This is a genomic window from Mycolicibacterium aichiense, from assembly GCF_010726245.1.
Lineage (GTDB): Bacteria > Actinomycetota > Actinomycetes > Mycobacteriales > Mycobacteriaceae > Mycobacterium > Mycobacterium aichiense.
The window spans coordinates 4,736,035-4,851,377 of the sequence record NZ_AP022561.1 but is presented as its reverse complement, the minus strand read 5'-3'; the positions used below and the strand labels follow the sequence as shown (position 1 = coordinate 4,851,377).

Sequence of the window (115,343 nt, the reverse complement as noted above, 5' to 3'; positions counted from 1 at the left end):
GCTCCGGTGAACGCCAGCTGCGGTTCGATGTCGACCAGATGGCCGGTGAAACCGGGCTGGCGGGTGATCATCTCGTTCAGCGCCGGGTTTACTGAAGTGGAGACGGCGGACAGCTGGCGGATCACCCGCGCCAGCGCGCCGGTCGAGTCGATCAGCTCGGGGCGTCGCGCGTTGAAGTCGGACACCACCTTGCTGGTCTGGGACAGCACCTGGTCCAGGCTCGTGTTCTGCCCGGCGAGGTTGCTCATCACCGTGTTCAGCTGGGTGATGACGTCACCCAATGTCTGATCGCGTCCGGCGAATGTGTCGGTCAGCGTGGATGTTTGGTTCACCAGGTTGACGATCGAGGCGTTGTCGCCCTGCAGCGACTGGATCACGCCCTTCGTCAAGTTGTCGGCGTCGCGGGGGTTCAGCACGCTGAACAGCGGCTCGTAACCGTTGAGCAGGGTGCCGACGTCGAACGACGGGTCGGTGCGTTCGACCGGAATGGTGGCGTCCGGTGCGAGTGGTCCGGGGCTGCCGATCGTGCCGAGTGACAGCCCGAGGTACCGCTGGCCGACGATGTTCTGGTAGGTCACCGAAGCGACCGTGTTGCCGAACAACGGCTGGTCGTTCTGCACGACGAACGACACCTTGGCTAGTTTGCCTGCCAGCTCGATCTTTTGGACCCGCCCGACCCGCACGCCCGCCATTCGGACGTCGTCACCTTCCCGCAGGCCGTACACGTCGGTGAACATCGCGGCGTAGGAGGTGGTGGGGCCGGCCACGTCTCGGCGCAGCGTGACGTACACCAGCCAGGTCAGCGTCACCGCGACGATCATGAACAGCGACAGCCCGATCAGCGGGGCACGGAATCTCATCAGGACCCTCCGGCTTCGGCGGGTAGCGGCGCAGGTGCAGCCGGTGGCGGGGGCGCGTTGTCCGGGTCGGCGGTGCCGGGCACCGGCGGAAACGGCGGCGCCCACCACGGCGTCGGGGGATTCGGGTCGGTCAGGTTGGGGGTCGGATTGATCAGCGGCGGACCGACGGCGACGAGGTTGCCACCTGCCCCGACGACGGTGCCCGGTGGCGGCGCCAGATCCTTGGGCGGCTGGTAGTTCTGCGGCAGCAGCATTTCGGGTAGATCGGGCCGCACCACGATCTTCGGCGCGGTGTAGCAGCTGTTGCCCAGCAGTTGGCCGTATCGGGGGCAATCGGCGCGGGTGTAGTCATAGCTCGGAGTCAGTGACAGGTTGACGCGCATGTTCCCGGTGTCCAGCGCCGGCATCCACACTTCGTCGAAGAACTTGCGCGACAACCCGTTCAGCTTGGTGAACGCCGGGACGAACTTGCCGGCATTGATCGCGAGGCTGCCCATCACCGGCGTCAGGTCGTGGCTGATACCGGTCAGCTGGTCGATGTGATTGTCGAGGGCGGTGCGCGTGGTGCCCAGCGTGTGGGTGCCGCCGGTCACCAACGCGGTCAGTGCCGAACGCTTTTCGGCCAGCACCTGCATGGGTTGCACGGCCTGGTGCAGGGCATCGACAAGGTCGGGTGCGGTCTGGGCCAACCCGTGCGTGGCGTCGATCAGCGCCGAGATCGTCGAGGGTCCGTCGTCGGTGCTGACCACCGAGTTCAGCTGATCCAGAAGCCGATTCAATTGGGCGCCGCCGGTGAGCAGCTTGCCTCGCCGGTTCTCGGTGGCGGCGTTGACGGCAGCCAGGATGCCGACGCTGCGGTCCTCGCGTCCGCGGCCGGTGGCGGCCAGCACGTCACGCAGCTTGCTGATCGTGGTCTGGAACAGCACGGTCGGCAGCGCGGTGTCCTCGGGGATGTGCTCGCCGGCGCGGATCGCGGGGCCCGCACCGTCGGCGACCAGTTGCACCGACGACACCGCGAACACGTTGGACGGCACCACCCGCGCGGTCACCGATGCCGGAATCGAGCCCGCGTATTCGGGTTTGAGGTCAATGTGGACGTAGTTGGGGTGACCGTCGGCCGCTGGGATCACACTGTCGACCGCGCCGACGAGAACACCGTGATACTTCACATCCGACTTCTGCGGCAGCCCGTCACCGACGTTGAGCAGATCGGCGACCACCCGCACGTAGTTGTCGAGCTTGCCGTTCGACTTCGCCAGCAGCAGTGTCGTCACTAACGCGGCGACCACCACGACAGCGACACCGCAGCCGAGCAGCTGACGGTCCGTGGGGCCGCGCCCGTCGGTGTCAAAGGAATTCGCCATCTATCCGCCGAACCTGGCCCCGGCGTCGACGCTCCACAACGCCATGGTCATCAGCATGTTCACCACGATCGTCACCGTGATGGCTGCGCGCATCGCGTGGCCCGCCGCGATGCCGACACCCTCGGGTCCGCCACTGGCGTAGAAGCCGTAGTAACACTGGATCGTCGAGGCGATCCAGACGAACACGACCGCTTTGAGCAGTGAGTACAGGATGTCGGTGCCGGACAGCATCAGAGTGAAGTAATGCATGTATGCGCCGTTCGATCCGCCGCTGATCACCTCGACCACGATCTGGGTGGTCAGGTAGCTCACCGCCAAACACAAGACGTAGAGCGGGATCACGGCGACCACCGACGCCATCAGTCGGGTGGTGACCAGATAGGGGATCGGCCGGATGGCCAGCGAGTCCAGGGCGTCGATCTCCTCGGCGATCCTCATGGACCCCAGTTGCGCGGTGAAGCGGCAACCACCCTGGGTCGCGAACGCCAACGATGCCGCGATCGGCGCGAGCTCGCGGGTGTTCACCAACGACGAGATGATCCCGGTCGCGGGTCCCAGCCCCAGCAGGTTCAGAAAGTTGTAGCCCTCGATGCCGACGATCGCGCCGACCGTCACGCCGAGAACCAGCGCGACTCCCGCGGTACCACCGCCCACCACCAATGACCCGTTGCCCCACGCGATGTCCGACAGCAGCCGGGCGAACTCGGCGCGATAGTGGCGCAACACGATCGGCACCGCGGCTACCGCGCGGATAAAGAACACCAGCATGTGGCCGAGCCGGAGGATCGGCGAGGTGAGCATGCGGGAGAATCGGGACCACGGGACCCGGAACGGACTGTAGGTGGATACCGTCACGTCACAGCCCCACCCGGGGGAACAGCATGTTGTAGAGCTGGCTGATGACGACGTTGACGACCATCAGGATCAGAATCGATTCGACGACAGCGGCATTCACCGAGTTGGCCACCCCGGTCGGGCCGCCTTTGGTGGACAGCCCCTTCTGGCTGGACACGATGGCGACGATCGCGCCGAACACCACGGCTTTGAGCAGCGCGAGCACCATGTCGCCCGGGGTGGTGAACGAGGCGAAGGTGGCCACGAAGCTGCCGGGTGCCCCATTCTGGAAGTAGACGTTGAACAGGTAGCTCGCCAGGAACCCGACGAAGCACACCACTCCGGTGAGGGCGACGCCGATCATGATCGCGGCGGCGAATCGCGGCACAACCAGGCGGCGGATCACCGAGACACCCATCACTTCCATGGCGTCGATCTCTTCGCGCATGGTTCGCGAGCCCAGGTCGGCGGTGATGGCCGAGCCGACGGCGGCGGCCATCAGGATCGCTGCAACCAGCGACGCGGCCTGCCGGATCACCGCCAGGCCGCTGGCCGCACCCGCCAGCGAGGTGGCGCCGACCTGCCCGGCGAGCAGGGCGAACTGGATCGACAGCGTCACGCCGACCGGCAAGGCCACCAGCACGGTCGGAACCACAGCTGTCCCTGCCATGAAAGCGCCCTGGCGGACAAATTCCTGCAGCGGAAAGCGGCCGGTGACGAGGTCGACAAATAAGTACTGCAAGGTTCTCACGCCAAGGACGAACTGGTCACCCACGGTTGTCAGTGATGCGAGGGGATGTCGCTTCACATAGCCGACAGTCCATTCGCCGACAACGTTCACGGCTTCGGGGTTGGCCGCAGCGCCCGCAGAGGGAAAACTCTCGGCCGTCACCATCGTGCCCGCATCATCGCCAATCCCAAATATGCTGACCTAGTTACACTTTGACGATCAGAAACGAATTCACGAGTGATGTTCACGCACCTCGATCCATCACCCCGCGAAGCCCGAAGTCCGCGACGTCAACCTCCCCAACCTGTCGTCACGGTAGGACCCCGCCAGCGGTGGCGTCAAGGAAACGGAGAATATTCATTAACATAATCGGACCTATGGTGCCGACAAGTGAACCTACGGTCGCAGTGACGCCAGGGAGTGCGAGGCTTACGCGACGCGGTCGGGCAGTGCCAACTTCAGGATGCTGCGCTGGACCTGGAAGAACTGGCCCAGCAGCGAGCCGGTGGTGTACGGCAGCCCGTACTCATCGCACAGCGGGCGAACCTGTCGGGCGATCTGGGCGTAGCGATTGCTCGGCAGATCGGGAAACAGATGGTGCTCGATCTGGTAGCACAGGTTTCCGCTGAGGAAGGCGAGCACCCGCCCGGCTGTGAAGTTGGCGCTGCCCAGCATCTGGCGCAGGTACCACTCGCCCTTGCTTTCGTCCTTGATGACGTCGGGCGTGAATGTCGCGACGCCGTCGGGGAAATGTCCGCAGAAGATCACGGTGTAGGCCCACAGATTTCGCACGATGTTGGCCGCAACATTGGCCGACAGCGCCCGTCGCCAACGAGATCCGTTGAGAGCCGGGATCGCAACGTAATCCTTGATGACCTGACGCCGGATCTTGGACTTGAGTGCGCGCGTGTGGCCTTGGCGTTGTTCAGCGTTTGTTGCGCGTTCATGTTCTGAGTGCAAACCGTGGAGGGCGATGCCCCATTCGAAGATGACGGCCAGCAGCGCGTTGCGGAAAGGCTGCATCAGGTTACGTGGGCGCCATGCGACGTCGCGGGTCACCCGCATGATGCCGAAGCCGAGGTCGTCGTCGACGCCGACGACATTGGCGAAGACGTGGTGTCGGTAGTTGTGCGAGTACTGCCATTGCGACGAGAGCCCGGCCATATCCCACTCCCAGGTGGTGGAGTGTATTTCGGGATCGTTCATCCAATCCCATTGGCCGTGAACAACGTTGTGGCTGATTTCCATGTTCTCGATGCTCTTGGCCACGGCCAGGGACGCCACCCCCAGTAGCCACCCGCGCCGCGATCGGCTGCCGAAGATCAACAGGCGGGCGCCCGCATCCAGCGCCCTCTGGAACGCGATCGTTCGGCGGATGTAGGCGGCATCGCGCGCGCCACGGGAATCCTCGATATCGCTGCGGATCGCATCGAGTGCGGCCGCCAAGGTATCGATGTCCTGCTGGCTCAGATGCGCATAGTCGGCGACGTCTGTGATGGCGATGGGAGTCCTCGACAAATCGACCGTTGTGTTGAGCGACAACGGCATTGGAGAAAGCGCCCGGCTGTGAGCGGATGCTCGCGGCGCCGCAGAGGTGGGGAGCCGATTCGGGCCGGCTGAATGTGCCAGCCACTACAGCCTACCCGTGTTGGGCAGTGTTGCCGGCTGGGGCCGTCGGCGCGCGGCTTCGGCAAATCCGACCAATAGTGACCCCAGTAGGGGAGGGTGGAGTGATGGCCGCGGAACGATCACTTGCCGAGCAGGCACCACAAGCTTGGTGCGGCTAGCTTGACGATCCAGGACGAGCTTGTTGCGGCCGTCGACGGACAGCGCGGAGTGAAAGCCGCCGACCGGCTCTGTGAAGCATGCGTGCTCCTGCTCGACATCGACGCGGCCGCGATCTCGCTCGTTTTCGACGGCGCGAACGCTGGCACGCTCGGCTCCAGCGGTGCTTCAGCCCGCGCGTACGACGAATTGCAGTTCACCTACGGCGAGGGGCCGTGCCTGGACGCGGTCCTCCAGCAGGCCCCGGTGGTGGTGGTCGATCTGGCCCACCCCGGTGAAGCCCGCTGGCCCAGTTACGGTCGCGCGATGCTGGAACATCGGATCCGGGGAGTATTTGCCATGCCGGTGCTGGTAGCCGGTGAGTACGTCGGCGCGCTCGATCTCTTCCGGGCGCAACCGGGTGCGTTGGCGGGTGAACAACTCGTGGGCGCTGCGGCCGCGGCCGATCTGGCCGGCATTCCGGTTCTGGATCTGCTCGTCGGCGACTTGCAGGCGGCTGTCGATGATCCGAGCAGTAGCGCGTGGGCGGAGCTGTGCGCGTTGAGCCGTGCCGAGGTCAGCCAGGCAACCGGAATGTTGGTGGCGCAACTGGACGTGGACCCGACCGAGGCCCTGGTGCGGCTGCGTGCGCACGCCTACGCCACCGGTCGAAGCGCCACCGACGTCGCTCGCGACATCATCGACCGGCGGCTCAGACTGGAGGCGGACCGATGAACCTCGAAGATGTGCATCGCACATACAGGCGGGAGGCAAGCCATGGCGAGCGATGACCTTCGCGAAACCCGCGTACTCGGCGCGGTGGTATCACTGGTCGACAGTCTGCTCGACGATTTCGACGTTGTGGACCTGCTGACCGAACTGACTGAACGCTGTGCCGAACTGCTCGACATCGCGTCGGCAGGATTCCTGCTCGCCGATCCACTTCGGCGGCTTCATCTGGTGGCCGCCACCTCGGAGCAGACGCGGGATCTCGAGCTGTTCCAGCTGCAGGCCGAGCAGGGGCCCTGCATCGACTGCTACCGGATCGGCGAGCCGGTCGTGGTGCCTGACATCGCCACTCAGGTCGACCGGTGGCCGCGGTTTGCCCCGGCCGCGGCGGAGGCCGGCTTCGTGGCAGTGCACGCCCTACCGATGCGCGCGGCCGGGACGGTGCTGGGTGCGCTGAACTTGTTCGATACCCGGACCGGTGGACTCAGCGAAGCGGATGGACTGGTTGCTCAGACCCTTGCCCACATCGCGTGTGTGGCTGTGCTGCAGGAACATTCGCCCACTCTCGATACTGTGGTATCGCCGCTGAGATCCGCTGTCACCAGCCGCACAGTCGTGGAGCAGGCCAAGGGATTTGTCAGCGAGGTGCTCGGTATCTCGATGGATGAGGCATTCCGGCTGCTGCGCACCCACAGCCGCGCGCGCGGCGAGCATCTGACGGATGTCGCGCGGCGGCTGATGAGAGACCGGCACACCCGGCCAGAGTTGATCAGGGCTCTGACCGAATTAGCCCGCGGTCGGCATTGAGCACCTATTGCTGACGTGCCCGGGCCCGCCGCACCGCCTCCTCGACGAGTTGCTCGGCGACGTCAGCCAATTTGATGTGCTCACGCTGGCTGATGCGGGTGAGCCGGTCGAAGGCCTCCTGCGCGGTGCCGCCGGAGCGGCTGCGGATGATGCCGATCGCCTGGTCGATCACTGCCCGGCTGCGCAACGCCTGTTGCAGTTGCAACGTGCGCAGTCGGGTGCTGGCCAGCAGCTGCGTGTTGTACACCGATACCGCTGCGGGACCGGCGAATTGGGTCCCCAGATGGACGGCGTGTTCGGTGAATGCATCGCGGCCGTGGGCATAGGAGTTGATCGCGCCGATGACCCGCTCACCAACGGTCAGCGGCAGAGCCAGTACGGAATGCACGCCCAATCGCGCCACCGCACCGCCAAAATGAGGCCAGCGGCGGTCGCTGCCCAGCGAACCGCTCACCGCCGGTCGTCCGGACCGGATGCAGGTGATGCACGGCCCCTCGCCGAGCTTGTCGTATTGCAGGGTGTCAATGGCCTTGATGAAGTCCGCAGTCACCGACCACGCCTGAATGTGAAGGTTCTCACCTGGGTCCGGGCCACGGGGTTGGATCAGGGTGACCCCGGCTCCGTCGGCGCCCGGTATCGCCTGAACCGCGAATTGCGCTACCTGGCACAGTATTTCGTCGACGCTGGCGGCGTCCGCGACGATCCCCGCCAAACCGCTGAGCCCAGCGTTCAGGTCAAGTTCGTCAGAATGAAGCTGGGCCGGGGAGAGCTCCGGCTCCAGGGGCGTTTTGCGGCCCGGCTGCGCGTCGTAGTCGTCCATCGACCCCCTCCCCGGGTGTCACTGGGCGGAGACAGCGGGATCCCCGCTCGATAAATGTACCGCTGCCGTCAGGTGACCAACGCCAAAGCGTGAGCGCGGCGTAACTTGCCGGATGGGGTCTTGGGGATGACTCCCGGGGCCAGCACCACGACATTGCGGGGCCGGGCGTTGACCTCCACCACCACCTCGTGGATCACCTCGTGCTCAATGCGACGCACCTCGTCGTGGTCATCGAAACCCTTGGATTCTACTGCGACAGCGAATGATTCGCGTGAATGCCCAGCATCGAGCCGGACGGCGACCGCACACCCGGGCCGCACGCCGTCGACGCGGGCGGCGGCGCGTTCGATATCGGTCGGATAGATGTTGCGCCCGGCCATGATGATGACGTCCTTGAGCCGGCCGCAGACGACGATCTCGTCATTCTCGGTGATATAGCCCAGGTCGCCGGTGTCGTACCAGCCCTGATCGTCCTGCGCCGAAATGAAGCCGGCAACCGTGGTGTACCCGGGCGTGACGGGGGCACCGCGGAGTTGGATCACGCCGACCCCGCGGGTGCCCATCACGGCGCCGTCCTCGTCGAGGATGCGGGCCTCCAGTCCGTCCAGCAGCGAACCCAATGTCACCAGACGTCTGGTGTTTCCTCGGGTTGCGGGTACCGCGCGATGAAGGACAGCCAGCAGATCGGCGTCGATCTCGTCGACGGTCATGCCTGCGCCGCACGTCGAGAACGAGGCGGCGACGGTTGTCTCGGCCATTCCGTAGGCGGGCAGGATCGCCTCGGGTCGCAGCCCATGCGGTGCGCCCGCGGCGCAGAGAGCCTCCACGTCGGCCGGATCGACCTGCTCGGCACCGGACAAGGCCCAGCGCAGCGACGACAGGTCGAACTGGCCGGGTGATGCCAAGCTGTGCAGCCGCTTCGCCAGGAGGTTGTAGGCAAAGTTGGGGGCAGCGGTCATTGTGCCCTTGTACTTGTCAATCAGCTTGACCCACAACAAATTATCTCGGAGAAAGTCCATCGGGGTGACCTTGATGAGCTCGACACCGAAGTACATCGGCACGGTCAGGAAGCCGGTCATGCCCATGTCGTGGAAGCAGGGCAACCAGCTGACGATCACATCGGACTCGACGTCGACCTCGGCGCCGACAAACATCGCCTCGGCGTTCGCGACAACGTTGGCGTGCGTGATCTGGACCGCCTTAGGGGAGCCGGTCGAGCCCGAGGTCAGCTGCATCAGGGCGAGGTCTTCGTCGCGGGAGTGCACGGGGCGTACCGGGGCTGCTTGTAGCAGTTCTCCGGCGATGGCCACTCGGATTCCCCGCTCGGTGAGCAGCGGCGCGGCCGGTAGGAACGGCTCGCCGACAACGACGACTTTGGCGTCGATCGTCGCGAGTACCGACATTGTCTCCTCAGCCCAGCGCAGCAGGTCGGTGCGCGGCGTCGGCTGGTGCAGCATGGTGACGCAGGCGCCTCGAATCCAGATGCCCTGCGCGGTCGGCGCGATGTCGACAGGATTGCCGGCGAGCACGGCGACAGCATCGCCGTGACCGACACCGGCTGCTGCGAGGCCGCCGGCGATCCGGCAGGCGCGCGCATGCACCTCGGCCCAGCTGTGGCGCACGGGAGCGTCGGGCTCGCCCGTGACCATGCCCTTCATGCTCCACCGGGCGTTACTGACCATGGTTTCGGTGAACTGGCTCAACGGAGCCTTCCTTCTGCGCGCCGCGCAGCGTGCGACGTGCGATGTTGTGGCCGCAGGTGTACTGCCGCGAGAGTGGGGTGACGCAGCGCTCGTTCGACGCTGAGTGATCGGCCACGCGCCAATGGTTTGGCGCCAGAACTGCGGTCGGTTTACGTCGGGCCGGAGGGCACCGGTGCGGCGGGGCATTCAGATCGCCGCCGTGACGTTTCCCGCGAGGCTGGTGGGTCAGCCCCTATGACCGTACCGTGCCAAGGCGCAGGTGGTCGAAGGCTCGCAGGCAAAAGAGACCTCTCTGTTTCGTCTCGCCGACCGGCGGCGTCCCTGGCAAAGGTGATGTAGCTTCAATCGACGGTCGGGGGAGCTGCCAAGGAGTAGATGGTGGAGGCGACACCATTTGGGCACTATCAGCTGCAGGAGCTGATAGGTCGTGGCGGGATGGGCGAGGTCTACCGGGCCTTCGACACCAAGACCGATCGCGTGGTCGCCCTCAAGGTTCTGCCGCACCGGCTGGCCGAGGACGAGACGTTCCAGCAACGATTCAGGCGTGAGGCGCAAGCCGCAGCCGCCCTCAACGAACCGCATGTCGTCCCGATCCACGGATACGGCGAGATCGACGGTCGGCTCTACCTCGACATGCGGCTCATCGAAGGCCACACGCTGGGCTCGATCCTGTCCGACACCGGCAAGCCGTTGGACCCTGCGCGTGCGGTCAGCATCGTCGAGCAGGTCGCCGCCGCCTTGGACGCCGCCCACGCGACCGGCCTGATCCACCGCGACGTCAAGCCGTCCAACATTCTGATCACCGGTCGCGACTTCGCCTACCTGATCGACTTCGGACTGGCCCGCACCGCGAGTGAGGCGGGGCTGACGACGGCCGGCAGCACGCTGGGCACGCTGGCGTACATGGCCCCGGAGCGGTTCAGCGGCAGCCAGGCCGATCACCGATCCGATGTCTACGCACTGACGTGCGTCCTCTACGAATGCCTCACCGGCGACCGGCCCTACCCGGACGACAGCCTCGAACAGCAGATCGCCGGGCACATGACCACGCCCGCCCCGCGACCGTCCGAGAAGAACCCCAAGCTGGCCGCCTTCGACGAGGTCATCGCCAAAGGCATGGCCAAGAAGGCGGCCCAGCGCTACGCCAGCGCCGGAGAACTGGCCGCCGCCGCACGCCAGGCCCTGACCGCGCGGAGTCGCAAGACCGGAAGTTCCGGTCGGCACGTGTTGGCCGAGCCGCGGCCACACCGCCGGCGCGCATTCGCCGCCGCCGGCGCGGCCCTCCTGTTGGTGGCCGCCGCGGGTATCGGTGCCTGGCAATGGCAGGGATCGGACACTCGGTCCAGCAGCGCAACGAGCCTGGCGGGCACCGCATCCAGCTCGGAACCGCTACCGCAGGCCGACGGCGCGGTGCCGTCCATCGCGGCCCTGGTACCTGCCAAGATCCGGGAGTCGGGCCGGCTTGTCGTCGGCGTGAACATCCCTTATGCGCCAAACGAATTCATCGACGCCGACGGCCAAGTGGTCGGGTTCGACGTCGACCTGATGAATGCGGTCGCCCGTACTCTCGGTCTGACACCGGAGTACCGCCAGACCGCGTTCGAGGCCATCATTCCGTCGGTGCGCGCGGGCGATTTCAACCTCGGCATGTCGTCGTTCACCGACACCAAAGAACGCGAAGCCGCGGCCGACTTCGTGACCTACTTCCGGGCCGGCACGCTATGGGCGCAGCGGCCCGGCGCCGCGATCGACCCGGACAACGCGTGCGGCCTGCGGGTCGGGGTGGCCTACCCCTCTCTGCAGGAGTCCGAGGAGCTGCCTGCCAAGAGCAACAACTGTGTGGTGGCCGGCAAGCCCCCCATCAAGAAGGTCATCTACACCCGGCAGGACGATCTCAACGCCGCACTGATGGCCGGGGAAGTCGATGCCATGTCGGCCGATTCGCCCGTCACCGGGTTCACCATCAAAACCAGCGGCGGACAACTCGAGGCCGCCGGTGCGGTGTTCGACTCCGCACCGTACGGATGGCCGGTGGCCAAGGACTCCGGTCTCGCCGAGCCGCTGCGCCAGGCGCTGCAGCATTTGATCGAGACCGGGGAGTACCGCACGATCGCCACGATCTGGGGCGTCGAGAAGGGGATGATCGACAAACCCTCGATCAATGCTGCCGTGCGCTAGCGGGTTCGACCCGCCTAGTCGTCCTCATCGTCGATGACATGCATGGCGGCCTCCTCCGCGGAGGCCGCCCCGCCGTCGATACCGACGTCTTCGGCCACGAGCTCGGACTCGTCGTCCTCACCGAAGCCCGCATCGGGGGCCACCAGACGACCCGACCGAACCCGGCCGACCTCGTCGTCCTCCGGATAGTCGGAGTCGTCCGCGGCGGAGCCATTCAGCTCGTCAAGCACATTGTTCAGCCGGGACACCGGATCGGGTTCCTCCTCGGCGAGTAATTCGTCGAGCGTCTCCGGGCCGGGGTGGTCGAGGTTCGTGCGGGCGATCGGCCGCTCCGGAGGGGAAATGCCCTCGTCGAGGATGTCGTCGACGCCGCGGTCGACCAACGTGTCCTCGGGCTGGAGCTGGTTGTCGTCCTCGACGCTGTATTCGCCGGTATCGGTGCTGTCGTCCCAAGTGCTCACCGCTCCAGAATGTCACGACGCCGGATCAGGGCCACGGGGACTTTCGTCACCAGTTCTTAGAGGCCGTAAAGAATCCATTGCCACCATCACTGCATGGACTCACCTCGTTCCGGATTCCGCCGGGCCGCCGTGACCTCGTGGGCGTTGGCCGGCATCGGCATCGCCGGAGTGGCGGGCGCATCGGCGTTGGCCTACGGCGACACCGTCAAGCCCGTCGTTGCCGAGCTTCCGCCGGTCGACCCGGTGGCGACCGACCCCGCCGCGGACCTGCCCCCCGCGCCTCCTGTCGTGGAACCAGCCCCAGCGCCGGCGCCCGCGGCGGACACTCCGGCGCCCCCGAGCCCGGAGCCGACGGTCGCACCGGCCCCCGCGGAGGCCTCCACCCCGCAGCAGACTTACACCCCGCAGCCGACCTACACCCAGAAACCGGCCTACACGCCAAAGGCGACCGTCCAGGAGCAGGCACCGGCACCGAGCACCAAGTCGCAACCCGCGTTCCCGATCCGGCAGAGCCACGTCCCGGCCGGCGGCGGCGGCACCTCGGGCGGCAACAGCTTCTCCCCGCACGTCACCGTGTCACGCGGGTCATGACGAACGAGGCACTGTGGGCGCTGGGCCGCGGCAACGGCGTCGTCGCGTTGGTGTTCATGACCGTCTCGGTGGCGTTGGGCATCGCCGCGCGGTCCGGGCGCCCGCTGCTGGTGCTGCCCAGATTCGCGGTCTCTGATGTCCATCGCTTCGCCGCCCTGTCGTCGACGCTGCTGGTCGCGCTGCACATCGGGCTGCTGTTCCTCGACCCGTACGCCAAGCTGAAACTCATCGACATCGTCGTGCCCTTCCTCGGCACCTACCGGCCGCTGTGGCAGGGGCTGGGCACCGTCGCCGTCGACGTGCTCGCCGTCGTCGTGATCACCGGTCTGCTCCGGCACCGCATCGGGCCGCGAGCATTCCGGTTGGTGCACTGGTCGACCTACTCGTTGTGGCCGGTCTCGATGGCGCATGCGCTGGGCAACGGCACCGACACCGGACGTGTGTGGTTCCTCGCGATCGCCGGCGCCTGCGCGGTCGTCGTGGCTGCCGCGCTGACGTGGCGGTTGCGCGCCAACTTCAGTGAGTATGCCGATGCGTAGCGCACCGCGGCTGCTGGCCGCCGCCGGGCCGACTCTGGCCGAACACCTCGACTGCTTCGGCGCTGCACCGAAAATTTCAGGCAGCCAACTCATTTCACGTCTCACCGACGCCGGACTTTCCGGGCGCGGCGGCGCCGGCTTCCCGACCGGCCGCAAACTCGCCGCGGTAGCCGGCGCGGATCCCGTGGTGGTCGCCAACGGTGCCGAGGGAGAACCGCTGAGCCGCAAGGACGCGCTGCTGCTGACGCGCGCGCCGCACCTGGTGATCGACGGTCTGGATATCGCCGCCGCCGCGATCGGCGCCCACACCGGCTACCTGTACGTCCACTCCGACGCCGTGGCGTCGGTACGCGCGGCGCTCGACGAGCGACGGTCGGCCGGGCTCGATGTCGAGCTGACGGTGGTGGAGGCACCCGACACCTTCGTCGCGGGCGAGGAATCCGCTGCGATCCGGCACATCGAGGGCGGACCCGCGCTGCCACGCGACCGCACTGTCCCCGTCGCGATCTCGGGGGTGCGTAAACGCCCGACCCTGGTCAACAACGTCGAGACGTTGGCGCACCTGGCCTTGATCGCCCGCCACGGAGCCGAGTGGTTCCGCTCGATCGGCGACTCGACGGACCCGGGCACCATGCTCGTCACCCTCTCGGGTGCGCTGGACGGTGAGGGCGTTGTCGAGGTTCCGACGGGTGTGCCGCTCATGGATCTGATCGACACCCGGGCGGTGTCGGCGGTACTGGTCGGCGGCTACCACGGGAGTTGGCTGCCCGCTGAGACTTTCGCCGGAATCCGGCTCTCCCGCTCGGGTCTGCAATCGCTGGGCGCATCGCCCGGCGCCGGAATCGTCCACGCCCTGGGTGTGACCGAGTGCGGGTTGGTCCGCACCGCCGAGATCGCCGGTTATCTCGCCGACGAGAGTGCACGCCAGTGCGGTCCGTGCCGCAACGGCTTGCCCCGGCTGTCCGAATTGATCGACGAATTGGCCTACGGGCGCGCCAGTGACCATCTGGTCAAAGAGATTCGGCGTATCACCCGGCTTGTGGACGGCCGAGGGGCGTGTCGGCACCCTGACGGGACCGCGCGGATGGTCCGCAGCGCGTTGCGCGCGTTCGCGGCCGATATCGAGCAGCACCGCCTGGGCCGGTGCAACAGCGTGGTGCCCGCGGCACCGGTGTCGAAGATGCCGATCGCGTAATCGGGCGACCGCTGCCTGAGCAGGTTAACCGACAGTCGCGAAAAGTGTTGTCGGCAAGGACTACCCGATGCTAGTGCCGCGCATCGTCGACATGGGACTCAGCGGGTTCTGGCGTTGGCCACGGTTTGATCCTGCGGGCCGTCGGACTTGGAGCGCTTGTCGGCCCGTTTCTCTTTCAGGGACTTGCCGGATTTCTTCGACATACCCTGTCGCGGGGACTTGTCGGACATTGTTGGCCCTTCAATAGGGGGCCTGATGGCGGTCCCGGTCCCTTGGACTCTACGCCCGAATCCCGGAAACGGGGCCCGGCAAGGCGAGTTCGTGCGTTCTCGCCCGGCAAATTTGCTGTCCCGCAGGATATTTCACGTGCTCGGTGAGCGGCCGACGCGATCACCGCTCGATACCGCCGACGCCAGCCGGACCGCGAATCCGGAATCGACCGACGCTCGGGGAACCCCGGGGTGTAGTGTCGAAGGCAGATCCGTTCTGCATTGGCGGGGACCGTTAGGCCTGGGCTCTGCCCGCAGGTCGACTCTGCTAACGCGTGAGGAATTTCCCAGATGGAAAGCTCCGACCTTTTCTCTCATCCTGTCGAGACGACGGATGCTGCGTATGAGACGGCCAATGTGCCCGTCCCGCACCCGATTTTCTCTGGACTCACCGAGTCCCACTCGCCGACATCGGCGTCCTCGTGAACGGCATGTCCGGGAGTCGGCGCCTGGCCAGTCCGGTGCGCGTCACACTGAAACCCACCCTCGGCGGTGACATCGATGGCGCTTGGTGGCCGCATTCCTTCGCGCTTGCCCGCGAACTGCCGGAATTGATCGAGGCATTGCATCCGGTGCTGGGTGAAATCGTCGATATCAAGATCAACTGGTCGTCGTCGTCGGGCACCCCGGTCTTGAAGACGCTGACGTCGGGGGCGGTGTCGATGCACGGCTGGAACGATCGCCAGCATCGGCTGATGATTGTCTCCGGTCGTACCGGCTGCGCACGGCTGCTCGTGGTGCCCAGCTCCACGTCGGTGAATCTGGGGCGTCTGGTGATACGGCGCGCGGCCGCAATGGATGCCGGCGCCGAGCACGACAGCTCGATGTGCGATATCGCTGACGCCGTGATTCGTGCGGCAGAGGCAGAGTGCTCCCTGTGGTCGGCCCAGATGCTCGAGGCCGCCGCGAAGGTCGAAGCCGCCGCGCCCTGACGGCGTCGGCTGGTGGCTAGCACGCCGCGTGGGCCAAGCGCTGCTGCGCGACGACGGGTTCACGGGGCTCGGGTGACTCAGCCGCGCCCAAGCCACGTCCGGCCGTCTCGGTCAGGAGCAGCGCACTTACCAGGCTGACCACGGTGAAGCCCGCCATCATCGCGGTGATCGACCAGCTGCCGTACGACGACAGCAGCACCGGGGAGAGCACCGGGGGCAGCGCGCCACCGATGATGCCGCCGACGTTGTAGGACAGGCCGGCACCGCTGTAGCGGTAGCGGACCGCGAAGATCTCCGGAATGAACGCGGCCAGCGGGCCCATCATGATGCCGATGATGCCGTAGGTACCGATGACGGCGATGCCGTAGCGGACGGGGTCGCCGGATTGGATGAGCGGGAACAGGATCAGGGTCCAGGGCAACGCCAGTGCGGCGCCGAGCGCGAGGATGCGGCGACGGCCGTAGGTATCGCTCAGGATCGCCGACGCGGCGACGAACACCAACGAACACACCCCACCAGCCACGCCCACGAGCAGGATCAGATCCTCGTCGTAATGCAGGTGCGTCGCGGCGTAATTGGGGAAGTAGGTGCCCACCTGGAACGCCAGCATGAACAAGCCCATCACCGCGCCGGCCGCTAACACCACTTCGCGGCCTTGGTGCCGAACTGCTTCGGCGAGTGGAACCCCGCTGTGACCCTCGGCCGCCGACTCGGCGAACACGGGGCTTTCCTCGAGGTGCAGCCGGATGTAGAGCGCGACCGCCACCAGCACCGCACTGATGAGGAACGGGATGCGCCAACCCCATTGCAGGAAGGCTGTTTCCGCGTCACCGAAGGCGCCGTGCACCCCAAGGAACACCAGGTTGCCCAAGACCAGCGCGGTGCCGAGACCCAACTGGGTGAACATGCAGTAGTAGCCGCGCTTGCCGTGCGGCGCCTGCTCGGCGCTCATCAGGGCGGCACCGGCCCACTCGCCGCCAACGGCGAAACCTTGTAGCAGTCGCATGCTGATCAGCAGCAGGGGTGCGGCCGTGCCGATGACGGCTGTGCTGGGGATGAGGCCGACGCAGACGCTGGATGCACCCATGATCAGCAGCGTGAACACCAAGGTGTTCTTGCGTCCGATGCGATCGCCGAAGTGGCCGAACACCGCGGCCCCGATTGGCCGGGACAGGAACGCTGCCGCGAAGGTGCCCAGCGAGGCGATGGTCGCCATCAGTGGGCTCATACTCGGGAAGAACACGTGCGGGAACACCAGCGCGGCGGCGGTGCCGTAGATGAAGAAGTCGTAGTACTCGATCGCCGAGCCGACGTAGCTGGCGAGCGCGACCCGGCGGATACGTGTTTCCATGACGCAATCGTCGCCAGTGGCGTGCGCCACAGGTATCCACTGGGCAGTGGATCTTGGCAGTGGACCGTGGTGTCCGCCGATCGGTGGACGGCTCGGACCCGCGCCTAGCCGTCGAGGGCCACAGCCAGCAGTTCATCGCTGGTCGAGGCATTGTCGGGAGCCGCGGCCGTCATCATGACGGCGTGCGCCCGATCGGCATCTGTTCCCACAGGTACGACGAGCAGGACAAGCTTCCCGCCGCCAAGCCCCTGAACTTCAACTGTGTTGCTCGGTTGGCGGTGGTAGCCGTCGAGTCGGACAGTTCGGCCGCCGATCAGTATCTTGCCGCGGGCCTTCACCCACTCCGTCATTTTGTAGAGGACATAGCTGATCGGGCCGAGGCGAATCGACAACACCGCGAGCAGGTCGGGGACTTCGGCCTCGAGGTCTTCGCTGTGCGGCCACCACGCCCCGTCAACGCGACCGGTCTGGGGGCCCTTCGGCTTCAGTCGTAAGCGCGGTGTCGCCTGTGGTGGCGGCTCTTTCCAGCCAACTGACGGGCGTACTTCTGGTTGCGTCATCGGACGCTCCTGTCTGCGGCAATGAAACCCACCAAGATGGGCGGCGGTGACCCGAGGGGTGACCGCGTCCGAAGCATCGCCGTACATGAAGCCTACTCGCATCGGTACCGACATCCGTGCTGACCGGCAAAACCTGGCGATCGGTTGGAAACTGTTCATTATCAACGGAAATCGATGAGGAGCCTGGCGATGCGGCGGCAGGATGAGTGACGTTTGGTGCGCTGTCCGATTCTCGCGCCGGCCGTCGTTGGAGCTCACTGCCTGGTCGTGGGGTGTAGTGTGGGTGGTGTTGGGAATTCAGCCAGTCCGGAATGACTCAGCCGTCCGCCGCTGACTCGTCGAGCATTCGCTCATGCCGGGCACGTCGGTGACAACCGCAAGACGGGATCACCTTGAACTTTCAATCTGTCTTTCCAACAAATACGTCCAGTTCCGTTAGCCGCCAGGGCTTTTCCCGGATCCCACGGGTCGGAATACTGAGCACATATCCGCCGACATTGTGCGGATTGGCCACGTTCAGCGCGGCGCTGGCCGACGGGCTTCGCGACAACGGTGCCGCAGTCGACGTGGTTCGGATCGCCGATGGGCCGCCAAGCGGCGACGTCCAGGTCATCGGAGAATTGATCAACGGTGTACCGGCGTCGGTATCCGCAGGCGTACAGCTGCTGAACAGATCTGACGTTGTGGTCATACAGCACGAGTACGGGATCTACGGCGGAGCCGACGGCGACGAGGTCGTCGACATCATCCGTGCGATGCAGGTTCCGACAGTCGTTGTTGCTCACACGGTGCTCAAACAGCCTACGCCGCGACAACGTTGGGTACTGGAATCGATAGTGGCGCAAGCCGATCAGGTTGTCGTGATGACCAACGCTGCGCGCGAACGTCTTTGCCTGGGTTACGAAGTCGACAGCCGAAAGATCATCACGATTCCGCACGGAGCTACCGTCGGCGCCAGGGCTGACGTCAAACGTTCGGGTCGTCCCACGCTCTTGACCTGGGGCCTGCTTGGGCCGGGCAAGGGCATCGAGCGAGTCATCGATGCCATGGCCGCGCTCAGCGAACTCCCCGGGCGGCCCGTCTATCTGATCGCCGGCCGCACGCACCCGAAGGTGCTCGCCGCGGATGGCGACGCCTACCTTGATGCTCTGCGGGAACGTGCCAACAGCCGCGGCGTCGCGGACTCGGTGAAGTTCGACTGCTCCTACCGGGACAACAAGGCGCTTGGCGCCATGATTCAGTCAGCGGCGGCGGTGGTCTTGCCATACGACTCCACCGAACAAGTCACCTCGGGCGTACTGGTTGACGCTATCGCCAACGGACGTCCCGTCGTGGCGACCGCGTTCCCTCATGCGGCCGAATTGCTCGGCGACGGCACCGGAATCGTCGTGCCGCACGGCGACACGGATGCACTCACATCCGCCCTGCTCTCAGTGCTGACGCAACCCCGGTTGGCTGGACAGATGGCGGCAAGGGCGCGCCTGTTGGCCCCGACGATGGCCTGGCCAGTGGTTGCCAAAGACTATTTGGTTCTGGCTCAACGTCTCTGCTCCCGAAGGTCGGCACTCGTATGAGCGAGATAGCGATTCCGAAGTTCGATCAACTACTTCGGATGACGGACCATCGCGGGACCTTTGAGCATGCGTGTTTTGACGAACCGCGGCCCGAGCACGGCTATTGCACTGACGACATGGCCCGCGTGCTCGTCGTCGCGGCCCGTGAGCCCGGCGCCTCCGGTGAGGTCAATCGCCTCGCCGGCGTTGCCGTGCGGTTCCTCAATGACGCCCAAGCCCTCGGTGGTGCCTGCCGGAACCGAATGGATGCTGCCGGTAAGTGGTTGGACGAACCGAGCCTGGACGACTGTTGGGGCAGATGCATCTGGGGCCTCGGTACAGCAGTAGCGCACAGCGACGTCGTATGGGTGCGCAAGTCAGCGCTCGTCCAGTTCGAACGTGCCGCCCAAGGACGGTCGAAATGGCCGCGCGCGATGGCATACGCCGCTTTGGGTGCCGTTGAAGTTCTCACGGTCCATCCTGACCATCGCGCTGCCCGCAAACTGGTCACCGATTACGCGGTCTCGATAGCCAAGCCGAACGGCAATCCTGACTGGCCGTGGCCCGAGCCGCGTCTCCGCTACGCCAATGCTGTTCTGGCCGAAGCGATCATCGGTGTGGGTGTGGCGCTGGAGGCACCGAAACTGTGGCAGCAGGGACTCGACCTGTTGGCCTGGCTTGTGGACATCGAAACCCTCAATGGGCACCTGTCGCCCACTCCGGTCGCAGGACGGGGCCCTGGCGACCCCCAACCGGCTTTCGATCAGCAGCCGATCGAGGTCGCAGCTCTGGCCGACGCCTGCGCTCGCGCCGCTGCCGTCGACGCCGCCGCACAGTGGAACGACGGTGTGCGAAATGCTGTGTCGTGGTTCACCGGCGCCAATGACGCCGGCCAGCTGATGTGGGATCCGGCCACCGGCGGTGGATACGACGGGCTACTGGCCGACGGGGTAAACCTCAATCAAGGCGCTGAGTCGACGTTGGCAATGATCTCGACGATGCAGCACGGCCGGCGAATATCGTTGCTGCAGAGATGACGTCGATGGAAGTTGATCTCGCCAAGCGTGTCCCACTGCGGCTGACGCTTGACAGGTCACGAGTCGTCACCCGGCTCTTCGTGCCTGGCCAGGAAGGCTTCGAGCAGCAGGATTCGCGGGCAGGTGCGGTGCTCGCGCGCATCCTCGCGCTGGGTGAAGACGATGTTATGCGCTCGCTGGATGACGTGATCAGCCGGTTCGACAGCCGGCATCGCGATCTGGGCGGCACGTTCCGGCGGCACGCCCGCGAACTCGCTGACCGGCTGCGGCCAGATGCGCGAGTGTCCGATGCCCGGATGCTGTTACTGGGCGCCACCTTCACCAGCGAGTACGCGATCGAGGGCGCGGCGCTGTGCAATCCCAGCATTGTCGCGCACCCTGACCAGACCGGGACGACTGCGGGTGAACTACGGATTGTGTTGAGTGTCCGCGGTATTGGTGAAGGCCATCGGTCCTCGATCGGGTTTCGGACCGGTGCGGTCGATGCATCGGGGTGTCCTCGCATTGACCCTCTGGGTGCGTTCGCCACGGTCGGCGCGACGGCGGCGGGCGGTTTGGACGCCGCGGTCTTCCGCAGCGAGCTTCACCGACTCGACGATGACGGGGAAGCAGCCAACTACGTCCTCGAACCACTCGGTGAGTGCTTTAGCCGTAGCGACCTCGAGGAGCGGCTGGTCCAACTGCAGTCCCACTCGAGCACTCGTGGACGTGTGCTCGAGACAATCTCCGACATCCGCGCGATCGCGGACAGGAGCTACGCTGTCGAATTCCCCGACCAGGTACCGCTTTCCGAACGTGTGTTGTGGCCTGCGATGAATGCCGAATCGGTCGGGATGGAGGACGCGCGTTTCGTGCGCTTCGTCGACGACGACGGCTCTGTGACCTTCTACGCCACCTACACCGCTTACAGCGGTTCGCACATCAGCCAACAGCTGTTGGAGACGGCTGACTTCCGGTCATTCACCTCGAAGCCCATGGTTGGGCGCGCTGCGGCCAACAAGGGTCTGGCATTGTTTCCGCGTCGCATCAACGGTCGGTACGCCGGGTTGTCGAGGGCGGATCGAGAGTCGAACTCAATCGCGTATTCGGATCACCCATTTGTGTGGACGGACTCGCGCCCGTGCCAGCGTTCGGTCGAGGCCTGGGAAGTGTTGCAACTGGGCAACTGTGGTTCACCGATCGAGACCGATGCCGGATGGTTGGTGCTCACCCATGGGGTCGGCCCGATGCGCACCTACCGGATGGGTGCTCTGTTGCTCGACCTCGACGACCCGACGAAAGTGATCGGCCGGCTGCGCGAGCCGCTGCTGAGTCCCGCCCCGGACGAGCAGGACGGTTACGTCCCCAACGTGGTCTATTCGTGCGGCGCACTCGTTCACGCCGACACCTTGGTGCTGCCCTACGGAATTGGGGACGCCTCGATCGGATTTGCGACCGTCGCGATGCCCGACCTGATGTCGGCGCTCGGGGTGCGCTGAGGTGCGGGCGGATCTCGAACGGCCTCTCTCGGGGTGCCGCAACACGAAGAACAACAGCTCGCGCACGGTCAGCGGGACGGATATGAGCGCAGAGCGGCCGGGCAGGGCATCGTGGTCGTGATGAAGCGAGAGGTGGCCGCCCACCTCGAGGTGGAGATCACCGGTCCGACGGCTCTGGAGTTCCAAATCGCCGTCGCGCCGCACCCGGGAGCCGAAGTATCCGAGGCGTTGTCCTTCATCCTGGACGGGCTCCCCGTCGCAGCGGCGGAGATCAGCGGTGAGCACGGCAACCGAATCCACAAGCTCGACGTTCCGGTGGGAACGCTGAGCGTCGCCTATGAGGCAACCATCAGCGGCCAAACCAAGCCGGCTCCGGTGACCGACTACGACGTGTCAAAGTACCTGCGCCCCAGTAGGTATGCGGAGGCTGATAAGTTCTATGGCTTCGCCGCAACGGAGTTCGGTAACTATCTCGACTCGGAATCGCTGTTGGAGCATGTGGCGTCGTGGGTGGGAAACAGACTGAACTACGTGCCTGGCTCCAGCGACCCGATCGATGGAGCTGTGGACACATTGCTGGCGGGCGCGGGGGTGTGTCGTGACTTCGCGCACCTGGTCGTCGCTCTGCTACGGGCGGTCAACGTGCCCGCCCGAGTGGTCTCGGTGTACGCGCCGGGTCTGTACCCCATGGACTTTCACGCTGTCGCCGAGGCGTATGTGAGAGGACAGTGGTGGGTTGTCGACGGAACGCTCTTGGCGCCGCGGCAAACCCTGGTGCGGATTGCCACCGGCCGTGACGCGGCGGACATTGCCTTCCTGGACAACCACAACGGCGCGATCACGCTGAACAGCCTTGAGGTCATGGCGATCGTCGATGGCGACCTGCCCAGAGACTCTCTCGACCAACTGGTGTCGATCCAGTGAGCCGAGCGGCCAAGCATGCCCGATCCGGACCCGTTCAACGTCAACCTGAACCCATTGAGATGGCCCGGCCCAGCTGAACTTTGGCGCCGTTGGCCTCGAGCCGCACTGGATTACGTCGCTACCCGGTGCGGGTAGTCCTCCGCTCGACGCTGGAACGACAAGATGGTGGGGTTGCGGACAACACCGTCGCGAATCTCTACAGCTCGGGAGATCGTCGTGCTGCTGTCCCAGGCGTCCGGTCCGGCCAGGACCGTCGCGATGTGCGGCAGCAACGCCTCGCTGATTTCCCACGTCGCCGAATTCCACAGGTACGACGGGCTGTGGTCGACGGCGTAGTAGTGCACGCCGGAACCCACGGTGATGACCGGGTCGGTGAACGACGTCGGCCGAGCCCAGCTGAAGCCCATCCCGGTATCGCAGGAGACGTCGACGATCAGGCTGCCGGGAGCGAACGCCTCGAGTTCGTCGGCGGTCACGAAGATCAGCGGCGCCTCGGGATCCTGAAGGACGCAGTTGACGACGATGTCGTTATCGGCCAGCAGCGTCGCTGCCGGCGCAGGACCGTCGGGGGTGTCCACCCAAGTGCGCGCGGCGTCGTCAGAGTCCTGCCACATCTTGAAGATCTGGGTCGAGTGAATGGGCGAGGCTACCGCGGCCGCGTCGCGGTTGGTGAGCACCCGCACGTCGTCGACGCCGTGCGCATTGAGCGCGGTGACCGCTCCACGAGCGGTGGCACCGAATCCGATCACTGCAGCCCGCAACCGTCGGCCATAACTGCCGGTGACGCCGGCCAACTGCATCGCATGGAGGACGGAGCAATAACCGGCGAGTTCATTGTTCTTGTGGAATACGTGGAGTGCGAAGGAACCATCGGCGTGCCAATGGTTCATCGCCTCGAAGGCGATGATCGTCAACCGCCGGTCGATGGCGGCCTGCGTCAAGGCAGCGTCCTGGACACAGTGCGGCCATCCCCAGACCACTTGTCCGACGTTCATCTCCGCGAGGTCTTCGGCCTGGACCTTGGGCAGCAGGATGACGTCACACTCGGCGATCAACTGAGCACGCGGCTTGATCCCGGCGACCAGCCCGGCCAGAGCTTCGTCAGTGACGCCGAAATGCTCGCCGAAGCCATGCTCGAGAAACATCCGCTGTCGCAACGCGGCGTCGATTCTGTCGATATGCGCGGGATGGATGGGCAGCCGAAGCTCGTTCTCCTTGCGCGACCGAGCGAGCACACCCAGTGAAAGTTGAGATTGCTCAGAGCTTTTCGGCATGCAATGGGCCTCTGTTCCCGAGGGTGGCGCGTTGACGGCGTGGCTGCGGAGCCGACTGGCCACGGCACACAACCATAGCTCACCTCAGAGGCGGTACATCTCCCGTGACATCCTTGAGTGCTCCACGAAGCCGGCGCGCGGCGGTGCGGAGTTGAGGTTCTTACCCCGTGGTTCCTGCTCGGCGAATACGGGCGCACGCAACCATGCGGCGACCCGGCTCAGGAAGCGTCCCGGCGACAGTCCGCCGGCTCCGATAGCGACCATCACGGTCCTCCGTTCGATCAACCCCTTCGCGCTAGACTAGATCGTCTAGTCTGTCTGGTCTAGACGATGTGGTCTAGGCCACATCGTCTAATCGCAGTCAGAAGCGACCTATAGTGGGGAAAGCCCAGTTCACCGACGGTTCGAAGGCGGTTCGAATGACGACGCAGCAGGAAGCGGCGCTCTCGCACAAGGAGCGGCTGTTTCGCGCTGGCGCGAAGTTGTTCTATGAAAACGGCTTCCATGGAACCACGATCGACTCCGTCCTCGCGGAGGCCGGCGTGCCGAAGGGCTCGTTCTACCACCACTTCGGATCCAAAGATGCATTCGGCCAAGCCGTCTTGAACCGATACATGGGGTTCCAGGGTGAACTGGTCGCCACCTGGGCGGCCAGAACCGACCTGTCGACCGCCGACAAGGTAACCGGGTACTACCGCGACATGTCCCAGGTCTTCGTCAAGTCAGGTTTTCAGACGGCCTGCCTGACCGGGAAATTCTCCACCGAGGTGGCCGCCACCTCCGACGTCTTCCGTCCGCAGCTTGCCGACCAGATTGAGGGGTGGAAGGTGCGGCTCTCATCACTGTTCGCGTCGGGCCAGGAGCGCGGCGACGTTCGCACCGACCGCGCCGCGGAAGATCTCGCCGATGTGGTGCTCGCGCTCATCCAGGGTTCGTTTGTACTGACCTTGTCGACCCGCGACGAGCACACGCTCACGGCAGTGTGCGACGCGATCCGGCAACTCATCGAGCCGCTGACCTGAGCCTGCCAAAAGCGAAGGGCTGGTACGGCATTGCCGTACCAGCCCTTGCTTGTGGTATGAGGTCCGAGTCAGACCGCGGAAACCCGCGTCGCCTGGGGGCCCTTGGGTCCCTGTCCGACCTCGAACTGGACACGCTGGTTCTCCTCGAGCGACTTGTAGCCGCTGCCCTGGATCTCCGAGTAGTGCACGAACAGATCCTGCTCGCCACTGTCAGGAGCGATGAAGCCGAAGCCCTTTTCGCCGTTGAACCATTTCACAGTTCCCTGTGCCATCTATTTCTTCTTCTCTCATTCAGATGGATGCCGAAGGCATCCCTTGCTCGTCCCGGCGGGCCCGCCGGAACGAAATCTAGTTGGTGCCAACCGCTGAGCGCGGCCGACGGGCACGACGGCGGCCGGGCTGGCCGCCACCGTGAGACTGGTTGCTGCCGGGCTGGCCATTACGAGACTGGCCACCACGAGACTGGCCGGACTGGCCGCCTCGAGCCTGGCCGCCACGGCCGCGGCCCGGTGTGGACGCGCGGCGAGGCGCAGCAGGCGCCGGCGCGGGCGGCGGCGCCTGGTATGCGGCGACCTCGCCGACCAACGCCTGCACGGGCTCGGAATCTGCCGAAACCTGTTGCGGGGTGGCCTTGATGCCGGCCTTGCGCAGCAGGGCCTGGGTGTCGCGGCGCTGCTCGGGCAGCACCACAGTGACCACGTCGCCGGTGCGTCCGGCTCGCGCGGTACGACCCGAGCGATGTAGGTATGCCTTGTGTTCGGCGGGCGGGTCGATGTGGACGACCAGCTCGACGTCGTCGACGTGGACACCGCGGGCGGCGATGTCGGTCGCGACCAGAACCCGGGCCGTCCCGGCGGCGAACGCCGCCAGGTTGCGGTCGCGGGCAGGCTGAGAAAGGTTGCCGTGCAGATCAACTGACGGGATACCGGCCTGGGTGAGCTGCTTGGCCAGCTTGCGGGCGTGATGTTTGGTGCGCAGGAACAGGATTCGGCGTCCGGTGCCCGAGGCCAGGGCGTGCACCAAGTCCTTCTTGGCATCGACGCCGGCCACGTGGAACACGTGGTGGGTCATCGCGTCGACCGGCGACGTGTCCGAGTCGACCGAGTGCGACACCTGGTCGCGCAGGAACCGGGCCACCAGCTTGTCGACGCCGTTGTCCAGGGTCGCCGAGAACAGCAGGCGCTGCCCGCCGGCCGGGGTGGCAGCGAGGATTCGGGTCACGCCGGGCAGGAAGCCCAGGTCGGCCATGTGGTCGGCCTCGTCGATCACGGTGATCTCGACGGCGTCGAGCGTGATCAGGCGCTGGCGCATCAGGTCTTCCAGACGCCCAGGGCAGGCGACGACGATGTCGACGCCGGCCTGCAGAGCCTTGACCTGCTTATTCTGCGGAACGCCACCGAAGATGGTGGTGACCCGCAGACCGGCAGCCTCAGCCAGCGGCTGCAGCGCCGCGGTGATCTGGGTGGCCAGCTCGCGAGTGGGCGCCAGGACCAGGCCCGAGGGTCGGGATGAGCGACGGGTGGTGTCAGCCAGCCGGCTGACCAGCGGAATGGAGAACGCCAGCGTCTTGCCGCTGCCGGTCTTGCCCCGACCGAGCACGTCGCGGCCGGCCAGAGTGTCCGGCAGGGTCGAGACCTGGATCGGGAAGGGATGGGTGATGCCGCCGTCGGACAGTGCGCGCACCAATGAGGGGCGCACGCCGAGATCGGCGAACGTCAATTCGGGATTCATGAAGCCTTTCGGGCATCGATACATGGCGAGATTGCCGGAGGGCAAAATCGATCGCCGCGAGACTGTGTGCTTGGTGGCACTGATCAGCTGAACTCGGCTTCCGCAGAGCGGTTGTGCCGGTGAAGTGAAGGTGTTCCACGACGTGCTGGCAGCCGTTTCGAGCAGCCAACGTTGTTGCAAGCATATCAGCTTGACGCCGGTATATATTCCCGGAGTAGCGGGTATCCCTCGCGTCACCTTGGACGCGACCGAAGGGGTCAGCGGTTATGACAGCGTTGCGGACCGGCGACGGACTCGCCGATGTGGTGGTCACGGCAGTGGCCTCGACGACTGCTCTGGCAGCGGACGCCGAAGAAACCTGGCAGCAATTGCTCGAGGGCGCCAGTGGCATCCGCCAGCTCGACAAGTGGTTCATCCATGAATACGACTCGCCGGTGCGGATCGGCGGAGCGCTGCGCGAAGACTTCGACGAACACCTCAACCGTGTCGAGCTTCGCCGGCTGTCCTATCTGGGCAAGATGTCGACCGTGGTGGGCCGCAGGCTCTGGGCGGCCGCCGGCTCACCCGAGGTCGACACCAGTCGGCTGCTGGTCTCGATCGGCACGGCCCTGGCGAACACCGAAGAAATCGCGGAAGGCGCCGTCGACTGGCACGCCCGCGGTCTGAGGGCGATGTCACCGCTGGCGGTCCAGATGCACATGCCGAATGCGCCGGCCGCCGCGGTGGGGTTGGAACGCAAGGCAAGAGCCGGTGTGATTGCGCCGTTGATGGGCGATGCGTCCGGTGCGGGCGCGATCGCGCAGGCCTGGCGGCACATCGTGTTGGGGGAGGCCGATGTCGCGATCTGCGGCGCAGTCGAGACCCAGATCGAGGCGGTGCCGGTGGCCGCCTTCCACGAGCTCGGCCTGCTGTCCACCAACAACGACGATCCGGCCGGCGCGTGCCGCCCCTTCGACCGGCATCGCGATGGGATGGTGCTCGGTGAGGGCGCCGCCATGTTGCTCATCGAAACCGAAGAGCATGCCAAGGCCCGCGGCGCGCCGATCCTGGCCCGTCTCCTGGGCGCTTCGACGAATTCCGACGCCTACGACCTACTCGAACCGGACCCGACCGGAGAGACGGCCGCTGCCGCGATCTCTCACGCGATCGACCTGGCCGGGCTGCAGCCATCCGACATCGACCACGTCAACGCCCACGCCACCGGAACGACGTCCGGCGACCTCGCCGAGGCCCGCGCGATCCGGCGCGCCTTCGGCGGTCACACGCCCGCGGTCTACGCACCCAAGGCGGCGCTCGGCCACTCGCTGGGTGCCGCGGGTGCGATCGAGGCGGTGCTCACGGTGCAGGCGCTGCGCGACGGTGTCGTGCCGGCCACCCGCAACCTGAAGGACCTCGATCCCGAGATCGACCTCGACGTGGTGGTCGACCGGCCCCGCAGGGCTGACTACCGCTATGCCGTCAGCACCACGATGGGCATGGGTGGCTACAACGTGGTGCTGACGTTCGGTGCCGCCTGATCAGCGCTTGACCAAGGTGAACTGTCCGACCTCGGACACGCCCCGGCGGAAGAAGTCCGAGCAGCCGACGAGGTAGCGCATGTAGCGGTCGTACACCTCGACCGACGTCACCTCGACGGCCCGATCCCGCGCAGCCTCCAGCCGCTCCGACCAGATGTCGAGGGTGCGCACGTAGTGCGGCGTCAGGTATTGAAGCTCTTCCACCGCGAAGCCGGCCTTCTCCGAGAACTCGACGACGTCCTCATCGCAGGGCACCGCGCCGCCCGGGAAGATCTCTTTGGAGATGAACCGCATGAACTTCAGATCCGACATCACGATCGGGATGCCGAGTTCCGGCCAGCGTTTCAGCGGGTGGCCCATGATCGTCTGCAAGACCATTCGCCCGTCGTCGGGCATCACGCGGTGGCAGGTGTCGAAGAACGCGGCATAACGATCCTTCGGGAACGCCTCGAACGCTTCGATGCTGACGATCCGATCGACCGGCTCGTCGAACTCTTCCCAGCCGCGCAGCTGAATTTGCCGAGACCGCGTGGTCTCGACGGCATCGAGGACCTCTTGGCCCAGTGCGCGTTGATTTCTGCTCAACGTCAAGCCGAGTGTGTTCACGTCGAATCTTTGCGCTGCGCGCTTCATCACCGAGCCCCAGCCGCAACCGACGTCGAGCAAGGTCATTCCGGGCTGTAAGCCCAACTTGTCCAGCGCCAGATCGATTTTCGCGAGCTGTGCCTCTTCGAGTGAGGAGTCGTCACGCTCGAAGTACGCGCAGCTGTACGTGCGCGACGGATCCTGAAAGAGCGCAAAGAAGTCGTTCGAGAGATCGTAATGCGCCTGGACATCCTCGTAGGCCGGCCGCAGCTTCGTTGAGCCTGAACCACTTTCCGTCATAGTCGGCCTGACCCCCTCTGCTCGAGATGTATACGCCGTCACGACGCCGACTTGTGAAAAAAGGCTAACCGATTGCCTTTTCACACGTGAACTGGCATATGTCGGTGTAGCCGTTGCGAAACAGGTCCGCGCACCCCGTCAGGTACTTGTCGAAGCGCTCGTAGATCTCTTCGGACGTGATCGCAATCGCCTGGTCCTTCTTGGCTTCCAAGTTCGCTGCCCAGGTATCCAGCGTGCGGGCGTAATGGGCTTGCAGGTGCTGCTCGCGGGTCACGTTGTAGCCCGCGGTGACGGCGTGCTGACGGACCATCGAGGCGAGCGGCAACCGGCCACCGGGATAGATCTCGTCCATGATGAACTTGATGAAGCGCACCCGCGACATCGTCAGCGGAAGCTTCTTGGCTTTGATCTCCTCGTCCTCCGGAATGATGATCGTGTGTAGCAGCATCACCCCGTCGTCGGGCATCCAGCTGAAGGTCTTCTTGAAGTAGTCGTCGTACTTGTTGAAGCCGAAATGCTCGAAGGCGCCGATCGACACGATCCGGTCGACCTTCCCGTCGAACTCCTCCCACGGCTGCAGCCGAACCTCCATGCTGCGGGTGGTGTCGATGTTCGGGAACCGGTTCTGCTCGATGTGCTGCTTCTGGTTCTCCGACAACGTGAGACCGATGACGTTCACGTCGTATTTCTCCACGGCGCGCTGAATCGTCGAACCCCAACCGCAGCCGATGTCCAACAGCGTCATGCCCGGCTCCAAGCCGAGCTTGCCCAGCGAGAGGTCGACCTTGGCCATCTGCGCTTCTTCGAGGGTCATGTCGTCGCGCTCGAAGTAGGCACAGCTGTACGTCTGAGTGGGGTCCTGCCACAGCTTGAAGAAGTCGTTGGAAATGTCGTAGTGGAACTGCACTTCCTTCTTGTCCGACCCGCGGGTCTGGGACGCGGACTTCGACAGCCACTGCGATGAGGGAGACGTTGTACGGGGTGTGTCAGTCACAGGCGTTCCGTCCTCAGTGCGGGGGTAGCAATCCGACGCGGTGTACCCATTCAGACTGATCTCAATCATCGCCGTGCGAGGCCATTTCGCCGACTACGGTGGTCGGCGTGGCCGAGGCCGACGGCGTCCGCTGGGACGGCAAATATTCGGGCCGGACAGCCGGGCCGCCGTGTCTGCCCGAGGTGTTCGTGCCCTACTCAGACGAGTTCCCGATCGCGGGCCACGCGGTGGAATTGGCCTGCGGATTCGGGCAGGCGTCCGTCTGGCTGGCTGAGCGCGGCCTGACCGTCGAGGGTGTGGACGTCTCGGCCGTCGCGATCGAGCAAGCCCAAGGCTTGGCCGCCCGCCACGGAGTCAGCAATCGTTGCGCTTTTTCGGTCACCGATCTCGACGACGGACTTCCCCCGGGGCCGCCGGCAGCGGTGATCCTGTGCCACCGGTTCCGCGACCCCACTCTGTATCCGGCGATCGGAGACAGACTCGCGGCAGGCGGACTGCTGGCGATCAGTGTCCTCAGCGAGGTCGGCGCCGAGCGGGGGCCGTTCCGCGCTCGCCGCGGTGAGCTCCGGGACGCGTTCGCCGGATTGCGGTCGCTGGCCGCGGGGGAGGGCGACGGCCAGGCGTGGCTGCTGGCGCGTCGTCCCCGCAGCTAACGCAGTTTGACCATCCGGGTCGTGGAGCTTTCGTCGAGCTCCACGACGTCGGTGCGGGATCGCAGGAAGTCGCTGAACGACTTGAACCCCAACGACTTCTCCGAGAACGACGGGTCCATCCGCTTCATCTGGGCCTTGACCGCAGAGTTGTGCAGCCAGTCGGCGTCGTCCTTGCCCAGACCGATCTGCAGCGCCCGCTGCAACAGCGCGGTGGCCGCGGTCTGCGGATCGGGCGACTCCTTGTCGTTGTCGGCGTCGTTGTCGGCCGCCTTCGCACGCCTGGTCCGCTTCGGTGGTTCCTCGGTTGCCGTCGGCTCCACTTCCGGAACACCGGGCAGGGAGTCGTAGATAACGAAGTCGTCGCAGGCCGCCGCGAGCGCCCGGCTGGACGACCCGGCCACACCGATGCCGACCACATAGCGGCCCAGCCGCTTGCAGCGCTGCGCGAGCGGTATGTAGTCGGAATCGCCGGCGACGATCACCACGTGCGTGAGGTCGGGCAGCCGGAACATGTCTTCGACGGCGTCGACGGCCAACCGGATGTCGGCGGCGTTCTTTCCGTACGCCGCGGCGGGGAACAGCTGCACCAAGTCCACCGCCCGGCCCACCAGCTGCTGCTGGTATTCGGCGTTCACGCCGGCCGACCAGTCGGCATACGCACGCGTCAATACCACCGTCCCGAACGACGATGCGAAGTCCAGGATCGCTCCCACATCAACACGAGCCCGGGCCAGCTTGGCGGCCTCCAACCCCTTGGCCTTGTCGCGCTGAAAAGAGTTGCGGCCGTTGACCTGGTCGTAGCGGGAGATGACGATGTTGTCGAAGTCGAGGTACACCGCAACGCGTGCGGCGCCAGGTTCGGTCATGTGCTCGAGTCTTGTCCATGTTGTGACGCGGCACGCGCCTTTGCCCGAACGTGCAGCCCTGTCGGTGCGTCTATGCTTCAGGGGCCCGGCTGATTCGGGTATCCCGCCAACAGTGGCCAACCTCGTGAATTTCGCATGGAGCAAACAAGTTGACCGTGAGTCGTCGTGCCCGTGGAGCCTGCCTCGGTGTGGTTCTGGCGGTGCTGGCCATGCTCGGCGGAGTCGTCGTCACCTCCGCGCCCCATTGCCCCGAGCACTGCCGCACTGAGGCCGCCGCCCTCACTCCTCAGCCGGCGCCGTCGAAGGATCCTGCCGCGGTCACTCTCACACCGGCCGACGGCGCCACCGACGTCGACCCGCTCGGTGGGATCACCGTCGTCGCCAACACCGGCATGCTGACCCACGTCACGATGGTCAACGACGCTGACAAGCCGATCCCGGGTGTCGTCACGCCGGACTTCAAGACCTGGAAGCCGACCGTGCCGCTGGGCTACGGGCGCTCCTACACCCTCACCGTCGAGGCGCGTGGCCCCGGCGGGGTGCCGTCCACGATGTCGTCGACGTTCCAGACGCTGGTGCCCAGCGATCAGACCCAGGTGTCCTTCACCGCGGCGGGCTGGCAGCCGATCGACGGTGCCCGGCTGGGAATCGGCACCGTCGTCGTCGCGCACTTCGGTGAACCCATCAGCGACCGGGCCGCCGCCGAGCGTCATATGTCGGTCACCACCAACCCGCCGGTGCGCGGATCCTGGTACTGGATGGACGACCAAACAGCCCACTGGCGTCCCGAAAAGTATTACGCCCCAGGCACTTCGGTGACTGTGCGGGCCAACATCTACGGGGTGCCCCTCGGTGACGGCCTTTATGGCGAACAGGACTCCTCCGCGACATTCACCATCGGCGATTCGCACGTGTCCGTCGCGGACGACACGACCAAGCAGGTCAGCGTCTTCGACAACGGCAAGCTGGTGCGCACCATGCCGACGTCGATGGGCCGCGGCGGCACCGAGACGATCGGCGGGCAGACCCTGTCGTTCTGGACCCCGCCCGGTGTCTACACCGTGATGGACAAGGCCAACCCGGTGATCATGGATTCGTCCACCTATGGGTTGCCGATCAACTCGCGGCTGGGCTATCGCGAAACAATCCCGTACGCCACTCGGATCAGCCCGGACGGCATCTATCTGCATCAGCTGAACGCAACCGTGTGGGCGCAGGGCAACACCGACACCTCGCATGGTTGCCTGAACCTCAGCGGGGAGAACGCCGCCTGGTTCTATGACTTCTCCGTGCCCGGTGACGTGGTGGAAGTGAAGAACACCGGCGGCCCGCCCCTTCAGCTGACCCAGAACGGCGACTGGACAGTGCCATGGAGCGAGTGGCTCAAAGGCAGTGCACTGCACTGAGTTGGTATCGGGAGAATTAAATTTCGCTAATGAATGGATGTTTGCTGCAGGTGGTCGCCGAGTCGGCGCTCGTCGGGTGACGATCCAGGCCTGCGGACGTCTATGATCTCAGGCGTCAAAGGTGACGCCGGCAACACATCGTCGACCTGTTCTGGAGTGATTTTCGGTGGTCTTTTCCCGTCCCGCGCGCACGGCCGGCCTGGTGGTGGGGGTGTTGCTTCTCGCTGTTCTGGTGAGCGACGTCGCGGGGCTGCCGGGATGCCAGGGGGTGTGCAAGACCGCCACCGCGACCGCCCAGGTGCAGTTGCCGCCGGCACCCCCGAAGCCACCGATGCTCGGTATCTCGCCGGCGAACGGTTCGACCGAGCTGAGCCCGCTGAGCCGGGTCTCGGCTCAGGTGGTCGGCGGCAGCTTGACCAATGTGTCTTTGGTCGACGACTACGGCAACACTCTGACCGGTGCTCTGTCGCCCGACGGCACGTCGTGGCAGCCGGCCCAGCCGCTGAAGTACGGGCGCACCTACACAATGCAGGTCGCCAGCCAGGGGACCAGCGGCGTGCCGTTGACGCGGACGACCAAGTTCTCCACCGCCTCACCCGACTACCTCACCCACGTCTACCTCGAGACTCCGGGCGGGCTGCCGATCCACGACGACATCCGTTACGGCATCGGCACGATCATCGCCGCCCGCTTCGATGAGGACATCTCCGATAAGGCGGCCGCCGAACGCAACCTGGTGGTGACCACCAACCCGCCGGTGCAGGGATCCTGGTACTGGGTCGACGACAGAACCGCCCACTGGCGTCCGGCCAAGTACTACGCACCGGGCACGACCGTGTCAGTGGCCGCCAACATCTTCGGGGTGCGCGTCGGCGACGGGATGTACGGCGAGGAAAACGAGAAGGCCACCTTCACCATCGGCGACGCGCACGTCTCGATCGCTGACGACACCACCAAGACGGTCAGTGTGTTCGACAACGGCAAACTGGTCCGGTCGATGCCCACGTCGATGGGGCAAGGCGGCTATCAAACCATTGCGGGACGGACGTTTTCGTTCTGGACGCCACCCGGGGTGTACACCGTGATCGACAAAGCCGAATCGGTGACGATGGACTCGTCGACCTACGGTCTACCGGTGGCCTCGTCGATGGGCTACAAGGTGAAGATCCCGTATGCCACCCGGATCAGCACCGACGGCATCTATCTGCATCAGCTCAACGACACCACGTGGGCACAGGGCAATACCAACGTGTCGCACGGCTGTCTGAATCTCAACGGCTCGAACGCTTCGTGGTTCTTCAATTTCTCGCAGCCCGGTGACGTGGTGGAGGTCAAGAACACCGGTGGTCCGAAGCTCGAGATTTGGCAGAACGGTGACTGGTCGCTGCCGTGGGGCGAATGGTTGAAAGGCAGTGCGCTGACGCCGAAGCCGTAGGGTTTCAGGGCTTCTTGCCGCCTCGGGCCGAGCCGGCGCTTCCGCTGCGCTTCTTGTCGGTAGGCGTCTTGTGCGCGCTTGGCGCCGCGCGATGGGCTTTCGGTGCACGAACCGCGGTGATGGCCGCCCCGGCGGTGCGTCGAGAGCCGGCCAGTCCGGGGCCAGCCGCCTTGCGGGCTGGCCGAGCGGCGGTCGACTGTTCAGCGGTCGAAGACGAAACAGTCTGGGTCGGTACTGCTTTCGCTGTGAGAGCTAACAGTGGGGATCCCAAGAACAACGGGGCAGCGACGAAGAACGCGGCGCTCGCCTGGAGGATGAACACTGGATCGAGGGTGATCGACTGCATGCTGACGCCGCGCACCAACACGTTGAACAACACCCCCGCAGTGAAGCTCAGCGGAAGGGTTACAGGGAACGCCGTATACCAGGCGGCTCCGATCGCGATCAGGCCGATCGTCGCCACCACTTCCTGTGGAGTTGGTATCCCGACGGGAGGTAGTGCGACCGCAGCCCGGCTGCGGTCGGACGTTGCGCTGGCCGCGGTGGTCAGTGCTGCAGCGGTGAGATCGACCGCAACGGTTTGTCGGTGGAGTGCGGGCGTGGCGTGCGAGACCGCCGGGTCTGTGGTGGTCGGCGCGAAGACCAGACCAGTCGCGATGATGACAGCAACGGCAAGGCGCAGGACGTTGGCCGTGCGATTTGGCTTACGCATTCGATACCCCCCCGGGACGATCGACTTACGAGCAGCGTATCTGACGCTCGGGTCAGTTTTCGGTATTCGCGGAGCCCGCCTCGGGTGTGTCGCACGTCACAGAGGCGTAGCGTTGAAGGCGTCTCTGGAAGGAAGGGAGACGCGATGAAGGGTGCATATCGCGATCCGGTGGATCACTCCCGAACGACCCAGCCGCACGCCGGCGAATCGTTCATCGACACGCTCTGGCTTCCCGGCCTGTTCCTCATCGCGCTCGGCGTGATGGGGCTGGTCGGAGTCATCGCTGCGCTGGCCTACAACCATCACGAGCTGCTCTTGATGCTGGGCTCGATTGCCGCGGGGCTGCTGATCCTCGGGGCGCTGCTGATCATGGCCGAGCATCACCGGGTGGTGCGCGTCGAGCGTCGTTGGCTGGCGGAGCATCCCGGCCACGCGTATCGCCACGGCGCCTAGCCGGGTCGATTCTCCCGCACCCGGATCGGCCCGGGTGCGGCTTACGGATGCGCCCGCGAAATATGGGTTCACGTGCAGATTCGCACGCTTTCCATTTGCTGATAATTACCCCGATGTCAATAACCCGGTAACGGTTGTGAATCAGTTCACAGTCTGCTCTTGCTCATGATTAGGGCCTTGAACAGTATTTATACCGATCCGACTGACAGGGTTCTACGAAGTCGCCATGGAAGCCCTAGTGATCCCCTAACCCCCTAACGGGGGTTGCTGGGATATCCCGGTACACCCCGTATCGGGTAGGGGACCGCGCCCCATTTCGGGGTGCGCGTCATCTCCATACCGTGGCTAGTAATCACCGGGCGGGGCCGGCGATCGAGCTTTCCAAGCACTAGGAAGGAACGTCCAATGGACTCCCTGCTTCAATTCATCCTTGACCTGTTCAACAACGAGTCTGCAGCGCAGTCGTATGTGGCCGACCCGAATGCGGCACTGGCCAATGCCGGGCTGGCCAACGTCAGCCCTGAGCAGATTCAGTCGGTCGCTGCGTCCGCAGTCCCCGGCCTCCAGCTCGTCGGTGCGGACCCGGTGTCCGGTCTGGCGCAGGCTCTTTCCAATCAGTACGGCTTCGCGCCGGTCGAAGGCCTCCTTTCGGCCCCCGGGGCGGCTGCCGGAGTCGTCGCCGACCAGGCACTGAATCTTGGAGTCGACGGTGGCTCGAATCTGGCCGCCGCGGTCGGCGACGGACTCGGGGTCGGCCTGGGTGAAAGCCTCGGCGCCGGCCTTGGTGCCGCGCTCGGTGGCGGCGTCGAGACCGGCCTCGGCCTCGGTGGAGCAGTCGGTGGCGGCGTGGAATCCGGTCTCGGCCTCGGCCTCGGTACCGGGCTGGGTGGCGGATTCAACACCGGCGGAGGTTTGCAGACCGGGCTGGGCGCGGGAATCGGTGCCGGCTTCCAAGCCGGACTGAACGTCGAGGTCGAGGCGGGCTTCAACGCGGGCCTCGGTGCTGCGGTTGGCGGCGGTTCCGAAATTGGTGGCCAGACTGGGGTTGGTCTGGGCAGCGGTTTCGGGACTGGCTTCGGTGCCGGTGGTGGCGCAGAACTCGGCGGTGGCTTCCACACCGGCCTCGGAGCTGAACTTGGTGGCGGTTTCAACACCGGCGCAGAGATCGGTGGCGGTGCGGAACTCGGCGGCCAGACGGGCGTCGGCCTGGGTACGGGATTTGGAACCGGCTTCGGTGCCGGTGGTGGCGCTGAACTCGGTGGCGGTTTCAATGCCGGCCTGGGTGGCGGCTTTGAGGGTGGCACTGAGATCGGTGGTCACTCGGGCGTCGGCCTGGGCACGGGCTTTGGTGCCGGTGTTGGTGCCGGTGGCGGTGTCGAGGGTGGTGCTGAACTTGGTGGCGGTTTCAATGCCGGCCTGGGTGGCGGCTTTGAGGGTGGCACTGAGTTCGGTGGTCACTCGGGCGTCGGCCTGGGCACGGGCTTTGGTGCCGGTGTTGGTGCCGGTGGCGGTGTCGAGGGTGGTGCTGAGCTGGGTGGTGGTTTCAATGCCGGCCTGGGTGGCGGCTTTGAGGGTGGCACTGAGTTCGGTGGTCACTCGGGTGTCGGTTTGGGCACGGGCTTTGGTGCCGGTGGCGGTGTCGAGGGTGGTGCTGAACTTGGTGGCGGTTTCAATGCCGGCCTGGGCGGCGGCATCGAGAGCGGCGCTGAGCTTGGTGGGCACAGTGGTTTTGGCGTGAACACTGGCTTCAACGGTGGTGCTGAGCTCGGCGGCGGTTTCCAGACCGGTGCGGAACTCGGTGGCGCAGCAGCCGCAGGCGCAGGTGCCGCGGCCGGCCTCGGGGGCGGCGCTAATGTCCACGGGCAGACTGGTTTTGGTGGCCACATGGGTGGCCAGTTCGGCGGCGGTGTCAACGCAGGTAGCAACTTCGCCGCCGGTGCTGGCAGTCAGCTCGCCGGGGGCGCGCAGATCAACGACCGTGCTCGGGTGATCGATGCCAACGAAGTCGACGCCGACCGTCGCACGACGCTCAGCGGTAGCACCAACACCAGCGCCAGTGGCGGCGCCGGCGGCTCGGCCAACGTCGGTACCGGTCTGAGCGCTCAGGAGAATGCGAACTTCAGCAGCACGTCCAACGTCGGCTTCAGCAGCCCGCTCGGCGGCGCCAGCCTCGGCGGCCAGACCGCTGCGGCCGGTGGCGGAGCGATCGGGCTCGGTGGTGCCGGCGTGACTGCAGCCGGCAATGCCGCGGCGAGCAGCACAACCGCCGCCGCGTTCGCCAGCCCCTTGGGCAGTGCGACCGCCGGCGCTCAGGTGGCCGCGAGCAACACCGCGGCGGCGAGCTTCCTGCACAACGACGGTGCGGCCCTTGGCGGCCAGACCAACGTCGCTGCCGGGTTCGGTGGGCAGACCAACCTCGGTGGAGTCGTCGGCGGCCAGACTCATGTGGCGGCGTCGGAGACCTCGGCTGCACACGCTGGTGGCCAGACCGGCATCAGCGGTGGGTCGAGCATCGCCGGCGGGGCCACGGCCTCCGGTGGTGGAAGCTCGAACTTCCTGAACCACGAGGCGACGAGCCTGAATCTGCACAATTCGGTCCAGGCGGCCGGCGCGACGAGCGGCTCGGCGGCAGCCGACCACGTGTCGGCGGGCGGAAACACCTCGTTCCAGAACGCTTTTGGCGGCCAGGCCGACATCCTGGGCCACGACACCGCCGCCCTTGGCGGCCACGGCTCGGTCAACACCGGGGCCGGCGCAACGGCGTCGACGGGCACTCACGGCTCGGCGGCCACGGTTACTCCGTCGCAGGGCAGCGTCATCCACACCGGTGGTTCGGCCACCGGCGGCGGGCAGGTCGCGGCCGGTTCCAACGGCGGCTCGGTGATCACCACGACGCAGGGCGGCGCCAACACCGGCACCTCGAGTTCGGTTGACACCAGCCACAGTTCGGCGACGGTCGATCAGCATTCGGCATTCGACGCATCAAGTCACGCCGCGGCGACGCCGGTGCCCGATCACTCCACGTACGACCAGTCGGCGCATGCAAACACCGACTACTCGAGTCACTCGCTGTACGACACGAGCCACGACAGCGCGGCGTCGCACAGCCAGGCGAGCGCCGATCTGTCGGCACATAACCAGCTCGATCAGCACCACCCGGGATTCTGACCGGCGAAGCTTGACACAAAATCGGTGGGGACCGCATGGTCCCCACCGATGTGTCTGTGCCGCAGTGGGTTGACTAGTCCAACGCCTCGGCCAATTCAGCGCCGGCGAGTGCGTGTCGAGCGTAGGCGCGCACGTCGGCGTCGCTGTCGGCCTGCGCGGCCGTCAGTGCGTCGCGGGCAGCGGGATGGGACACCCATCGCGTCAAGCCCAACACCGCCGCCTTGCGCACGTCCAGATGCCGGTCGTCCAGCGTGCGGACCAATATCTCTACCCCGGCTTCACCCGTACCCGACAGTGCGCGAACTGCTCCCACTCGGATCTGCCACGCCGTGTCGCGCAGCGCGCGCTCGATCTGCGGCAGGTCAGCGTCATCGCAACCGATGTCGCCCAAGGCGGCCAACGCCGCAGCGCGCACCAGTGGGTCGGGGTCGCCGATGAGCTGACGGACCGCGTCGGGTCCGCTGGCCAGGGTGCCCAGACCGTTGGCGGCGGCGATACGCACCTCGCGATTGTCGTCCCCGGCGGCCGAGGCGACCCCGTCGTCGTCGTCCACCGACACCAACGCCCGGACCGCCTCGATACGCACCCGATGATCGGGATCGCCCAGGGCCGAACGGAAGCTCCGGACATCCCCCACCCGGCGGAAGCTCAGCAGGTACAGCGCGGAGCTGCGGACCACCGGATCGGGCGACGACAGAAGCGGCTGTGCGGCTTGCGGATTGGGCAGCACCTCGACCAGCTCACGCACACCTTCCGACGCGGCCCTACGCACGCCCGCATCGCCGTCGGCCAGCGCCGTGATCAACGCGTCCGCATACCCTTCGCAGAGATGCTCGCTCAATGTGTCGACAGCAGTACGTCGCACAGCCGGGTCGGCATCGGCAAGGAACTCGGCGAGGTCATCGAGTGACGGCGCCTCGAGCGCGAGCACCGTGGCGATCCGCGGCGACGGCGGCTGAGTGGGCTGCGAGATCACGGCGGTCACCGGCGTCGAGTTCCAGTGCCGGTCGTGGCCGATCGTCGGTTGTGCCACCGGAATCGGCTCCGTCTCACCGGTCGGCAGATCGTCGAGGCCGGGCACCGGAACGAAGTACGGGGCGACCGGCCGCTTGAGGAACTCCATGGTCCCGTCCACGGTCTTGCGGAGGTTCAGGTGGTAGCGCCAGTTGACATCATCACGCTCGGGCACATCCGAGCGATCGTGATAGAGGCCCCAACGGGATTCGGTTCGAGTCAGCGACGACCGTGCCGCCATCTCCGCGCAGTCCCTGATAAAGGACACCTCGACCGCGCGCATCAACTCATGCGGGGTGCGTGCGCCGATCTGCTTGATCTCACCGTGCATGCGCTCGAAGGTGTCGACCGCGATCGACAGCTTCGTCGCGGTCTTCGGCGGGGCGACGTAATCGTTGACGAAGCGGCGAAGCTTGTACTCCACCTGCGGCTGCGGCGGCCAGTCAGGATGGTGCAGCGGCCGGTACACCAACTCGTGAGCCTCGCGCAGCTGCTCATCTGGAAGTGACTGCGGCGCTGTGAGATCGGTGAGCGTAGAGGCCGCGTGTTCACCGGCCAGCTCACCGTATACGAAGGCGCCGATCATGTAGTTGTGCGGCACACAGGCCAGGTCACCGGCTGCGTACAGACCCGGAATAGTGGTGCGGGCATGCTCGTCGACCCACACACCCGACGCGGAATGACCGCTGCACAAGCCGATCTCGGAGATGTGCATTTCTATGTCGTGGGTCCGGTAGTCGTGGCCACGGTTGGCGTGAAAGGTCCCGCGGGTAGGTCGTTCGGTGGTGTGCAGAATACTTTCGAGCGCCGTCAGCGTCTCGTCCGGCAGATGGCTCACCTTGAGGTAGATCGGGCCCCGCGCGGATTCGATCTCGCGTTTCACCTCGGCCATCATCTGACCCGACCAGTAGTCGGAGTCGACGAACCGGTCGCCGTCAGCGTTGACCTGGTAGCCGCCGAACGGATTGGCCACATACGCACAGGCCGGTCCGTTGTAATCCTTGATCAGGGGGTTGATCTGGAAGCACTCGATGCCCGAGAGTTCCGCCCCGGCGTGATACGCCATCGCGTAGCCGTCGCCGGCGTTGGTCGGATTCTCATATGTGCCATACAGATAGCCCGACGCGGGCAGGCCCAGGCGTCCACACGCGCCGGTCGCCAGAATCACTGCCTTGGCTGCAACAGCGACGAATTCTCCGGTGCGAGAGTTCAACGCCGCGGCGCCCACCGCGCGACCGCCGGACGTGAGCACCCGCACCGGCATCAAGCGGTTCTCGATCTGGATCTTCTCGCGCATCGACTTCTGCCGCAGGACCCGATAGAGCGCCTTCTTGACGTCCTTGCCTTCCGGCATCGGCAGAACGTACGACCCGGAGCGGTGCACCCGGCGCACCGCGTACTCACCGTGCTCGTCCTTCTCGAACTTGACGCCATAGCGCTCGAGGCGCTGCACCATCGCGAATCCCCGAGTCGCGGTCTGATAGATCGTGCGCTGGTTGACGATTCCGTCGTTGGCGCGAGTGATCTCGGCGACGTAGTCCTCGGGGATAGCCTTGCCGGGGATGACCGCGTTGTTGACGCCGTCCATCCCCATCGCCAGTGCGCCGGAGTGCCGGACATGTGCCTTCTCCAGCAGCAGCACGTGCGCGCCGTGTTCGGCGGCGGTCAAGGCCGCCATCGTCCCGGCGGTACCACCGCCGATGACGAGCACGTCACACTCCAGTCGGGTGGTGTCGGCCAGGTCGGGGATCTGCATCAGATGAGCTCCGGGGTATCAAGGGCGGCAATGAGTTCCGATCGCAGAGCGCTGCGATCAGCGGAGGAGTCGCGCGGCGTGGGAACGTCGTGCAGGGCGCGCAAGGGGTGACCGGCCCGTCCGAGGACGGCGATCCGGTCGCCGATGAGGAGCGCCTCGTCGACGTCGTGGGTGACGAAGACGACGGTGGTCGGATGGGCGCGCCAGGTGTCGATCAACAACTTCTGCATGCTTGAGCGGGTCTGCGCGTCCAATGCTCCGAACGGCTCGTCCATCATCACGGCGCGCGGAGCACCGGCCAGCCCGCGGGCGAGCTGTACGCGCTGGCGCATTCCGCCGGACAGGCTCTTCGGCAGGTAACTCTCGAATCCGGTCAATCCGACGTCGGCGATCCATCGAAGCGCTTCCTCCCGGCGACCCTCGCGGGGGGTGCCGGCAAGCTTGAGGGCCAGTTCGACATTGGATTGCACAGTGCGCCAGGGCAGTAACGCGTTGTCCTGGAACACCAACGCTCGGTCGCGGGAGGTGGTGTGCACCGGTACGCCCTCGGCGAGAACCTCGCCGGCGTCCGGGCGCAACAGACCGGCCAGGGCCCGCAGAACGGTGGACTTGCCGCATCCGGACGGCCCCGTCAGCACCAGGATTTCACCGGGGCGAACTTGGAGGTCGAGGTGATCGATGACCGGCTTCCCGCCATAGCTCAGCACGAGATCGTTGAGCTGAAACGCCATCCCCGTTTGCGGCGCGGTGGTGGTCATCGGGTCTTCTCCTCGCCGCGGGGCAACCACCGGGTGACGCGCCGGCCGAGTACTTCGACTGCCGCGGAAGTGGTGAACCCGAGGACCCCGATGGTGATGATGCCGACGAAGACCTCGGGGTAGGCCAAGACGGTGTAAGCCTGCCAGGTCCGGTAGCCGACGCCGAGCCTGCCGGAGATCATTTCGGCGGAGATGACACAGATCCAAGCCACACCGAGACCGACCGACAACCCGCCGAACACTCCCGGCAGAATGCCCGGCAGCACCACGCGAACCAGCACATCCCATCGGCTGCCACCGAGGGTGCGCACCGACTCTTCCCAGATGGTCGGTAGGGCGCGCACCGCGTGCCGGGTGCTCACCATGATCGGGAAGAACGCCGCCAGGAACGTGATGAAGACGATGCCTGCCTCGTCGCTGGGGAACAACAGGATCGCTACCGGGACGATAGCGATCGCCGGAATGGGCCGGGCTAGTTCGGTCAGCGGGCCGAATACGTTGGCGAACGCGGTTGACCGACCGAGCAGAATGCCGGTCACCACGCCCACCACCGCCGCGAGCGCGAATCCGGTCAGGATCCTGATCAGCGACTGCCCGAGATCGAGCCAGTACTCCTGGGCCGCAAGTCGTTTGGTGAAGGAGCTGACGATCTCGGTCACGGTCGGCAATGTGTCGAAACGCACCCAGAGCCGCACGTGGTTGACGGTCAGTACCTGCCACAGCGCGATCGCCGCGACCACCGAGGCGACGCGTACCGCCCACGACCCCCACGGCCGGCGCCGTGACCGCGCCGGCTTTGCCGCCACGGCGTCGACTCCCGCGGTGGCGGGCCCGGCGAGTACCGCGGGCTGGGTGGTCATACGGCGCCCGCCAGCGCCGCCTGGTAGTCCACCACCTTCGCGTCGGGATGTGCTGCGATATAGCGCTGGGCGCCGGCGTCGGTGTCGAACGGCAGATAGGCGTTGTCGGCGGCGGGCGACTGCACCCACACCGACCGGTCAGCGAACCAACGGGTGCCCAACTCGGTGTCAGGGATGTAGGCCGCGATCACTTTCTCGCCCTTGGCGTTGGCTTCGCGAAGCGCCCGCAGCAGGCAGCCGGGATTCGCGGCGGGCTGCGTGGTGGGGTGACCGTCGATCCACAGTTCACCGGCCAGTGTGGGGTCGGTGACTGCCACATTGCAGACCGGATCGTGTCCACCGACGCTGATGGGGTTGGTGATGGCGGCAACGGCGTTGTCGTAGTTCAGGTTACGATCGGCGAACGCCTTGCGCAGCGGAGCGTCGTTGACGAACTGGTCGATGTTGAGGTCCGCGAAGTCGCCGATCGACTTCAGGTACGGGATGTCGTTTTTCAAGGCGTCGACCTCTGACGGCTTGATGGTGGGGTCGAACGACACTGCGCCGCCCGGGCCGTTGTAGAGATAGACCACTTCCTGCGGCAGTCCGCTGCCGTCGGCCACCAGCTTGGCCGCCTCCAATGGCTTCTCGTGCAGGAAGTCAGTCGCGTCGATCTGAGCCTGCAGGAACGCATCGAGCACTTCGGGATGCTGGGCTGCGTAGTCGCGGCGGACGACCACGCCGTGGAAGGTCGGGACATCGAGCTCTGCGCCGTCGAACAGCAGCCGCCCCTTGTTCTGGAACGCCAGCAGACCCGGCCACGCCACGAACTGTGCGAAGGCCTGCACCTGACCGGATTCCAGCGCTGACGCCCCGATCTGTGGTTGCTGATTGAGCACCTCGACGCCGGTCTTCGGGTCGATACCGGCCTTCGTCAACGCCCGTACCAGCGTGCCGTGGCCGGCCGACCCCACCGAGGCCGATACCTTCTGGCCCCGCAGGTCGGTGAGAACCCGCTCGGGCGAATTGGGGCTGACCACAACCATGTTCAGCGCGCCCTTGGCGTTGTACCCGGTGATCGAGACAACCTCGGTCTTGGCGCGCTCATTGGCCTGGGTCTTGGACCCGTTGATCAGCAACGGATAGTCGCCCATCGAACCGATGTCGATCTTCTCGGCCAGCATCTGGGCGGTGATCGGTGCGCCGGTGTCGTAGTCCTGCCACTGCACCGTGTATTTGACATTGGTTCGTTTGGTGATGTCGTCAAGGCGCTTCTCCAGGAAGCCCTTGGCCTTCAACAGGGCACCCGCGGTGGCAGTGTTGATGGTCTTGGACTGGTAGCCGATGACGACATTGACCTCACCGGCCGATTGAGGCTTGGAGTCCAGCGAGCAGCCTGCGGCGGACACTGTGACGAGGGCAGCCGCCAGCGCGGCCGTAAAGCGGTGTTTCATCAATTGCTCCGGGAATTCGGGCTTTTCAGCGAAGGAGATAGGGCATGTTGACGGTGACGGCGCCGGTGGGACAGCGGGCTGCACAGGGGCCGCAGTACCAACACTCGTCGACATGCATGAAGGCCTTGCCGTTCTCGGGGTTGATGGCCAACGAGTCGAGGGGACAGATGTCCACGCACAGGGTGCATCCCTCGATGCACAGCGACTCGTCGATGGTGACCGGGACGTCAGCCCGCTGATTGATCAGTGTCATCACAACTCCCTGACGAGATTGCCGCGCAGGGTGATTCGGTCGCCCCGCATGCGGATGTATTCGAGATCGACGGGTCTGCCGTCATCGAGATGAGTCAGTCGTTCCAGTAGCAGAACCGCGGCGCCTTCCGGTACCTGCAGGATCGCTGCCGAGTGGGCGTCGGCGGGTACCGCCTCCACGGCGAGACTCGCCGATCCCAGCCGCTGCCCGGTGACTTCTTCGAGCAGCGCGAAGATGTCGTTGGTTTCCAGGGGGTGTTTCAGGACCTCGGCTCCGACGTCCGGTGCCAGATAGGTCTTGTCCAGGCTCAGCGGTAGATCGCCGAGGAACCGCAGCCGCTCGACGAACAGCACCGGTTCGCCGGGCTGCAGTTGAAGACGGCGGGCGACCGCCGGGGGAGCGGCCACCGACATCGCCGCTCGCACTTCATTGCGGACCTCGCCGTAGCCTGTGAATGTTTCCTTCAGTCCGACAAGCGCATCCAAGCCATGGTCGTATTTGCGGATGGCGACCTGCGTGCCGACCTTCGGGCCCCGATCGATAAGGCCCTCCTCTTTGAGGGTGGCCAGGGCTTCGCGAACGGCGTTGCGGGACACCCCGAACTCCACCGACAGTTCCGCCTCGGCGGGAAGGCCGTGCGGATAGCCGCCGTCATGGATGTGATGGCGCAGAACGTCGGCGACGAGACGAGCCTGATCGGCCCGCGCTCGGCGGATCGGCACCGGCTCGGCGTCGCCCATCGCACCCTCCTGACTGACTCACATCTCTCGTCAACCACGGTAAAGCCGCTGACCAAGGCATCCAGCAAGGCGCTTGCGGGTGCAGCGAGTTGCCGGCGTATTGCGCCGGTCGGCATCGGTTTCCACCTGCCGTTACCGGCGATCAGCCAGGTATTGCGCCACCACGGCGTCGAGCAGCGCAGTTCTGATCGCGCTGAGCGGAAAGGCTGGCGGGCCGATCGTCGTCGACAATCACATCCGGTGTGGCACGTCGCTGATCAGACCGCCGTCCATCACGAACTCCGAGCCGGTCGCATAGGACGATTCATCGCTGGCCAGGAACAACACAAACGACGACACCTCGTCCGGCTCGCCGAGGCGACCCATCGGGGCGGCGACCAGATCGTCGGGCATGTGTGCGGTCATCGGGGTCCGGATCATGCCGGGATGCAGCGAGTTGACGCGAATGTTGTTGGCCGCCAGCTCGAGTGCGGCGGATTTGGTCAGCCCGCGGATCGCCCATTTGGATGCGACGTAGCCGTGGTTGCCAGGCGTTCCGCGCATCGCCTGGATGGACGACATATTGATGATGGAACCGCCGCCCGCGTCGGTCATCGGCTCGATCACGGACTTGATGCCGAGCATGGTCCCGGTCAGGTTGACGTCGATAACCCGTTGCCAGCGTTCACGTTCCAGGTTCTTCAAGGTGCGCCGGTAAACGATGCCGGCATTGTTCACCAGAACGTTGAGGGTGCCGAATTCGCACAGGGCCAGCGCGACGGCCGCCGCCCAGTCGTCGGGATCCGAAACATCGAGGTGGATGTACCGGGCGTCGTCGCCGAGTTCGGCGGCCACCGCGGCGCCCTCGTCGTCGAGAACATCGCCGAGAATCACCTTGGCTCCCTCGCCGACCAGAAGCCGGGCATGGGCTGCGCCCATCCCGCGAGCGGCACCGGTGATCAAGGCAACCTTGCCGTCGACGCGTCCCACCCGCCGCACGGTACCCGGCCGGCCCGCTCGAGTTGCGTTACTTCCCCGCTAGCTGAGACCAGGTATCCAGTACGTTCTCGTAGGCCGTCGGCTGAACCGCGATGGAACCCACGAATGGATGCTCCATCGCAAACGTCAGATAGAGAACGAACGCGAGCAGGGAGCCGGCCAACGCGATCAACGCGCCGTGGATTACGACGTCGGAGGAGGGAAAGGTGTAGGTGAACAACAGCATCACCATGCCGCCGCCCAGCAGCAACACCCACAACTCGCCAGGAATCTCCGACTGGCTGCCGGAGATTCGCGTCTTGCGGGCGCTGCCCAATTCGTCGAGCCGGGTGATGGACTCCTGATAGAACGCGATCTCGCTCTGCTTGGCCGGTTCGATGTGCAGGAAGCTGTTCCACACCGCGGTCAGGTGCTCGGATTGCTGCTCGATGGTCTCCCCGCGTCGCATGCGGGGAAATTCGTCGTCGATGACGTCGTTGGTGTAGTCGATCAGGCTCCGCTGAATTTCGGCCCTATCGGCGACCGGCAGGCCGGTGGAATCGCGCAGCAGGTCGGAGATCGCGGACGCCTCCGCCTCCGTGCCCCGCTCAGCCTGATTCAACTGCTCCCACACCACCACGACGACGAAGGCCACCAGCACGGCGTAGAGCACCCCGGCAAGGTCGAACACGTGGCCCGCCACCGCGCCCGACCGTGCCAACCGTCGCTGGGGGAGGATGCGCCGGCTCAGCACCAGCCCCAGCACGGCCAGCCCGACGGTGATGATGACCACCACAAACCCGACGAGCGGTGCGGGCAGCTGCAGGAGCCAGATCACCGAGTACCTATTGCCGCCGCATTCACCCGCCAAACAGCGGCCCGCGTCGATAGGGTTCCGCTGTGCTCGAGGTGATCGCCAAGGGCGGGGCCACTGCCACCCACCCCACACCGCTGCTGTTCGTGCACGGCGCCTTCCACGGGGCCTGGTGCTGGGACGACCACTTCCTCGACTACTTCGCCGACCGCGGCTACCAGGCTCTGGCGCTGAACCTGCGTGGCCATGGTGCCAGCCCGTCCGCGGTGCCGATCAACTCCTGTGGCGTCCTCGACTACGTCCAGGATGTGAAGACCGTCGCCGACGATCTCCCGGTGCCACCGGTGGTCATCGGTCACTCGATGGGTGGCTTCGTGGTGCAGAAATACCTGGCGGTGCACGAAGCGCCCGCCGCGGTCCTGGTCGCGTCAGCCCCGCCGACGGGTATCGCTCCCGCGACGGTGCGAGTGGCGTGGCGACATCGACGCCAATCGGTGCGCACCCGTTCTTTCAGTAGACCGCTGGATTTCTTTGCAGCGCAGGGTGTTTCACAGGCCACCTTCTACCATTCGGACACGCCCGAGCATATCGTCGCCGCGTGCACGTCGCGGCTGAGCGCGGAAAGTGCCCGGGTGCTCTACCGAGATCTGTTGTATCGCCACCTCGCCCGGCCCAGCCGGGTCCGGGCACCGGTGCTGGTGCTCGGCGCCGAGCTCGACGGATTCTTCACACCGAAGGAGGTGGCCGCGACCGCGCGGGCCTATCGCACCGAGCCGGTGATGTTTCCGGGCATGGGTCACAACATGATGCTCGAACGCGGCTGGGAATCCGTGGCCGACCACATTGACAGGTGGTTGACAGCAACTCTTTGCTGACGCGGCGGTTAGTTCGGTCTTCGAATGGGCAACCAGACCCAACCTACAAAGGAGGCCCGAATGTTGCACAGCGTCGTGCTGGCGGCCAGCGACAACATCGAAGCGGCGGGGTTCATCCTGCGCGGCATCAAAGGCATCTTCGTTGCCATCGGCAGCATCATCGCCGCGATCATCTGCGCCGTCATTGCGGGGATGAAAGGACGTAACCCGTTCGGCTGGGGCATTCTGGGGCTGTTCTTCTCCATCCTGACGCTGATCGTCATCATCGTCATCCCCAGCAAGAAGTCGTAGCGCCGTCAGGCGCGAAAGCCCGCGAGAACCGCCTGCACGCCAACGTCCCAACGGCGATCGACCGAGGACGCCGACGTCCCCAGCCAGCGCCCGGCCTCCTGGACCGCCAATCCCTGGGCCAGTGCGAGCAATACGTGGGAGATGTCGACCGGGTCGCCTGCGAGTAGGCCGGCGTCGAGGCATCGCTGCACCTTCCCGACGAGGATCTCCCGCACCGTCGGCGCGGACGCCAGCTGGTCAGGGTCGGGGTCGAGCTCCTGGAACGGTCTGCTGAACATCACCCGTGCCAGCGGCGGGTAGTCCAGGCAGAACCGGCGGAACACCGGAATCACGGCCCGAAGATCGCCCAGCTCGTCAGCCGTCTCGGGTATTGCGACCAGCTCACCGCCGAGACGGCGGAAGCCTTCGAAGAACACCGCCCGCAGCAGTCCGTCCTTGTCGGAGAACAACTCGTAGACCGCGGGCACGGAGGTGCCTGCGCGCTCGGCGACGCGGCGGGTGGTGAAGCCCGACATCCCGTCTTTGCACAACGTGTTCACCGCCACGTCGACCACGCGGTCGCGCAGCTCGGGAGTGCGCTGCTTGACCCTGGGCACGAACTACTACATTCCGAACTCGGAACGGATGTTGTCGATACCTTCGCGCATCGCATCCAGGGTGGCCTGGCGGGCGCGCAGCTTGCTGGCCAGGTGCGCGCTGGCGTTCAGCGCGGTGAACTCATCAGCGGCTTCCTCGGCGCGCGCCAAAACCTGGTTATTCATCGCGATCTCGTCGACCCAGCCGCCGGCCAGTGCGGTCTCGCCCAGGAAGTTCTTGGCCAGACCGACCGCCTGCTGATAGGCCGACGGCGTCAGCCGCAGTCGCATGATCTCCAGGGCGGGGTAGGGCAGCACCATCCCGATCGCCACCTCATTGGCCTGAAAGTTGTAGGTGGGACCGGCAATTCGGTGATCGGTGCTGCACGCCAGGAACGATCCCATCGCGATCGCGTGACCGGTGATCGCAGCGACGACGGGCTTGGGGAACGACAGCAGTCGGTGCGACAGGTTGAACCCACCCTGCAGCATCTCGACGGAGGCCTCGATGTCGCCGGAGCGGAACACCTTCAGGTCGAAGCCGCCGCTGAAGACGCGGTCGTTGCCTGCGATCACCACAGCGCCGGCGTTGTCGCCCTCGGCGCGATCCAGGGCGTCGTTGATCTCCTTCAGCATGGCCGGACTCAGCACGTTGACCTTGCCGTCGTCCAACGAGATGACCGCGACCGCGTCGTCCTTGCGATAACTGACCGACCCGCTCATGGATGCTCCTTCGTCGCAGCGTCTAATTTCGTATCGACGTTACGTAACGAAGTTCCGATTGCCAAGAGGCAATCCGCCTACCCGTGCCGAGGCAGCCGCACGACTTCCGTGGGCTGCTCGAACCTCTCCCGCCGCCACCGGCTCTGAGTCTCCTCGGCGGCCCGCTTCATCCGGGCGATCTCCTCGCGAAGGACATCGACGCGCGTCTCTTTGGTGGCGAAATGGAAGTAGTCGAGTACGTTCCGCAACAGTTCGAGCTTCTCGCGCTCGCGCCGTGCCAGATCATGTCCGGTCATCATTTCAACGCGGTGCACCGGCTGCAGAGTGTCCCAGTCCAGCGTCACTTTGGTCCGGTACACCGTGCGCTTGCGGCCGAAGGTCTTGGCCCACCAGCCCTGCGGCTCGGGCTGGTCGTGATAGGACACCACCCCCTCGAATCGCGAGTCGATAGACTCGCCAAACTGGCTGCGATCAAGCGCCGAATCCCACACCGTGCGCCACTCCTGCGCCGGTGCGAGCTCGGGAATGCTTTGCGGCAGAGCCAATTCCACGATGTCGGTGAATCCGTCCTCGGCATGCTCGTAGCGGGCCACCGTGGGCGGTTTGGGAAAGGCGAAGCCTACGTCGTAGGCCGCGGTGGCGCCGTAATTGCGGACCACAAGTTCGATGACATGCCAGTCCGCGGAGTGCGGCTCCATGAACATCGCGACATGCGGCCGCGCCTGCTTGTCATTGACTCTCTGTTGTCGACGAATCTGCCGATGCGCGTAGATCAGCGCCGCCAGCCCCAGCAGCACTGCTGCCCAGGCGGCGACCGCCAACCACGTGCCGGCCCCGACTCCGGTGACATCTCCCCACAGATCCGCGAGATCACTCGCGTTTTCCACCTCATGCTTATATCACAGCAAACCGATGCCTTCAGTATTGACGAGATTGAAAGTTATTGCCGCGCTGGGCCAATCGACGCTGCAGCGCGTACGGGCTCGCAGCCATCGATGCGCGGCGCCGGCGCACGGCCAGCGCGATCGGCAGTACCGGGGAAACGCCGCAGGCCTGCGCGAACTGCGGCGCGGTCAGACCGTCCGCCGAGTTCATATCGCAACGGCCGAACGGCGGCGCCCCTTCCGGCAGTCCGCCACCGTAACCCTGCCCGTCGGTGTACTGGTGGGCGACTTTGCCCGGGTAGGGCGGATTCGAGCCATATGACGCCACGACCAGCCTGATGCCGTCCGGTTTGGTGGGCCACAACCGATTCAGGTCACCGACATTGCCGTAGCCGATCACCTTCGCGGTCGAGCCGACGTAGCCGCCCACCTCGCGGTAGGCGGCATTGATCCCGGCGGACTGGTCACCGGAGATCTGGCCACCCCACGACTCGACGTCGATCATCACCGCCATCTTCGGATGGGGCGCTCGCACTTGGGATTTGAACGTCTCGACGGTCTCGCGCCAATTAGGCCGCCACACGAAATAGACGATGAAAAAGGTCAGGCGCCCGCTGTCGACATTGCTCAGACACCAGCCGTAGTTGTTCACCCAGCGGCGGTCGCGGTAGGTGCCGTCATTGGAGCGGATGCACAACACCGGATACGGATAGGTGTCGTTGACGCCGACCTGCCACTCCGAAATGTCGGCATACAGGGTGTCGGCCATAACTGATTATGGCTACTGCCAACGTAATTGGAAGTGTCAGGCGCCCATCAGCGTGCGCCACTGGTCCAGGCTCGACGCTTTGTAGACGTAGTTGGATCGCTTGACCTCAGACAGCGCGGCGCTGGGCTCGATCGAGTACCAGTGCCCGGGGAACACCGTCGGATCCCCGGAGAGTGCGGCCAGCTGCTGAAGACTGCGGAACATCTCGTCGACGTCGCCGCCGGGGAAGTCGGTGCGCCCGCAGCCATCCAGGAACAGAGTGTCGCCGGCGACCAGGCGACCGTCGAGCAGGAAGCACTGGCTGCCCGGCGTGTGGCCCGGAGTGTGCAACAGCTCGATGTCGATGGCGCCGACGGAGACCTTGTCGCCGTGCTCGTGCGCGGTCAGGCTGCTCATGGGAATGCCGGTGACCCGCGAGACCCAATCCGCTTCGTGGGTGTTGACGTGCACCGGGACTTCGACCCGCTCGAGGAGTTCGGCCAGGCCCGCCAGGGTGAAGCCCATCATCGACCCGCCGACGTGGTCGGGGTGGTGGTGGGTGACCAGGACGCCGGACAGGTGCATACCGTCGGCCTCGAGCGCGTCGACCAGGTCGCCGGCGGCGTAGGCCGGATCGACCACGACGGCGTCGCCGGTTTCCCGGTCACCGATCAGGTAGGCGAAGTTGCGCATCTGCTGCGCCATCATGTCGCCGGCGGCAAAATCCCGGCCAGAGAGCAGCTGGCGGAAATACAGACGGTCCGTCGATGCCATGGCTTCAAGGGTAGGCGTCGGCGCGTAGGGCGTTTGGTCAGGCCCACTCCCAGGCGTGACGTCTATTATCACGTTCGATGTCTAGCGTGCCGCTCGTCGTTGCGGCACACCAACGGGTAGGGGCGGCATGAAACTCACGGGTATTGCACTGGGCTCGGTTCTCGCGACATGCATGATGGGTGTTGGGCTAGCAGGGCCGGCTGTTGCGACGGATGACATTACGCAGAACGCGGTAGGCACGTACGACGTCTTGCTCGGCAACCAAACCACCTCGACCATATTCTGGACCGCCGAGCCGTGTGATAACGGCGCGGACCAGTGCATCAAGGTCTCAGAATTCTCGTCCTCAGACACTGCGCGGAAGAAGCCGCACTGGACTGAGAATGCCTACTGGACTGTGGGCTCCTGGGTCTTGGCGCCGGTCGATGTCACGCGAACTTGCAAGGACAAAACTTCTTACCATCTCACATTGAGTAACTCCTGGGACGCCGCCACAAACACCGGATACCGCTCCTACTTCGAGCCCGGAGCTTGCGATGGCGGCAAGCCTCACAACGTTGTAAGCCAATTAACGTTGTCGAAGGTCGGGCCTCCTCTGGCGCCTGATGCCTAAAGCAAGGCGGCGGCTTGTGAATGGTTGTTCGGCGACTTGGGCCACCTCGTCGTGTGTCAGCTGCCGCTCGACAGTGATTTGACGCTGACCCGCTGATTACTCATGTGCGGTTTGGCTGAGCCCATCCGCAGGCTGTACCCTCTTTAAGGCCCACGGCAGTTCGTCGCTCGCGGGTCAGGCCCCCTTAGCTCAGTCGGCAGAGCGTTTCCATGGTAAGGAAAAGGTCAACGGTTCGATTCCGTTAGGGGGCTCGGTGGACACTCGGATCTCGTGGCCGACCTCTGGGCGCCGCGGGGCTCCGCAAGTGCCCATCGGGGCGGTGTAGCTCAGCTGGTTAGAGCGCACGACTCATAATCGTGAGGTCGGGAGATCGAGCCTCCCCACCGCTACAGGTAGACGCAAACGAGAACGTGAAAGAAGGCAACGAACGTGGCCTCCAGTACCGACGTACGGCCGAAGATCACTTTGGCGTGCGAGGTGTGCAAGCACCGCAACTACATCACCAAGAAGAACCGTCGTAACGACCCCGACCGGCTCGAGCTGAAGAAGTTCTGCCCGAACTGCGGCCAGCACCAGCCGCACAAAGAGTCGCGCTGATTTCGCCGGCCGTCGCGACGACGGCCAGCCATCAGTGCCGAGGTTGACTAGATAGGTCCTGCTCCGTGGCTTTGTCCCAAGAATTGGTCGGGCGCCATTTTCGCTACCCCGACTACTACTTGGTCGAGCGGGAAAAGATCCGCGAGCACGCCCGAGCCATCCAGAACTTCGATCCGGCGTTCTTCTCCGACGAGGCCGCCGCGCAGCTGGGCTACGACGGCGTTCTGGCGCCGCTGACCTTCACGTCGATGCTGGGCTACGCCGCTCAACTGGCCTTCTTCGAGCACGCCGACATCGGGATCACCGACAAGCAGATCGTGCAGGTCGACCAGGTTCTGAAGTTCGTCAAGCCGATCAAGGCCGGCGACAAGCTCTACTGTGACGTCTACGTCCACGACATTCGTCGGGCGCACGGCACCGACATCATTGTCACCAAGAACGTGGTCAGCAACGAGGACGACGAAGTAGTACAGGAGACCTACACGACGCTCGCCGGGCGGAGTGAGGGAGATGGAGAGAGTGGCTTCAACGATGGCACTGCGTGAGTTCAGCTCGGTCAAAGTGGGTGAGGAACTGCCGGAACGGGTGATCACCCTGACCCGCGCCGATCTGGTCAACTACGCCGGCGTGTCCGGCGACCTCAACCCGATCCACTGGGACGACGAGATCGCCAAGCAGGTCGGGCTGGACACCGCGATCGCGCACGGGATGCTCACCATGGGTCTCGGCGGCGGCTATGTGACGAACTGGCTTGGTGACCCGGGCGCGGTGACCGAGTTCAACGTGCGCTTCACCGCGATCGTGCCGGTACCCAACGACGGTGTCGGTGCCGAGATCCTCTTCACCGGCAAGGTGAAGTCGGCTGACCCCGAGACCAAGACCATCACGATCGCGTTGATCGCGACCACAGGTGGCAAGAAGATCTTCGGCCGTGCCGTCGCAACGGCGAAGTTGGCGTAACCCATGGCACTCAAGACTGATATCCGCGGAATGGTCTGGGAGTACCCCGACACCTTCGTGGTGGGCCGTGAGCAAATCCGCCAGTACGCCAAGTCGGTGAAGTCGCCCGACCCCGCCTCGATGGACGACAAGGCCGCCGCCGAGCTCGGCCACTCCGGCCTGGTCGCTCCGCCGACTTTCATGTCGATCCTCGCGGTGATGATCCAGAACCACTTCTTCCAGCACGTCGATGTCGGGTTGGAGACACTGCAGATCGTCCAGGTGGATCAGAAGTTCAAGTTCTACCGGCCGATCGTCGAGGGCGACGCCGTGCGCGGCACGATGTATATCGAGTCTGTCGACGAGCGGTTCGGCGCCGATATCGTCACCACCCGCAACGTCCTCATCGACCAGCACGGTGAGATGATCATGGAATCGTTCACCACGCTGATGGGGCACGAAGGCGACAACTCGATCTCGGCAGGCTGGGATCCGGAGACCGGACAGGTTCTGCGCAAGCCGGTCACTCACGACTAACGACGGATTAACACCTGCTTGGTGTGCCGTTGTACACTCGGACCTCGGGGTTTTCCCAGATAAGCGCGCTGTCCGTCGGTTCGGGTTTGACCGGACGGGGAGCGCGCGAATTATGTGGGGACTTCCCGGCGAGTTAGACAGAGGGGCGTAGCTCAACTGGCAGAGCAGCGGTCTCCAAAACCGCAGGTTGCAGGTTCAAGTCCTGTCGCCCCTGCTTCAACTGAATAAAGCTGGACTGAACATGGTGGACACTGGAGGGTGCACACCGGGCTGGGTACTCCAGCCCACACGTACTCGACACAAAGGAGCATGCGGTGAGCGACGAGCGCGAAAGTGCTGACGCCGCAGGCGCAGGCGACGGCCGATTGGATGGCGACGAGGACACCACCGGCGGTCAGACCGTCGTCGTGACCCGCCCCGCGCGTCCCACGGGCAAGCGGTCCCGGCGCGCCGGAGCCACTGCGCTGGCCGAGCCGGAGGAAGTCGAATCGACCGCCGAAGAACTCGGCGTCGAGGACAAGCCCGGCAAGAAGACGAAGGCCAAGAAGAAGAAGGTCAAGTCCGGGCCGTCGCACAACCCCATCCTGTTCGTCTGGAACTACCTCAAGCAGGTCGTCGCCGAGCTGCGCAAGGTGATCTGGCCCAACCGCAAGCAGATGGTCAGCTACACCACCGTGGTTCTGCTGTTCCTGGCCTTCATGGTTGCCCTGATCGGTGGGGTCGACCTCGGCCTGGCCAAGCTTGTGCTGTGGGTGTTCGGCTAGCGAACGCTGACGTTTTAGAGAGGACTGACTACCGTGACAACCCCCGAAGGCGATACGCCCACGGGTGAGGCGCTCGTCGATGTGATCGACGAAGACGCTGCCACACCTGAGATCGAGGCGGCGCCTGACGCTGAGACGGCGGAAGCCGCCGGCGAGTCTGCCGAGGAGGAGCTCGATCCGGCCGCCGCGCTCAAAGCTGAGCTGCGCAGCAAGCCGGGCGACTGGTACGTCATCCACTCCTACGCCGGCTACGAGAACAAGGTGAAGGCCAACCTCGAGACCCGCGTGCAGAACCTGGACGTCGGCGACTACATCTTCCAGGTCGAGGTGCCCACCGAAGAAGTCACCGAGATCAAGAACGGCCAGCGCAAGCAGGTCAACCGCAAGGTACTGCCCGGCTACATCCTGGTGCGCATGGAACTGACCGACGATTCGTGGGCCGCCGTGCGCAACACCCCGGGTGTCACCGGCTTCGTCGGCGCTACGTCACGGCCGACCGCGCTGTCGCTCAACGATGTGGTGAAGTTCCTGCTGCCGCAGGGTGCGGCGAAGAAGCCCGGCAAGGCGGCGTCTACTGCTGCGGCCGCGTCCTCTGAGGCCACCCTGGAACGCCCGGAGATCCTGGTGGACTTCGAGGTGGGCGAGTCGGTCACCGTCATGGACGGCCCGTTCGCGACGCTGCCGGCCTCGATCAGCGAGGTCAACGCCGAGCAGCAGAAGCTCAAGGTGCTGGTGTCCATCTTCGGCCGCGAGACACCCGTCGAACTGACCTTCAACCAGGTCGCCAAGATCTGATCGCGTTCTGCGATCGCTAGAAAGGAAACAACCCCGAATGGCCCCGAAGAAAAAGGTCGCCGGGCTGATCAAGCTGCAGATCCAGGCCGGGCAGGCCAACCCCGCCCCGCCGGTCGGCCCTGCGCTCGGCCAGCATGGCGTCAACATCATGGAGTTCTGCAAGGCGTACAACGCCGCGACGGAAAACCAGCGCGGCAACGTCATCCCCGTGGAGATCACCGTCTACGAGGACCGCAGCTTCACTTTCGCGCTGAAGACCCCGCCCGCCGCTCGGTTGCTGCTGAAGGCTGCCGGTGTGCAGAAGGGCTCGGCCGAGCCGCACAAGACCAAGGTTGCGAAGGTCACCTGGGATCAGGTGCGCGAGATCGCCGAGACCAAGAAGGAAGATCTCAACGCCAACGACATCGACCAGGCTGCCAAGATCATCGCCGGCACCGCCCGGTCGATGGGCATCACTGTCGAGTAGCTTGCGGATCGACCAGACAGAAGTCGAATAATTCGGTCGGCGCCGCATGGGCGGCGTCGAGCCACGTGGCAGGGCTGGCATCGGCCCGCAGAGACCACGACCTCATCAATTAGGAGAACGAAATGAGCAAGACGAGCAAGGCCTACCGCGAAGCCGCGGAGAAGGTCGACAAGACCAAGCTGTACTCGCCGCTGGAAGCCGCGAAGCTGGCCAAGGAGACGTCGTCGAAGAAGCAGGACGCGACCGTCGAGGTGGCGATCCGGCTCGGTGTCGACCCCCGCAAGGCCGATCAGATGGTCCGCGGCACGGTCAACCTGCCCAACGGCACGGGTAAGACCGCGCGCGTCGCGGTGTTCGCAGTGGGGGAGAAGGCCGAGCAGGCCAAGGAAGCCGGTGCGGACATCGTCGGCAGTGACGATCTGATCGAGCTGATCCAGGGCGGCATGCTGGACTTCGACGCCGCGATCGCCACCCCGGATCAGATGGCCAAGGTCGGCCGCATCGCCCGCGTGCTGGGCCCGCGCGGCCTGATGCCGAACCCCAAGACCGGCACCGTCACCCCGGACGTGGCCAAGGCCGTCACCGACATCAAGGGCGGCAAGATCAACTTCCGCGTCGACAAGCAGGCCAACCTGCACTTCGTCATCGGTAAGGCGTCGTTCGACGAGAAGAAGCTGGCCGAGAACTACGGTGCTGCGCTCGACGAGATCCTGCGTGCCAAGCCGTCGTCGTCCAAGGGCCGCTACCTGAAGAAGATCACCGTCTCGACGACCACGGGCCCGGGCATCCCGGTCGACCCGGCCGTCACCCGGAACTTCACCGAAGAGGCGTAAAGCTATTCGACCGGTGGCCGTCTACTTCGGTAGGCGGCCATTTGTCGTTTCTAGGACGCGGTGGGGTCGATGGGCACCCTGATCGTGGCAAGCAACGCGCGGTGATCGGAGCCAGGAACCTTGATGGTGTGCACGGATTCGGCAGCGGCGTTGCGGGTGAGCACGTGGTCGATCGTGATGAGCGGTGGGATTCTCCTGTTGGATGGGAATGTCGGAGCGAATCCGGAGCCGCTCTGTTCGACGGCATCGCGGTAACCGTTGGTCAGCAGGTCGCGGAACTGACGCATGTCGGGTGTGCTGTTGTAGTCGCCGCCGATGATGACGGCGGCCGGCCCTGCTGTCTTCGCGAAGTTGTCCAATTGAACCTTCGCGCTTGCCATTCCGCCGCGCCATTCGGCGACCGTATTCGTGTCGCCGGCGATAGGGGAGTAGACGTGCACGCTGGCGAGCAGCGGTGCGAAGCGCAGGCCGGGAATCTCTACCCGGGCTGCCGGGATACTCACCCAGCGGTGCCGTGGTTCGGACAGCACCGTGAGGGGATAACGACTCCACATCCCGATTCCGCCGGCACCTGGGGCGGGGAGTAGGTGTGAATAGGGAAATGCTGCGTCGACGCCGGCGTGATGCAGGCGTTGCACTTCCTCAGGTGTCAGCTCGGAGACCGTGATCACGTCGGCGTTCGCGTTGGCCAGCTTGACGAGAAAGTGGGGATCCGCTTGCCCGTAGCGGAGATTCGATGAGAGCACCCGAATCTCTTGGTGGGCAACAATATCGGGTGCTTGCCCAAGGAAATACCACGAGATCTGGAGTGCAAGGCTGGCTGCTGCCACCGCGACGGCGACCATCGATAATAGGAATCGGCGGCGTGATGCCGCCGCCACCAGGCCCGCGAACGCAGCCAGCCATACGTACGGTGATCCGACGGCCAGCATCAGACCCGGCATGTTTGCAATCGGTTGAGTCCGCGCGATGAGGGCGAGGATGGTGAGTAGGAGTGCCGCAACCGGCAGCGTTGTCGACAGAGCGACGCGCGTTCTGGGGGACAAGCGTGGCGGCCCTTCCGCTCTGCCGTCAGTAGTCCGCACGCTACCAAGTTCGGCGGACCGGCTCATCCGTCGTTCAGCGATTGCGGGATCGTCGGAATATGCACGGTCGCGAGAAGGGCCCGATGGTCAGAGCCTTCGACCGTAACTGCGGTCAATGACGTTGCTGTGGCTCGCCGGGTAAGTACGTGGTCGATCTCCAATGCCGGCGGCAGCCATGAGTCGGCAGGGAACGTCGGGACGAACCCGGCACCAGTCTGGTCGGTCGCATCGCGATAGCCATTGGACAAGAGAGCGCGAAACTGTTGCATGTCAGACGTCGTGTTGAAATCGCCAGCGACAATGACAGCGGCCTCGCCCGCCACGTCGCTGAACCTGTCGAGCACTGCTTTGGCGTCTGCGATACTGACCTCCCAGCCATCGACTGAATCTCGCTGCGATGCGACCGGGGAGAACACGTGGACGCTGGCAATGAGCGGCGGCACTTGGACGCCGGGTACCTGGACTCGTGCCGCGACCATCGTGAAGCTTCGGCGGGCTCCCGGCGACACCGCGGCCAGTGGATACCGGCTCCAGAGACCGATCCCCCCGGCCCCGGCTCCAGGAAATAGCACCGAATACGGGAATGCCGCGTCGATCCCGGCTTGTGAGAAGCCTTCGACGGCCTCGGGAGTCAGCTCTGAGACAGCGATGACATCAGCAGACTCTTTGGCCAGCTTGATGAACGCAGCAGGATCGGCCTGCCCCTTCCGAAGATTTGACGAAAGCACTTGAACGTCAGCGAATTGCGTCGTCGCGGGACGTGTGAAGGTGTAGCGGGGAATCTGGATCGCCGTGGTGATGGTCAACACGAGCACCGAAATTATTGTCAATGAGGTGCGACGCGCCATCGCCGACAGGATCAGGCCCACCAGCGCCATGACCGGGGCGTACGGCGACGCAGCCGCTACGACGACTCCGAAGAGAGTCGAGATCGGGCGCACCCGCGCGATAAGTGTCAGTGCCGCGAGCGCGAGGATGGCAACCGCGAGTGCCGTCGCGAGGACGGGCCGTTTGCCAGACATGCTGCTGGGCAGGCTACGTGCGCGTGGGGCGAGTCATGATGCTCGGCACAATTCGAGGATCGGTGGCAGCAGGGCGGCGATTTGCGTACCGACGGCGGCAAAGACCTCCGGATCCTGTCCGATGGGATCGGGAATGTCGAACAACTCTTGTGGTGTGAGTTTAGGGCGCAGTGCCGGGAGGTCCACGACGCTCTTTGCACCGTGGACGGAGGCGAGTTGAGCGGCCTCGCTCAACGTGAATGTCCGGTGCAATTTCTGGGGCACGATCTCCAGTGCGGCGTCACGATGGGCCGTCGTCATCGTAATGATCAGATCGACGCCGGACACGGTTTTCGGCTTGAATTGTCGCGCGGCGAAGTCCGCCGCATCACCACCGAGCGACTCCAGTACGGTGGCGGCGTCTCGATGGATCGGATGTGCGATCACCGCACGAATGCCCGCGCTGGAAGCACTCAAGTCAGGGATCCGAGCTTGGTCTGCATACGCAACGGCAAGCCGCTCTGCTATGGGCGACCGGCAGATATTGCCGGTGCAAACAAACAGTATGTGCAGAACCTACTTCTTTCCGTCCGGCACCGAACCGAGACGCACAGCCTCGGGCGAATCGGTGCGATGCCGCTAGTATGCGCCGCTGCGCGCGAAAACTACCTGCGGTGTCTTGGCCATGATCCGGAAGTCCCACATCAACGACCAACTCCCGACGTACACAGAGTCGAGATGCTGCAGATCCGCGTACGTGAGCTGGCTGCGTCCGCAGACCTGCCACAACCCGGTGATACCCGGCTTGACGTCCAGGCGCGCCAAGGCCGCACCATCGATGCGGTCCGACTCCTCGGTCGGAAGGGGCCGCGGCCCCACCAATGACATCTCGCCGATGACGACGTTGATCAGCTGTGGAATTTCATCGAGGCTGGTCTTACGGATGAAGGCACCGACCCGCGTCACCCTGGGATCGTTCTCCATCTTGAACAGCGGTCCATCAGACTCGTTGAGCGCAGCGACGGTGTGACGCTGCTGCCAGGCGTCGGCCGTCATCGACCGGAACTTGAAGATTTGGAAGGGCCGCCCGGCGCGACCCATTCGCTCTTGGCGGAAGAACACCGGTCCACGGCTGTCCAGTTTGATGGCCAGCGCGACAAGCAGCATCGCCGGCGAGAGCACCACGAGCGCCAAACTTGCCGCGACGACATCGATGATCCGTTTGGCCGCGCGGGCACCGGGGCCCAATGATGCGGTCGGGAGGTGCATCAAGGTGAGACCGTGGAGCTCCTCAGCTTCACTGCGCCAGTTGTGCAGTTCGAAGTAGCGCGGGATTTCCGATACTGGTACCCGACCCTGCAGTCCCCGCAGCGCTTCGAGCACCGCCATGTCGCTCGCGTTGGGGAAGCCGACGATGACCCGGTCGATGTTATGTGCCTCGCAGAGAGCGGGCAGATCAGTCAGGCTGCCGAGCGCCTGGGCTCCCGCCGGCGCATCGTCGTCGACGTGCCCGACGACGAACGTGTCCGGACACCTACGAAGCCTGGATGTCAATCGATCCGAGATCGGGCCGGTGCCCACCACCAGAATCCGAGTGACAGTCGGATCAAACATCCGGACGACCAGTCGACGCCCCAACGGGACCAGGATGATGGCGGGCAGCACCATAGCCACCGCGGCCGTCAGTGTCATCCGGCCGCCGCGCAATAAGAGGGCGTCGACGGCGAGTGCAAGTAAGGCGGCGGTCGGCAGGCATCGCGCGATCACCGCGGGCCGCCACCACTCACTCGGACGCAGCCGCGAGGCGGGGCGGCGGTACAGCCCGTGTAGGTGCAATGCCACCGCCATCGCCAGCGTGGCGATGATGACGCTGCGAACACCGAGCGCGCCAGCGCGCTGCGCGCTGATCAGGCTGAGGACTACCGCACCGATCGAGGCTGAGGCGCTCAGGGTCACCAAGTCGGCAATCTGCAGGAAGTACCGGTGGCGCAGGCCCACCTTTTGAGCCTGCTTGGTGTCGGTGTCAGGTTGTTTGGGTATCGGGGCAGTTCGCCCCGCCTGGTGCGCCGATGGATGTGGTGGCGTGATTTCGATTGTCATTCGTAGTTCCCCCGTATTTCATTTACTGCGTCACCAGCCGAAGCCGATCAGTCGGAGACCCGATCCGACAAAATCAGCTTCCGACAGGCAATTCCGTCCGTCAACGACAAGGTCGCCGCGCATGACCCGACGGAGCCCAGCCGGATCGATCGATCGGAACTCCGGCCATTCTGTGGTCACGACAACAGCGTCGACCCGGTCGGCTGCCTCGTAGGCGTCACGTGTCATGCGGATGGCTGACAATTCGTCAGGCAGCGACTTGACGACCGGATCGAATGCCGACACCACAGCTCCGGCAGCGAGCAGGCGACGGGCGATATCCAAAGCCGGTGCGTCACGCAGATCGTCGGTTCCGGGCTTGAACGTCAGGCCAAGAAGCGCGATCCGGCGGCCCTTGAGTACATGGAGCTCTCGCTGAAGCTTGCGGACGACACTCGCACGCTGCGACTTGTTGATACCGACCGTCGCTTGCAGCATCGATGGCGTATAGCCGTACTCCTGGCTGGTCGAAATCAGCGCCGCGACATCCTTGCCGAAGCAGGAGCCGCCCCAGCCAACGCCGGGATTGAGGAAGGCACTCCCAATCCGGTGGTCGGCGCCAATCGCAGGCAACACCTGGCGGACGTCGGCGCCGAACAGCTCGCACATCTGCGCCATTTCGTTGGCGAAACTGATCTTGGTGGCCAGGAACGCATTCGCCGCATACTTGATCATCTCGGCGGACGCGAGGTCCGTCGTGATCAGTGCTGGCCGAAGAGTCCGGCGTCCACCCTCGAAAGACTGATCGAGGACTGGCGCGTATAGCTCGGCGACGTGGTTGACATCGGCGGCTGCGCCGCCCAGCACGATCCGGTCCGGGTACAGGAAGTCGTCCAGCGCGCACCCCTCGCGCAGGAACTCCGGATTGGACACGACATGGAACGAAAGTTCCCGGTCGTCACCCAGCGCGTCTTCCAGGATCGTGCGGGTCCAGTTGCCGGAACCAACCGGAACAGTCGACTTATTGACAATCACCACACCTGGGCGCAAGTACGGCGCCAACGACTGGATCGCGCCTTCCAGCTGCGAAAGGTCAGGAGCTCCCTCGGGTCCTGGGGGAGTTCCCACACAGAGGAACACGAAGTCGGCGTCGGACAGCGCGTCGGCTGGGCGATCAGTGAACTGGAGGCGACCGGTCGACAGAGCGGCTTTGAGCATCTCCGGCAGGCCGGGCTCGACGAAGGGTGCTTGACCTTGGTTGAGCTGGCTCGTACGCAGCGAGTCGCTGTCGAGGCCGCAGACGGAGTGTCCCAGGAACGCCAAGCAGGTCGAGGTCACTGCGCCCACGTAACCGGTACCGATCACAGCGACTTTGTGTCGGGGATGCTCCTGCGTTTCCCGGACCGAGTAGGACGCCGGCGCACCAGCGGTGAAATCACCGTGCATTTGGTCGCGGAACCAGGAAATGGTCTTCGTCAATCCATCCGTGACATCGACCTGTGGTTCCCAGTTCAATTCGGTTCGGGCAAGGGTGATGTCGGGCTGACGCTGGGACGGGTCGTCACGCGGCCGGTCGTAAAACTCGATCGGCGAGTCCGACCCGGTAATTTCGCGGATGAGCTCGGCGAGCTCGAGCATGGTCAACTCGTGCGGGTTGCCGATGTTGACCGGGCCGGCGAGGTCGGAGAACAAAAGCCGTATCGCGCCTTCGACGAGGTCGTCGACATAACAGACGGATCGGGTCTGGCTGCCGTCGCCGTGAACGGTCAACGGCACGCCGGCGAGCGCCTGGTTGACGAAAGCCGGAATAGCGCGACCGTCATCCGGACGCATGCGAGGCCCGTACGTATTGAAGATCCGCATGATTGCGGTATTGACGCCGTGCTTGGTCCGGTATGCGGTGGTGGCTGCCTCGGCAAAGCGTTTCGCTTCGTCATAACAAGAGCGTGGGCCCACTGGATTGACGTTGCCCCAGTAGCTTTCGGGCTGAGGGTGCACGTGCGGATCGCCGTAGGTCTCCGACGTGGACGCCAGCAGATAGCGGGCGCCCTTCTCCTTGGCCAATCCGAGGGTGTGCAGCGTTCCGAGTGAACCCGCCTTCAACGTCTGAATCGGGAGCTGTGCGTAGTCGATCGGCGACGCGGGGGATGCGAAATGTAGGACGTAGTCGACCGGTCCCGGGATCGAGATGAAGTCGCTGACGTCGGCCTTGATCAGTCGGAAGCCGTCGCGACCCTGCAAATGAGCGACGTTCTCGGGTTTGCCGGTCACGAAATTGTCGAGGCAGATCACGTCAATTTCGTGCGCGAGGAGCGCCTCGGCCAAATGCGAGCCGACAAAGCCCGCACCACCAGTCAACACTGCCCGCGGTCGCATCATCCCCCCTGTACAGCCGCCCAACCGCCGAAAAGGCCCTGACCCGAAAGCGTCCAGGCCTTTCGCCAAGTCGTGCTTTATGGCGAACGTATCATCGCCAGGCTCATCCAGCAATCGGAAAGGGTCTCTCAATGCGAGGAGTAAAGCCCTCGTTTCGCCGTATTAATGAGCCGCCCGAAAGTTGGGACAGGCGGACCCCCTTTGAGCAGGTCCCGCGCGCGCAGGCTGCGATCGGCGAAGGATATAGCGCAGGGCGTCGAGTGTCAGCTTCCGACCCATTGTCCACCGCGCTCGCCGACCGACGTCAGTCACAGCCTGGTGACCCTATCCTCTGGGTTCGCGATGGCTCGCAGTCAGGACAATCACGAGCCGCTCTAACCGGACTGGCCCCGGGCACCCCTCTGGCCGCCGCGCAGCTAAGCCGTTGCCGAGGGTCTTGCGAAATAACAGGACGACTGCACCGGCGACTGCTGGTGCCTGCAGGAACAGGCGACGGCTCAAGCAGAGGACGCAGTATCGCAAGCGCTCGTTTTAGATAGATCAAGTGGGATTGACGCGGTATGCTCTGCCGGTCGCTGAATTGGTGCGGCCTGTCTGCGGATCGTCGTTACGGCTGTCAATCGTTGTGGGGGAGGGACGATGAATCGACTTGTGCTATCTGTGATTAGCGCCGTCTTCACCGCTGTGTTGGTGATCGGGTTGGGCGGCACGGGTGTGGCATCTGCCGCCCCGAACCTAACCGGACTGACCTTCGGCAAAGCATCTGAGAAGATTCAGGGTTGGGGTGGGACGGCGGTCATATCGTCGGTTGTAGGCAGTCAGCTCGCTACCGATGACTGCATCGTTACCGATGCCAGGGAGTCCATCACGCTGGACTCCAGCGGCCGCAGCGCGCATCGCGGGAGATGGCTGTTCGACCTGAATTGCAACGCGGCCGTTGCCGGCCCGGGCAAGCCGGGAAACTCCGCGGCGTCCCCGGACGGCGCGAAGGCAAAAAAGATTGAGGGGTGGATTGCGAGTTGGAACAAGAAACCCGCGTATTGCGACGGTCACATTGCCTATTGTCAACGGTATTGCGATAACTATGACGGTTGCTCTGACGAACTCAAACAATATCTGGCAGCCAACGCGGCCTAACGACCAAAACACGTAACTTCTCGAGAGGTGAGTGTTTATTGTGCTCACGTCCTCGCGACAGCCGACATTCGGATAATCGGCCGTCAGTCCGCGCCGAACACATCTGGCAGGGTCGTCTGCGACGCGGCTACGACTTCATGGTCCTATAACACGGTTTAGGTCTAGCGATTACAGAATTGCTGAAAATAGATCTTGTTAGAAGCGCTCTGTCCGCAGGGGTCTGCACGAATTCTGAGTTGCGTCCACTCACCCGACTGACATCAACCTGCCTACCACGCGGCACTTGCCTACCCAGCCCGCACCTGCAGGGAACTTCCGGAACATTTGACACCTAGGGAGCAAGGTTCATGTCGCGATCTTCGTGTTTCGTAAACGGCTATTTTCGGAACCAGCCGGTAACGGGTCAGCAACGATTCGCTGCAGAGATAGCCGACAGGTTGCCCGAATTACTCCCTGACGTGACGGAACTGCTTCCGTCCCGATGGGCCTCTTCGCGAGGAAGGCAATGGATCGAGCTGCAGACAACACTCCCGCGGAGGGTCGGCAAAGGTCTGTTGATCTCTCTTACCTCGCGAACTCCGTGGTGTGGTGTGAGGCAACTCGTGACGATCTACGATCTGTTTCCACTGACAAATCCGGAGTGGTACTCGCGTGAATTCTCTTTGCTTCATCGAAGATTGTTGCTCCATAACGCTACACACGCCGACGGGATTATTGTCACCAGCGAGCCGGTTCGTATCGCGGTTGCCGCACTCGCCCGGCCCGGAATCCCTATTGTTGTCGCTCCCGCTGCTCCATCGCTCAACTTCGGTGGTCCGCCAGAGAATATGGCGGCAACAGCATCACCCTATTTTCTAGCAGTTGGTTCCATCGAGCCGCGAAAGAATCTTCGGCGGCTGCTGGATGCTTACGGCGCGCTGGACGCCAACGTGCGCGCGGGCGTCCCTCTCCTCATAGTCGGTGACAGAACGGCTATTTTCGCTAGCGCCGGTATTGAGGACGCGCCCCCGCCCGCCGGCGTCCGGTTCTTGGGCCGGGTCACCGACGCTGAACTCGCCGCTCTATATCGCGATGCGACAGTGTTCGTGAGCCCTAGTCTCGACGAAGGCTTTGGGATTCCTCTCGTCGAAGCTGCGCAGATCACTAATGGCGTGATGGTGGTTAGCGATATCCCTGTTTACCGGTGGGTGATGGGTACCACTCCCGCAATCTACGTTGATCCACTTGACGTTGAGTCGATCGCGAGCGGCCTCCAAGCGGCGCTTACCGCTACCGCGGATGTCGAGGCGCTTCGCGCGTTGGCGCGACGCTTTAGCTGGGACGAGTCAGCCCAGACCATCGCAGCTCTTGCTCGTGAACTTTCCGCGAATTGATTCTCGGTTGCGTTACGCCCAAAAGCGGTGACCCCATTCGGTGCTGAGAGGGTGTCGGGCACTAGTTCTCGGACTCGGCCCTGCCCGGGCCGATGTTCTAAAATCATCCACAATGGCGACGCTGTTTCGTTTGATACAGAGGTCCCTATGCGCCGTTGAGGGGAGACAATCTCGTGACGCGACCGAGCGCGCGGTTGGCACATCCTCGATGGACGGGACCGCAGACCGCGGGGCGCGTGCTTTTTCTAAGCCATACCGAAGCCGACGGAGTCTTCAAGGTCGGCAGCCATCATCTTGCGGGCGAGCTGAGCAAACTCGGGTACACCGTGATGCATGTCTCGACGCCTTACAGCGCTGTACACGGCGTTCTTCGGCGGGGCTCAGATACGCGGCGCGAGCAGGCTCGTAACGGTGCGATCCTCGATGACGCCGGCGTACTCCACTATGTACCGTCTACTTTTCTTCCTATCCAGGTAAGCACACACTCAACGCTGACCGATATTCGAAATTTGATGGGCGGCGTTAAAGCCGATTTCGCTTTCATCGACCAGCCGCTTTTTTCGGCTCGCGCGTGCACCCTCGCCCGGCTGAATATCTACAGGCCGACAGATGTCATTCAAGGCGGCGTCATAGGTGTGCGGCAGCGCCATCTACTCCGCGTGGTTGATGGAATCATCGCTACCTCGGCCCACGTGCTGAATGCTCTTGAAACGAGTCGTGACATCGCATCACTAGTACTGCCGAATGGTGTCGACCTGAGCCACTTTGAACCGTTATCCAGAGATGAAACGGATCGCCGGGGCGTCGTTTACGTCGGTGCTATTGACGAACGATTCGACTGGTCGCAACTCGAGGCTGCAGCCCATGCAAATCCACAAACCAAGTTTGATATCTACGGGCCTACTCCTAGCCGCTTCCCAATGATGCCGCACAATGTTGAGGTTTGTGGCCCGATACCGTACGAGTCGCTGCCGCGCGTACTGGCTCGGTATCAGGTTGGAATCCTGCCACTGACCGGTATCCCTCTCAATTTCGGACGCAGCCCGATGAAGCTGTTCGAGTACCTCGCGGCAGGACTTCAAGTGGTTGCGACATCGACGCCGACCCTGCAGGAGCAAGGTAGGGGCGTACCTGGCGTGCACGTTGTCGCAGAAGACGAATTTGCGAAAGCCGTCGAGAGTGCCGTTCTTAACCCATTGCCTGAACAAGACTTGATCGCTGAGGCGAGGCGGCATACGTGGACGGCGAACGCAGAAGCAATTGCAGCATTCGCGCAGCGGCTGCTCGCTTCGGTCCAGGGCGCAACGTGAGTTGCCGCCCACATAGTCCACGTGACCGCGGTCTCGGGGCCGCCTCACGATCTCCGTTCAAGCGCAATGCTCAGATCAACAGCGGGACACCTGCGACCATGCTCGCTCGATCGATGCCTGGCATGGGTGTTACGCGCGGCTTACACTTGCGAGCGGGGTTCGAAGAATAGATTGACGTTGCTTGCGGGCCGGAAATGTCGGTACTGGTCCAAGACGGTGCTAGTTAGGTGGCGGCCGCACAAGGTCAAACCTCCTGACCGATGGTCATGTGCTTGGTGGGGATATCCGAGGGGTTGCGATGGAAAGCGAAGTTATCGAGGCGCTCTTCAATAAGACCGTACTGGTTGTTGGCGACTTGATGCTGGATCGCTTTGTATACGGGGCTGTAGATCGAATATCGCCCGAGGCGCCGATTCCGGTTTTGCGGTTCCGGGAAGAGGTGGCGATGCTCGGAGGCGCCGGCAACGTCGCATGCAACATTGCAGCGCTTAATGGGCGGGCAGTGCTGGTCGGCGCAACCGGCGACGACGCGGAGGGGTCCTATATTTCTGAGGTTCTGTGTCCCGCATCTCAAATCGAAGCAAGGCTCGTCAGGAGCGAAAATTACGCCACCACCGTCAAGACCCGCTACGTCTGTGAGGGTCAGCAAATCCTCCGGCTCGACCGCGAGGAGACGCTGCTGGATGTTGCGTCATTGGAACGAATTAGATCGACGGTCAGAGAAGCAATCGACGATGCCGATGCGCTGATATTGTCAGACTACGCTAAAGGTTCGTTGACACCAGATAGTATCCGTGCGCATATCAAAGCCGCAAATGAGGCCGGCGTACCGGTAATCGTCGATCCGAAAAGTCGAGATTATTCGCTTTATCGCAACGCGGATGTCATTACGCCCAACGCCAACGAGGCCGCGGCCGCGACCGGCCACGACTGTTCGACCGATGAGGGTGCCGGACATGCGGCGCGGAAAATCCTGCAGGATTTCCGAATAGGCGCAGTGTTGATAACGCGTGGTGCGCAAGGAATGACACTGCTTGCGCCAATGTCTGGAGTTGAGCAACCTTTCCACATTCGGACAAAGGGATCGTCAGTTTACGATGTGTCTGGCGCTGGCGACACTGTAATTGCCACGCTCTCTCTCGCAATTTCCGCGGGGATCGACATCAAAGTCGCCGCACAGCTCGCCAATAGTGCGGCTGGCATCGTAGTGGGCAAGCTGGGTACAGCTGTCGTGAGTGCGGACGAGCTTGTCCGCGCAGTCGCAGGCACCGCTGATATGTCGTTCTGCCGAACGAGGGAACAGACCGTTGCGCAAGTCCGACAGTGGCGCAACGAAGGACTCAAGGTCGGTTTTGCCAACGGCTGTTTCGATCTCGTGCACCCTGGTCACGTAGCGCTCTTGCGCCAGGCGCGCGACCAATGCGATCGTCTCGTCGTGGCCTTGAATGCCGACGCATCCGTGAGGCGGCTAAAAGGCGGAAACCGCCCCATCCAGGACCAGTATTCGCGAGCTGCTGTCATCGGTTCGCTGCGAAGTGTGGATCTCGTCACTCTATTCGACGAGGACACGCCCCTAGAATTGATCAAGTTGATCAGACCAGATGTACTCATCAAGGGCGATGATTACGCCATTCAAGATGTAATTGGTGGCGAGCTTGTCCAGCAGTGGGGCGGCCAGGTGTACCTGGTCCCGCTAGAGAAGGGCCATAGCACTACAAATATCATTGCCCGCTCTGAGGGCGCCGTCGTCGGCTGAAAGAATCTAGATATGCACGTCATCACCGGCGGAGCCGGATTCATTGGATCAAATATAGCTGCAGAGCTCGATCAACGGGGCGAGGACATCGTTGTTGTCGATATGCTCGGCGATGACGATATGAAATGGCGCAATATTGCTAAACGGCGCCTGCGGGACCTCATTACACCTGACGAGTTGCCCGCATTTCTATCCGGTAGTAGCCGGATAGAATCAATAATACATATGGGTGCAATATCGTCCACAGTTGAGCGTGATGTGGACTTGATCATACGTAACAACTTCCGACTTTCAGTCGATCTTTGGAACTGGTGCACCCGCGAGGGTATTCCATACATATACGCCTCTTCGGCCGCAACATACGGCGACGGGGGAATGGGCTTTGTGGATGAATTCGACGACGCCTCCCTTGGCGCTTTGCGACCGCTGAATCCCTACGGATGGAGCAAGCATGCGTTTGATCGTTGGGTTCATGCCGAGCAACAATCGCGTCAGCGCCATCCGCCTAAATGGGCCGGGCTGAAGTTCTTCAACGTTTATGGACCTAATGAGTACCACAAGGGAGGGCAGCGCAGCGTCGCATTGCAGCTGTTCGAACAAATAAGAGATAATGGCGTTGCGCGTCTTTTCGCGTCCAACGATCCCGATTACGTAGACGGCGGGCAGACGCGCGATTTCGTGTGGGTCGGGGATTGCGTCACCATTGCGCTCTGGCTGCTTGGTACCGATAGTGCGCCATCGTCGGTATACAATGTGGGCTCAGGCGTGCCACGTACGTTCGGGGACAAAGCTCGAATCATTTTTGAGCTGTTGGATCAGCCGCTGAACATCGAGTTCATCACTCTTCCTGAAGAGTTGAACGGTAAGTATCAAAATTTCACACTTGCCTCGCTCGACAAGTTGCGACAAGCCGGTTACGACATTCCGACTACTTCACTAGAAGACGGCCTCAAATCGTATATCGAAGATTACTTACGAAGTCCTGATATTTTTCGATGATTACAGAGATCGAAAGCATGCGGTGCGATGACTCAGATCGATATAGCCCAGTTGTCGAATTTTACAGCGCTGAAGAGCGAGAAATCTGACCTTCTCGACTGGCTATTCGATGAAGCCTTGCCTACCTGGTCCGATCGTGGTGTCGACAGAAGCTGCGGCGGCTTCTACGAAGTGCTCGGACAAGATGGCAGATTCATCGAGCAACCACGTCGCACCCGACTCGTATCGCGTCAGATCTATGTATTCGCAGTGGCAGCTGAACTCGGCTGGCGAGATTGCAAGGCCGCGAGTGACTTAGTGGACCACGGTCTTAAATTCCTGATCGACAAATGTCAATCACCTGCGGGGCCGGTTTATGCAACCGTTTCTCCCCGTGGGGAGCCGCTGGCGTCTGAGTTCAATCTTTATGACCATGCGTTTGCACTATTTGCGCTTGGAAGTGCAGTACGACTCGGTCACGGTGGTGAGATTGCGATCTCAGCTGGTCACAAGATCCGCGATGCCATGGTCGCAGGATGGAAACATCCGCTTGCGGGGTTCGAGGAGGCGATGCCCCCGCGTGAACCACTAAACGCCAATCAGCATATGCACTTGCTGGAAGCCTTCCTTGAATGGGAGGAGGCAGGCGAAACCGATGGATGGCAGGCTTTGGCCGATGAAGTTGTAGATCTCGCAGTCGGGAAGTTCATCGATGCCGCAAGTGGGAGTGTGCGGGAGCACTTTGACCACGATTGGCGTCCTGCCGTCGGCGAAACCGGACGGTTCCTCGAGCCTGGTCATCAGTTCGAATGGGCATGGCTGCTGTGGCGCTGGGGCTTGGCGCGGGGATGTGACGATGTGTTCCCAAAGGTTCGGAGACTGGCTGAGATCGGTGAGAACTATGGCATCAACGACAAAACTGGACTAGCGATGAACGGGATCTGGGCGGATCTGTCGGTGAGAGACGCCGAGTCCCGCCTATGGCCCCAGACTGAGAGAATCAAGGCGCACATCGCGGCGGCCGAGATCGGAGCCAACGAGAATGAAGTTGATGAGGCCATGAGGCACGCGACTGATGCCGCGCGCGGACTGCGGCGCTACTTCGATACCGATATCAATGGGCTCTGGCACGAAACGCTTGATGCCGGCGGATACCCGGTGGCGGCCCCTGCGAGGGCTTCTAGTCTTTACCATATAGTCTGCGCGGTACGGGAACTTCATCGGTTCGTTCAAAGGCACGAAAACCTTGGCTGAGGCAAAGCCTGCGGCATTCCTGGACCGCGATGGTGTCATAAACATTGACCGCGGGTACGTTGGCCGAGTGCTCGATTTTGAGCTAATCGATGGGGCTGCCGAAGCTATTTCGCTCCTTAACCGCAGCGGCTACTTGGTTTTTGTTGTCACTAACCAGTCCGGCATAGCGCGAGGTTATTTCACCGAAGCGGATTTCTTCGAAGTGACTGCGTATATGAATGCGTTACTAGCACAGGGCGAAGCGCGCATCGATGATATTCGCTATTGCCCATACCATCCGAATGCCGAAATCGCGAGCTATCGCGCGTGTCACCCTTGGCGTAAGCCGGCCCCGGGTATGATCCTCGATCTTGTTGAAAAATGGAATGTTGACTTGGACTCCAGCTTCCTCATTGGTAATTCGGCTCGAGACCTAGAGGCGGCGCGCGCGGCAGGCATCAAGGGTTATCTTTATGAACAGGGAAATCTTCTTGAATTTCTCAGATCATCCGCCCTGAAAATGGATCGAGACGTGAATTAATGCATTTTGCGATCGTTCAGACATGGGGTCTTGGTGATTTAATTATGACGACCCCGGTTATTTCGGAGTTTCGTCGACTGAATCCGGACGCCAAGCTCAGCCTGATTGTCCGAGGGAAGCCACAGGCTGCGTTAATGCAAGGCTCGCGTCTCGTCGACCAGGTGCTGACGATGCCACCGATCGGAGATCGGGCAGCTGTACTGAAATTCTTCCTCCGATTGCGCAAGCAGCACGTAGATGTCGCGTTCATCGGCAGCCGCATCGAGGGTCGGCTTCCCGCGTATCTCAGAATTTTGGCTGGAATTCCTGTGATCGTGGGCGATGGCACCAACAAGGGATCTCGGATTTTCTATACCGTCCGTAATCAGATCAATCCCGAGGTGCATCGTGTTGACCGCATGCTTGAAACATTCGCGATGTGGAGCCGGCGACCTCCGATGGCAGCGCGATTCCCGATCCCGCGGAGCGAAGTAGCTCTCGAGGAAGCGGAGACGATTCTTGCGGACAACGATCTGCAACCTGGCCGGTACGTGGTCATCCACCCCGGTTCATCGGTGTCAGATGGCACGGCCAAGCGCATCCCCGCTGAGGTTGCTCGTCGAATCGCGGATCAAATCGTGGATAAATGCGCCGATTGCGCTATTGCCTTCATCTTCGGTCCCGAGGATGGTGACCTTATTCCTAGTTTTTCTGGCTTGGCTGCGCGACAAGTGATTCTGTCCGGGCACTCGCTGCACTCGTCAATTGCAATCATATCTCAAGCAGGCGGGTTTATTGGTAGCGATTCAAGTCTCGGCCATATTGCCGCAGCATTCGCTATTCCGACAATGACATTATTTGGACCCACTATCCCGACTGAAACTGCGCCGTACGGTGAGAATGCGAGAGTCGTCAGGCGACTCGAAAAGTTGGAGTGCCAGCCCTGCTGGCATACCCCACTTTATGGCCACTGCCCGTACGGCGTGCGCTGTATGCACGAGCTTCCTGAATCGCTGATCGTGGAGACGGCCGCGGCTTGGCTGTCGACTCGAAATTTGGGTCGAAGCTAGATGGGTACTGTTGGAATCTAGCGACGATCGCGACGCTGCCGCCGTTGCGGTTTCCGCCTGTTACGCGAATCGAAGTAGAGTTCAGACTGGCTGGCTCAGGGGGAAACTCTCTCGGCAGGGATGAATATCCAGTTGTAAATGTACGACGGCACCTTCGCCACTCGGTCTTGTGGAACAATCTCCGTGCTGAAAGCTCGTAACTGTCTTTCTCGATAGTAGAAGCAGTTGTAATCGAATGATTCTTGAACCCACGTGATTATTCGTTCTACGGAATCTCCTTGCGATCGGAGGTGCCGATTTTCTGACTCGCATAGAATCACTGGTCGAAACCGCTTGATGGTCTCGGAGGCACCCTGTAGCACCTTGCTTTCATGACCTTCGACATCAATTTTCAAGAAATCGAGCGACTCAAAATTTAGGGACGGAAAGAAGTCATCTATCGAGGTGGCCCGAACCTTTTGCCGCAGCATCCCTCTCTGGAGTGGGAGATTCTCCACACTTGAGTTGGCGTGGCTCGGGTCGAGAACAATCTCAAGTTCGCCGGCTTTGTCCGAAATGGCAAGATTGTACGCACGGAAGTTGGCGAATCCGTCAAGATTATTGCACAAGCGTTTGAAGAGATCCCGTCGAGCTTCGAAAGCTGCCACCTTGCCTTCGGGGAAGGTATGGCACAGATGATAGGAGAAATACCCAAGGTTCCCGCCCACGTCAATGCATTTGCTATCACTTGGTAGCACAGAAAGGAGGTACTCTAATTCTGGCTCCTCTTGGAGCAACGCCCGTGTCCGGATTGCAAAGTCGCTATCATCCTCGTTGCGTAGGAGCGCCTTCATTTGGCGGAGCTTGTTATAGAGGGGCAAGGGAAGGTGTGTTTGCAGATAACGTCGAGGTGTCGCCATTTTCATCAAATTTCCTTCCAGATGCGAATTGTTTTCGCTCCACGGTAACTTTTACGCCTTGGGGCTAACCGCTGGTCGTCCACGATGTGGAGAAGATCCTCGTTGATCTTGCCATCGGCGTTGACTGTCTGCCCGACATCGCGGCTCCGGGTGGCCCTCAAATCCCATACTGTCACGACTAATCACGGTTTAGCGCGGATGCGGTGGGTCGGTGGCGCTTGGTGCGCTGAAGTGCGAGTCCAAGAGCGGTACAGGCGCGCTGAGAGGTCGACAAAGTGTGGCTGCCGAGCGTATCCGCGAGCCTCGAAACCTGCGTGGCGATCCGTAAGCGCCTGGAACGGCCGGTGAGTACAGCGGGAACAAACGCGGTTAGGCACAAAGCGTAAAAGCTCGAATTTGTTTCGACGATCGCTGAAAATCCGGCCATCACAAATGTCGAAAGGTACGCGCCGACGCATGAGAGTGGATGACTGACCTTCTGCGAGACTAGTCGCAGTGGGGCGTGGTTGGTGTGGTGTCGGGAGATGGTCTACGAAGCGGCGGCGGCAACAGCAGCGTGCGTCGGCGCGGTCCGCGATGAGCGGGGGTGGAGCCCTCATCTGGGTGTTGCTGTCGGCGTAGCCCAAACGCCCGCGAAGGTGCGACGGCAAGCTCTACTTCTGCACGATCGAGGCCGTTCTGTATGCGCACTGTCCCACAACGGATTAGACGGTAAGGGGAATGCCCTCGAAACGGAATGCCCTTCCCGTGCCGAACAGCGGCCGGGTCGGGACATACTGCCGCCTAGTCCTAACAGAACCTCTTCGACGAACCGATGCTAAGCGCGTCGCAGCGTCAACAACCGCGACGCCAGATTAAATAACATACGAATATCCGCCATTCTAAACCGATAGAATTCGGCGGGCGGAACGCCATAGTATTTGTGCAGCCAATAGATGCAGAGGCAGGCGGGCGCCGTTGTCACGACTAGCATTGCGAGTGCTGCGCCAAGAGCGCCCAGCGACTTAATTAATAGAAACATGGGTACGAGGTAGATCGCCATGCCGATGGCGAGCGCCAAGCTTCGAAGGCCAGGTCTGCCGCGCGCGCTGAGAGCTGCACCGGCAACAGATCCAGGATTCCCGAGAACGCTCGCAAGAATTAGGATCGCAGCCAGCGGCGCGGCAGGGGCGAACCCCGGGCCAAATAGTGCGGGAATGGCCCACGGAGAGGCTGCGGCCAGCACCGCACCAACGATGGCTGTGACTAGTGTCGAAAGCCGGGCTGCGCGACCGACTCGCTCAGCGTCACGCTCGCCAGACTCGACCGCGAACATCACGTCCTTGACGGCCATATTGAACAGGAGGGCAACGCTGGTCACGTTGACTGCAACGACGTAGATTCCAAGTTCGTTAACTCCCGCCAGGGGTGTCATGACTACTTGGTCCAAACGCATGATGACCAGTCCGCCAGCTACCCCCATCCATGATTGCCAGGCGTATGTGTGGAGCTTCGGAAGCTGCTCAGGCGAATCGGGTTGTTTCGCCGGCGCCCGTACGACAGCCCACCACCCAGGGGACAAGAGATAGACCCCAGCCCCCACGAAGGTTCCAAAGGCAAGCGCCAGCGTCGCCGTGTATGCGGTTAGCGAGCCAGCGAATAACAACACCGCCACCGCTACTAATGGGATGAACGCGCAGACCGTCCGCTCCGCGGCGACAAGCCACCAACTACAGGCACCGAGTGCCACACCTCGAAAAGCCATCATAAAGAGCCCAGGGACCAGGGCGGCAGAGACTGTGGCGATGAGTCCAGCAAGCGATGGATCCCCGCCGCTGAGGGGTCGCGCGAGAATAACAAGAACGAAACTGCCAGTCAGACCTGATATTCCAAGCGCACCCAGGCTGATGCCGAGGATGCGCGCCAAGTGGCCGGCTCCTCTCGCGACGTAGAACGTCAGCGACTCAGGTAGCCCGATGGTCAGGAGAGCGAGCGCGAAGGTCAGAGGCGCCATCGCGGCTGCAACCTCCCCGCGCCCCTCAACCCCCAAGCCCTGAGCGATCATGATTTGGGTGATGAGGACCGCGGCGGGCGGAAGCGCGTAACCAGCCGCGCTAATGGCAACACCTCTTGCGACGACGGACATCGAGTGCCTCTCAATTTCCGTAGCGGAAACGACGGTGTACAGCTCTGGTGATGCTGATCAACGCCTCCGGATCTGCTGACGAGGTTTCTCCATCGTTCGGGTATGGCTTACCCAGTGTTCGGCAGGCATCAGTAGCGACTACGAACCTAGGAGCGGTTGGCAAATTCCTAGGTAAAGGTCTTCAAAAAACGGCCCTCGTCGAGATATTACGTGCTGGCCCGCTGGGGCTCAAATGGTGGCTGGAGAACATTGATTCTCAAATACGCTCTGTCTATGGTCGCGCGCTTCGTGCGCGCGACCATACCAACTGAGATCAGCGCAGGCCACGCAATCCAATTCAGGCCAATAAATTTCTCCAGTTGGAATGGCATTTCCACGACGGTCAACGTGAGCAATATGATAACGAAAGATGCGAGGGATCGATCGAATGGTTCTAGTGAAAAGACATTCGACGCGACCCAAAACAGAAGGAAATATATACCGACGATTCCAAGAGGCCCGCCGATTATCCAGTAATTAAGAAATAGGTTGTGCGCGGAGTTGACCTGCCAGCCTAATGCGTCAGAAACCACAGACTCGGCGCCAAAAAAGTTGAAACCCTGTCCCATCAGCGGGCTTTCGAGAACGGCTTGCTTCGCAAGAAGCCACACGTTACCTCTGTCACTGAATACGTTTCCCTGCTCAACAAGCCAAGGGAGCATCGTCGCGGTAGTAACGATGCCAACAGACGCGAACCAAAAAAGCAGGCGCTTTTCTCTGCCTAATCGGAATAGTCCTATTACGACACCTAGTCCAACCGCTACAGCAACGCCGACCATCGCTGATCGGCAGGCAGAGAGTAGTAAAGTGAACGACATCATGCCGATGTAAACCCAACGCAATTTCACTTGCTTGACTAACGCGGTGAACGGGAGTGCCAACGCGAGCGTCATTCCGAGTACGTTCATAGATGTGTACGGGCCAGCCAAAAGGCCCGACGTCAGTATTCCCTTTGTATTTTCTGCGGTGAGCGTCCCCACCATCCATGCTTGATCGGTCAGTGCGGCGACAACCAGCGAAAGGAGGGCAATTAGCGCGCCAAGGTGGGCAAAAATGACGAGGTCGTCGCGGCGAATCCTGAGTGTGAATAATGCCATGACGAGCAGCATGTTGACGATGAGTTGGACGACGAACGAGAGATGGGCGAAGCTATCGTCGCGATAAGCGGATGCCATTATCGATCCCGCAAGGCAAAGCGCAATCCCGACCGAGCCGAGATGGAGTTCAAAAGGTGAGGGCTTTTTCCTTATTATCGCCGCGCCACAGATTGCGCAAACGATAATTGCCATGACAACCTGGCTTCCGGACGCGAGCGCAGTCTGGTGTAGGTCGATGTCGCGCCGACCAATGGATATCCGTTCGCCGGAAAGAATTTGGAGAAATGGTGGCAGCGTGCCCAGCAACATATAACTAACAACGATTGCGTTGAAATATCGCTTCTCGCTGCCATCTCGATGACCTTGCTTAGTTGCAAGCGTGGCTGAGTCGTTCTTTGTCAACGTGTGGTCTCGACCTCCGTTATAGATTCGTGGGCGCCCGAGTGTCTGGTGCGACCTTAACCAAGTCGTCGCCGCTTGTCTCTGTTCTCCACCCAGATCTGCACGATTACGACGGTTAGGACTGGGCGATTCTCTCTGCGCTGACGAAGTCGGCGATTGACGACTCAAGAGGGATGGTGGGAGACCAACCCAGGTCGCGCCGCAAGCGTCCAGCGTCGCCTGTGATGTCGCGAGCGTCGGTTGGGCGCATGCGTGCGGGGTCGACCATGAGTTCCGGGGTAGGCCGCCCCAAGGTGCGACAGATTGCCTCGAGGATGTCATGCCCCGAGACCGACTTGCCCGAAGCCACGTTGTAAATGGTGTGCGGAGTATCGGAGGCGATGATGCGCACATACGCGTCGGCGACGTCCCGGACGTCGGTATAGTCGCGTCGTGTCGTCAGGTTGCCCACCGCAAGCCGGTCGCGACTCGAGGAGTCCTCAAGTGACGCAACGAGGTCTGGGACTATGAATCCCGGACGTTGACCTGGCCCGATGTGATTGAAGGGCCGCGCCACAATGGTCCTAAGCCCGCGACGCCGGTAGTACTCAAACTGTCGCTCCACGAGCAGTTTGCTAACGACGTAGGGAGAGGATGCCACTACATCGGCATCCTCGCGGAGCGATTCACTGTTATGCGGCGGGCGATATACAGCGCCAGTACTAATGCCGAGGATGCGGGTCGACACCGCGTCGGCGCGCATGTGGGCCTCGCATAGGTTGGTAACCATCGCGCTGTTGGCCTCGATGTATGTTTGCGGCTGTTCAAACGATGGCCCTACCGCCGCCAGTCCCGCCAGGTGCACCACGGCGTCGCCGATCAATCCTACGGGCCACTCTCTGCGCAGATCTGCGACGTGCACAGATGTGAGTAGTTCTCGAGTAGAGGCGGGAACTGTATCTGTCCGGGCCACCCCGCGAACGAGGTAGCCCGCCGCGTTCGCGGCCACGGCGACATGATGTCCGACGAATCCATCAACGCCGGTTAGAACAAGGGTCTTCGTCACCCTCTAGAAGCCTCAGTGGCAACACCGACACGCGCAAGGTCGTGCTGAACCATGCGCGAGACGAGGGTGGGGAAATCGACCTCGCGATGCCACCCGAGGACGCGCTCGGCCTTCGACGGGTCGCCGAGGAGGATGTCGACCTCTGCAGGGCGCATGAACGCCGGATTTTGACGCACGTACGGGCGCCAATCGGATTCACCGATCTCCGCAAACGCCAATGCTAGGAAGTCTTCGATGGAGTGCGTCTCGCCCGTCGCCAGGACAAAGTCATCAGGCTCGGTGTGCTGAAGCATCAGCCACATCCCCTTGACAAAGTCGCCTGCGTAGCCCCAATCGCGCTTCGGCCACAGGTCGCCGAGCTCGACGTATTCCTGTAGTCCGTATTTTATGCGCGCAACAGCGTGCGTGATCTTCCTGGTGACAAACTCGACGCCGCGATGTTCGCCCTCGTGGTTGAAGAGGATCCCGCAGGAAACGAACATGCCGTAGCTCTCGCGGTAGTTTTTCGCCGTCCAATGTCCGTAGAGCTTGGCGACGCCGTAGGGGCTGCGGGGGTGGAACAGAGAGTCTTCGTTGTAGCCAGTTCCGGGCCGGTTGTAGTCGAGGCCACCGAACATTTCCGAGGTCGATGCCTGATAGATGCGAGTCTTCTCGGCGCGCCCTGTTATACGGACCGACTCGAGAACGTTGAGTACACCCTTGCCAGTGACTTCGGCGGTCAGAGACGGGTTCTTGAAGGAGTACCCGACATGGCTAATGGCCCCGAGGTTGTAGACCTCGTCCGGATTGGCGACCTCCAAGGCCTGCACGATCGAGGTCGGGTCAGTCAAATCCCCTTCGATCATCTTCACGAAGGGGTGCGATGCCTCCAGCTCGGCACGTCGAGGATTGTTCTGGCCACGAATGAACCCGTATACGAGGTAGCCCTTGTCGTGCAGGAAGGTCGACAGATGCTTACCGTCTTGGCCTGTAATGCCAGTGACAAGAGCGACTTTTTGTGGCGTCATGACCTGCACAACGCTACTGCATTGCGACCTCGTTTGCCCGGCAAGTCGCAGCACCCGATGGAATACGAACTACCCTTTCAATTGCATCATCTTCGCTGGCCAAAACGGCGTTCGCGATCGCGCTGATACTCCGAGCAGACGGGGTGTCTACTCGGCCAACCGCGCAACCTCCTCAATTAGGCGGCCGGCGAAGTGTTCCTCGGAGAACAGTTCCGCATGCCCCCGTATCAACTCGGAGTCCCAGGCGCGTTGTCGACTCAGCACGATGGCGTTCCGGACCTCCTCGGGGGTGGGGCTGTCGAAGTACAGCCCGGTCTGCCCCTCGCGAATCGTGTCGAGAAATCCTCCCCACCGCAATACAATCGACGGTTTGCCGTACGCCGCCCCCTCGATCGGTGTCAAGCCGAAGTCTTCGTAGCTTGCCGATAGCACGGCTGTGCAATGCGCATACAACCAGCGGACCTGATTGTCGCTGAGATTCTTGAGCATTAGCACAGACGGTCCGGCCAGGCGCTGCAAATTATCTTCCTCCGGTCCGGCGCCGACGACGATCAAAGGGATGTTGAGCGAGTTCATGGCTTCGATCACGACGTCGACGTTCTTGTATGGCAGCAAGCGACAGATGCAGAGGTAGAACTCTTCGGATGGCCGTCGAACGGCCGATATGTCCACCGGGTCCTGCGGAAGGGACGAATCGATCGTATGCGGTGCAGGCAAGACCTCCGACTCGATGCCGTAGGCATCGCGAATGCGTTGTTGCACGGCTGTCGAGATCGCGAAGTACTTCGTAGCGGTTAGAGCCTTCTTCTTGTCCCAGCGTTTCAAGAACGGTGACAAGGCGAGCAATAACATCCGTTTGATGGTGAGCTTGTCGCTTCCGAGATAGGCGTCCGTTTGATACAGCCACCGAGCAGGGGAGTAGCAATAAACAATCTTTGGGCCGGAGGTGTCATACCCATGGGACCATCCCGCACTGCTCGCGATTGTCACCGTCGCATTCACCCGGGTGCTACCCACCACGGAAGCGAGTAGCGGCAGTGTCAGCCGATGCGACTTTCGCAGCACGGAAAACCGATTGAGCCAGCTGGGCCTGATGTCTAGCTGCCTGAGCTCAGGGTACGTCTCATCGGGTTCGTACAAGGTCGTGTAGATCGGGGCGCCCGGAAATGCCCTCGCTATGGCAGCGACGACCCGCTCAGCGCCCCCGCGCTGTACTAGGTGGTCGTGGGTGATCGCGATTTCGAGGTCAGGCACATCGCGATGCTAACGAATAAACGGGGGCTATGACCTCGCGAATGAACTACCCCGGCTTTCGTTCAAATCTCATCGGACGATCAGGCGAATGCCCGGACGGTAGGCGCCGGAGTTTGGTCATCGTGCGTTCGGACAACGTAATAGCTGCCTCGGAAGTGTCTGAGTCCCTGGGCCATCAAGGCGGTGATGAGTAAACTTGGTATCCCGGAGTAGCCAGCGCGCCGGTGAGGGCGCGGGGCGCAGATCGGTGCTGGGGAACTTTCGGACCGACGGGGTCTGGGCATGCCGAGATCCGCCGGCTCAAGCGCGGGCTCGCCGATTTGCGCAGTGCCAGTGAGATTTTGAAGTGTGCGTCTGCAACTTTCGCAGCGGAGCTCCACCGCCCCGTGACACCTGGTCAGCCCGTCACAGCGGCTACGAGGTCAAGTCCTCGACCTGGACAAAGGCGCCCAGCGTTTGGGCGAGGTCGCAGTAGCAGTTGCTGGCGCGCCCAAGCGAAGCGTGGGCGATCCCATTTTCTGCGCGAGAAGTGGCGGGGAGCCTGCGGACTCACTAGGCGATGCTGGCCGCGTTGGACGATGGAGCGAACATCGGACTATTTCGAGAGACCGAATTATGGGGCAGTATCCGAGGATTCAGGGGATGTGTCCGATGCAGCAGACTTCGCTTCCTTTGATTCCGGCTTCGCGCTCTCGCCGTAGTAGCTATAGCTATAGCTATAGCTATAGCTACCACCACCGCGGGTTGGCATCATTGTGAGCACAGCACCGAGGAGCGAGGCCCCGACGTCCGCCAAGTTCCGGGCAGCGTGGACGACTTGATCGCGTTTGGTCTGACCGAAGCGTGTCATGATGAGCGCCCCGTCCGCGTTGGCCGCAAGAAGTGCACCGTCGGTCACAGCCAGCAAGGGAGCCGAATCGACGATTACATAATCGAACTTTTGGCGTAATTCGGTCAGGACAGTCTTCGCTGCCATCGATCCCAGAAGTTCGCTTGGATTCGGTGGTATTGCGCCTGACGTAAGCACCGTCAAGCGGGGATACTGTGTCTGTTGCAGCACCTCGGATAGCGATGCCCCACCGCTGAGCACGGTGCTGAATCCGACTTGCCCCACGAGATGGAGATAGCGGTCCAGGGAAGGTCGCCGCATATCCCCATCAACGAGGACGACGTTATGTTCGGCTTCGGCCAGCGCGAGTGCAAGGTTTATTGCTGTAGTCGATTTGCCTTCATTCGGGACCGAGCTCGTAACGATGATCACTCGGGGCGGATTATCTACGGACAAAAATTGTAGGTTTGTCCTAAGCTTGCGGAATGCCTCCGCGATGGCCGACGTTTCAGTGTCGAATGGAATAACTGGCTGATTTCGCCGCACTTTGTCGAGTGGAATGGCGCCGACGATGCCGACGCCGGTGATTTCCTCAAGCGTTTCCCGACTCTTGACGGTGTTGTCCAGCATGTCCCGCAAAACAGCGAGGCCGATCCCGGTCAGCAGGCCCAAACCCAAACCGATCGCCAGGTTACGGGCCGTTTTCGGAATCACAGGTTTGGTCGGAACCGATGCCCGCTGCTCAACTATGACTCGCGCATCGGGTGCGGCCCCGGGCTTTGGGGTCTCGAGCTCGCGCACCATGACGACGAACTCGTCTGACAAAGCGTTGGCAATGTCACGGGCGCGTACGGGCGACTCGTCCAATACCGACACGTCGATCAAAACGGTATCCAGCTTTGCACTTGCCTTGACTCGCTCCTGAAGCGCGGGCGCGGTCATGTTGACCCCGAGTTTGTCAATGGTTCTTTGGGCCAGGGTTTCGCCGGTTATCAGCTGTGTGTACGAAAGGACCCGCTCCTGGGACAGCCGATTACCTTGGTACAGATCCGCCGCGGACGAGCCGGCTGAGGTTGAGACGTACAGCCTTGTGGAGGCTTGGTAGAGCGGCGTGGTGAGAAGCGAGTACGCGACCGCTGCGAGCACCGACACCAACATCGTGACAACGATGGTGATCCATCTTGTGCGCAGCAGTTTTGTAAAGTCTTGAAGATTCACGCGCTACCCCTCCCTAGCTGACCGATCCGCGGTCTGACACGTCACCACGGACCGTCTGCGAAGACCCGAGCCGGCGTCATTTGAGCCCGTCAATATTGTTCCCCCAAGCACAGCTTCTTGGCCGCAACGAACATTGTCTCACCAGGACTGCCGCGGGGCTTGGCTTAGCGTCGGCGTACATCCCACCCCGGGCCGGAGTGGTCGACTTGATATCTCTGTGCGGTCCTGAGCTGTCTCCATCAGCCGCGCCCGTCCGTCGAGTGGAAACCAGCCAGTTAGAAAACTCGCATTCACTTCGAGCACACGGGCACCGACACTTTGGGGGTTACGTTGCGGGCCAACGGCTGAATCGGAACCCGTGCCTCGCCAGGAACAATCGGCTCAGTGAGCCGGAAGGTCAACTCGATTGTCTGCCCTGGCGGTATGGCAATTTGCGACTCGAAGCTCGGGTGCCCGCGTTCCACCGATCCGAAGACACGCGTCCTCTTGCCGTTGGCGAGAACGCTGTTGACCTCTGCTCCCTTGGTTGCTAGAAGACGAACCGAGGTGAACATCGTTCCCCTCGGAATGTCGCCCGCGATCTCGGGAAAGAAGCCCAGGCGCCCGGCAACATAGTCCGGCAGGCCAGCCACATCCTTGAGCGTATTGGTCAGCCGGACCGTGACGGTGGACGAGCGCTTGTCGCCATCGCAACCGTCGGCAACGTACTCAATCTGCTGATCCAGGTAGTAATCCATCTTGTTGCCGCCGAGATTATTGGTAACGACTTCGGCGTAGGGCGCGGGATCGTCGGGAATCGTATGTGCCAGCGGGGTTTCTTCCAGGAGCTTTTGATCAGTTGGGTTCGCGCTCCAGACCGAGATTCGACGCTCGCTGATCGCGCGCCCCAATGCATTAACCAGTTTGCGTGGCGATTCCACCGGCTTCGTGATCTTCTTGACAACCTCTGTGGCGATGTCTTGCAGGTATTGCTTGCGTCCGCTTTGGTCCGCGGGGTCAGGAAAGCGGGCGTAGACCGTCGACTCGGTCAGTTCGACGACATTGTCTTTCGTCACTGTCTCGCCGTTAGGCATTGTCACAGGCCCGGTGGCGCCAAGAATGTAGCTGAGCGCCACCGGATCGATTGCTATCACTCCATCGACGTTCATTCCTGTCCGCTGTGCCCACATCCGCTTCCAGATCTGCGCCGCATAGGGAAAATGCGAACTCTGGTTACTATTGCGGAAATCGCTGGTGGGATTGGTGAACCCGTACTGGTCATCGAATTCTTGATTGATCGAAAACGGGGGGAATGCCTTGCTGAAATCGGTATTCGGCGCCAAGGTGTCCACGGTGGGCTTACCGTCGTCGAACCGGAGAATGCCGAATCCCCCTAGTAACCCGCCGGTGCCTCGAGCTTCTGCGTTGGTCTGAAAACCCATGAAATAAGAGCGAGGTCCGTCGGCGCCCATCATCGATGGGGCCAGCCGCGCCGCCACAGCCGTATTACTCAGTAGCCCTGATATGTCGGAGGCCTGCGCTTGAAGCTGTGACCGGGCGTTGTCGATTGTGGAGAGATACCGCGGTTCCGAAATCGCCTGTGCGGCGGCGTCGAGGCGAGTCGCGTCGGCAGCGATCTTGGTCAACACAGGTTCTTCGTTTCGGAGAGCCGTGACATCAAGCCGGCCGTTGGCAAGCAACTGATCTGGGGCGACTGTTGCGCCAGCTTCCGCGACGGGTTTCAGCACTTCGGCGGCAAGGCCTAGGACCACGTCGGATATCTGCTGACCAGTCCTGAATGGACTGCCCAACCACGGCACGACGGAAACAATGTTCCAGGGCACTGAGTGGGTCGCATCCCGCGCTTCCTGCGCGTGCGACTGCGCCTCTGTTGCGAAGCGCGACGCGTCCTTCGTATTTCCTTGTAGGAGTGCGTCCTTGGCCTGCTGTGCGCTGGAGCGCGCTTCTTCGAGACCTGCCTTCGCCTGGTATGCCCGCAAGCCGAGCCAACCGCCGAATAAGACAAGGACGAAGAGCACTCCAAGCGAGCCCCACACGACACGGCGACGTCGGTACCAGGGGTGCTCGTCTCCGTCGTCATCGGTCAGATCTGCTTCGTGATCGTCCAAGTCGTCATTGGACGGTCTTCTCGAAAAGAACTTCACTCAGTCAATTCCCCATGCTCCAGTGCGGTCTGCATCTGCAGTGCATCCGCGTCGGCCCGCCAACAAAAAACGACTCGCCAGCTGCCGATTGGCAACAACTGACGAGTCGTTTTCGTGATTGCTTAGCTCGAGGTGGAGTAGGGGCCGATCTTCACAGCTTTCGCAACGGCCCAAGCCGCGGCGTCGAATTGATCTCCGATTTGCGTCAGGCCGAAAGTATTGAAAACTAGACCGGTGAAGGCGAGGCCGCCATAGACCCAAGTCCCCAAGTACTGGGCACCCGCGAGGATGGCGCTCTGAGCTGCGTCAACGAATCCGCCGATGAAGGTCTGGATGATCACCGGAGCCGGAGTCGCATTGGCCGCCGCGGTCTTGTTGCTGCCGGGCGCGCCCGGGACGATAACCACCGGGTCAACCAGCAGAGAGGCGGCGCCACCGACATTCTCGGAGAACGGCGCGAGGCTCGGTGCTGCGTGGGCAACAGCCGGCGTGATGGCGGCGGCGGCGGCGACTGCCACAGCCGCAGTGCCCACCTGAAGCTTGGTTGACAGAGACGAGAACTTGTTTGCAGCTGCAGTAGTCATTGGGACCCCCCGTGAGATGTTCGGTTTATTCCTGAGGTATTGCCTAAGAAATTAAGCAAAGAGTCCCATACCACGGAGGTGCTGTCAACCGGAAATGCCAAGTAGGTCCCCAGTCTTTTTCCAGGTGAAAGACCTTGAGCGGGGTCGGCAAAGCGCGGCGCGACAGTCACGCGGACACCGACCAGGCGAAGCCGCTGACGTCGCGAACCGAGGCCGCGAAGACGTCCGGCATGGTCGCCGGGAACAGCAGGTCGCCGCCATGGCATGTACCTGCGACGACGCGGCCAACGGTGGGAACGCCGGCCGCCAGTAGTCGTCGGTAATAGAGGAGTCCTTCGTCGCGCAGCGGATCGAGTTCGTTCACCGAGATCACGTGCGGAGGTAAGCCGGCGAGATCCTCGTCGCTGGCCGCGCCGGCCCAGCAGGTGGGATCGCCGGTGTGCGTCGCGTCGGGATCGTAGATGGAGCCCAGCAGCGCGGCCTGCTGACAACTGATGAAATATCCGTCGTTCTCCCGCAGCGACGGCAGGTCATCGGGGTAGTCGAGCCAGCGGTTGGAGATGTACGGGCAATGGGCGTAGGCCCCGCCGATCTCGTCGAGCCACCCTTCACGCTTGGCTTTGTGGACGACGGTCAGCGTCAGGTTCCCGCCGCCGGACTCGCCGCACACGATCAGCCGACTCACGCCGAGGTCCGCGGCATTGGCGTGCACCCACCGGGTCGCGGCCGCGCAGTCGGTCAAACCGGCGGGGTACGGGTGTGCGCCGAGGCGGCCACCGGAGTTGCGGAACTCCACACCGACCACCACCAGACCGGTGGCGGACAAGCTCTCCCTGATGTGCCGGTACCCGGCGTCTGCGGCGCTCGCGATCGCCATTGCACCGCCGTGGAAATGCACCACCGCCGGAAGGGGACCGTCGGCGCGATCCGGCCGGCTGACGAAGAGCGTGATGTCGTGGCCGTCGGCACCGGGAATGGTGACCGTGGTGGTGGTGACGCCCGCCGGGGACGGAGCCGCGGAAGCCAGCATCGAGATCACGCCGCCGACCGCCTCCTCGGCGGCCGCGGCATACGCCAGCCGATCCGCCAACGGTGAGTCGACGGTCAGCGGCGCGTCCGGAAGAACGTCGGCCAGCCCGAGCGGGGCCAACGCCGCCACCATCCGGGGATCCGATCGCGGGTCGGTGCCAAGGGTGCAATTCGGATCGGCGAGCCGCCCAACAGACATGGGCCCGAGACTAACTCGGGCCCATGGACTGCACTCGGTGATTCGCCGAGGGAGAAATGCCTGCTAGGAGGCGGCTCCCGGCTTGAGGTAGGTGACCAGACTGACGTCAAGTGCCTCATCGACGTAGTAGTACTGGCAGCCGGTCAGGTACCGCATGTAGTTGTTGTAGCTCTCTTCGCCGGCAGCAGCGATGGCCTCGTCCTTGTGCTGCTCCAGGCGTGCAGCCCAGATGCCCAGAGTCTTGATGTAGTGATTGCGCAGCGACAGCGGCTCGGGCACGACGAAGCCGGCCTTCTCGCCATGCTCGACCAGCATCTTGGTGCTCGGGATGCGGCCACCGGGGAAGATCACGTCGACCATGAACTTGGCGAAGCGGGCCAGCTCGAAGGTCAGCTTCTTGCCGCGAGCCTGCAGCTCGTACGGGTGGTAACCACAGCTGCTCTGGATCGTCATGCGGCCGTCGTCGGGCAGGATGTCGAAGCTGTTCTTGAAGAAGTCGTCGAAGCGTTCGAATCCGAAATGCTCGATGGCTTCGATCGAGACGATCCGGTCCACGGGTGAGTGGAACTGCTCCCAGCCCTCGAGACGGACGTCGAACGTCCGCTCGCTGCCGATTCCGGCCAACAGCTGATCGCAGTACGCCTTCTGGTTCTTGGACAACGTCAATCCGATGACGTTGACGTCGTACTTCTCCATTGCGCGCTGCAATGTCAGGCCCCAGCCGCAGCCGACCTCGAGCAGGGTCATCCCCGGCTTGAGGTCGAGGGCGTCCAGGTGCTGATCAACATTCGCGATCTGCGCCTCGGAGAGGGTGACATCGGGTCCGGTGAAGTACGCACAGCTGTACTTGCGGGTCGGATCCTGGAACAACCCGAAGAAGTCATCCGAGAGGTCGTAATGGGCCTGGATGTCCTCGAAATGGGGCCGCATGTCCTTGGTTTCAGTTGCCTCGGGCATGAGAGTTACAGCCTTCCTGATTCTGCTTGTCTACCTGCATCACGGCCCCCGCACGTGACTTTTGCGCGCGCACCAGTATGCACTTTGTGATCTGGACCATACCGTCTCGGCCCACCGGAACGGCGGCCAAACAGTGCCCTAACCGGGCGTTTCTTTCGCCTACTTTTCAAGCGTGAACTGGTCAACGTCGATGTACCCTACCCGGAAGCCGTGGGCACAGCCGGTGAGGTACTTCATGTACCGCTCGTAGACCTCCTCGGATTGCACCTCAATCGCCTTGTCGCGGTTGGCCTCCAGCGCGGCCGCCCAGCAATCCAGGGTGCGTGCATAGTGCGGTTGCAGCGACTGCACCCGCGTGAGCGTGAAGCCGGCCTTGGTCGCATGCTCGTCAACTTTCTCGACGGTCGGCAGCCGTCCGCCTGGGAAGATCTCGGTGAGCATGAACTTCACGAACCGCGCGATCTCAAAGGTCAACGGCAGACCGCGCTCGGTCATCTGCGGAAGCGTGAACGAGGTGATGGTGTGCAACAGCATCACGCCGTCGTCGGGCAAGACGTTGTGGGCCATGGAGAAGAAGTCGTCGTAGCGGTCGAAGCCGAAGTGCTCGAAAGCGCCGATCGACACGATCCGGTCGACGGGCTCGTGGAATTCTTCCCAGCCCATCAGCTCGATGCGCTTGTCCCGAGGACTGCCACTCTCCGCGAAGAGCTGCTCGACGTGATCGCGCTGGTTGTTGGACAAGGTGAGTCCGATGACGTTGACGTCGTACTTCTCGATGGCGCGCATCATCGTTGCGCCCCAGCCGCAGCCGACGTCCAGCAAGGTCATCCCGGGCTGTAAGCCCAGCTTGCCCAGAGCCAGGTCGATTTTGGCGATCTGGGCTTGCTCGAGGGTGTAGTCGTCCTTCTCGAAATACGCGCAGCTGTAGGTCTGGGTGGGGTCGAGGAAGAGTCGAAAGAAATCGTCGGACAGGTCGTAATGTGCCTGTACGTCTTCAAAGTGAGGTTTGAGTCGTTTGGCCATATTCGGTGCGCCTTTCGCATGGAATGCTTCAGGCAGCAACCACAAATCCCCCCCCGTGGGACGGGCGATCACCGCTGTGCACCCCGATGTTAGCGGGTCAGGCTGGGAGCAGACGATTCCGAAAGATAACTGTCATTACCTAGCTGACCTCGGCAAATGTGGTTTTGAGCTCACCGGCGATGTCGTCCCAGAGGGCTTCGGGCAGGTCATGCGCCATGCCGTCGAAAAGGACCAGACGCGCGTTGGGGATGGTCGCCGCGATCGAGCGGCCGCCCGCGGGACGCATCAGTTTGTCGGCGCGGCCGTGGATGACGACAGTCGGTGCACTGATCTGGCGGTCGTAGTGTTTCAGGCTGCCGCTGCCCAGGATTGCGGCGAAATGCCTGGCGATGCCTTGTGGATAGTGACACCGGTCATAGGCCTCGATGGCATTGGCGCGCGCCTGCTCGTCGGGAATGGGATAGCCGGGGCTGCCGAGAATCTTGCCGACCCGGACCACGTTGTCGACGATCACATCGCGCGGCGCGTTCGGTGGCGGGCCGGTGATCAATGACAGCAATGACCGAGGCGCCGGGGGTGGAAGGAACGCAGAGTTGTTGGACGAGAAGATGATTCCCAACGCTTTGGTCCGCCGGCTATATCGGGCCGCGAAGATCTGCGCGATCATCCCGCCCATCGAGGCGCCGACGATATGAGCCTGCTCGACCCCGAGGTGATCGAGCAACGCCCCGGCGTCGTCGGCCATATCCTCCAGCGTGTACACCGATGAGCTGGCCAGCCCGACATAGGACTTCGCCAGCTTGGGCACCAATCCGCCGGCGGCCCGTTGACCGTGCAGCTTGGTGGACAACCCGACATCCCGGTTGTCGTAGCGGATCACCCGGTAGCCCTGGTTGACCAGCTTCTCGCAGAAACCATTGCGCCACAACAAAAGCTGCGCGCCGAGGCCCATGATCAGCAACACTGCCGGGTCGCCGGGGTTGCCCAGGTCCTCGTAGTACAGCTCGATGTCGTCGGAGATGGCAGCCGTGCCGGTACGAATCTCCATCAGACCTCGACGTCGCTCTGGTGCTCGCGGCTGACCTCGACCATGAAGTTGGCGAAGTATCCGCCGAACTGCGGGTCGTTCATCATCTGCCACTTGGGTGCCAGCAGTTTCATATACCGCTCGACGTACAGGAATTGCTTACCGATCAGCACCAGCTCCCGCGGGAGCTTGACGTCATAGGCGTCGGCCAGGGTGGACAGCTGCTTGCCGATCTCGGCGTAGGACATGTCGCCCAGCGTCTTCAGCGTGAGAGGGGCCGCGAACTCTTCGAGATCCTTGGCGGCTTCCTTTTCCGGTTTGGTGGTGCCCACCGCACCCAGCAGCACGACGATCTTGCCGGCCGCGGCGTGGTCCTTTTTGACCAGAAGTGCATAGACGAGCTCGCGCAGCAGCCAGCGGGTCCGCGGGTCGATGCGACCCATGATCCCGAAGTCCAGGAACACGATCCGGCCGTGGTCGTCCACCAGCAGGTTGCCCGCGTGCAGGTCACCGTGGAACAGGCCGTGACGAAGGCCGCCTTCGAATGTGGAGAACAGCAGCGCCTTGACCAAGTCGGTGCCGTCGAAGCCCTTCTTGCGGATCTCCTTCACGTCATCGATGCGCACGCCGTGCACGCGTTCCATGGTCAACACCCGCTCGCTGGTGAACTCCCAGTGCACTTCCGGAACCCGGATGTTGCGGCCCAGCGGGGAGCCGTGCAGACCCGAAACCCACGCCTCCATCGACTGCGCCTCGATGCGGAAGTCGAGCTCCTCGGCGAGGTTGTCGGAGAAGTCGGCCACCACGTCCTGCGCCGACAACCGCCGGCCCAACTTGGCCAACTCGACGAGCTGGGCGAAGCGCTTGAGGATCTGCAGGTCGGCAGCCACGCGGCGGCGGATGCCGGGGCGCTGGATCTTGACCACGACCTCCTCGCCGCTGTGCAGCGTCGCGAAATGCACCTGGGCGATAGAGGCCGACGCGAACGGCTGCTCGTCGAACTTCGCGAACAGCTTCGCCGGGTCACCACCGAGTTCCTGCTGCAGCAGCTTGTGCACCTCGGTGGTGTCTGCGGGCGGCACCGAGTCCAGCAGGCCGCGGAATTCCCGGCTCAGATTCTCGCCGAAGGCCCCGGGGCTGGACGCGATGATCTGACCGAACTTCACGTAGGTGGGTCCGAGGTCGGAAAAGGCCTGCGGGATCTGCTTGATGACCTTGTCCTGCCAGCGGCCACGGCCGGGCAATGTGGTGAGCACGCGGGCGCCGGCGCGGGTGAGCTGCCACCCGGTTGTGCCGATGCGGGCAGCCTCGACCGGCAACGGGACGCGATCGAGCTTGGCTACTTCGCGATGTTTGGTCGAATTCATTCTTACCAGTCTGCCAAATATGCACGTGGTACCCCAATTTCTGCTGGCACATTGGGGTGGTGGATAGTGCGCAAACCCATGAATTCGCATGTCGTCTCATGGACGAAATCTGGCGCCGACTGGACTCGACCGATCTCGCCACCTTCTATCACCGCGACGTGGTGGGACACCACGACAGCCCGCGCGGATCCGATCGATTGGGCTACGACGACGTGGTTCATCGGCTCGATTTCGACCGGCAAACGTTTGCCGACCCGGTTTATGAGATTGCCGACCTCATTGCCGGTGAAGACCGCTTCGCAATTCGGTTCCACTACGCCGCGACGTTGATCAGCACCGGCGATCGATATCGATCAGAGGCCGCGTACTTCAACCATCTGCGGGACGGCAAGATCGCCGAATTCTGGCTGCTGGCCAACGTCGATTTCGATTACAAGGAGTGACCCGTCACGCCTTGGGGCGCCACGGGGTCAACCACGGCTGGGGTGTCATGCCTTCTGCCGCCGCGACGAGCTCGTACATCGTTGCGCCGTCGATGGATTCACGGATGATGTCGGCATGGCCGGCGTGCCGGGCCAACTCGCTGATGAGGTGCTCGAGGACCCACCGCGCTGACCAGGCGTCGACGTCATTCGGAAACCACGGTGCGTCGCGCGGCACCGGCACCGCGGCGTCAAGGTCGGCGATCTCGACCAGCCGAAGCGACTCGGCGTTCTGGGCGAGCAGATTCTCCATGAGCTGGGCCAGGGTCTCGTCAGAGCGCATCAGGTATTGATCCTGGTACTCCTGCGCGCGTTCCTCGAACGGGCGGTCGTCGGCCTGCGGTTCGTTCGGGGCCGCAGCGACTCGCTGCATCCAGGACTGCTGCACGCCGGTCACGTGTTTGATCAGCCCGCCGATCGACAGCGAGCTGACAGTGGGTGTCGATCGGGCCTGCTCGTCGGTGAGGCCGTACGCGACCGCGACGAACGCGCTCTGGTGGTAGGCGAGGAACTCGCGCAGCGCGTGGCGCTCGTCGTGGACGGGTGGGGCGAGAGTGGGCATGGTGGTCCTTTCGACTACTGATGGGCGTAAAGATCTCGGAGACAAGCTATTTCAGCGCCGTGATGAATGACCTCACGATTGATGTGCAAGATCAGTTCGGATAGGGCGTATTCGGCGTAGGGGCCTTCGGCCGGTCCGCACGATCGGGCGAGATCGTCATCGGACAACCCCCGCACGCCGGTGATCCACCGCGAGTAGGCATCGTCGAGTTGGGCCAGTGCGGTGTCGGCATCGGTGGCGTAAGGCCAGCTCTGGTAGTCGGCGGGTGGGCCGCCGAAGTGCGAATGGTTGCGCATCGCCAGCACGCCGACGATGACGTGGGCCAGCCGCCAGGCGATCGTGGTGACCGGCTCCGGCTGTGGAGGTGGGTAGGCGAAGTCGATCCGAATTGGCCCCGGGTCGCATCGCTCCAGCCCGCCGGGGCGCCCCTCCCCGTGCACCGTCCAGCAATCAGCGACCGGCTCCCAGAAGTACTCGCTGTCGGTCAGCCCGTCCAAGCGGGGCCGCAAGGCGTTGTGCCAATGCCAGTCCAGCTGGTCGGCAAGTTGGGTCGTCCACGTCACGTCCTACAGACTTCCAGCACTAGCGGACAGATTCTGTCCTTGAACCCGCGTTGGAGCGCCTGGTCGCAGAGTGGCGGTCCGCTAGGTGAGGCTGGGGACCGTGGGGTCCACCGGAACCTCGATGACCGTGGGTCCGCTGCGCTTGAGGGCTTCGGCGACCGCGGCGCGCACCTCGTCAGCAGTGCCGGCGCGCACGCCAGTGGCGCCGTATCCCTGGGCCAGAAGATCCGAACGCAACCCGGGAATGTCCAATCCTGGGACACCGGGACTCTGTTCCAACTTCGAGAACGCCTTGAGGATCGCGTATTCGTTGTTGCTCAACACCACGACGATCAGCGGCAGCTCGAGCAGCGCCGCCGTATACAGGGCCTGGATCGAGTACTGCAATGAGCCGTCGCCGATCACCGCCAGCACCGGTCGATTGCGCTGCGAATCCCGCTCGGCCAACGTCAGTCCGACCGCGGCGGGAAGATCCCACCCCAATGCCCCGCTGGCGAAGGTGTAGAACGAGTCGGGTTCGGTGACCGGCCATTCAGCGTGCAGATCGGCCAGATTCGAGGGGGACTCCTCGACCAACACGGTCTCCGGCGGGAACGACTGCCGAAGCAACCGGAATAGCGCACGCGGCGTGAGGGGCCCGGCGTCGTCCGCAGCGACGGAGGGTTCCGCGGGCGGATGGGGGGCCATCCGGTGCTCAACGGTCTGCACTGCGGGCGCAGCCGCCCGCTGCGGGACGAGCTCGCAGAGCGCCTCGATGGCCAGCACCGGATCAGCGATCACGCTGTCACCGACCGGTGCGCGGGCGGACTCGTCCGGGTCGGCGGTGACGTGCAGCAGCTCAGCGCCGCTGGGCAGGTAAGGGCCTGGCACCCAGGGGTAATAGCGGAAAACCGGGGCTCCGATGACAACGATCAGATCGTGTCCAGCGAGCTGTTGAGACAGCAGCCCCTGCGCGAACGGGAGGCCACCGGCGTACAGCGGATGGTCTTCGGGAAAGGGCGGTCGCTCGCAGGCGGGCGCGGCCCACACCGGTGTGCCGGCCCGCTCCGCGAGCGTCACCGCCGCATCCCAGCCGCCTGCGCGCGCCACGTCCGCGCCGAGGACGAGCACCGGCGAGCTGGCCTCGGTGAGCCGCTGAGCAAACTGCGCCAGGCGAGCAGGGTCGGGGGCGACTCTGCTGGTCACACTGCGCACGACAGCGGTAGCCGAACACGGCGCATCCCAGTCATCGAGCGGCAACGACAGGAACACCGGGCCGGCCGGTGGTTGGAGCGCCACCGCGTACGCGCGCATGAAAGCGCCCGGGACATCGTCCGGGCGCACCGGCTGATAGGCCCACTTGACCCACGGCCGCGCGAGCACCTCGGGCTCGGGGTTGGTCAGCCATGGCTCCATGAGCAGCATTTCGCGCGTCTGCTGACCGGCGGTAACGATCAGGGGGGTGTGGTTTTGAGCAGCGGTGAGGATGGTCCCCATGGCGTTGCTGATGCCCGCGCCGGTATGCACGTTGACGATCGCCACGGATCGCGTTGCCTGTGCGTACCCGTCGGCAATGGCGACCACGCTGGCTTCGTGGAGGCCGAGCACGAAGCGAAAGTCGTCGGGGAAATCCTGGAGGAACGTCTCCTCGGTGGACCCCGGATTCCCGAACACGGTGGTCAGGCCAAGATTGCGCATCAAGTCATGCGTCACTTGACGCACAGTTCTGCTCACGCGGGCTGTTCTCCTAATAGCTCGTCGTCTAATAGCTCGTCGTCGCCGTAACCAGCGGACCAAACCTCGTTGAGGGCCCAACTTAGCCCATCAAAATTCGATTTGCTCGCTGATCGAACCCGTTTCCGGGGAAGGTTGCGTCGGCGAACTCCGCGGCGTGCGAAACGGGATCTGACCGGCGTCCTTCTTGTCACCGGTTAACGGCCCGAATCTGTCCTAAGACTTTGGCAGGCTGTTGCCATGTCCCAGACGACGAGCCGGGTGCTGCAGCTGCTCGGCCTACTGCAATCGAGGCGGGTGTGGTCGGGCGAGGAGCTGGCGCAGCGACTCGGGGTCACCACCCGCAGCGTGCGGCGAGACGTCGAGCGCCTGCGTGACCTCGGGTATCCCGTCCACGCCAGCACCGGGCACGGCGGCGGCTACCAGCTCGGCGCGGGGGCCGCGTTGCCTCCGCTGCTGTTGGACTCCGATGAGGCCGTAGCGATGGCCGTCTGTCTGCGGCTGGCGGCGGGTGGCAGCGTGGCCGGCGTAGGGGAGGCGGCGCTGCGGGCACTGACCAAGCTGGACCAGGTGATGCCGGCCCGGCTACGTTCCCAGGTCGCCGCCGTGCACGACGCCACCGTCACGTTGACCCGTGAAGCCGAGTCGCCGGTGGATCCCGAGGTGCTGATGACGCTGGCGCGTGCCTGTCGGGACTCCGAACACGTCGGCGTCGACTACGTGGACCGGGCCGGTGCCCCGACCAGTCGGCGCCTGGAGCCCTACCAGCTGGTGACCACCGGACGGCGGTGGTACCTGCTGGCCTACGACCGCGACCGTGCCGACTGGCGCAGCCTGCGGCTGGACCGGATGGCTCAGGTTCACGCGAAAGGGAGCACCTTCACCGCGCGGGAAGCCCCCGATGCCGCCGCCTACGTCCGTCGCGCCATCACCACCTCGCCCTACCGCTATGTCACCAGGGTTCGCTATCAGGCCGCGAAAAGCGTTATGGAACAGCACTTCTCGCCGACGACAGTAACCATCGAGGACGACGGCCCCACCACCTGCGTTGTCGTCACCGGCGCCGACGACCCCAAGGCTCTGGTGCTGCATCTGGCGATGCCGGGTGTCGCCTTCGAGATCCTCGAATCCGATGAGGTCGCCGAGGGGGCGCAGGCGATGTCAGCGCTGCTGGCCGGTGCCGTCAGGCGGTAAGACCGATCAGACATGGGTACCTGCTTTCCATGCGGATGGCCACCTTCAACATCTTGCACGGTCGCAGCTTGGATGACGGGCAGGTCAATCTGGAGCGGCTGTCCGAGTGCATCCACCGGCTGAACCCCGACGTGCTGGCCCTGCAAGAAGTCGACTGCGATCAACCGCGCTCGTCGCTCGCCGACCTCACGGCGATCGCGGCCGCGGCGATGGGCGCCGTCGCACACCGGTTCGTAGCCGCGATCTCCGGCACCCCGGGGGCGACCTGGATGGCCGCCACCGGTAGCGAGCAACCAGGGACGGCCGGCTACGGCATCGCGCTGCTGTCGCGTTATCCGGCGATCTCCTGGCAGGTACTGCGGCTGCCGCGGATTCCGGCCCGCTTCCCGATGTATCTGCCCGGCCCCAACCGGGTGCAGATCGTTCACGAGGAGCCGCGGGCGGCGATGCTCGCACAGCTGGACACCCCGCTCGGCGTGATGACCGTCGCCAACACGCACCTGTCGTTCGTGCCCGGGTGGAACCGCGTCCAGCTGCGTCGGCTCATTCGCGATCTGAACGGGCTGCCCGGTCCGCGGGTGCTGATGGGTGACCTCAACATGTCGGGGGTGTCACCGAGCCGGCAGACCGGTCTGCGTTCGCTGGCCAGCGCGCCGACATTTCCGCGGCACTGCCCAGACCGTCAGCTCGACCACATCCTCACCGACCATGACGGTCTGGTCGCCACCGAGGCCGGCACACCTGTGCTGCCCGTCTCCGACCATCGCCCGCTCGTGATCGACGTGTCGCTCCGCTGACCGGTGACGGGGCCGTACATTGCTGACGTGCGGATAACCTCCGCGGAGTCGACGGAGCTCTTCGTCGGACCGCCCGATGCGCCGCTTCAGGTGGTCCGCGTCGGTTACAGCGCGGCCGACGCCGGCACTCTGCGGATACTCGGCGACGGCGTGCAGTCCGACAGGGTGGCGGTGCCGCGCGGCGACGGGGTGGCGGAGGTGCCGGTCCGGATCGAGCGGCCGGAGCCCGGCGATCTTCGGGCGGCCCGCGCGGTCGGCGATGACGTCGAATTCCCCTTCCAGCTCACCGTCGCCGAACCGGGCTGGACCATGTACATGGTCAGCCACTTCCACTACGACCCGGTGTGGTGGAACACCCAGGCCGCCTACACCAGCGTGTGGACCGAGGATCCGCCCGGACGGGCCCGGCAGGACAACGGGTTCGCCTTGGTGGCCGCCCACCTCGAAATGGCCCGCCGCGACCCGCATTACAAGTTCGTGCTCGCCGAAGTCGACTATCTCAAGCCCTATTTCGACACCCATCCGGAAGACCGTGCCGATCTGCGCCGGTTCATCGCCGACGCCCGGGTGGAGGTGATGGGCGGGACCTACAACGAGCCGAACACCAACCTGGTCGGCGCCGAGACCGCGATCCGCAACTTCGTGCACGGCGTCGGGTATCAGCGCGACGTGCTGGGTGCCGACCCGGCGACCGCCTGGCAGCTCGACGTGTTCGGGCACGATCCGCAATTCCCGGGCATGGCCGCCGACGCCGGACTGACGTCGAGTTCGTGGGCCCGCGGACCGCACCACCAGTGGGGACCGATGGCAGCCGACGGCGACCCCAGGCGCATGCAGTTCCCGAGCGAGTTCGAGTGGATCGCGCCGTCGGGACTCGGGCTGCTGACGCACTACATGCCTGCGCACTACTCGGCCGGCTGGTGGATGGACTCCGCGGCGACGCTTGCTGACGCCGAGCAGGCCACCTATCACCTGTTCGCCGAACTGAAATCGGTGGCACTGACCCGCAATGTGCTGCTGCCGGTCGGTACCGACTACACCCCGCCCAACGCGTGGGTCACCGAGATCCACCGCGACTGGAACGCCCGCTACACCTGGCCGCGGTTCGTCTGCGCTCTGCCGTCGGAGTTCTTCGCCGCCGTACGTGCGGAGACCGCGCAGCGCGGGGTGGCGCCGTCACCGCAGACCCGGGACATGAACCCGATCTATACGGGCAAGGACGTGTCGTACATCGACACCAAGCAGGCCAACCGGGCCGCCGAGGATGTGGTGCTGGGTGCCGAGCGGTTCGCCGTGTTCGCGGCGCTGCTCTCCGGTGCCCGCTATCCGGAGGCCGCCCTGGCCAAGGCCTGGGTGCAGCTGGCCTACGGCGCCCACCATGACGGCATCACCGGCTCGGAATCCGATCAGGTGTACCTCGACCTGCTGACCAGCTGGCGCGACGCGTGGGAGCTCGGTTCGGCCGCCCGATCGGGGGCGCTGGAGCTGCTGTCGCGGGCCGTCGCACCCGAGTCTGGCTCAGTAGTCGTGTGGAATCCGTTGGCGCACAAGCGAACCGATATCGTGACGGCCCATCTGACGACGCCGGTGGGTCCCGGAGTTGCGGTGGTGGACCCCGCGGGGGTGTCGCATCCCGCCGTGGTCTCCGACGACGGCCACCTGGTGAGCTTTCGGGCCGACGACGTCGATTCCCTCGGCTGGCGCAGCTACCAGCTGGTGGCCGCGCAGGAGCCGACCGGCTGGCGCGCTGTCGACGGTTTCGAGATCGCCAACTCCCACCACCGGTTGCGGGTCGACCCGGCTCGCGGGGGTGCCGTGGTGTCGCTGGTGGAGGTGGCGACCGAGCGGGAACTGATCGCGCAGGGTCGCGTCGGCAACGAACTGGCCGTCTACGACGAGTATCCCGCACACCCGCAGGCGGGGGAGGGGCCGTGGCATCTGTTGCCGACCGGCCCCGTCACGTGTTCGTCTGCAGCCGTTGCGGATTCGGTTCAGGCCTATCACAGCCCGCTCGGCCAGCGGCTTGTCGTGACCGGCCGGATCGGCGAGCTGCTGCGCTACACCCAGGTGCTGACGCTGTGGCACGGCATGGACCGGGTGGACACCAGTACCACCATCGACGAGTTCACCGGAGCCGACCGGCTGGTACGGCTGCGCTGGCCCTGTCCGGTACCCGGTGCGCTGCCGGTCAGCGAGGTCGGTGGCGCCGTGATCGGACGCGGTTTCGGGCTGCTGCACGACCACGGGACGGGGGAGGATCGCGCTGTCGACTCCGCCAAACACCCATGGACACTGGATAATCCGGCGCAAGGATGGTTCGGCTTGTCGTCGGCGCTCCGGATTCAAGTCGGCTCCGACATGCGGGCCGTGTCGGTGGCCGAAGTCGTCGTCCCCACCGAGGACACCTCCGAGGCCCGCGAGCTGATGGTCGCCCTGGTGCGCGCCGGGGTGACGGCCACCTGCAGCGCCGCCGGACACCCGCGCTACGGGCACCTCGACGTCGATTCCAACCTGCCGGACGCCCGGATCGCATTGGGCGGCCCGGAGAGCAATGCGTTCACTGCCGCCGTGCTCGCCGCGGCGGATCCGGTCTACACCGCTGAGCTACGCCAACAGCTTTCGCAGTCCGGGCGGGCGCGGGTCTGGGTCCCGGCGGGTAAGCCGCTGACGGCGGTATGGCAGCCCGACGCCGACTTGCGCGGCGTGCTCGCGTTACCGGTGCTCGTCGTCGCCGGAGAAGGGGCCGTCGCCGCCGTGGTCGAGGATCTGGGTGACGCCCAGATCGATGTCAGCCAGGAGGTGCCCTCCGGCCTCGGCGAGTTCGAGTCGCGCACCGTCGCCCTGCTCAACCGCGGCGTACCGGGCTTCGCCGTCGAACCCGACCAGACGCTGCACAGCTCGCTGATGCGGTCGTGCACCGGCTGGCCCTCCGGGGTGTGGATCGACCCGCCGCGGCGCACCGCCCCTGACGGTTCCAACTTCCAGCTGCAGCATTGGACGCACACCTTCGACTTCGCTCTGGTGTCCGGCCGCGGTGACTGGCGTTGCGTCGAGATGCCTTCCCGCAGTGCCGAGTTCGCCCATCCTATGGTGTGCGTGGTGGCGGATGATGGGGTGGAGACCCTGGCCCCCGAGGGCTCGCTGCTGCGCGTCGAACCGGCCGGCGCCCTCCATCTTGCCGCCCTCAAGATCGGCGGCAACCCGACCGCCGCGGGGAGTTCCGCCCCCGTCGACCCCGAGGACGTCACCATCCGGCTCGTCGAAACCAGAGGTGCGACAACCGAAGTCGCGTTGTCGTCGGGGGTGGGCGCCGTGTCGGCGGTGGTGTCGGCTGACCTGCTGGAAGCCGCCCGTGGCTCCACCGCGCAGCCGCTGCGGCTGCACGGCTACCAGATCGCGACCCTGCTGGCCCGCCTGAACGTTCACGCCGTGCTGGACGCCGACGGTGCCGCACTTGCCCCGGACACCGAGAACGCGCAGCCGTTGTACGCCCGCTACTGGTTACACAACCGCGGCCCGGCGCCACTGGGCGGCCTGCCTGCCGTCGCGCATCTGCACCCCGAAGCCGTCACCGTCGATCCCGGTCACACCGTACGGCTGCGCCTGACCGCCGCCAGCGACTGCAGCGACGCGACCCTGGCCGGACAGGTGCGACTGCGCGGGCCGCGCGGCTGGACCGTCGAACCGGAGGTGCTGCCCTTCGAACTGACGACCGGCCATCACCGGGAAGCCGAGATCGTCGTAACCGCACCGCCGGATGCGGAGGCTGGTGACTACCCCATCCGCGCACAGCTCACCTTGTCCGGGGACGTGCCCGTGGCATGGCAACAACCCGTCGAAGACGTCTGCGTGGTCTCGGTCGGTCCCGCCGGCACGCTGGTGCAGCTGGTCGGCGAGCCGTCCGACATCGTCGTCGCCGCCGGGGAGCGGGCCCGTCTGGCCGTCACGGTCGGCAGCGCCGCGCACACCGACTTGTCGCTGGAAGCCCACCTGATCAGTCCGTGGGGGACCTGGGAGTGGATCGGCCCCGCTTCGTGCGGCGCCGTCGTCGCCGCGAAGTCGCAGGTCGAGGTCGCCTTCGACATCGCGCCGCCGCCGTGGACGACTCCAGGGCAGTGGTGGGCGGTGGTCCGCATCGGGTGCGCGGGCCGGTTGCTTTACACACCCACGGTGGCGGTGACGGTCCGATGAGCCTGGCCGCCACCGTTGCCGGGGTGGATGTCGAGGTCGGCGAGGTCGACGACCGCGAGGCGGCACTGCGCGCCGCACCCCAAGTCGCGGCGCTGCCCCCGCTGCCCCGACCCCACACGAGTGAAGGGCGCCAACTGCGGCGCTGGCTCACCCAACTGCTGGTCGCCGAGAAGTTGGTGGCCCGCGAAGCCGAAGCGCTCGGGGTGAGAGTGACCGAGACGACGCCCGCCGAGGACGACCTGCTTCCCGACCCCACCGCGCGGCTCGAGATCGGCAGCATTGCCGCCGCGGTCCTGGCGACCCCGATCGCCCGGGCGGTTTTCGCGCACATCACCGACGGCGTCGAGGTCGACGACGACGCCGTGACGGACTTCCACGCCAGAAATCCGCGGCGGTTCCTGCGCTTCGCCGGCACCGGTGGCTGGCGGGTGGCCAGTGAGCCCGAGCCGGCCGACGTGCGACCGCTGATCGCGGCGCTGCTGCTCGGTGCGGCCCGGCGGCGTCATTTCCGGATGTGGCTCGGCCAGCGGCACGCCGAGCTGGTGTGGCTGGCCCCCGGCTACGAGCACCCCGGCGACCCGCGTCAGCCCGACAACACCCACAAACACTGATGGCCACCACGCTCGCAGTCGACATCGGCGGCACGAAGATCGCCGCCGGCCTCGTCGACCCCGACGGTCGTTTGCTGTTTCAAACCCGTCAGCCGACCCCACGCACCCACGACCCCGATCAGGTGTGGGCGGTCACCCTCCGCACCATCGACGACGCACTCGCCGCGGCCGGCGGTGCAGTCGACGGCGTCGGGATCGCTGCGCCGGGTCCCATCGATCTGCCCACCCAATCAATGAGCCCGATCAATATGCCTGCGTGGCGCGGCTTCCCGATCCGCGACCGAGTGATGAGCGCGGTCCCCGATGTACCCGTTCGGATGGCCGGCGACGGGCTGTGCATGGCGCTGGGCGAGCACTGGCGCGGGGCCGGCCAAGGTGCGGCGTTCCTGCTCGGCATGGTGGTGTCCACCGGAATCGGCGGCGGGCTGATCCTCGACGGTGCGCCGTACCACGGGCGCACCGGCAACGCCGGTCACGTCGGCCACGTCGTCGTCGACATCGACGGGCCACCGTGCACCTGCGGCGGCCGCGGTTGCGTCGAGGCGATCGCCAGCGGACCGCACCTTGCCCAGTGGGCCAGGTCGCAGGGCTGGGACGGTGCCGACGCCAAGGAACTGGCCGACGCCGCGGCGTCCGGAAACGAGGTGGCGCTGGCGGCGTTCCGACGGGGTGCCCGGGCCGTCGCCGCGATGATCGCCTCGGTGGGAGCCGTCTGCGACCTCGATCTCGTCGTTCTCGGCGGTGGAGTGGCCAAAGCCGGGCCGGTGTTGTTCGATCCGCTGCACGAAGAGTTGCGTACGTTCGCCGGGCTGGGGTTCCTCTCTGGGCTGCGCGTGGTCCCCGCCGCGCTGGGCGGGGAGGCGGGCCTGGTCGGGGCGGCCGCCCTGCTGCGCGGCTGACCAGGCGCTCGCGGGCGTTTTGGCTGATCCGGGCAGCGCACGCTATCCTTGCTCAGTTCCACCGAAGACCGTCGGTCACCGAGCAATCGGTTGAAGGTCCCGGATTCCCGGGCGGCCCACGCAGGAGGACGAGGTAACAGTATTTTTCTGTGCGCCCCGACCAGTCCTGTGTCGGGGCGTTTGTGATTTCTGGCTCTTCTCGCTCGTCGGTTGGTGGACGTCCCAACCATCACGAGGAGGCAAGCATGGCTAAGCCTGAAAAGGCCACCGCGGTCGCCGACATCGCCGAGAAGTTCAAGGAGGCGACGGCCACCGTCGTCACCGAGTACCGCGGCCTGACGGTGTCCAACCTTGCCGAGCTGCGTAGGTCACTGGGTGCCGGGGCCAGCTACACGGTCGCCAAGAACACCTTGGTGAAGCGTGCGGCGTCCGAGGCGGGTGTCGAGGGTCTCGACGATCTCTTCGCCGGTCCGACCGCCATCGCGTTCATCCAGGGCGAGCCCGTTGACGCCGCCAAGGCGATCAAGAAGTTCGCCAAGGAGAACAAGGCACTGGTCATCAAGGGCGGCTACATGGACGGTCGCGCGCTGACCGTCTCCGAGGTCGAGCGCATCGCCGATCTCGAGTCGCGCGAGGTGCTGCTGTCCAAGCTGGCCGGCGCAATGAAGGCGAAGCAGTCCCAGGCCGCGGCGCTGTTCGTCGCGCCCGCGTCCCAGATCGCGCGCCTGGCCGCAGCTCTGCAAGACAAGAAGGCCGCAGAGGGTTCCGCATAACCCTCCGCACAACTCAAACCCCACCCCACAGATAGATAGGAATCACCATGGCAAAGCTGTCCACCGACGAACTGCTCGACGCGTTCAAGGAAATGACCCTGCTCGAGCTCTCTGAGTTCGTGAAGCAGTTCGAGGAGACCTTCGACGTCACCGCCGCCGCTCCGGTCGCCGTCGCGGCCGCCGGCCCCGCCGGTGGTGCCCCGGCCGAGGCCGCCGAGGAGCAGTCCGAGTTCGACGTCATCCTCGAGGGTGCCGGCGACAAGAAGATCGGCGTCATCAAGGTCGTCCGCGAGATCGTCTCCGGCCTGGGCCTCAAGGAAGCCAAGGACCTCGTCGACAGCGCCCCCAAGCCGCTGCTCGAGAAGGTCAACAAGGAGGCCGCCGACGACGCCAAGGCCAAGCTCGAGGCCGCCGGCGCGACGGTCACCGTCAAGTAGTTTCGGTATCACGCAAGGAGGCCCCCGGATTCGTCCGGGGGCCTTCTCGTTATCGGACGCCTCCGTGCAGTCACCGCAACGGTTCGCCGGCGGCTCGAACGGGACCATCACAGTTTTACGAGCGTCAATAACCGTAGTGACACAACCCGAGTGACAGGAGAGGCCGTGCGCTACAGTGACTCAAACCACAGGCCACCGCGGCGGTGGCTGACCGGTGTGGGCGGAAGGATCTGGCGTGGGTATTGCTATTCAGGTCGAGGGGTTGACTAAGTCATTTGGTTCCCAGCGAATTTGGGAAGACGTGACCCTCGATATCCCCGCCGGTGAGGTCAGCGTGCTGCTGGGTCCGTCGGGTACCGGTAAATCAGTGTTCTTGAAGTCGTTGATCGGTCTGCTGCGTCCCGAGCGCGGCAAGATCATTGTCGATGGCACCAACATCATCGAGTGCTCGGCCAGGGAGCTCTACGAGATCCGCACGCTGTTCGGCGTGATGTTCCAGGACGGTGCGCTGTTCGGCTCGATGAACCTGTTCGACAACACCGCCTTCCCGCTTCGTGAGCACACGAAGAAGAAGGAATCCGAGATCCGTCAGATCGTGATGGAAAAGCTGGACATGGTCGGCTTGGGCGGCGATGAGAACAAGTTCCCCGGTGAGATCTCCGGCGGTATGCGCAAGCGTGCCGGCCTGGCCCGCTCGCTGGTGCTGGATCCGCAGATCATCCTCTGCGATGAGCCCGACTCCGGTCTGGACCCGGTCCGCACCGCGTACCTGTCCCAGTTGCTGATCGACATCAACGCCCAGATCGATGCCACGATCCTGATCGTGACGCACAACATCAACATCGCCCGTACGGTGCCCGACAACATCGGCATGCTGTTCCGTAAGCACTTGGTGATGTTCGGTCCGCGTGAGGTCCTGTTGACCTCCGAGGAGCCGGTGGTGCGCCAGTTCCTCAATGGTCGCCGGATCGGCCCGATCGGTATGTCGGAGGAAAAGGACGAAGCCACCATGGCCGAAGAGCAGGCCATGGTTGATGCCGGTCACCACGACGGTGGTGTCGAGGAGATCGAGGGCGTTCCCCCGCAGCTGACGGTCACCCCGGGTATCCCGGAGCGCACCGCGGTCAAGCGCCGCCAGGATCGGGTGCGTCAGATCCTGCACACCCTGCCCCCGGCCGCCCAAGAAGCCATCCGCGACGACCTCGAAGGCACCCACAAGCTGCGGTCGCACACCTTCGCAGGCGAAGACGGCAACTGACCCAAGCTAACTAAAAAGTGAAAGCCCCAACCGGAAACGGTTGGGGCTTTTCGCTTTTCGAGCGATCCTCTCTGTCGGCGCGGACGGCTGCGGCGTCTGCAGGAAATGACGCTTTAGCCAATTCGCCTCGTTGCCTTGATTTGCTGGGTTAGCGTTTGCCCCGTTCGCGCAGGAGGAGGCAACGAGGTGCTACGCGACCGGCGGGTCTGGTGGGGCCCACCGCCGCAATCGTCTTGCCGACCCAGCCGGCCCCGCTGCGGCGGCCCGACCGATCACCGCCTGACGAATCGATGACATCCCGGCCCGCGGATGGGATTCCGATCCCGAAACAGGCTGGCACTGAGTAACTTTTGCCGGATCGTCAATATCGGGGAAGCAGGTAAGCGATGACGCAACGTCAGGTCTTGTTGGGCACCGGCGCGATGGTGGTGGGGTTGGGTGCGGCCTTGCTGTCCGGATCCGCAGTGGCCCACGCCGACAGCGACGACGGCGGCGGTTCGAAGGCCTCGTCGAACGCGTCGTCCTCGGCTGGCAAGTCCACCGGCGCCAGCAAGCGGACGGCCACGCCGTCGTCCGCCACACGGTCGGCGCGCTCGTCGCTCACCGCGCAGAAAGCCGGCACCACGGCCGCTGCGACGCCGGCGCCGACGACCGTCACCGCCGGCGTCGCCACCTCACGTCGCGCCGGGATGCGATCGCTGGCCACGGCACCCTCGGCGCCGGCGTCCGATCTTCTGGCCAGCGCGGCACTCAGCGTTCTCGCCAATCTCGGAGCGGTGCCGCGCACCACCATCCCCGCCGCCACCACCACACCGAGCGCTCCGGTGGCCACATCGACCACGCTGCCGGTCGCACCGACGAACGGCGTGACGGGTGTGCTTGTCGGTCATTCCCGGCTCGACCTGCCCGGCGCGTTCATCGGTAAGACCGTCGCCGCCGACTGGTACTTCCCGACTCAGGTCGACGGCAGCGTCGACGCCCAAGGCGTCATCTGGCTGCAGCACGGCTTCGGGGCCACCAACACCTTCTACTCGGCGCTGGCCAAGGACCTGGCGCAGCAGACCAACAGCATCGTGGTGGCGCCCACCCTGTCCTCTATTCCGATGACGTTCTCCGGCGGCTGCCTCACCTGCGAGGTGACCCAGCAGGACGCGGCAGCCCTGCTCGGCCCGGACCGCGCCACGCTGCTGAGCAGTGCCACCGCAGCCGGCTTCACCGGAGTGGCACTCCCGGAGCGCTTCGTGCTGGCCGGCCACTCCGCAGGTGGTGGCTTCGCCACTGCCGTCGCCGACGACTACCTCGGCGGCGCCGACGCCCAGTACGACCCGTCCGATCTGGTGGGCGTGCTGATGTTCGACGGAGTGTCCAACGGCGCATTGACGGGATCCTTCGCCAGCCAGGTCGCCGATCTGGCCGCCGCGGACAAGCCGATCTACCAGATCGCCGCTCCGGCGCAGAGCTGGAACCTGTTCGGCGCGACCACCAACGTGCTGGCGGAGACGCTTCCCGGCACGTTCATCGGCGTCGTCCTGCAGAACGGCTCGCACGTCGACTCCATGCTGGGGGTCAACCCGCTGTTCAACGTGGTTCTGCAGTTGGTGACCAAGCGGGTGCCCGCCGGAAACACCGCGGCCGTCTACACGCTGAGCAACGGCTGGATCAACGACATGTACGCCGGCGCCACCCCCGAGGCTCCGCAGTACGGCTTCTATCCGGCCGCCAACCAGCAGGTGATCATGGGACCGACGGCCGCGGTCGGGCTGCCCGCCGCGGAAGCCAACCAACTGGGGCCGGTCGACAAGCTCGTCAAGGGCTTGGTCGACACGGTCGCCAAGCTCTTCGGCGCCCAGCTGCCTGCGCCGGTCAACAGCGGTGACAACGGGCTGAACCCGAATAATCCCGTCGTCTCGGTCGGCAACGGGGTCACCGGCGTCCGGTTCGGGTCGTCGGTGCTGAACATCCCGTGCGGCCCGAACGGCTACGCCGCGCCGGCCAACTGGTACTTCCCGACCCAGGCCGACGGGACCGTCGCGGCCAACGGAGTGATCTGGCTGCAGCACGGGTTCCTCGGCTTCAACGACTGGTACGGCACCGCGGCTCAGCAGCTGGCCCAGGAGACCAACAGCATCGTGGTGGTGCCAGACATCTTCTGGTTCAACACCCCGCTGTGCCCGGGCTGCTATCTGGGCGGCGAGCAGATGCGCGAGGCGGTCGCCGGCATGTTCCAGGGCAGCCGGTCGGCACTGAACATCAGCGCCAACGCGGCCGGTCTCAGCGGCACGCTGCCGGAGAAGTTCCTGCTCACCGGGCATTCGGCCGGCGGGAACTTCGCCACCGCGGTCGGCGCGCTGATCACCCAGACCGACCAGGTCGACAACCTGCTCGGCGTGGTGATGTTCGACGGAGTCTCCCGCGACCCGCTGTTCACCGACTCGCTGACCGCACTGGCCGGCGCCGGTATCCCGGACTACCAGATCGCTGCCCCGCCGCAACGCTGGAACGCCTACGGGGTGGCCACCGAACTGATGCAGGCCTTCTACGGCAATCAGTTCTACGGCGTCCAGATCGACAACGGTTCACACACCGACGTCATCGCCGGCAACAACCCCTTCGGGCTGCTCGGCGAGCTGCTCAGCACGATCATCGTCAAGCCGTCCCCGCCCGGAGGCAAGACGGCGGTGCGCACCTTCGCCTCAGGCTGGATCAACGACATCTACGCAGGCAAGGGGCCCACCGATCCGCTCTATGGCATCTACGGCAGCCCCAACGACGGCACCTACGTCCCCAACCAGCCGATCGTGATGGGTCAGGCCGGGGCGGCCACGCTGCCTGCGCCGCCGCCGGTCGACGTCGCCCGGTACGCCGACGGCCAGCCCTGGTACGAGCAGGGCAGTGTGAAGCTGCCGTTCGCGTGGGGGCTGGTCAACACCACAGCGGTGTACACCCTGAACACCGACGGCTCGGTCCGGGTGCAGAACTCCGGCAACTACATCGGGCCCAACGGTCCGGCGAGTCAGATCACCGGGACCGCGGTGTCGGTCAACGCCGGCGTCAACACCCGCCTGGACGTCGCCTTCTTCAACCAGACGCCGAACACCGCCGAACCCGGGAATTACTGGATCCTCGACTACGACCCCGCCTACCAATGGGTGATCGTCAGCGATCCGACCGGATTCTCCGGCTACATCCTCACCCGGGAACAGTCGGTCCCGAGCGACGAGTACAGCGCGCTGGTGACCCGGGCTCGCCAACTCGGGGTGTGGGGGCCGATCACCCGGACGCGGCAGTACCCGACGACCGTGAGCGTCTAGGTGGTCCAACCGGCAATTTTCCACACCAAACGCCGCGTTATCCCTTGACGGAAAGGCGCAAACGGGTCAGTCTGTTCACCAGCATGTGTGCATGGGTAGCTAGATCGCCAGCCAGCGCCAGCCCGCCCGGCATGAGCTTGTTGAGGAATGCGCCGTCTTCCGCTATTGTTGGACGTTGCGCTGGCTGCCTCCTGCCCACCTCAACCTGCACCTGACAGACACCACCGGTCCTCCAGTCTGAGCCAAGACGTTCCAGCTCGAGACCTGTTTACATGTCGCGTGCGTCCGGGGAAAGGCCCGGGCCTCGAGTAGGCCAGCCGAACCGACGCAGATATCGCGACCTCCCGGATGCTTCCGGTCTGTCGCATTAGGTGCTGGAAGGATGCATCTTGGCAGTCTCTAGCCAGAGCAAAACGACTACTACTTCTAACTCCGTTCCCGGAGCACCAAAACGAATTTCCTTCGCGAAGCTGCGCGAGCCGCTAGAAGTACCCGGCCTGCTCGACGTCCAAACGGAGTCGTTTGAGTGGCTGATCGGCTCGCCGCGCTGGCGCGCGATCGCAGAAGCTCGCGGTGACGTCAACCCGGTGGGTGGCCTCGAAGAGGTACTCACCGAGCTGTCGCCGATCGAGGACTTCTCCGGCTCGATGTCGCTGAGCTTCTCCGACCCGCGTTTCGACGAGGTCAAGGCTCCGGTTGACGAGTGCAAAGACAAGGACATGACGTACGCGGCCCCGCTGTTCGTCACGGCCGAGTTCATCAACAACAACACCGGCGAGATCAAGAGCCAGACGGTCTTCATGGGTGACTTCCCGATGATGACCGAGAAGGGCACCTTCATCATCAACGGCACCGAGCGTGTCGTGGTGAGCCAGCTGGTCCGGTCGCCGGGTGTGTACTTCGACGACAGCATCGACAAGTCCACCGAGAAGACGCTGCACAGCGTCAAGGTGATCCCCGGCCGCGGTGCGTGGCTGGAATTCGACGTCGACAAGCGCGACACCGTTGGTGTGCGGATCGACCGCAAGCGCCGCCAGCCGGTCACCGTGCTGCTCAAGGCGCTCGGCTGGACCAACGAGCAGATCCGGGAGCGCTTCGGCTTTTCCGAGATCATGATGTCGACGCTGGAGAAGGACAACACCGCCGGCACCGACGAGGCGCTGCTGGACATCTACCGGAAGCTGCGCCCGGGCGAACCGCCGACCAAGGAGTCCGCGCAGACCCTGCTGGAGAACCTGTTCTTCAAGGACAAGCGCTACGACCTGGCCCGGGTGGGCCGCTACAAGGTCAACAAGAAGCTGGGCCTCAACGCGGGCCAGCCGATCACGAGCTCGACGCTGACCGAAGAGGACATCGTCGCGACCATCGAGTACCTGGTGCGCCTGCACGAGGGCCAGACCACGATGACCGCTCCCGGCGGCGTCGAGGTCCCGGTCGAGGTCGACGACATCGATCACTTCGGTAACCGTCGCCTGCGCACCGTCGGCGAGCTGATCCAGAACCAGATCCGGGTCGGCCTGTCCCGCATGGAGCGCGTCGTCCGCGAGCGGATGACCACCCAGGACGTCGAGGCGATCACGCCGCAGACCCTGATCAACATCCGTCCCGTCGTGGCGGCGATCAAGGAGTTCTTCGGCACCAGCCAGCTGTCGCAGTTCATGGACCAGAACAACCCACTGTCGGGTCTGACCCACAAGCGTCGTCTGTCGGCGCTGGGCCCGGGTGGTCTGTCCCGTGAGCGCGCCGGCCTGGAGGTCCGCGACGTGCACTCCAGCCACTACGGCCGGATGTGCCCGATCGAGACCCCTGAGGGTCCGAACATCGGTCTGATCGGCTCGCTGTCGGTGTACGCCCGGGTGAACCCGTTCGGCTTCATCGAGACGCCGTACCGCAAGGTCGAGGGCGGCAAGGTCACCGACGAGATCCATTACCTGACCGCGGACGAGGAGGACCGCCACGTCGTGGCGCAGGCCAACTCGCCGACCGCCGACGACGGGCGCTTCACCGAGCCCCGCGTGCTGGTTCGCCGTAAGGGCGGCGAGGTCGAGTACGTCGACGCCACCGAGGTCGACTTCATGGACGTCTCGCCGCGCCAGATGGTGTCGGTCGCGACCGCGATGATCCCGTTCCTCGAGCACGACGACGCCAACCGTGCCCTGATGGGTGCCAACATGCAGCGCCAGGCGGTTCCGCTGGTGCGTAGCGAGGCACCGCTGGTGGGCACCGGCATGGAACTGCGTGCGGCCATCGACGCCGGCGATGTCATCGTCACCGAGAAGGCCGGTGTGGTCGAGGAAGTCTCCGCCGACTACATCACCGTGATGGCCGACGACGGCACCCGGCACACCTACCGGATGCGCAAGTTCGCCCGCTCCAACCACGGCACGTGCGCCAACCAGCGTCCGATCGTGGACGCCGGGCAGCGCGTCGAGTCGGGCCAGGTGCTCGCCGACGGTCCGTGCACCGAGAACGGCGAGATGGCGCTGGGCAAGAACCTGCTCGTCGCCGTCATGCCGTGGGAGGGCCACAACTACGAGGACGCGATCATCCTGTCCAACCGTCTGGTTGAGGAGGACGTGCTCACCTCGATTCACATCGAAGAGCACGAGATCGATGCCCGCGACACCAAGCTGGGCGCCGAGGAGATCACCCGGGACATCCCGAACGTCTCCGATGAGGTGCTGGCCGATCTCGACGAGCGCGGCATCATCCGCATCGGCGCCGAGGTCCGCGACGGCGACATCCTGGTCGGCAAGGTCACCCCGAAGGGTGAGACCGAGCTGACCCCGGAGGAGCGGCTGCTCCGCGCGATCTTCGGTGAGAAGGCGCGCGAGGTCCGCGACACGTCGCTGAAGGTGCCGCACGGTGAGTCCGGCAAGGTCATCGGCATCCGGGTGTTCTCCCGCGAGGACGACGACGAGCTGCCCGCCGGCGTCAACGAGCTGGTCCGCGTCTACGTGGCCCAGAAGCGCAAGATCTCCGACGGCGACAAGCTCGCCGGACGCCACGGCAACAAGGGCGTCATCGGCAAGATCCTGCCCGTCGAGGACATGCCGTTCCTTCCGGACGGCACCCCGGTGGACATCATCCTGAACACCCACGGTGTGCCGCGTCGTATGAACATCGGCCAGATCCTGGAAACCCACCTCGGGTGGGTCGCCAAGGCCGGGTGGAACATCGATGTCGTCGGCGGGAAGCCCGAGTGGGCTGCCAACCTGCCCGAGGACATGCTGTCGTCGGAGCCGAACAGCATCGTCTCGACGCCGGTGTTCGACGGTGCTCGCGAAGAGGAGCTGCAGGGTCTGCTGAGCTCGACGCTGCCCAACCGTGACGGCGAGGTTCTCGTCAACGGTGACGGCAAGGCCGTGCTCTACGACGGCCGCAGCGGCGAACCGTTCCCGTACCCGGTGACGGTCGGCTACATGTACATCCTCAAGCTGCACCACCTGGTGGATGACAAGATCCACGCCCGCTCGACCGGTCCGTACTCGATGATCACCCAGCAGCCGCTCGGTGGTAAGGCGCAGTTCGGTGGTCAGCGATTCGGTGAGATGGAGTGCTGGGCCATGCAGGCCTACGGCGCGGCGTACACGCTGCAGGAGCTCTTGACCATCAAGTCCGACGACACCGTCGGCCGGGTCAAGGTCTACGAGGCGATCGTCAAGGGCGAGAACATCCCCGAGCCGGGCATTCCGGAGTCGTTCAAGGTGCTGCTCAAGGAGCTGCAGTCGCTGTGCTTGAACGTTGAGGTGCTGTCTTCGGACGGCGCGGCAATCGAGATGCGTGACGGTGACGACGAGGACTTGGAGCGGGCTGCCGCGAACCTCGGAATCAACTTGTCGCGCAACGAATCTGCCTCTGTCGAAGACCTTGCCTAATTGCGGCGGAGCCGCGGCGCTAACCAGTATTTCTAGTCCCGAAAGGGGAAAGGGAGTTACGTGCTAGACGTCAACTTCTTCGATGAACTCCGGATCGGTCTTGCGACCGCGGACGACATCCGCACCTGGTCCTTCGGTGAGGTCAAGAAGCCGGAGACCATCAACTACCGCACGCTCAAGCCAGAGAAGGACGGCCTGTTCTGCGAGAAGATCTTCGGACCGACTCGCGACTGGGAGTGCTACTGCGGCAAGTACAAGCGCGTCCGCTTCAAGGGCATCATCTGCGAGCGCTGCGGCGTCGAGGTCACTCGCGCCAAGGTGCGTCGCGAGCGGATGGGCCACATCGAGCTGGCCGCACCGGTCACGCACATCTGGTACTTCAAGGGCGTTCCGTCGCGCTTGGGCTATCTGCTGGACCTGGCGCCGAAGGATCTCGAGAAGATCATCTACTTCGCCGCCTACGTGATCACCGCGGTCGACGAGGAGATGCGCCACAACGAGCTCTCCACTCTCGAAGCCGAGATGGAGGTCGAGAAGAAGGCGGTCGCCGATCAGCGTGACTCCGACCTGGAGGCCCGCGCCCAGAAGCTCGAGGCCGACCTGGCCGAGCTCGAGGCCGAGGGTGCCAAGTCCGACGTGCGCCGCAAGGTGCGCGACGGTGGCGAGCGCGAGATGCGTCAGCTGCGCGACCGGGCCCAGCGTGAGCTGGACCGGCTCGACGAGATCTGGACGACCTTCACCAAGCTGGCCGTCAAGCAGCTCATCGTCGACGAGAACCTGTACCGCGAGCTGGTCGACCGCTACGGCGAGTACTTCCAGGGCTCGATGGGTGCGGAGTCGATTCAGAAGCTCATCGAGACCTTCGACATCGACGCCGAGGCCGAGAGCCTGCGCGACACCATCCGTAACGGCAAGGGGCAGAAGAAGCTTCGCGCCCTCAAGCGCCTGAAGGTGGTCGCCGCGTTCCAGCAGTCGGGCAACTCGCCGATGGGCATGGTCCTCGACGCGGTGCCGGTGATCCCGCCGGAGCTGCGCCCGATGGTCCAGCTCGATGGTGGCCGCTTCGCGACCTCCGACCTCAACGACCTGTACCGCCGCGTGATCAACCGCAACAACCGGTTGAAGCGACTGATCGACCTCGGCGCTCCCGAGATCATCGTCAACAACGAGAAGCGGATGCTGCAGGAGTCGGTGGACGCGCTGTTCGACAACGGCCGTCGTGGCCGGCCCGTCACCGGGCCGGGCAACCGTCCGCTCAAGTCGCTGTCCGATCTGCTCAAGGGCAAGCAGGGCCGGTTCCGTCAGAACCTGCTCGGTAAGCGTGTCGACTACTCGGGCCGTTCGGTCATCGTGGTCGGCCCGCAGCTCAAGCTGCACCAGTGCGGTCTGCCGAAGCTGATGGCTCTCGAGCTGTTCAAGCCGTTCGTGATGAAGCGTCTGGTCGATCTCAACCACGCGCAGAACATCAAGAGCGCCAAGCGGATGGTCGAGCGTCAGCGTCCCCAGGTGTGGGATGTCCTCGAAGAGGTCATCGCCGAGCACCCGGTGCTGCTCAACCGTGCACCCACGCTGCACCGCCTCGGTATCCAGGCCTTCGAGCCGCAGCTGGTGGAGGGTAAGGCCATCCAGCTGCACCCGCTGGTCTGTGAGGCGTTCAACGCCGACTTCGACGGCGACCAGATGGCGGTTCACCTGCCGCTGAGCGCCGAGGCGCAGGCCGAGGCCCGCATCCTGATGCTGTCGTCCAACAACATCCTGTCGCCGGCGTCGGGCAAGCCGTTGGCCATGCCGCGTCTGGACATGGTCACGGGTCTGTACTTCCTGACCACGCTGGTTGCCGGCGAAAAGGGTGAGTACACCGCTGCCGCCAAGGATGCGCCGGAGACCGGTGTGTACAGCTCGCCGGCCGAGGCGATCATGGCGATGGACCGTGGTGCACTGTCGGTTCGCGCTCAGATCAAGGTGCGCCTGACGCAGCTGCGTCCGCCGCATGAGGTCGAGAACGAGCTGTTCGGCGAGAACGGCTGGCGCCCGGGCAATGCCTGGACCGCCGAGACCACGCTGGGCCGGGTGCTCTTCAATGAGCTTCTGCCGCAGGGGTATCCGTTCGTCAACGAGCAGATGCACAAGAAGGTCCAGGCCCGGATCATCAACGATCTGGCCGAGCGCTACCCGATGATCGTCGTCGCGCAGACCGTCGACAAGCTCAAGGACGCCGGTTTCCACTGGGCCACCCGTTCGGGTGTCACGGTCTCGATGGCCGACGTCATCGTGCCGCCGGAGAAGCAGGAGATCCTCGAGCGTTACGAGGCCGAAGCCGACGGGATCGAGAAGAAGTACCAGCGCGGCGCGCTCAACAAGCAGGAGCGCAACGACGCGCTTGTCGAGCTGTGGAAGGAAGCCACCGAAGAGGTCGGTAACGCGTTGCGGGCGCACTACCCCAACGACAACCCGATCATCACGATCGTGGATTCCGGTGCGACGGGTAACTTCACCCAGACTCGGACGCTGGCCGGCATGAAGGGTCTGGTGACCAACCCGAAGGGTGAGTTCATCCCGCGGCCGATCAAGTCCTCGTTCCGCGAGGGCCTGACGGTGCTGGAGTACTTCATCAACACCCACGGCGCCCGTAAGGGTCTGGCGGACACCGCTCTTCGTACCGCCGACTCGGGTTACCTGACCCGTCGTCTGGTGGACGTCAGCCAGGACGTGATCGT

General features: G+C 64.0%; 102 protein-coding genes, 3 tRNA genes and 2 pseudogenes (2 of these 107 only partly in view). 52 read left to right on the top strand and 55 right to left on the bottom strand.

Going from position 1 to position 115,343, the window contains the following annotated elements; genetic code table 11:
- The 5 genes and pseudogenes from G6N32_RS23440 to G6N32_RS23420 form a co-directional block, all read right to left on the bottom strand.
- On the bottom strand, positions 1-860 hold the 5' portion of the coding sequence (locus G6N32_RS23440; RefSeq protein WP_115318692.1) for an MCE family protein. Its footprint begins 196 nt before the window's first position; 860 of the gene's 1,056 nt are visible here — the first part of the coding sequence; its start codon is at positions 858-860; its stop codon lies off the left edge, out of view.
- A 26-nt stretch (positions 861-886) separates the two neighbouring features.
- Positions 887-2,224: pseudogene (locus G6N32_RS23435) on the bottom strand (MlaD family protein); the annotation flags it as partial.
- Complete coding sequence (locus tag G6N32_RS23430; RefSeq protein ID WP_410432237.1) at positions 2,225-3,079, bottom strand: ABC transporter permease; 855 nt, start codon at positions 3,077-3,079, stop codon at positions 2,225-2,227.
- A 1-nt stretch (position 3,080) separates the two neighbouring features.
- Entirely contained in the window at positions 3,081-3,953 is an 873-nt protein-coding gene (locus tag G6N32_RS23425; RefSeq protein WP_115318694.1) for an MlaE family ABC transporter permease, read from the bottom strand.
- Positions 3,954-4,217: 264 nt separating this feature from the next.
- Entirely contained in the window at positions 4,218-5,291 is a 1,074-nt protein-coding gene (locus G6N32_RS23420; RefSeq protein WP_115319075.1) for a fatty acid desaturase family protein, read from the bottom strand.
- Between the two features lie 285 nt (positions 5,292-5,576).
- Here G6N32_RS23420 and G6N32_RS23415 point away from each other — a divergent pair, with 285 nt between their 5' ends.
- Both G6N32_RS23415 and G6N32_RS23410 read left to right on the top strand, forming a co-directional pair.
- On the top strand, positions 5,577-6,287 hold the full coding sequence (locus tag G6N32_RS23415) for a GAF and ANTAR domain-containing protein (RefSeq protein WP_115318695.1): 711 nt from the start codon (positions 5,577-5,579) through the stop codon (positions 6,285-6,287).
- Positions 6,288-6,329: 42 nt separating this feature from the next.
- Positions 6,330-7,088 (top strand): GAF and ANTAR domain-containing protein, encoded by a 759-nt coding sequence (locus tag G6N32_RS23410; protein ID WP_115318696.1) that lies wholly within the window; start codon positions 6,330-6,332, stop codon positions 7,086-7,088.
- A 4-nt stretch (positions 7,089-7,092) separates the two neighbouring features.
- Here the strand turns inward: G6N32_RS23410 and G6N32_RS23405 are convergent, their stop codons facing one another.
- Entirely contained in the window at positions 7,093-7,908 is an 816-nt protein-coding gene (locus tag G6N32_RS23405) for a GAF and ANTAR domain-containing protein (RefSeq protein ID WP_115318697.1), read from the bottom strand.
- A 68-nt stretch (positions 7,909-7,976) separates the two neighbouring features.
- Positions 7,977-9,611: a fatty acyl-AMP ligase gene (locus G6N32_RS23400; protein WP_115318698.1), complete on the bottom strand. Its 1,635-nt coding sequence runs from the start codon at positions 9,609-9,611 to the stop codon at positions 7,977-7,979.
- 378 nt (positions 9,612-9,989) lie between these two features.
- Here G6N32_RS23400 and stpK7 point away from each other — a divergent pair, with 378 nt between their 5' ends.
- A complete protein-coding gene (gene stpK7 / locus G6N32_RS23395) occupies positions 9,990-11,789 on the top strand; it encodes a serine/threonine protein kinase StpK7 (RefSeq protein WP_115319076.1) in 1,800 nt (599 codons plus the stop codon).
- A gap of 14 nt (positions 11,790-11,803) precedes the next feature.
- On the opposite strand, the gene G6N32_RS23390 is transcribed toward stpK7, so the two are convergent.
- A complete protein-coding gene (locus G6N32_RS23390; protein ID WP_115318699.1) occupies positions 11,804-12,250 on the bottom strand; it encodes a DUF5709 domain-containing protein in 447 nt (148 codons plus the stop codon).
- A 93-nt stretch (positions 12,251-12,343) separates the two neighbouring features.
- On the opposite strand from G6N32_RS23390, the gene G6N32_RS23385 reads away from it, so the two are divergent.
- The 3 genes from G6N32_RS23385 to G6N32_RS23375 are packed head-to-tail and all read left to right on the top strand — an operon-like array spanning position 12,344 to position 14,575.
- Positions 12,344-12,841, top strand: a complete 498-nt coding sequence (locus G6N32_RS23385) for a hypothetical protein (RefSeq protein WP_115318700.1) — start codon at positions 12,344-12,346, stop codon at positions 12,839-12,841.
- A complete protein-coding gene (locus G6N32_RS23380) occupies positions 12,838-13,380 on the top strand; it encodes a ferric reductase-like transmembrane domain-containing protein (protein WP_115318701.1) in 543 nt (180 codons plus the stop codon). Before G6N32_RS23385 ends, G6N32_RS23380 begins: the two co-directional genes overlap by 4 nt.
- Entirely contained in the window at positions 13,373-14,575 is a 1,203-nt protein-coding gene (locus G6N32_RS23375) for an NADH-ubiquinone oxidoreductase-F iron-sulfur binding region domain-containing protein (protein WP_232077277.1), read from the top strand. The genes G6N32_RS23380 and G6N32_RS23375 overlap by 8 nt, the downstream gene beginning before the upstream one ends.
- Before the next feature lie 98 nt (positions 14,576-14,673).
- Here the strand turns inward: G6N32_RS23375 and G6N32_RS29200 are convergent, their stop codons facing one another.
- Entirely contained in the window at positions 14,674-14,805 is a 132-nt protein-coding gene (locus G6N32_RS29200; RefSeq protein ID WP_264028575.1) for a hypothetical protein, read from the bottom strand.
- Between the two features lie 470 nt (positions 14,806-15,275).
- Here G6N32_RS29200 and G6N32_RS23370 point away from each other — a divergent pair, with 470 nt between their 5' ends.
- Positions 15,276-15,776, top strand: a complete 501-nt coding sequence (locus G6N32_RS23370) for a DUF5994 family protein (RefSeq protein WP_232077275.1) — start codon at positions 15,276-15,278, stop codon at positions 15,774-15,776.
- A 16-nt stretch (positions 15,777-15,792) separates the two neighbouring features.
- Here the strand turns inward: G6N32_RS23370 and G6N32_RS23365 are convergent, their stop codons facing one another.
- Together G6N32_RS23365 and G6N32_RS23360 are read right to left on the bottom strand one after the other, a co-directional pair.
- Positions 15,793-17,127 (bottom strand): MFS transporter, encoded by a 1,335-nt coding sequence (locus tag G6N32_RS23365; protein ID WP_174901041.1) that lies wholly within the window; start codon positions 17,125-17,127, stop codon positions 15,793-15,795.
- A gap of 104 nt (positions 17,128-17,231) precedes the next feature.
- Positions 17,232-17,687: a DUF5994 family protein gene (locus tag G6N32_RS23360; protein WP_115318704.1), complete on the bottom strand. Its 456-nt coding sequence runs from the start codon at positions 17,685-17,687 to the stop codon at positions 17,232-17,234.
- A 392-nt stretch (positions 17,688-18,079) separates the two neighbouring features.
- Between G6N32_RS23360 and G6N32_RS23355 the strand changes: the two genes are divergently transcribed.
- The 4 genes from G6N32_RS23355 to G6N32_RS23340 all read left to right on the top strand — a co-directional run bounded on the left by G6N32_RS23355 (position 18,080) and on the right by G6N32_RS23340 (position 22,679).
- Positions 18,080-19,261: a glycosyltransferase gene (locus G6N32_RS23355; RefSeq protein WP_410432241.1), complete on the top strand. Its 1,182-nt coding sequence runs from the start codon at positions 18,080-18,082 to the stop codon at positions 19,259-19,261.
- Complete coding sequence (locus G6N32_RS23350; RefSeq protein WP_115318705.1) at positions 19,258-20,277, top strand: glycosyltransferase; 1,020 nt, start codon at positions 19,258-19,260, stop codon at positions 20,275-20,277. The genes G6N32_RS23355 and G6N32_RS23350 overlap by 4 nt, the downstream gene beginning before the upstream one ends.
- Complete coding sequence (locus G6N32_RS23345) at positions 20,274-21,755, top strand: glycoside hydrolase family 130 protein (protein WP_115318706.1); 1,482 nt, start codon at positions 20,274-20,276, stop codon at positions 21,753-21,755. Before G6N32_RS23350 ends, G6N32_RS23345 begins: the two co-directional genes overlap by 4 nt.
- A gap of 120 nt (positions 21,756-21,875) precedes the next feature.
- Positions 21,876-22,679, top strand: a complete 804-nt coding sequence (locus tag G6N32_RS23340; protein ID WP_170310643.1) for a transglutaminase-like domain-containing protein — start codon at positions 21,876-21,878, stop codon at positions 22,677-22,679.
- Between the two features lie 110 nt (positions 22,680-22,789).
- On the opposite strand, the gene G6N32_RS23335 is transcribed toward G6N32_RS23340, so the two are convergent.
- Positions 22,790-23,953, bottom strand: a complete 1,164-nt coding sequence (locus G6N32_RS23335; RefSeq protein WP_115318707.1) for a N(5)-(carboxyethyl)ornithine synthase — start codon at positions 23,951-23,953, stop codon at positions 22,790-22,792.
- An 84-nt stretch (positions 23,954-24,037) separates the two neighbouring features.
- The gene (locus tag G6N32_RS23330) at positions 24,038-24,217 is read right to left on the bottom strand and encodes a hypothetical protein (RefSeq protein WP_115318708.1); all 180 of its coding nucleotides are present in this window, start codon (positions 24,215-24,217) and stop codon (positions 24,038-24,040) included.
- 155 nt (positions 24,218-24,372) lie between these two features.
- On the opposite strand from G6N32_RS23330, the gene G6N32_RS23325 reads away from it, so the two are divergent.
- Entirely contained in the window at positions 24,373-24,975 is a 603-nt protein-coding gene (locus tag G6N32_RS23325; protein WP_115319080.1) for a TetR/AcrR family transcriptional regulator, read from the top strand.
- 68 nt (positions 24,976-25,043) lie between these two features.
- Here G6N32_RS23325 and G6N32_RS23320 read toward each other — a convergent pair whose 3' ends face one another.
- A complete protein-coding gene (locus tag G6N32_RS23320) occupies positions 25,044-25,247 on the bottom strand; it encodes a cold-shock protein (protein ID WP_071947580.1) in 204 nt (67 codons plus the stop codon).
- Positions 25,248-25,323: 76 nt separating this feature from the next.
- Positions 25,324-26,706, bottom strand: a complete 1,383-nt coding sequence (locus G6N32_RS23315) for a DEAD/DEAH box helicase (RefSeq protein WP_115318709.1) — start codon at positions 26,704-26,706, stop codon at positions 25,324-25,326.
- Positions 26,707-26,972: 266 nt separating this feature from the next.
- On the opposite strand from G6N32_RS23315, the gene G6N32_RS23310 reads away from it, so the two are divergent.
- Positions 26,973-28,223, top strand: coding sequence for a KasA/KasB family beta-ketoacyl-ACP synthase (locus G6N32_RS23310; protein WP_115318710.1), 1,251 nt, complete (start codon positions 26,973-26,975; stop codon positions 28,221-28,223).
- Here the strand turns inward: G6N32_RS23310 and G6N32_RS23305 are convergent, their stop codons facing one another.
- Positions 28,224-29,108 carry a cyclopropane mycolic acid synthase family methyltransferase gene (locus tag G6N32_RS23305; RefSeq protein ID WP_163789413.1) on the bottom strand — a complete coding sequence of 295 codons (885 nt, stop codon included), beginning with the start codon at positions 29,106-29,108 and terminating at the stop codon, positions 28,224-28,226.
- Between the two features lie 64 nt (positions 29,109-29,172).
- Positions 29,173-30,102, bottom strand: coding sequence for a cyclopropane mycolic acid synthase family methyltransferase (locus G6N32_RS23300; protein WP_115319082.1), 930 nt, complete (start codon positions 30,100-30,102; stop codon positions 29,173-29,175).
- Between the two features lie 107 nt (positions 30,103-30,209).
- Here G6N32_RS23300 and G6N32_RS23295 point away from each other — a divergent pair, with 107 nt between their 5' ends.
- Positions 30,210-30,755 (top strand): methyltransferase domain-containing protein, encoded by a 546-nt coding sequence (locus G6N32_RS23295; protein ID WP_115319083.1) that lies wholly within the window; start codon positions 30,210-30,212, stop codon positions 30,753-30,755.
- On the opposite strand, the gene G6N32_RS23290 is transcribed toward G6N32_RS23295, so the two are convergent.
- Positions 30,752-31,621: an NYN domain-containing protein gene (locus G6N32_RS23290; protein ID WP_115318711.1), complete on the bottom strand. Its 870-nt coding sequence runs from the start codon at positions 31,619-31,621 to the stop codon at positions 30,752-30,754. The genes G6N32_RS23295 and G6N32_RS23290 overlap by 4 nt on opposite strands.
- A 149-nt stretch (positions 31,622-31,770) precedes the next feature.
- On the opposite strand from G6N32_RS23290, the gene G6N32_RS23285 reads away from it, so the two are divergent.
- Both G6N32_RS23285 and G6N32_RS23280 read left to right on the top strand, forming a co-directional pair.
- Positions 31,771-33,027 (top strand): L,D-transpeptidase, encoded by a 1,257-nt coding sequence (locus tag G6N32_RS23285; RefSeq protein ID WP_163789411.1) that lies wholly within the window; start codon positions 31,771-31,773, stop codon positions 33,025-33,027.
- Between the two features lie 166 nt (positions 33,028-33,193).
- Positions 33,194-34,462, top strand: a complete 1,269-nt coding sequence (locus G6N32_RS23280) for a L,D-transpeptidase (RefSeq protein WP_115318712.1) — start codon at positions 33,194-33,196, stop codon at positions 34,460-34,462.
- A 4-nt stretch (positions 34,463-34,466) separates the two neighbouring features.
- Here the strand turns inward: G6N32_RS23280 and G6N32_RS23275 are convergent, their stop codons facing one another.
- Complete coding sequence (locus tag G6N32_RS23275) at positions 34,467-35,174, bottom strand: hypothetical protein (RefSeq protein WP_115318713.1); 708 nt, start codon at positions 35,172-35,174, stop codon at positions 34,467-34,469.
- 144 nt (positions 35,175-35,318) lie between these two features.
- Here G6N32_RS23275 and usfY point away from each other — a divergent pair, with 144 nt between their 5' ends.
- The 3 genes and pseudogenes from usfY (at position 35,319) to G6N32_RS29005 (ending at position 38,795) form a co-directional block, all read left to right on the top strand.
- Positions 35,319-35,627, top strand: coding sequence for a protein UsfY (gene usfY / locus G6N32_RS23270; RefSeq protein WP_115318714.1), 309 nt, complete (start codon positions 35,319-35,321; stop codon positions 35,625-35,627).
- 405 nt (positions 35,628-36,032) lie between these two features.
- Positions 36,033-36,125 (top strand): annotated as a pseudogene (locus tag G6N32_RS29310) (IniB N-terminal domain-containing protein); the annotation flags it as partial.
- Between the two features lie 1,386 nt (positions 36,126-37,511).
- A complete protein-coding gene (locus G6N32_RS29005) occupies positions 37,512-38,795 on the top strand; it encodes a hypothetical protein (RefSeq protein WP_115318716.1) in 1,284 nt (427 codons plus the stop codon).
- A gap of 73 nt (positions 38,796-38,868) precedes the next feature.
- On the opposite strand, the gene G6N32_RS23255 is transcribed toward G6N32_RS29005, so the two are convergent.
- The 8 genes from G6N32_RS23255 to G6N32_RS23220 all read right to left on the bottom strand — a co-directional run bounded on the left by G6N32_RS23255 (position 38,869) and on the right by G6N32_RS23220 (position 47,404).
- Positions 38,869-41,565: a fumarate reductase/succinate dehydrogenase flavoprotein subunit gene (locus G6N32_RS23255; protein ID WP_115318717.1), complete on the bottom strand. Its 2,697-nt coding sequence runs from the start codon at positions 41,563-41,565 to the stop codon at positions 38,869-38,871.
- Complete coding sequence (locus G6N32_RS28595) at positions 41,565-42,296, bottom strand: ABC transporter ATP-binding protein (protein ID WP_115319085.1); 732 nt, start codon at positions 42,294-42,296, stop codon at positions 41,565-41,567. The genes G6N32_RS23255 and G6N32_RS28595 overlap by 1 nt, the downstream gene beginning before the upstream one ends.
- Positions 42,297-42,319: 23 nt before the next feature.
- Entirely contained in the window at positions 42,320-43,183 is an 864-nt protein-coding gene (locus tag G6N32_RS23245; RefSeq protein ID WP_115318718.1) for an ABC transporter permease, read from the bottom strand.
- Positions 43,180-44,616 (bottom strand): ABC transporter substrate-binding protein, encoded by a 1,437-nt coding sequence (locus G6N32_RS23240; RefSeq protein ID WP_115318719.1) that lies wholly within the window; start codon positions 44,614-44,616, stop codon positions 43,180-43,182. Before G6N32_RS23240 ends, G6N32_RS23245 begins: the two co-directional genes overlap by 4 nt.
- Positions 44,617-44,641: 25 nt before the next feature.
- Positions 44,642-44,869, bottom strand: a complete 228-nt coding sequence (locus G6N32_RS23235) for a 4Fe-4S dicluster domain-containing protein (protein WP_115318720.1) — start codon at positions 44,867-44,869, stop codon at positions 44,642-44,644.
- Complete coding sequence (locus G6N32_RS23230) at positions 44,869-45,609, bottom strand: GntR family transcriptional regulator (RefSeq protein ID WP_115318721.1); 741 nt, start codon at positions 45,607-45,609, stop codon at positions 44,869-44,871. Before G6N32_RS23230 ends, G6N32_RS23235 begins: the two co-directional genes overlap by 1 nt.
- 231 nt (positions 45,610-45,840) lie before the next feature.
- Complete coding sequence (locus tag G6N32_RS23225; RefSeq protein WP_115318722.1) at positions 45,841-46,578, bottom strand: glucose 1-dehydrogenase; 738 nt, start codon at positions 46,576-46,578, stop codon at positions 45,841-45,843.
- 37 nt (positions 46,579-46,615) lie between these two features.
- Positions 46,616-47,404: a bestrophin-like domain gene (locus G6N32_RS23220; RefSeq protein ID WP_115318723.1), complete on the bottom strand. Its 789-nt coding sequence runs from the start codon at positions 47,402-47,404 to the stop codon at positions 46,616-46,618.
- 62 nt (positions 47,405-47,466) lie between these two features.
- Here G6N32_RS23220 and G6N32_RS23215 point away from each other — a divergent pair, with 62 nt between their 5' ends.
- Both G6N32_RS23215 and G6N32_RS23210 read left to right on the top strand, forming a co-directional pair.
- On the top strand, positions 47,467-48,255 hold the full coding sequence (locus G6N32_RS23215; protein WP_115318724.1) for an alpha/beta hydrolase: 789 nt from the start codon (positions 47,467-47,469) through the stop codon (positions 48,253-48,255).
- Positions 48,256-48,315: 60 nt separating this feature from the next.
- Positions 48,316-48,546 (top strand): deoxyribodipyrimidine photolyase, encoded by a 231-nt coding sequence (locus tag G6N32_RS23210; RefSeq protein ID WP_115319086.1) that lies wholly within the window; start codon positions 48,316-48,318, stop codon positions 48,544-48,546.
- 5 nt (positions 48,547-48,551) lie between these two features.
- On the opposite strand, the gene G6N32_RS23205 is transcribed toward G6N32_RS23210, so the two are convergent.
- The 5 genes from G6N32_RS23205 to G6N32_RS23185 form a co-directional block, all read right to left on the bottom strand.
- Complete coding sequence (locus G6N32_RS23205; protein WP_115318725.1) at positions 48,552-49,142, bottom strand: TetR/AcrR family transcriptional regulator; 591 nt, start codon at positions 49,140-49,142, stop codon at positions 48,552-48,554.
- A gap of 6 nt (positions 49,143-49,148) precedes the next feature.
- Positions 49,149-49,844, bottom strand: coding sequence for a crotonase/enoyl-CoA hydratase family protein (locus tag G6N32_RS23200; protein WP_115318726.1), 696 nt, complete (start codon positions 49,842-49,844; stop codon positions 49,149-49,151).
- A 77-nt stretch (positions 49,845-49,921) separates the two neighbouring features.
- A complete protein-coding gene (locus tag G6N32_RS23195; protein ID WP_115318727.1) occupies positions 49,922-50,731 on the bottom strand; it encodes a DUF8453 domain-containing protein in 810 nt (269 codons plus the stop codon).
- Between the two features lie 31 nt (positions 50,732-50,762).
- Positions 50,763-51,497 (bottom strand): glycoside hydrolase family 25 domain-containing protein, encoded by a 735-nt coding sequence (locus G6N32_RS23190; RefSeq protein ID WP_115318728.1) that lies wholly within the window; start codon positions 51,495-51,497, stop codon positions 50,763-50,765.
- 36 nt (positions 51,498-51,533) lie between these two features.
- On the bottom strand, positions 51,534-52,250 hold the full coding sequence (locus G6N32_RS23185; RefSeq protein WP_115318729.1) for an MBL fold metallo-hydrolase: 717 nt from the start codon (positions 52,248-52,250) through the stop codon (positions 51,534-51,536).
- Positions 52,251-53,041: 791 nt separating this feature from the next.
- On the opposite strand from G6N32_RS23185, the gene G6N32_RS23180 reads away from it, so the two are divergent.
- From G6N32_RS23180 to rplA, 11 genes are all read left to right on the top strand, one after another.
- A tRNA-Thr gene (locus tag G6N32_RS23180) sits at positions 53,042-53,114 on the top strand.
- Positions 53,115-53,178: 64 nt separating this feature from the next.
- Positions 53,179-53,252, top strand: a tRNA-Met gene (locus tag G6N32_RS23175).
- A 40-nt stretch (positions 53,253-53,292) separates the two neighbouring features.
- Complete coding sequence (gene rpmG, locus G6N32_RS23170; protein WP_005143733.1) at positions 53,293-53,460, top strand: 50S ribosomal protein L33; 168 nt, start codon at positions 53,293-53,295, stop codon at positions 53,458-53,460.
- Between the two features lie 65 nt (positions 53,461-53,525).
- Complete coding sequence (gene hadA / locus G6N32_RS23165; RefSeq protein WP_115318731.1) at positions 53,526-54,005, top strand: (3R)-hydroxyacyl-ACP dehydratase subunit HadA; 480 nt, start codon at positions 53,526-53,528, stop codon at positions 54,003-54,005.
- Entirely contained in the window at positions 53,992-54,420 is a 429-nt protein-coding gene (hadB, locus tag G6N32_RS23160; protein ID WP_115318732.1) for a (3R)-hydroxyacyl-ACP dehydratase subunit HadB, read from the top strand. The genes hadA and hadB overlap by 14 nt, the downstream gene beginning before the upstream one ends.
- Before the next feature lie 3 nt (positions 54,421-54,423).
- Positions 54,424-54,936, top strand: a complete 513-nt coding sequence (gene hadC, locus G6N32_RS23155) for a (3R)-hydroxyacyl-ACP dehydratase subunit HadC (protein WP_115318733.1) — start codon at positions 54,424-54,426, stop codon at positions 54,934-54,936.
- Positions 54,937-55,077: 141 nt separating this feature from the next.
- A tRNA-Trp gene (locus tag G6N32_RS23150) sits at positions 55,078-55,150 on the top strand.
- Between the two features lie 100 nt (positions 55,151-55,250).
- Complete coding sequence (secE, locus tag G6N32_RS23145) at positions 55,251-55,700, top strand: preprotein translocase subunit SecE (protein ID WP_115318734.1); 450 nt, start codon at positions 55,251-55,253, stop codon at positions 55,698-55,700.
- A gap of 33 nt (positions 55,701-55,733) precedes the next feature.
- On the top strand, positions 55,734-56,495 hold the full coding sequence (nusG, locus tag G6N32_RS23140; protein WP_115318735.1) for a transcription termination/antitermination protein NusG: 762 nt from the start codon (positions 55,734-55,736) through the stop codon (positions 56,493-56,495).
- Positions 56,496-56,532: 37 nt separating this feature from the next.
- Complete coding sequence (gene rplK, locus G6N32_RS23135; RefSeq protein ID WP_036343413.1) at positions 56,533-56,961, top strand: 50S ribosomal protein L11; 429 nt, start codon at positions 56,533-56,535, stop codon at positions 56,959-56,961.
- Positions 56,962-57,083: 122 nt separating this feature from the next.
- Entirely contained in the window at positions 57,084-57,794 is a 711-nt protein-coding gene (gene rplA, locus G6N32_RS23130; RefSeq protein ID WP_102807063.1) for a 50S ribosomal protein L1, read from the top strand.
- A gap of 50 nt (positions 57,795-57,844) precedes the next feature.
- Here rplA and G6N32_RS23125 read toward each other — a convergent pair whose 3' ends face one another.
- From G6N32_RS23125 to G6N32_RS23105, 5 genes are all read right to left on the bottom strand, one after another.
- Complete coding sequence (locus G6N32_RS23125; RefSeq protein ID WP_232077271.1) at positions 57,845-58,738, bottom strand: endonuclease/exonuclease/phosphatase family protein; 894 nt, start codon at positions 58,736-58,738, stop codon at positions 57,845-57,847.
- Positions 58,739-58,902: 164 nt separating this feature from the next.
- Complete coding sequence (locus G6N32_RS23120) at positions 58,903-59,901, bottom strand: endonuclease/exonuclease/phosphatase family protein (protein ID WP_115318737.1); 999 nt, start codon at positions 59,899-59,901, stop codon at positions 58,903-58,905.
- A gap of 33 nt (positions 59,902-59,934) precedes the next feature.
- Positions 59,935-60,444: an arsenate reductase/protein-tyrosine-phosphatase family protein gene (locus G6N32_RS23115; RefSeq protein ID WP_419538698.1), complete on the bottom strand. Its 510-nt coding sequence runs from the start codon at positions 60,442-60,444 to the stop codon at positions 59,935-59,937.
- Positions 60,445-60,519: 75 nt separating this feature from the next.
- On the bottom strand, positions 60,520-61,980 hold the full coding sequence (locus tag G6N32_RS23110) for a sugar transferase (RefSeq protein ID WP_115318739.1): 1,461 nt from the start codon (positions 61,978-61,980) through the stop codon (positions 60,520-60,522).
- A gap of 30 nt (positions 61,981-62,010) precedes the next feature.
- Positions 62,011-64,338 carry a UDP-glucuronate decarboxylase gene (locus tag G6N32_RS23105; protein ID WP_232077269.1) on the bottom strand — a complete coding sequence of 776 codons (2,328 nt, stop codon included), beginning with the start codon at positions 64,336-64,338 and terminating at the stop codon, positions 62,011-62,013.
- A gap of 636 nt (positions 64,339-64,974) precedes the next feature.
- On the opposite strand from G6N32_RS23105, the gene G6N32_RS23100 reads away from it, so the two are divergent.
- From G6N32_RS23100 to G6N32_RS23065, 8 genes are all read left to right on the top strand, one after another.
- Positions 64,975-65,472 (top strand): hypothetical protein, encoded by a 498-nt coding sequence (locus G6N32_RS23100; protein ID WP_147291997.1) that lies wholly within the window; start codon positions 64,975-64,977, stop codon positions 65,470-65,472.
- Positions 65,473-66,074: 602 nt separating this feature from the next.
- Positions 66,075-66,845 (top strand): glycosyltransferase family 4 protein, encoded by a 771-nt coding sequence (locus G6N32_RS23095; RefSeq protein ID WP_163789407.1) that lies wholly within the window; start codon positions 66,075-66,077, stop codon positions 66,843-66,845.
- 173 nt (positions 66,846-67,018) lie between these two features.
- Positions 67,019-68,155: a glycosyltransferase gene (locus tag G6N32_RS23090; RefSeq protein WP_147291998.1), complete on the top strand. Its 1,137-nt coding sequence runs from the start codon at positions 67,019-67,021 to the stop codon at positions 68,153-68,155.
- A gap of 298 nt (positions 68,156-68,453) precedes the next feature.
- Positions 68,454-69,911 carry a D-glycero-beta-D-manno-heptose-7-phosphate kinase gene (rfaE1, locus tag G6N32_RS23085; RefSeq protein WP_115319088.1) on the top strand — a complete coding sequence of 486 codons (1,458 nt, stop codon included), beginning with the start codon at positions 68,454-68,456 and terminating at the stop codon, positions 69,909-69,911.
- A gap of 12 nt (positions 69,912-69,923) precedes the next feature.
- On the top strand, positions 69,924-70,910 hold the full coding sequence (gene rfaD, locus G6N32_RS23080; protein WP_115318743.1) for an ADP-glyceromanno-heptose 6-epimerase: 987 nt from the start codon (positions 69,924-69,926) through the stop codon (positions 70,908-70,910).
- 27 nt (positions 70,911-70,937) lie between these two features.
- The gene (locus G6N32_RS23075; RefSeq protein WP_115318744.1) at positions 70,938-72,143 is read left to right on the top strand and encodes an AGE family epimerase/isomerase; all 1,206 of its coding nucleotides are present in this window, start codon (positions 70,938-70,940) and stop codon (positions 72,141-72,143) included.
- Positions 72,136-72,663, top strand: coding sequence for a D-glycero-alpha-D-manno-heptose-1,7-bisphosphate 7-phosphatase (locus tag G6N32_RS23070; RefSeq protein WP_115318745.1), 528 nt, complete (start codon positions 72,136-72,138; stop codon positions 72,661-72,663). Before G6N32_RS23075 ends, G6N32_RS23070 begins: the two co-directional genes overlap by 8 nt.
- Positions 72,663-73,712, top strand: a complete 1,050-nt coding sequence (locus tag G6N32_RS23065; protein ID WP_115318746.1) for a glycosyltransferase family 9 protein — start codon at positions 72,663-72,665, stop codon at positions 73,710-73,712. The genes G6N32_RS23070 and G6N32_RS23065 overlap by 1 nt, the downstream gene beginning before the upstream one ends.
- A gap of 95 nt (positions 73,713-73,807) precedes the next feature.
- On the opposite strand, the gene G6N32_RS23060 is transcribed toward G6N32_RS23065, so the two are convergent.
- The 14 genes from G6N32_RS23060 to G6N32_RS22995 form a co-directional block, all read right to left on the bottom strand.
- Positions 73,808-74,617: an FkbM family methyltransferase gene (locus G6N32_RS23060; protein WP_115318747.1), complete on the bottom strand. Its 810-nt coding sequence runs from the start codon at positions 74,615-74,617 to the stop codon at positions 73,808-73,810.
- Between the two features lie 811 nt (positions 74,618-75,428).
- Positions 75,429-76,736, bottom strand: a complete 1,308-nt coding sequence (locus tag G6N32_RS23055) for an oligosaccharide flippase family protein (RefSeq protein ID WP_115318748.1) — start codon at positions 76,734-76,736, stop codon at positions 75,429-75,431.
- Positions 76,737-76,942: 206 nt separating this feature from the next.
- Positions 76,943-78,274, bottom strand: coding sequence for an O-antigen ligase family protein (locus tag G6N32_RS23050; protein WP_163789405.1), 1,332 nt, complete (start codon positions 78,272-78,274; stop codon positions 76,943-76,945).
- Between the two features lie 115 nt (positions 78,275-78,389).
- Positions 78,390-79,319 carry an NAD-dependent epimerase/dehydratase family protein gene (locus G6N32_RS23045; RefSeq protein WP_163789402.1) on the bottom strand — a complete coding sequence of 310 codons (930 nt, stop codon included), beginning with the start codon at positions 79,317-79,319 and terminating at the stop codon, positions 78,390-78,392.
- Positions 79,316-80,326, bottom strand: coding sequence for a GDP-mannose 4,6-dehydratase (locus tag G6N32_RS23040; protein ID WP_115322101.1), 1,011 nt, complete (start codon positions 80,324-80,326; stop codon positions 79,316-79,318). The genes G6N32_RS23045 and G6N32_RS23040 overlap by 4 nt, the downstream gene beginning before the upstream one ends.
- A 147-nt stretch (positions 80,327-80,473) precedes the next feature.
- Positions 80,474-81,580, bottom strand: coding sequence for a glycosyltransferase (locus G6N32_RS23035; protein ID WP_115322018.1), 1,107 nt, complete (start codon positions 81,578-81,580; stop codon positions 80,474-80,476).
- Between the two features lie 613 nt (positions 81,581-82,193).
- On the bottom strand, positions 82,194-83,627 hold the full coding sequence (locus G6N32_RS23030; RefSeq protein ID WP_115322017.1) for a tyrosine-protein kinase domain-containing protein: 1,434 nt from the start codon (positions 83,625-83,627) through the stop codon (positions 82,194-82,196).
- A 290-nt stretch (positions 83,628-83,917) separates the two neighbouring features.
- The gene (locus G6N32_RS23025; RefSeq protein WP_232077265.1) at positions 83,918-85,735 is read right to left on the bottom strand and encodes a DUF4012 domain-containing protein; all 1,818 of its coding nucleotides are present in this window, start codon (positions 85,733-85,735) and stop codon (positions 83,918-83,920) included.
- 158 nt (positions 85,736-85,893) lie between these two features.
- Positions 85,894-86,355 carry a hypothetical protein gene (locus G6N32_RS23020; RefSeq protein ID WP_115322015.1) on the bottom strand — a complete coding sequence of 154 codons (462 nt, stop codon included), beginning with the start codon at positions 86,353-86,355 and terminating at the stop codon, positions 85,894-85,896.
- A gap of 166 nt (positions 86,356-86,521) precedes the next feature.
- The gene (locus tag G6N32_RS23015) at positions 86,522-87,583 is read right to left on the bottom strand and encodes an alpha/beta hydrolase fold domain-containing protein (RefSeq protein WP_115322014.1); all 1,062 of its coding nucleotides are present in this window, start codon (positions 87,581-87,583) and stop codon (positions 86,522-86,524) included.
- Positions 87,584-87,646: 63 nt separating this feature from the next.
- Complete coding sequence (locus G6N32_RS23010) at positions 87,647-88,540, bottom strand: cyclopropane mycolic acid synthase family methyltransferase (protein WP_115322013.1); 894 nt, start codon at positions 88,538-88,540, stop codon at positions 87,647-87,649.
- Between the two features lie 159 nt (positions 88,541-88,699).
- Complete coding sequence (locus G6N32_RS23005) at positions 88,700-89,563, bottom strand: cyclopropane mycolic acid synthase family methyltransferase (protein ID WP_115322012.1); 864 nt, start codon at positions 89,561-89,563, stop codon at positions 88,700-88,702.
- A gap of 139 nt (positions 89,564-89,702) precedes the next feature.
- On the bottom strand, positions 89,703-90,611 hold the full coding sequence (locus G6N32_RS23000) for an alpha/beta fold hydrolase (protein WP_115322011.1): 909 nt from the start codon (positions 90,609-90,611) through the stop codon (positions 89,703-89,705).
- Positions 90,611-91,957, bottom strand: a complete 1,347-nt coding sequence (locus G6N32_RS22995) for an ABC1 kinase family protein (protein ID WP_115322010.1) — start codon at positions 91,955-91,957, stop codon at positions 90,611-90,613. Before G6N32_RS22995 ends, G6N32_RS23000 begins: the two co-directional genes overlap by 1 nt.
- 98 nt (positions 91,958-92,055) lie before the next feature.
- On the opposite strand from G6N32_RS22995, the gene G6N32_RS22990 reads away from it, so the two are divergent.
- A complete protein-coding gene (locus tag G6N32_RS22990) occupies positions 92,056-92,400 on the top strand; it encodes a nuclear transport factor 2 family protein (protein WP_115322009.1) in 345 nt (114 codons plus the stop codon).
- Between the two features lie 4 nt (positions 92,401-92,404).
- On the opposite strand, the gene G6N32_RS22985 is transcribed toward G6N32_RS22990, so the two are convergent.
- The 3 genes from G6N32_RS22985 to mdlC all read right to left on the bottom strand — a co-directional run bounded on the left by G6N32_RS22985 (position 92,405) and on the right by mdlC (position 95,256).
- Entirely contained in the window at positions 92,405-93,001 is a 597-nt protein-coding gene (locus tag G6N32_RS22985; RefSeq protein ID WP_115322008.1) for a DinB family protein, read from the bottom strand.
- A 14-nt stretch (positions 93,002-93,015) separates the two neighbouring features.
- Positions 93,016-93,564: a DinB family protein gene (locus G6N32_RS22980; protein ID WP_115322007.1), complete on the bottom strand. Its 549-nt coding sequence runs from the start codon at positions 93,562-93,564 to the stop codon at positions 93,016-93,018.
- 81 nt (positions 93,565-93,645) lie between these two features.
- Positions 93,646-95,256, bottom strand: a complete 1,611-nt coding sequence (gene mdlC, locus G6N32_RS22975) for a benzoylformate decarboxylase (protein WP_264028577.1) — start codon at positions 95,254-95,256, stop codon at positions 93,646-93,648.
- Positions 95,257-95,517: 261 nt separating this feature from the next.
- Here mdlC and G6N32_RS22970 point away from each other — a divergent pair, with 261 nt between their 5' ends.
- The 8 genes from G6N32_RS22970 to G6N32_RS22935 all read left to right on the top strand — a co-directional run bounded on the left by G6N32_RS22970 (position 95,518) and on the right by G6N32_RS22935 (position 105,437).
- Positions 95,518-96,471 (top strand): helix-turn-helix transcriptional regulator, encoded by a 954-nt coding sequence (locus G6N32_RS22970; RefSeq protein ID WP_115322005.1) that lies wholly within the window; start codon positions 95,518-95,520, stop codon positions 96,469-96,471.
- A gap of 29 nt (positions 96,472-96,500) precedes the next feature.
- Complete coding sequence (locus tag G6N32_RS22965; protein ID WP_115322004.1) at positions 96,501-97,268, top strand: endonuclease/exonuclease/phosphatase family protein; 768 nt, start codon at positions 96,501-96,503, stop codon at positions 97,266-97,268.
- Between the two features lie 27 nt (positions 97,269-97,295).
- Positions 97,296-101,459 (top strand): glycoside hydrolase family 38 N-terminal domain-containing protein, encoded by a 4,164-nt coding sequence (locus tag G6N32_RS22960; RefSeq protein WP_115322099.1) that lies wholly within the window; start codon positions 97,296-97,298, stop codon positions 101,457-101,459.
- Entirely contained in the window at positions 101,456-102,070 is a 615-nt protein-coding gene (locus G6N32_RS22955; RefSeq protein ID WP_163789400.1) for a DUF7158 domain-containing protein, read from the top strand. The genes G6N32_RS22960 and G6N32_RS22955 overlap by 4 nt, the downstream gene beginning before the upstream one ends.
- Entirely contained in the window at positions 102,070-102,969 is a 900-nt protein-coding gene (locus tag G6N32_RS22950; RefSeq protein ID WP_115322003.1) for an ROK family protein, read from the top strand. The genes G6N32_RS22955 and G6N32_RS22950 overlap by 1 nt, the downstream gene beginning before the upstream one ends.
- Positions 102,970-103,214: 245 nt before the next feature.
- Positions 103,215-103,742, top strand: a complete 528-nt coding sequence (rplJ, locus tag G6N32_RS22945; protein WP_115322002.1) for a 50S ribosomal protein L10 — start codon at positions 103,215-103,217, stop codon at positions 103,740-103,742.
- Positions 103,743-103,789: 47 nt separating this feature from the next.
- A complete protein-coding gene (gene rplL, locus G6N32_RS22940; RefSeq protein ID WP_115322001.1) occupies positions 103,790-104,179 on the top strand; it encodes a 50S ribosomal protein L7/L12 in 390 nt (129 codons plus the stop codon).
- 235 nt (positions 104,180-104,414) lie between these two features.
- A complete protein-coding gene (locus tag G6N32_RS22935) occupies positions 104,415-105,437 on the top strand; it encodes an ABC transporter ATP-binding protein (protein ID WP_115322000.1) in 1,023 nt (340 codons plus the stop codon).
- 397 nt (positions 105,438-105,834) lie between these two features.
- Here the strand turns inward: G6N32_RS22935 and G6N32_RS22930 are convergent, their stop codons facing one another.
- On the bottom strand, positions 105,835-106,269 hold the full coding sequence (locus G6N32_RS22930; RefSeq protein WP_163789397.1) for a hypothetical protein: 435 nt from the start codon (positions 106,267-106,269) through the stop codon (positions 105,835-105,837).
- Here G6N32_RS22930 and G6N32_RS22925 point away from each other — a divergent pair.
- The 3 genes from G6N32_RS22925 to G6N32_RS22915 all read left to right on the top strand — a co-directional run.
- Positions 106,262-108,748: a lipocalin family protein gene (locus tag G6N32_RS22925; protein WP_163789395.1), complete on the top strand. Its 2,487-nt coding sequence runs from the start codon at positions 106,262-106,264 to the stop codon at positions 108,746-108,748. The two genes, G6N32_RS22930 and G6N32_RS22925, sit on opposite strands and share 8 nt — an antisense overlap.
- A gap of 371 nt (positions 108,749-109,119) precedes the next feature.
- A complete protein-coding gene (rpoB, locus tag G6N32_RS22920) occupies positions 109,120-112,626 on the top strand; it encodes a DNA-directed RNA polymerase subunit beta (protein WP_115321997.1) in 3,507 nt (1,168 codons plus the stop codon).
- 60 nt (positions 112,627-112,686) lie between these two features.
- A protein-coding gene (locus tag G6N32_RS22915) for a DNA-directed RNA polymerase subunit beta' (protein ID WP_115321996.1) crosses the window boundary here: on the top strand, positions 112,687-115,343 show its 5' portion. It continues 1,300 nt past the right edge of the window; the window shows 2,657 of its 3,957 coding nt (coding positions 1-2,657); the start codon lies at positions 112,687-112,689; the stop codon falls past the right edge of the window.

What these genes read in the sequence shown, in the direction of transcription:
- G6N32_RS23210 (WP_115319086.1), top strand. Translation starts at nt 48,316, where the DNA reads ATGTTGCACAGCGTCGTGCTGGCGGCCAGCGACAACATCGAAGCGGCG.
- rplL (WP_115322001.1), top strand. Translation starts at nt 103,790, where the DNA reads ATGGCAAAGCTGTCCACCGACGAACTGCTCGACGCGTTCAAGGAAATG.
- G6N32_RS23405 (WP_115318697.1), bottom strand. Translation starts at nt 7,908, where the DNA reads ATGGACGACTACGACGCGCAGCCGGGCCGCAAAACGCCCCTGGAGCCG.
- G6N32_RS23060 (WP_115318747.1), bottom strand. Translation starts at nt 74,617, where the DNA reads ATGAAAATGGCGACACCTCGACGTTATCTGCAAACACACCTTCCCTTG.
- hadC (WP_115318733.1), top strand. Translation starts at nt 54,424, where the DNA reads ATGGCACTCAAGACTGATATCCGCGGAATGGTCTGGGAGTACCCCGAC.
- G6N32_RS29005 (WP_115318716.1), top strand. Translation starts at nt 37,512, where the DNA reads ATGGGTGGCCAGTTCGGCGGCGGTGTCAACGCAGGTAGCAACTTCGCC.
- G6N32_RS23290 (WP_115318711.1), bottom strand. Translation starts at nt 31,621, where the DNA reads ATGACCGAACCTGGCGCCGCACGCGTTGCGGTGTACCTCGACTTCGAC.
- G6N32_RS23065 (WP_115318746.1), top strand. Translation starts at nt 72,663, where the DNA reads ATGCATTTTGCGATCGTTCAGACATGGGGTCTTGGTGATTTAATTATG.
- G6N32_RS23330 (WP_115318708.1), bottom strand. Translation starts at nt 24,217, where the DNA reads ATGGTCGCTATCGGAGCCGGCGGACTGTCGCCGGGACGCTTCCTGAGC.
- G6N32_RS23335 (WP_115318707.1), bottom strand. Translation starts at nt 23,953, where the DNA reads ATGCCGAAAAGCTCTGAGCAATCTCAACTTTCACTGGGTGTGCTCGCT.
- G6N32_RS23120 (WP_115318737.1), bottom strand. Translation starts at nt 59,901, where the DNA reads ATGTCTGGCAAACGGCCCGTCCTCGCGACGGCACTCGCGGTTGCCATC.
- G6N32_RS23380 (WP_115318701.1), top strand. Translation starts at nt 12,838, where the DNA reads ATGACGAACGAGGCACTGTGGGCGCTGGGCCGCGGCAACGGCGTCGTC.
- rfaD (WP_115318743.1), top strand. Translation starts at nt 69,924, where the DNA reads ATGCACGTCATCACCGGCGGAGCCGGATTCATTGGATCAAATATAGCT.
- G6N32_RS23375 (WP_232077277.1), top strand. Translation starts at nt 13,373, where the DNA reads ATGCGTAGCGCACCGCGGCTGCTGGCCGCCGCCGGGCCGACTCTGGCC.
- G6N32_RS23370 (WP_232077275.1), top strand. Translation starts at nt 15,276, where the DNA reads ATGTCCGGGAGTCGGCGCCTGGCCAGTCCGGTGCGCGTCACACTGAAA.
- G6N32_RS22970 (WP_115322005.1), top strand. Translation starts at nt 95,518, where the DNA reads ATGTCCCAGACGACGAGCCGGGTGCTGCAGCTGCTCGGCCTACTGCAA.
- G6N32_RS23385 (WP_115318700.1), top strand. Translation starts at nt 12,344, where the DNA reads ATGGACTCACCTCGTTCCGGATTCCGCCGGGCCGCCGTGACCTCGTGG.
- G6N32_RS22985 (WP_115322008.1), bottom strand. Translation starts at nt 93,001, where the DNA reads ATGCCCACTCTCGCCCCACCCGTCCACGACGAGCGCCACGCGCTGCGC.
- G6N32_RS23010 (WP_115322013.1), bottom strand. Translation starts at nt 88,540, where the DNA reads ATGCCCGAGGCAACTGAAACCAAGGACATGCGGCCCCATTTCGAGGAC.
- G6N32_RS23365 (WP_174901041.1), bottom strand. Translation starts at nt 17,127, where the DNA reads ATGGAAACACGTATCCGCCGGGTCGCGCTCGCCAGCTACGTCGGCTCG.
- rplK (WP_036343413.1), top strand. Translation starts at nt 56,533, where the DNA reads ATGGCCCCGAAGAAAAAGGTCGCCGGGCTGATCAAGCTGCAGATCCAG.
- G6N32_RS23015 (WP_115322014.1), bottom strand. Translation starts at nt 87,583, where the DNA reads ATGTCTGTTGGGCGGCTCGCCGATCCGAATTGCACCCTTGGCACCGAC.
- G6N32_RS23315 (WP_115318709.1), bottom strand. Translation starts at nt 26,706, where the DNA reads ATGAATCCCGAATTGACGTTCGCCGATCTCGGCGTGCGCCCCTCATTG.
- G6N32_RS23105 (WP_232077269.1), bottom strand. Translation starts at nt 64,338, where the DNA reads ATGATGCGACCGCGGGCAGTGTTGACTGGTGGTGCGGGCTTTGTCGGC.
- G6N32_RS23125 (WP_232077271.1), bottom strand. Translation starts at nt 58,738, where the DNA reads ATGCCGGGTCTGATGCTGGCCGTCGGATCACCGTACGTATGGCTGGCT.
- G6N32_RS29200 (WP_264028575.1), bottom strand. Translation starts at nt 14,805, where the DNA reads ATGTCCGACAAGTCCCCGCGACAGGGTATGTCGAAGAAATCCGGCAAG.
- G6N32_RS23200 (WP_115318726.1), bottom strand. Translation starts at nt 49,844, where the DNA reads ATGAGCGGGTCGGTCAGTTATCGCAAGGACGACGCGGTCGCGGTCATC.
- G6N32_RS23190 (WP_115318728.1), bottom strand. Translation starts at nt 51,497, where the DNA reads ATGGCCGACACCCTGTATGCCGACATTTCGGAGTGGCAGGTCGGCGTC.
- G6N32_RS23100 (WP_147291997.1), top strand. Translation starts at nt 64,975, where the DNA reads ATGAATCGACTTGTGCTATCTGTGATTAGCGCCGTCTTCACCGCTGTG.
- rplJ (WP_115322002.1), top strand. Translation starts at nt 103,215, where the DNA reads ATGGCTAAGCCTGAAAAGGCCACCGCGGTCGCCGACATCGCCGAGAAG.
- G6N32_RS23235 (WP_115318720.1), bottom strand. Translation starts at nt 44,869, where the DNA reads ATGACACTGATCAATCAGCGGGCTGACGTCCCGGTCACCATCGACGAG.
- G6N32_RS23185 (WP_115318729.1), bottom strand. Translation starts at nt 52,250, where the DNA reads ATGGCATCGACGGACCGTCTGTATTTCCGCCAGCTGCTCTCTGGCCGG.
- G6N32_RS22990 (WP_115322009.1), top strand. Translation starts at nt 92,056, where the DNA reads ATGGACGAAATCTGGCGCCGACTGGACTCGACCGATCTCGCCACCTTC.
- rplA (WP_102807063.1), top strand. Translation starts at nt 57,084, where the DNA reads ATGAGCAAGACGAGCAAGGCCTACCGCGAAGCCGCGGAGAAGGTCGAC.
- G6N32_RS23000 (WP_115322011.1), bottom strand. Translation starts at nt 90,611, where the DNA reads ATGGAGATTCGTACCGGCACGGCTGCCATCTCCGACGACATCGAGCTG.
- G6N32_RS23310 (WP_115318710.1), top strand. Translation starts at nt 26,973, where the DNA reads ATGACAGCGTTGCGGACCGGCGACGGACTCGCCGATGTGGTGGTCACG.
- G6N32_RS23275 (WP_115318713.1), bottom strand. Translation starts at nt 35,174, where the DNA reads ATGCGTAAGCCAAATCGCACGGCCAACGTCCTGCGCCTTGCCGTTGCT.
- G6N32_RS28595 (WP_115319085.1), bottom strand. Translation starts at nt 42,296, where the DNA reads ATGGCGTTTCAGCTCAACGATCTCGTGCTGAGCTATGGCGGGAAGCCG.
- G6N32_RS22950 (WP_115322003.1), top strand. Translation starts at nt 102,070, where the DNA reads ATGGCCACCACGCTCGCAGTCGACATCGGCGGCACGAAGATCGCCGCC.
- G6N32_RS23075 (WP_115318744.1), top strand. Translation starts at nt 70,938, where the DNA reads ATGACTCAGATCGATATAGCCCAGTTGTCGAATTTTACAGCGCTGAAG.
- G6N32_RS23305 (WP_163789413.1), bottom strand. Translation starts at nt 29,108, where the DNA reads ATGACGGAAAGTGGTTCAGGCTCAACGAAGCTGCGGCCGGCCTACGAG.
- G6N32_RS23230 (WP_115318721.1), bottom strand. Translation starts at nt 45,609, where the DNA reads ATGGGCGACGCCGAGCCGGTGCCGATCCGCCGAGCGCGGGCCGATCAG.
- hadB (WP_115318732.1), top strand. Translation starts at nt 53,992, where the DNA reads ATGGCACTGCGTGAGTTCAGCTCGGTCAAAGTGGGTGAGGAACTGCCG.
- G6N32_RS22955 (WP_163789400.1), top strand. Translation starts at nt 101,456, where the DNA reads ATGAGCCTGGCCGCCACCGTTGCCGGGGTGGATGTCGAGGTCGGCGAG.
- G6N32_RS23425 (WP_115318694.1), bottom strand. Translation starts at nt 3,953, where the DNA reads ATGGTGACGGCCGAGAGTTTTCCCTCTGCGGGCGCTGCGGCCAACCCC.
- G6N32_RS23020 (WP_115322015.1), bottom strand. Translation starts at nt 86,355, where the DNA reads ATGACTACTGCAGCTGCAAACAAGTTCTCGTCTCTGTCAACCAAGCTT.
- G6N32_RS23410 (WP_115318696.1), top strand. Translation starts at nt 6,330, where the DNA reads ATGGCGAGCGATGACCTTCGCGAAACCCGCGTACTCGGCGCGGTGGTA.
- G6N32_RS23110 (WP_115318739.1), bottom strand. Translation starts at nt 61,980, where the DNA reads ATGACAATCGAAATCACGCCACCACATCCATCGGCGCACCAGGCGGGG.
- G6N32_RS23340 (WP_170310643.1), top strand. Translation starts at nt 21,876, where the DNA reads ATGAAGCGAGAGGTGGCCGCCCACCTCGAGGTGGAGATCACCGGTCCG.
- G6N32_RS22965 (WP_115322004.1), top strand. Translation starts at nt 96,501, where the DNA reads ATGCGGATGGCCACCTTCAACATCTTGCACGGTCGCAGCTTGGATGAC.
- G6N32_RS22995 (WP_115322010.1), bottom strand. Translation starts at nt 91,957, where the DNA reads ATGAATTCGACCAAACATCGCGAAGTAGCCAAGCTCGATCGCGTCCCG.
- rfaE1 (WP_115319088.1), top strand. Translation starts at nt 68,454, where the DNA reads ATGGAAAGCGAAGTTATCGAGGCGCTCTTCAATAAGACCGTACTGGTT.
- G6N32_RS23040 (WP_115322101.1), bottom strand. Translation starts at nt 80,326, where the DNA reads ATGACGCCACAAAAAGTCGCTCTTGTCACTGGCATTACAGGCCAAGAC.
- G6N32_RS23350 (WP_115318705.1), top strand. Translation starts at nt 19,258, where the DNA reads ATGAGCGAGATAGCGATTCCGAAGTTCGATCAACTACTTCGGATGACG.
- G6N32_RS23325 (WP_115319080.1), top strand. Translation starts at nt 24,373, where the DNA reads ATGACGACGCAGCAGGAAGCGGCGCTCTCGCACAAGGAGCGGCTGTTT.
- G6N32_RS23360 (WP_115318704.1), bottom strand. Translation starts at nt 17,687, where the DNA reads ATGACGCAACCAGAAGTACGCCCGTCAGTTGGCTGGAAAGAGCCGCCA.
- G6N32_RS23345 (WP_115318706.1), top strand. Translation starts at nt 20,274, where the DNA reads ATGACGTCGATGGAAGTTGATCTCGCCAAGCGTGTCCCACTGCGGCTG.
- G6N32_RS23005 (WP_115322012.1), bottom strand. Translation starts at nt 89,563, where the DNA reads ATGGCCAAACGACTCAAACCTCACTTTGAAGACGTACAGGCACATTAC.
- G6N32_RS23245 (WP_115318718.1), bottom strand. Translation starts at nt 43,183, where the DNA reads ATGACCACCCAGCCCGCGGTACTCGCCGGGCCCGCCACCGCGGGAGTC.
- G6N32_RS23255 (WP_115318717.1), bottom strand. Translation starts at nt 41,565, where the DNA reads ATGCAGATCCCCGACCTGGCCGACACCACCCGACTGGAGTGTGACGTG.
- usfY (WP_115318714.1), top strand. Translation starts at nt 35,319, where the DNA reads ATGAAGGGTGCATATCGCGATCCGGTGGATCACTCCCGAACGACCCAG.
- G6N32_RS23055 (WP_115318748.1), bottom strand. Translation starts at nt 76,736, where the DNA reads ATGTCCGTCGTCGCAAGAGGTGTTGCCATTAGCGCGGCTGGTTACGCG.
- G6N32_RS23240 (WP_115318719.1), bottom strand. Translation starts at nt 44,616, where the DNA reads ATGAAACACCGCTTTACGGCCGCGCTGGCGGCTGCCCTCGTCACAGTG.
- G6N32_RS23320 (WP_071947580.1), bottom strand. Translation starts at nt 25,247, where the DNA reads ATGGCACAGGGAACTGTGAAATGGTTCAACGGCGAAAAGGGCTTCGGC.